The organism is Paenibacillus polygoni, assembly GCF_030263935.1.
In the GTDB taxonomy this organism is placed as follows: Bacteria; Bacillota; Bacilli; order Paenibacillales; family Paenibacillaceae; genus Paenibacillus; species Paenibacillus polygoni.
In genome coordinates, this window is sequence record NZ_CP127162.1 from 2434389 (window position 1) to 2549731 (window position 115343).

Annotated in this window: 113 protein-coding genes and 2 pseudogenes; 40 read left to right on the forward strand and 75 right to left on the reverse strand. The window is 39.5% G+C overall.

Annotation, left to right across the window (positions count from 1 at the left end; all coding sequences use genetic code 11):
* Positions 1–122: 122 nt before the first annotated feature.
* Positions 123–422, reverse strand: a complete 300-nt coding sequence (locus QPK24_RS11815; protein ID WP_285748939.1) for an MGMT family protein — start codon at positions 420–422, stop codon at positions 123–125.
* A 206-nt stretch (positions 423–628) separates the two neighbouring features.
* Between QPK24_RS11815 and QPK24_RS11820 the strand changes: the two genes are divergently transcribed.
* On the forward strand, positions 629–1180 hold the full coding sequence (locus tag QPK24_RS11820; RefSeq protein WP_285748941.1) for a hypothetical protein: 552 nt from the start codon (positions 629–631) through the stop codon (positions 1178–1180).
* 342 nt (positions 1181–1522) lie between these two features.
* On the forward strand, positions 1523–5782 hold the full coding sequence (locus QPK24_RS11825) for an S-layer homology domain-containing protein (RefSeq protein WP_285748943.1): 4260 nt from the start codon (positions 1523–1525) through the stop codon (positions 5780–5782).
* 162 nt (positions 5783–5944) lie between these two features.
* Here the strand turns inward: QPK24_RS11825 and QPK24_RS11830 are convergent, their stop codons facing one another.
* The gene (locus QPK24_RS11830; RefSeq protein WP_285749279.1) at positions 5945–6961 is read right to left on the reverse strand and encodes a zinc-binding alcohol dehydrogenase family protein; all 1017 of its coding nucleotides are present in this window, start codon (positions 6959–6961) and stop codon (positions 5945–5947) included.
* Between the two features lie 196 nt (positions 6962–7157).
* Here QPK24_RS11830 and QPK24_RS11835 point away from each other — a divergent pair, with 196 nt between their 5' ends.
* The 4 genes from QPK24_RS11835 (at position 7158) to QPK24_RS11850 (ending at position 12892) form a co-directional block, all read left to right on the forward strand.
* Positions 7158–7634: a VOC family protein gene (locus tag QPK24_RS11835; RefSeq protein WP_285748945.1), complete on the forward strand. Its 477-nt coding sequence runs from the start codon at positions 7158–7160 to the stop codon at positions 7632–7634.
* 305 nt (positions 7635–7939) lie between these two features.
* On the forward strand, positions 7940–9784 hold the full coding sequence (locus QPK24_RS11840) for an assimilatory sulfite reductase (NADPH) flavoprotein subunit (protein WP_285748947.1): 1845 nt from the start codon (positions 7940–7942) through the stop codon (positions 9782–9784).
* Positions 9785–9821: 37 nt separating this feature from the next.
* Positions 9822–11546, forward strand: coding sequence for an assimilatory sulfite reductase (NADPH) hemoprotein subunit (gene cysI / locus QPK24_RS11845; RefSeq protein ID WP_285748948.1), 1725 nt, complete (start codon positions 9822–9824; stop codon positions 11544–11546).
* Between the two features lie 218 nt (positions 11547–11764).
* A complete protein-coding gene (locus QPK24_RS11850; protein ID WP_285748949.1) occupies positions 11765–12892 on the forward strand; it encodes a DNA alkylation repair protein in 1128 nt (375 codons plus the stop codon).
* Between the two features lie 109 nt (positions 12893–13001).
* Here QPK24_RS11850 and QPK24_RS11855 read toward each other — a convergent pair whose 3' ends face one another.
* Positions 13002–13751, reverse strand: coding sequence for a YqcI/YcgG family protein (locus QPK24_RS11855; protein WP_285748950.1), 750 nt, complete (start codon positions 13749–13751; stop codon positions 13002–13004).
* A 94-nt stretch (positions 13752–13845) separates the two neighbouring features.
* On the opposite strand from QPK24_RS11855, the gene QPK24_RS11860 reads away from it, so the two are divergent.
* From QPK24_RS11860 to QPK24_RS11870, 3 genes are all read left to right on the forward strand, one after another.
* Positions 13846–14391 (forward strand): hypothetical protein, encoded by a 546-nt coding sequence (locus QPK24_RS11860; RefSeq protein WP_285748951.1) that lies wholly within the window; start codon positions 13846–13848, stop codon positions 14389–14391.
* A 220-nt stretch (positions 14392–14611) separates the two neighbouring features.
* Complete coding sequence (poxB, locus tag QPK24_RS11865; RefSeq protein ID WP_285748952.1) at positions 14612–16339, forward strand: ubiquinone-dependent pyruvate dehydrogenase; 1728 nt, start codon at positions 14612–14614, stop codon at positions 16337–16339.
* A 206-nt stretch (positions 16340–16545) separates the two neighbouring features.
* A complete protein-coding gene (locus tag QPK24_RS11870; RefSeq protein ID WP_285748953.1) occupies positions 16546–18009 on the forward strand; it encodes an aryl-sulfate sulfotransferase in 1464 nt (487 codons plus the stop codon).
* Positions 18010–18318: 309 nt separating this feature from the next.
* Here the strand turns inward: QPK24_RS11870 and QPK24_RS11875 are convergent, their stop codons facing one another.
* Positions 18319–20322, reverse strand: coding sequence for an S-layer homology domain-containing protein (locus QPK24_RS11875; RefSeq protein WP_285748954.1), 2004 nt, complete (start codon positions 20320–20322; stop codon positions 18319–18321).
* Between the two features lie 297 nt (positions 20323–20619).
* Between QPK24_RS11875 and QPK24_RS11880 the strand changes: the two genes are divergently transcribed.
* The 6 genes from QPK24_RS11880 (at position 20620) to QPK24_RS11905 (ending at position 27955) form a co-directional block, all read left to right on the forward strand.
* Positions 20620–21498 (forward strand): AraC family transcriptional regulator, encoded by an 879-nt coding sequence (locus tag QPK24_RS11880; protein WP_285748956.1) that lies wholly within the window; start codon positions 20620–20622, stop codon positions 21496–21498.
* A gap of 86 nt (positions 21499–21584) precedes the next feature.
* Positions 21585–22862: an ABC transporter substrate-binding protein gene (locus tag QPK24_RS11885; protein WP_285748958.1), complete on the forward strand. Its 1278-nt coding sequence runs from the start codon at positions 21585–21587 to the stop codon at positions 22860–22862.
* A 46-nt stretch (positions 22863–22908) separates the two neighbouring features.
* Entirely contained in the window at positions 22909–23799 is an 891-nt protein-coding gene (locus tag QPK24_RS11890) for a carbohydrate ABC transporter permease (RefSeq protein WP_285748960.1), read from the forward strand.
* Positions 23800–23815: 16 nt separating this feature from the next.
* On the forward strand, positions 23816–24694 hold the full coding sequence (locus QPK24_RS11895) for a carbohydrate ABC transporter permease (protein ID WP_285748962.1): 879 nt from the start codon (positions 23816–23818) through the stop codon (positions 24692–24694).
* 838 nt (positions 24695–25532) lie between these two features.
* Positions 25533–25925, forward strand: coding sequence for a hypothetical protein (locus QPK24_RS11900; RefSeq protein ID WP_285748964.1), 393 nt, complete (start codon positions 25533–25535; stop codon positions 25923–25925).
* Positions 25926–26362: 437 nt separating this feature from the next.
* Positions 26363–27955, forward strand: a complete 1593-nt coding sequence (locus tag QPK24_RS11905) for a bifunctional metallophosphatase/5'-nucleotidase (protein WP_285748966.1) — start codon at positions 26363–26365, stop codon at positions 27953–27955.
* A gap of 256 nt (positions 27956–28211) precedes the next feature.
* On the opposite strand, the gene phnE (QPK24_RS11910) is transcribed toward QPK24_RS11905, so the two are convergent.
* The 20 genes from phnE (QPK24_RS11910) to QPK24_RS12005 form a co-directional block, all read right to left on the reverse strand.
* Entirely contained in the window at positions 28212–29018 is an 807-nt protein-coding gene (phnE, locus tag QPK24_RS11910; protein ID WP_285748968.1) for a phosphonate ABC transporter, permease protein PhnE, read from the reverse strand.
* A 13-nt stretch (positions 29019–29031) separates the two neighbouring features.
* Positions 29032–29847, reverse strand: a complete 816-nt coding sequence (gene phnE, locus QPK24_RS11915) for a phosphonate ABC transporter, permease protein PhnE (RefSeq protein WP_285748970.1) — start codon at positions 29845–29847, stop codon at positions 29032–29034.
* Complete coding sequence (gene phnC / locus QPK24_RS11920; protein WP_285748972.1) at positions 29840–30640, reverse strand: phosphonate ABC transporter ATP-binding protein; 801 nt, start codon at positions 30638–30640, stop codon at positions 29840–29842. Before phnC ends, phnE (QPK24_RS11915) begins: the two co-directional genes overlap by 8 nt.
* 114 nt (positions 30641–30754) lie before the next feature.
* Complete coding sequence (locus QPK24_RS11925; RefSeq protein WP_407082977.1) at positions 30755–31861, reverse strand: phosphate/phosphite/phosphonate ABC transporter substrate-binding protein; 1107 nt, start codon at positions 31859–31861, stop codon at positions 30755–30757.
* A 1155-nt stretch (positions 31862–33016) separates the two neighbouring features.
* The gene (locus QPK24_RS11930; RefSeq protein ID WP_285749283.1) at positions 33017–33403 is read right to left on the reverse strand and encodes a class I SAM-dependent methyltransferase; all 387 of its coding nucleotides are present in this window, start codon (positions 33401–33403) and stop codon (positions 33017–33019) included.
* A complete protein-coding gene (locus QPK24_RS11935; protein ID WP_285748973.1) occupies positions 33403–34740 on the reverse strand; it encodes a GyrI-like domain-containing protein in 1338 nt (445 codons plus the stop codon). The genes QPK24_RS11930 and QPK24_RS11935 overlap by 1 nt, the downstream gene beginning before the upstream one ends.
* A 209-nt stretch (positions 34741–34949) precedes the next feature.
* On the reverse strand, positions 34950–35198 hold the full coding sequence (locus QPK24_RS11940; RefSeq protein WP_285748975.1) for a hypothetical protein: 249 nt from the start codon (positions 35196–35198) through the stop codon (positions 34950–34952).
* A gap of 47 nt (positions 35199–35245) precedes the next feature.
* A complete protein-coding gene (locus QPK24_RS11945; protein ID WP_285741273.1) occupies positions 35246–35452 on the reverse strand; it encodes a hypothetical protein in 207 nt (68 codons plus the stop codon).
* Between the two features lie 480 nt (positions 35453–35932).
* Positions 35933–36718, reverse strand: a complete 786-nt coding sequence (locus QPK24_RS11950; RefSeq protein ID WP_285741275.1) for a stalk domain-containing protein — start codon at positions 36716–36718, stop codon at positions 35933–35935.
* A gap of 179 nt (positions 36719–36897) precedes the next feature.
* A complete protein-coding gene (locus QPK24_RS11955; protein WP_285741277.1) occupies positions 36898–37215 on the reverse strand; it encodes a copper amine oxidase N-terminal domain-containing protein in 318 nt (105 codons plus the stop codon).
* Between the two features lie 41 nt (positions 37216–37256).
* Positions 37257–37487, reverse strand: a complete 231-nt coding sequence (locus QPK24_RS11960) for a hypothetical protein (protein WP_285741279.1) — start codon at positions 37485–37487, stop codon at positions 37257–37259.
* 386 nt (positions 37488–37873) lie between these two features.
* A complete protein-coding gene (locus QPK24_RS11965) occupies positions 37874–38761 on the reverse strand; it encodes an anti-sigma-V factor RsiV (RefSeq protein WP_285741281.1) in 888 nt (295 codons plus the stop codon).
* A gap of 5 nt (positions 38762–38766) precedes the next feature.
* On the reverse strand, positions 38767–39270 hold the full coding sequence (locus QPK24_RS11970; protein ID WP_285741282.1) for an RNA polymerase sigma factor SigV: 504 nt from the start codon (positions 39268–39270) through the stop codon (positions 38767–38769).
* Positions 39271–39386: 116 nt separating this feature from the next.
* Positions 39387–41270, reverse strand: a complete 1884-nt coding sequence (locus QPK24_RS11975; RefSeq protein WP_285741284.1) for an acyltransferase family protein — start codon at positions 41268–41270, stop codon at positions 39387–39389.
* A gap of 246 nt (positions 41271–41516) precedes the next feature.
* Positions 41517–42353, reverse strand: a complete 837-nt coding sequence (locus QPK24_RS11980; RefSeq protein ID WP_320416890.1) for an AraC family transcriptional regulator — start codon at positions 42351–42353, stop codon at positions 41517–41519.
* Between the two features lie 286 nt (positions 42354–42639).
* A complete protein-coding gene (locus tag QPK24_RS11985; protein ID WP_285741286.1) occupies positions 42640–44718 on the reverse strand; it encodes a beta-galactosidase in 2079 nt (692 codons plus the stop codon).
* A 452-nt stretch (positions 44719–45170) separates the two neighbouring features.
* Positions 45171–45371, reverse strand: a complete 201-nt coding sequence (locus QPK24_RS11990; RefSeq protein ID WP_285741288.1) for a hypothetical protein — start codon at positions 45369–45371, stop codon at positions 45171–45173.
* A 36-nt stretch (positions 45372–45407) separates the two neighbouring features.
* The gene (locus QPK24_RS11995) at positions 45408–46166 is read right to left on the reverse strand and encodes a hypothetical protein (protein ID WP_285741289.1); all 759 of its coding nucleotides are present in this window, start codon (positions 46164–46166) and stop codon (positions 45408–45410) included.
* Between the two features lie 29 nt (positions 46167–46195).
* The gene (locus QPK24_RS12000) at positions 46196–46681 is read right to left on the reverse strand and encodes a putative periplasmic lipoprotein (protein WP_285741292.1); all 486 of its coding nucleotides are present in this window, start codon (positions 46679–46681) and stop codon (positions 46196–46198) included.
* A gap of 438 nt (positions 46682–47119) precedes the next feature.
* On the reverse strand, positions 47120–47692 hold the full coding sequence (locus QPK24_RS12005) for a Crp/Fnr family transcriptional regulator (protein WP_285741294.1): 573 nt from the start codon (positions 47690–47692) through the stop codon (positions 47120–47122).
* A gap of 124 nt (positions 47693–47816) precedes the next feature.
* Here QPK24_RS12005 and QPK24_RS12010 point away from each other — a divergent pair, with 124 nt between their 5' ends.
* Both QPK24_RS12010 and QPK24_RS12015 read left to right on the forward strand, forming a co-directional pair.
* Positions 47817–48770 (forward strand): NAD(P)-dependent alcohol dehydrogenase, encoded by a 954-nt coding sequence (locus QPK24_RS12010; protein ID WP_285749287.1) that lies wholly within the window; start codon positions 47817–47819, stop codon positions 48768–48770.
* 416 nt (positions 48771–49186) lie between these two features.
* On the forward strand, positions 49187–49909 hold the full coding sequence (locus QPK24_RS12015; protein ID WP_285741296.1) for a copper amine oxidase N-terminal domain-containing protein: 723 nt from the start codon (positions 49187–49189) through the stop codon (positions 49907–49909).
* A 138-nt stretch (positions 49910–50047) separates the two neighbouring features.
* Here the strand turns inward: QPK24_RS12015 and QPK24_RS12020 are convergent, their stop codons facing one another.
* The 12 genes from QPK24_RS12020 to sigY form a co-directional block, all read right to left on the reverse strand.
* On the reverse strand, positions 50048–51325 hold the full coding sequence (locus QPK24_RS12020; RefSeq protein WP_285741298.1) for a S41 family peptidase: 1278 nt from the start codon (positions 51323–51325) through the stop codon (positions 50048–50050).
* 293 nt (positions 51326–51618) lie between these two features.
* Complete coding sequence (locus tag QPK24_RS12025) at positions 51619–53358, reverse strand: ABC-F family ATP-binding cassette domain-containing protein (protein WP_285749289.1); 1740 nt, start codon at positions 53356–53358, stop codon at positions 51619–51621.
* Positions 53359–53459: 101 nt separating this feature from the next.
* On the reverse strand, positions 53460–54563 hold the full coding sequence (locus QPK24_RS12030) for a serine hydrolase domain-containing protein (protein WP_285741300.1): 1104 nt from the start codon (positions 54561–54563) through the stop codon (positions 53460–53462).
* 230 nt (positions 54564–54793) lie between these two features.
* Entirely contained in the window at positions 54794–56800 is a 2007-nt protein-coding gene (locus tag QPK24_RS12035; RefSeq protein WP_285741303.1) for a sucrose-specific PTS transporter subunit IIBC, read from the reverse strand.
* 143 nt (positions 56801–56943) lie between these two features.
* A complete protein-coding gene (locus QPK24_RS12040) occupies positions 56944–58413 on the reverse strand; it encodes a glycoside hydrolase family 32 protein (RefSeq protein ID WP_285741305.1) in 1470 nt (489 codons plus the stop codon).
* A 173-nt stretch (positions 58414–58586) separates the two neighbouring features.
* The gene (locus tag QPK24_RS12045) at positions 58587–59567 is read right to left on the reverse strand and encodes a LacI family DNA-binding transcriptional regulator (RefSeq protein ID WP_285741307.1); all 981 of its coding nucleotides are present in this window, start codon (positions 59565–59567) and stop codon (positions 58587–58589) included.
* A 634-nt stretch (positions 59568–60201) separates the two neighbouring features.
* A complete protein-coding gene (locus QPK24_RS12050) occupies positions 60202–60981 on the reverse strand; it encodes an ABC transporter permease subunit (RefSeq protein ID WP_285741309.1) in 780 nt (259 codons plus the stop codon).
* Positions 60978–61901 (reverse strand): ABC transporter ATP-binding protein, encoded by a 924-nt coding sequence (locus QPK24_RS12055; protein ID WP_285741311.1) that lies wholly within the window; start codon positions 61899–61901, stop codon positions 60978–60980. The genes QPK24_RS12050 and QPK24_RS12055 overlap by 4 nt, the downstream gene beginning before the upstream one ends.
* A complete protein-coding gene (locus QPK24_RS12060; protein ID WP_285741313.1) occupies positions 61898–62104 on the reverse strand; it encodes a PLD nuclease N-terminal domain-containing protein in 207 nt (68 codons plus the stop codon). Before QPK24_RS12060 ends, QPK24_RS12055 begins: the two co-directional genes overlap by 4 nt.
* A gap of 14 nt (positions 62105–62118) precedes the next feature.
* Positions 62119–62367 carry a transcriptional regulator gene (locus QPK24_RS12065; RefSeq protein ID WP_285741316.1) on the reverse strand — a complete coding sequence of 83 codons (249 nt, stop codon included), beginning with the start codon at positions 62365–62367 and terminating at the stop codon, positions 62119–62121.
* Positions 62360–62773: a YxlC family protein gene (locus QPK24_RS12070; RefSeq protein WP_285741318.1), complete on the reverse strand. Its 414-nt coding sequence runs from the start codon at positions 62771–62773 to the stop codon at positions 62360–62362. Before QPK24_RS12070 ends, QPK24_RS12065 begins: the two co-directional genes overlap by 8 nt.
* A complete protein-coding gene (sigY, locus tag QPK24_RS12075) occupies positions 62760–63290 on the reverse strand; it encodes an RNA polymerase sigma factor SigY (protein WP_285741320.1) in 531 nt (176 codons plus the stop codon). Before sigY ends, QPK24_RS12070 begins: the two co-directional genes overlap by 14 nt.
* A 684-nt stretch (positions 63291–63974) precedes the next feature.
* Here sigY and QPK24_RS12080 point away from each other — a divergent pair.
* The 3 genes from QPK24_RS12080 to QPK24_RS12090 all read left to right on the forward strand — a co-directional run bounded on the left by QPK24_RS12080 (position 63975) and on the right by QPK24_RS12090 (position 66240).
* Positions 63975–64376, forward strand: a complete 402-nt coding sequence (locus QPK24_RS12080) for a polysaccharide deacetylase family protein (RefSeq protein ID WP_285741322.1) — start codon at positions 63975–63977, stop codon at positions 64374–64376.
* Between the two features lie 172 nt (positions 64377–64548).
* A complete protein-coding gene (locus tag QPK24_RS12085; protein ID WP_285741324.1) occupies positions 64549–65316 on the forward strand; it encodes a GNAT family N-acetyltransferase in 768 nt (255 codons plus the stop codon).
* Positions 65317–65991: 675 nt separating this feature from the next.
* Entirely contained in the window at positions 65992–66240 is a 249-nt protein-coding gene (locus QPK24_RS12090; RefSeq protein WP_285741326.1) for a hypothetical protein, read from the forward strand.
* A gap of 268 nt (positions 66241–66508) precedes the next feature.
* Here QPK24_RS12090 and QPK24_RS12095 read toward each other — a convergent pair whose 3' ends face one another.
* A complete protein-coding gene (locus QPK24_RS12095) occupies positions 66509–67345 on the reverse strand; it encodes an AraC family transcriptional regulator (protein WP_285741328.1) in 837 nt (278 codons plus the stop codon).
* A gap of 158 nt (positions 67346–67503) precedes the next feature.
* Between QPK24_RS12095 and QPK24_RS12100 the strand changes: the two genes are divergently transcribed.
* Positions 67504–69240 carry a glycoside hydrolase family 2 protein gene (locus QPK24_RS12100; protein WP_285741330.1) on the forward strand — a complete coding sequence of 579 codons (1737 nt, stop codon included), beginning with the start codon at positions 67504–67506 and terminating at the stop codon, positions 69238–69240.
* 231 nt (positions 69241–69471) lie between these two features.
* Here QPK24_RS12100 and QPK24_RS12105 read toward each other — a convergent pair whose 3' ends face one another.
* Together QPK24_RS12105 and QPK24_RS12110 are read right to left on the reverse strand one after the other, a co-directional pair.
* Positions 69472–69693, reverse strand: coding sequence for a hypothetical protein (locus tag QPK24_RS12105; protein ID WP_285741332.1), 222 nt, complete (start codon positions 69691–69693; stop codon positions 69472–69474).
* Between the two features lie 87 nt (positions 69694–69780).
* Positions 69781–69954, reverse strand: coding sequence for a hypothetical protein (locus QPK24_RS12110; RefSeq protein WP_285741334.1), 174 nt, complete (start codon positions 69952–69954; stop codon positions 69781–69783).
* 658 nt (positions 69955–70612) lie between these two features.
* On the opposite strand from QPK24_RS12110, the gene QPK24_RS12115 reads away from it, so the two are divergent.
* Positions 70613–71125 (forward strand): DUF6609 family protein, encoded by a 513-nt coding sequence (locus QPK24_RS12115; RefSeq protein WP_285741336.1) that lies wholly within the window; start codon positions 70613–70615, stop codon positions 71123–71125.
* Between the two features lie 282 nt (positions 71126–71407).
* Here QPK24_RS12115 and QPK24_RS12120 read toward each other — a convergent pair whose 3' ends face one another.
* Together QPK24_RS12120 and QPK24_RS12125 are read right to left on the reverse strand one after the other, a co-directional pair.
* Positions 71408–72547 carry a GGDEF domain-containing protein gene (locus tag QPK24_RS12120; protein WP_285741339.1) on the reverse strand — a complete coding sequence of 380 codons (1140 nt, stop codon included), beginning with the start codon at positions 72545–72547 and terminating at the stop codon, positions 71408–71410.
* 153 nt (positions 72548–72700) lie between these two features.
* Positions 72701–73231 carry a GNAT family N-acetyltransferase gene (locus tag QPK24_RS12125; RefSeq protein WP_285741341.1) on the reverse strand — a complete coding sequence of 177 codons (531 nt, stop codon included), beginning with the start codon at positions 73229–73231 and terminating at the stop codon, positions 72701–72703.
* A 123-nt stretch (positions 73232–73354) separates the two neighbouring features.
* Here QPK24_RS12125 and QPK24_RS12130 point away from each other — a divergent pair, with 123 nt between their 5' ends.
* Positions 73355–74161 carry a MerR family transcriptional regulator gene (locus QPK24_RS12130; protein ID WP_285741342.1) on the forward strand — a complete coding sequence of 269 codons (807 nt, stop codon included), beginning with the start codon at positions 73355–73357 and terminating at the stop codon, positions 74159–74161.
* Between the two features lie 129 nt (positions 74162–74290).
* Here QPK24_RS12130 and QPK24_RS12135 read toward each other — a convergent pair whose 3' ends face one another.
* A complete protein-coding gene (locus QPK24_RS12135) occupies positions 74291–75331 on the reverse strand; it encodes an NADH:flavin oxidoreductase (protein WP_285741343.1) in 1041 nt (346 codons plus the stop codon).
* Positions 75332–75563: 232 nt separating this feature from the next.
* Complete coding sequence (gene map / locus QPK24_RS12140; RefSeq protein ID WP_285741344.1) at positions 75564–76304, reverse strand: type I methionyl aminopeptidase; 741 nt, start codon at positions 76302–76304, stop codon at positions 75564–75566.
* A 211-nt stretch (positions 76305–76515) separates the two neighbouring features.
* Here map and QPK24_RS12145 point away from each other — a divergent pair, with 211 nt between their 5' ends.
* From QPK24_RS12145 to QPK24_RS12165, 5 genes are all read left to right on the forward strand, one after another.
* Positions 76516–77343, forward strand: coding sequence for an aldo/keto reductase (locus QPK24_RS12145; protein WP_285741345.1), 828 nt, complete (start codon positions 76516–76518; stop codon positions 77341–77343).
* A gap of 829 nt (positions 77344–78172) precedes the next feature.
* On the forward strand, positions 78173–78901 hold the full coding sequence (locus QPK24_RS12150; protein ID WP_285741346.1) for an amino acid ABC transporter ATP-binding protein: 729 nt from the start codon (positions 78173–78175) through the stop codon (positions 78899–78901).
* Between the two features lie 32 nt (positions 78902–78933).
* A complete protein-coding gene (locus QPK24_RS12155; protein WP_285741348.1) occupies positions 78934–79749 on the forward strand; it encodes an ABC transporter substrate-binding protein in 816 nt (271 codons plus the stop codon).
* 105 nt (positions 79750–79854) lie between these two features.
* Positions 79855–80577 carry an amino acid ABC transporter permease gene (locus tag QPK24_RS12160; RefSeq protein ID WP_285741350.1) on the forward strand — a complete coding sequence of 241 codons (723 nt, stop codon included), beginning with the start codon at positions 79855–79857 and terminating at the stop codon, positions 80575–80577.
* A gap of 52 nt (positions 80578–80629) precedes the next feature.
* The gene (locus tag QPK24_RS12165; protein WP_285741353.1) at positions 80630–81280 is read left to right on the forward strand and encodes an amino acid ABC transporter permease; all 651 of its coding nucleotides are present in this window, start codon (positions 80630–80632) and stop codon (positions 81278–81280) included.
* Between the two features lie 279 nt (positions 81281–81559).
* Here QPK24_RS12165 and QPK24_RS12170 read toward each other — a convergent pair whose 3' ends face one another.
* A complete protein-coding gene (locus tag QPK24_RS12170) occupies positions 81560–81895 on the reverse strand; it encodes a hypothetical protein (protein WP_285741355.1) in 336 nt (111 codons plus the stop codon).
* Positions 81896–82193: 298 nt separating this feature from the next.
* Between QPK24_RS12170 and QPK24_RS12175 the strand changes: the two genes are divergently transcribed.
* Positions 82194–82529, forward strand: coding sequence for an MmcQ/YjbR family DNA-binding protein (locus QPK24_RS12175; protein ID WP_285741357.1), 336 nt, complete (start codon positions 82194–82196; stop codon positions 82527–82529).
* Between the two features lie 82 nt (positions 82530–82611).
* Here the strand turns inward: QPK24_RS12175 and QPK24_RS12180 are convergent, their stop codons facing one another.
* Complete coding sequence (locus QPK24_RS12180) at positions 82612–83058, reverse strand: hypothetical protein (protein WP_285741359.1); 447 nt, start codon at positions 83056–83058, stop codon at positions 82612–82614.
* 116 nt (positions 83059–83174) lie between these two features.
* Positions 83175–83741 carry a histidine phosphatase family protein gene (locus tag QPK24_RS12185; protein WP_285741361.1) on the reverse strand — a complete coding sequence of 189 codons (567 nt, stop codon included), beginning with the start codon at positions 83739–83741 and terminating at the stop codon, positions 83175–83177.
* 619 nt (positions 83742–84360) lie between these two features.
* Here QPK24_RS12185 and QPK24_RS12190 point away from each other — a divergent pair.
* Both QPK24_RS12190 and QPK24_RS12195 read left to right on the forward strand, forming a co-directional pair.
* Complete coding sequence (locus QPK24_RS12190; protein ID WP_285741363.1) at positions 84361–85518, forward strand: DUF418 domain-containing protein; 1158 nt, start codon at positions 84361–84363, stop codon at positions 85516–85518.
* 64 nt (positions 85519–85582) lie between these two features.
* Positions 85583–86245 (forward strand): hypothetical protein, encoded by a 663-nt coding sequence (locus QPK24_RS12195; RefSeq protein ID WP_285741365.1) that lies wholly within the window; start codon positions 85583–85585, stop codon positions 86243–86245.
* 63 nt (positions 86246–86308) lie between these two features.
* Here the strand turns inward: QPK24_RS12195 and QPK24_RS12200 are convergent, their stop codons facing one another.
* A complete protein-coding gene (locus QPK24_RS12200; protein ID WP_285741367.1) occupies positions 86309–86626 on the reverse strand; it encodes a hypothetical protein in 318 nt (105 codons plus the stop codon).
* A gap of 226 nt (positions 86627–86852) precedes the next feature.
* Here QPK24_RS12200 and QPK24_RS12205 point away from each other — a divergent pair, with 226 nt between their 5' ends.
* The gene (locus tag QPK24_RS12205; protein WP_285741369.1) at positions 86853–87077 is read left to right on the forward strand and encodes a S8 family serine peptidase; all 225 of its coding nucleotides are present in this window, start codon (positions 86853–86855) and stop codon (positions 87075–87077) included.
* Between the two features lie 14 nt (positions 87078–87091).
* A complete protein-coding gene (locus QPK24_RS12210; RefSeq protein ID WP_285741372.1) occupies positions 87092–88021 on the forward strand; it encodes a S8 family peptidase in 930 nt (309 codons plus the stop codon).
* Between the two features lie 211 nt (positions 88022–88232).
* On the opposite strand, the gene QPK24_RS12215 is transcribed toward QPK24_RS12210, so the two are convergent.
* A complete protein-coding gene (locus tag QPK24_RS12215) occupies positions 88233–88367 on the reverse strand; it encodes a hypothetical protein (protein WP_285741374.1) in 135 nt (44 codons plus the stop codon).
* Positions 88318–88512 (reverse strand): alcohol dehydrogenase catalytic domain-containing protein, encoded by a 195-nt coding sequence (locus QPK24_RS23590; RefSeq protein ID WP_407082914.1) that lies wholly within the window; start codon positions 88510–88512, stop codon positions 88318–88320. The genes QPK24_RS12215 and QPK24_RS23590 overlap by 50 nt, the downstream gene beginning before the upstream one ends.
* A 371-nt stretch (positions 88513–88883) precedes the next feature.
* On the opposite strand from QPK24_RS23590, the gene QPK24_RS12220 reads away from it, so the two are divergent.
* A complete protein-coding gene (locus QPK24_RS12220; protein WP_285741377.1) occupies positions 88884–89378 on the forward strand; it encodes a DUF2243 domain-containing protein in 495 nt (164 codons plus the stop codon).
* A 1-nt stretch (position 89379) separates the two neighbouring features.
* Entirely contained in the window at positions 89380–90225 is an 846-nt protein-coding gene (locus QPK24_RS12225) for a cytochrome c oxidase assembly protein (protein WP_285741379.1), read from the forward strand.
* Between the two features lie 259 nt (positions 90226–90484).
* Here QPK24_RS12225 and QPK24_RS12230 read toward each other — a convergent pair whose 3' ends face one another.
* Together QPK24_RS12230 and QPK24_RS12235 are read right to left on the reverse strand one after the other, a co-directional pair.
* Positions 90485–90958, reverse strand: coding sequence for an NUDIX hydrolase (locus tag QPK24_RS12230; protein ID WP_285741381.1), 474 nt, complete (start codon positions 90956–90958; stop codon positions 90485–90487).
* Positions 90959–91044: 86 nt separating this feature from the next.
* Positions 91045–91512 carry a GNAT family N-acetyltransferase gene (locus QPK24_RS12235; protein WP_285741383.1) on the reverse strand — a complete coding sequence of 156 codons (468 nt, stop codon included), beginning with the start codon at positions 91510–91512 and terminating at the stop codon, positions 91045–91047.
* A 575-nt stretch (positions 91513–92087) separates the two neighbouring features.
* Here QPK24_RS12235 and QPK24_RS12240 point away from each other — a divergent pair.
* Complete coding sequence (locus QPK24_RS12240) at positions 92088–92831, forward strand: hypothetical protein (RefSeq protein WP_285741385.1); 744 nt, start codon at positions 92088–92090, stop codon at positions 92829–92831.
* Between the two features lie 370 nt (positions 92832–93201).
* On the opposite strand, the gene QPK24_RS12245 is transcribed toward QPK24_RS12240, so the two are convergent.
* From QPK24_RS12245 to QPK24_RS12265, 5 genes are all read right to left on the reverse strand, one after another.
* On the reverse strand, positions 93202–93828 hold the full coding sequence (locus QPK24_RS12245; protein WP_285741387.1) for a type 1 glutamine amidotransferase family protein: 627 nt from the start codon (positions 93826–93828) through the stop codon (positions 93202–93204).
* 108 nt (positions 93829–93936) lie between these two features.
* Complete coding sequence (locus tag QPK24_RS12250) at positions 93937–94899, reverse strand: helix-turn-helix transcriptional regulator (RefSeq protein WP_285741389.1); 963 nt, start codon at positions 94897–94899, stop codon at positions 93937–93939.
* Positions 94900–95051: 152 nt separating this feature from the next.
* Positions 95052–95258: a DUF5316 family protein gene (locus tag QPK24_RS12255; RefSeq protein WP_285741391.1), complete on the reverse strand. Its 207-nt coding sequence runs from the start codon at positions 95256–95258 to the stop codon at positions 95052–95054.
* A 179-nt stretch (positions 95259–95437) separates the two neighbouring features.
* Positions 95438–96319: a GNAT family N-acetyltransferase gene (locus tag QPK24_RS12260; protein WP_285741393.1), complete on the reverse strand. Its 882-nt coding sequence runs from the start codon at positions 96317–96319 to the stop codon at positions 95438–95440.
* A 354-nt stretch (positions 96320–96673) separates the two neighbouring features.
* A complete protein-coding gene (locus tag QPK24_RS12265) occupies positions 96674–97513 on the reverse strand; it encodes an acyltransferase domain-containing protein (RefSeq protein WP_285741396.1) in 840 nt (279 codons plus the stop codon).
* A 581-nt stretch (positions 97514–98094) separates the two neighbouring features.
* Between QPK24_RS12265 and QPK24_RS12270 the strand changes: the two genes are divergently transcribed.
* Positions 98095–99042: a hypothetical protein gene (locus QPK24_RS12270; protein ID WP_285741398.1), complete on the forward strand. Its 948-nt coding sequence runs from the start codon at positions 98095–98097 to the stop codon at positions 99040–99042.
* A 3-nt stretch (positions 99043–99045) separates the two neighbouring features.
* On the forward strand, positions 99046–99312 hold the full coding sequence (locus QPK24_RS12275) for a CD3324 family protein (protein ID WP_285741401.1): 267 nt from the start codon (positions 99046–99048) through the stop codon (positions 99310–99312).
* A 126-nt stretch (positions 99313–99438) separates the two neighbouring features.
* Here the strand turns inward: QPK24_RS12275 and QPK24_RS23595 are convergent.
* From QPK24_RS23595 to QPK24_RS12300, 6 genes and pseudogenes are all read right to left on the reverse strand, one after another.
* Positions 99439–99513: pseudogene (locus QPK24_RS23595) on the reverse strand (hypothetical protein); the annotation flags it as partial.
* 17 nt (positions 99514–99530) lie between these two features.
* A complete protein-coding gene (locus QPK24_RS12280; protein WP_285741403.1) occupies positions 99531–100088 on the reverse strand; it encodes a hypothetical protein in 558 nt (185 codons plus the stop codon).
* A 41-nt stretch (positions 100089–100129) separates the two neighbouring features.
* On the reverse strand, positions 100130–100309 hold the full coding sequence (locus QPK24_RS12285; RefSeq protein WP_285741406.1) for a hypothetical protein: 180 nt from the start codon (positions 100307–100309) through the stop codon (positions 100130–100132).
* Entirely contained in the window at positions 100302–100853 is a 552-nt protein-coding gene (locus tag QPK24_RS12290) for a hypothetical protein (RefSeq protein WP_285741408.1), read from the reverse strand. The genes QPK24_RS12285 and QPK24_RS12290 overlap by 8 nt, the downstream gene beginning before the upstream one ends.
* A gap of 368 nt (positions 100854–101221) precedes the next feature.
* On the reverse strand, positions 101222–101716 hold the full coding sequence (locus QPK24_RS12295) for a GNAT family N-acetyltransferase (protein WP_285741411.1): 495 nt from the start codon (positions 101714–101716) through the stop codon (positions 101222–101224).
* Between the two features lie 212 nt (positions 101717–101928).
* Positions 101929–102450 (reverse strand): DinB family protein, encoded by a 522-nt coding sequence (locus QPK24_RS12300; protein WP_285741413.1) that lies wholly within the window; start codon positions 102448–102450, stop codon positions 101929–101931.
* 2333 nt (positions 102451–104783) lie between these two features.
* On the opposite strand from QPK24_RS12300, the pseudogene QPK24_RS23600 reads away from it, so the two are divergent.
* Together QPK24_RS23600 and QPK24_RS12310 are read left to right on the forward strand one after the other, a co-directional pair.
* Positions 104784–104921: pseudogene (locus QPK24_RS23600) on the forward strand (peptidoglycan-binding domain-containing protein); the annotation flags it as partial.
* 116 nt (positions 104922–105037) lie between these two features.
* A complete protein-coding gene (locus QPK24_RS12310) occupies positions 105038–105649 on the forward strand; it encodes a hypothetical protein (RefSeq protein ID WP_285741418.1) in 612 nt (203 codons plus the stop codon).
* A gap of 130 nt (positions 105650–105779) precedes the next feature.
* Here the strand turns inward: QPK24_RS12310 and QPK24_RS12315 are convergent, their stop codons facing one another.
* The 13 genes from QPK24_RS12315 to QPK24_RS12375 form a co-directional block, all read right to left on the reverse strand.
* Positions 105780–106136 (reverse strand): PHP-associated domain-containing protein, encoded by a 357-nt coding sequence (locus tag QPK24_RS12315; RefSeq protein WP_285741420.1) that lies wholly within the window; start codon positions 106134–106136, stop codon positions 105780–105782.
* A complete protein-coding gene (gene hisJ, locus QPK24_RS12320; RefSeq protein ID WP_285741422.1) occupies positions 106088–106627 on the reverse strand; it encodes a histidinol-phosphatase HisJ in 540 nt (179 codons plus the stop codon). The genes QPK24_RS12315 and hisJ overlap by 49 nt, the downstream gene beginning before the upstream one ends.
* Positions 106628–107145: 518 nt before the next feature.
* A complete protein-coding gene (locus QPK24_RS12325) occupies positions 107146–107916 on the reverse strand; it encodes a nucleotidyltransferase (protein ID WP_285741425.1) in 771 nt (256 codons plus the stop codon).
* 489 nt (positions 107917–108405) lie between these two features.
* Entirely contained in the window at positions 108406–108900 is a 495-nt protein-coding gene (locus QPK24_RS12330; protein ID WP_285741427.1) for a GNAT family N-acetyltransferase, read from the reverse strand.
* 158 nt (positions 108901–109058) lie between these two features.
* Positions 109059–109649, reverse strand: a complete 591-nt coding sequence (locus QPK24_RS12335; RefSeq protein WP_285741429.1) for a GNAT family N-acetyltransferase — start codon at positions 109647–109649, stop codon at positions 109059–109061.
* 173 nt (positions 109650–109822) lie between these two features.
* Positions 109823–110092, reverse strand: coding sequence for a CD3324 family protein (locus tag QPK24_RS12340; protein ID WP_285741431.1), 270 nt, complete (start codon positions 110090–110092; stop codon positions 109823–109825).
* 384 nt (positions 110093–110476) lie between these two features.
* Positions 110477–111154 carry an SDR family NAD(P)-dependent oxidoreductase gene (locus QPK24_RS12345; RefSeq protein WP_285741433.1) on the reverse strand — a complete coding sequence of 226 codons (678 nt, stop codon included), beginning with the start codon at positions 111152–111154 and terminating at the stop codon, positions 110477–110479.
* A gap of 128 nt (positions 111155–111282) precedes the next feature.
* A complete protein-coding gene (locus QPK24_RS12350; protein ID WP_285741435.1) occupies positions 111283–111747 on the reverse strand; it encodes a hypothetical protein in 465 nt (154 codons plus the stop codon).
* A gap of 337 nt (positions 111748–112084) precedes the next feature.
* On the reverse strand, positions 112085–112498 hold the full coding sequence (locus tag QPK24_RS12355; RefSeq protein ID WP_285741437.1) for a hypothetical protein: 414 nt from the start codon (positions 112496–112498) through the stop codon (positions 112085–112087).
* A 294-nt stretch (positions 112499–112792) separates the two neighbouring features.
* A complete protein-coding gene (locus tag QPK24_RS12360) occupies positions 112793–113317 on the reverse strand; it encodes a phosphotransferase-like protein (RefSeq protein WP_285741439.1) in 525 nt (174 codons plus the stop codon).
* A gap of 409 nt (positions 113318–113726) precedes the next feature.
* Positions 113727–114083 (reverse strand): hypothetical protein, encoded by a 357-nt coding sequence (locus QPK24_RS12365; RefSeq protein ID WP_285741441.1) that lies wholly within the window; start codon positions 114081–114083, stop codon positions 113727–113729.
* A gap of 44 nt (positions 114084–114127) precedes the next feature.
* Positions 114128–114808, reverse strand: a complete 681-nt coding sequence (locus tag QPK24_RS12370; protein WP_285741443.1) for a nucleotidyltransferase domain-containing protein — start codon at positions 114806–114808, stop codon at positions 114128–114130.
* Between the two features lie 166 nt (positions 114809–114974).
* Positions 114975–115241 carry a CD3324 family protein gene (locus tag QPK24_RS12375; RefSeq protein ID WP_285741445.1) on the reverse strand — a complete coding sequence of 89 codons (267 nt, stop codon included), beginning with the start codon at positions 115239–115241 and terminating at the stop codon, positions 114975–114977.
* Positions 115242–115343 lie beyond the last annotated feature (102 nt).

The window sequence follows — 115343 nt, forward strand, 5'->3', positions numbered from 1 at the left end:
TCAGACTTCCTTTATCATTTACTTGTCTTCAAGATGCCTAATCTATCCTTATTTTATTCACTATAAAAAAGGACTCATGCATACAAACACTCAAGCACTCAAGCACTCAAACGCTCAAACAATCATGCTTGATACTTCGTAAGGTCAATTCGCTTCGAAAGATTAAGCTCAATACCTTCGCTCTCAAGTAGACTTTGCTGCAGCAGACGGTGTCCTTCATCACTCATTGAAATTTCCCCTTGCTTATTCACTACCCGATGCCATGGAAGACGATATTTATCACTCATGGAATGCAGGATTCGTACGACTTGTCTTGCTCCCCTAGGACTGCCTGCCAAAGCGGCTACTTGTCCATAGGTCATCACTTTTCCTTCTGGAATCGATTGTATGATATCGATTACTCTAGCTGTAAAAGGCTGCATACTATGAACTCTCCTTCTCTTAGTCTCATCATGCCTAAGTATATCAGAAGATTTGGAGAATGAATAAAGTGCGAATAGAGTACAAATAAACTACAAATAAAGTCAAACCTCCTTCACTAATCCCAAATATTGTTTCAATATATAATAATTTGAATAATAAGTTTTATAACCTTTTTGGAATGGTGGGTTTTAAGGGAGGTAATACAATGTCTTTAAAAAAGAGAAACGGAATTTATCTAGCAGGTTCCATTCTCATTCTTTTGCTCATTCTTGTTTATTATATAAGCAGCAGGCCGGATCCGCTCTACGGTAATGATCAAGCATCGATTAAGAAGATCCTTGAATCTATATCACCTTCTCAAAACAAGGAAGTAGAGATATTAGAGATTAAGGATATCTATGGTAAAAGAGTAGTCGCTTTTCTAAATGATAACGATCCCTCGTATGCTGAATTCAAAAAAGATGAAGAAGGGAATTATCAATTTTCTAATTTTGAAAGCCAGACCGATAAGGGTTTACCGTCTTTTCTTATTCAAGATTTTAGTGACCAAGAGGAAGTTCATGCAGCTTCCATGATGTTTATAACAAATCAGAATAACACCATCTCGAGGTTGGAACTCACTGTGAATGAGGACCAAGTATTCGAGCGAGAATTTAAACTGCATCAGAAAGCTGTGGAATGGATTGAACTTCCGAAGTCTAATGAATATCGCTTCAAATACAAATATTATGATGAGAACGATAAACTAATCGATTAAAGGAAAACTGGAAAACTCTCTGCTGCTTCTAAACAGAGAGTTTTTTTGCATTCAATATAATATTTATAAAATAATGGGTTGACTGGATACAAAAACAAACGGTAATATATTGGTGCAAACGGTTTCATTTTGGAGAGAAGCTGAAATATAGATACATAACAGAATAATCGATACTGTCACAGTAAAAGTAGAAAGAAATGAGGTGATCGCCTTCTTTCAGAAACGTTAGTTTATTCTTAAACTCGGGCATATAAGGGCATTGATTATCGCTTTGTGCAAACGTTTCCACAAAAGAAATATGCTTTTTAATCACTGAATGAATCCAATGAAGGAGGTATTTTTATGAAATATACTGTCAGGCGAGCGGCCGTTTTATTTTTAGTTTGTATGCTTATGATTACAGGATCTGGCTGGCACGCACTCACTGCTTTTGCCTCTGTCTCAGATAGTGGGATTCCTAAGCAGCATTTACGCATCCACTACGAAGGAGACGGCGAGGGACTCGGTGTATGGACGTGGGAGGATGTGGCTGCTCCGTCTCAAAACTGGGCAACAGATGCAATTCCTTTTTCCACTGAACAGCAGGATACATACGGAGCCTACGTCGATATACAGCTAAAAGATGATGCTCAAAAAGTAGGATTCTTAATCGTAAACCGGGAGACTGGCCAAAAAGATGGAGGAGACAAAATGGTCAATTTAGACAACTTGTCTGTGCATGAAGTTTGGGTGAAGAAAGGATCTGACAAAGTATATCCAAGTGAACCGGAGTTTACTACGGAATTGTTATCGGCAAAAGTAACTTCTGAAAATGAGATCCAGCTCCGCTTTTCGGATACAAAAGGTCTGACAGATGAACAACTCTTAAGCGAAATCATCGCAATAGACCGTAATGGTGAACGGGTCCAAGTGAACAAGGCAGAAATCGCGAGTGACAGAATGGTTAGTCTCACAGTAGAAGTGACAATGAACAAATTGCCCATAACCATCACTTATGCAGGGATCACAGTCACGTCTATAACCGACTATAAAATGATTGACGCGGCATATTCCTATGATGGAAACGATCTTGGCGCCAGCTATACTCCAGAAAAAGTGACGTTTAAAATTTGGTCTCCCACCGCTTCCAGCGTAACCTTGAATGTCTATGACAAGGATGATTCAACGATTCAGATTGGAAGCAAGCCGCTTATGCTGGGTGAAAAAGGCGTATGGGAAGCAGAGGTTCTGCCGTCCGAGATGGCTGTAGCGGACCTAAGAGGTTACTTTTATCAGTACGATGTAGTGAATAACGGTGTAAGCCGAAAAGTATTAGATCCTTACGCGAAATCAATGGCTGTATTTCAAGTCGATACGAATGGGAATGCAGGACCTGATGGAGATACCGTCGGCAAAGCAGCCATAGTCAGTCTAGAGGGTACGGACCCCCAAGGATACGATTATGCAGCGATAGATGGATATAAGAAGAGGGAAGATGCAATCATCTATGAACTGCATGTGAGAGATTTTACATCCGACCCTTCTATTGAAGGTGACTTAGGGAATGCAAGGTGGGGGTCATACGCAGCAGTGAAACAAAAACTTAGCTACATTAAATCGCTAGGAGTAACTCACATACAGCTTCTTCCGATTATGGCTTGGTATTATGGCGATGAGACGAAAATGGGCGAACGGGAACTAACGTATTCGGCTTCCGGTAATGAGTACAACTGGGGTTATGATCCGCATCATTACTTTTCTCCTGATGGCGCCTATTCCGAAGATCCAGCTGATCCAGAGCTGCGGATTCGTGAAACAAAAGAAATGATTGATGCAATCCATGATGCCGGTATGGGGGTAGTTCTTGATGTTGTATATACCCATATGGCAAAAGCAGACCTGCTAAATGATATTGTTCCTAATTATTACGCATGGCAGGACGAAACAGGGAGTTTTGTTGGGGGATTTGGTAACAATCTCGCTACGAATCATGCAATGGCTGAGAAACTAATGATCGATTCCGTAAAATACTGGTTTGATGAATATAAAATTGATGGCATGCGCTTTGATATGATGGGCGATGCCACATACAGCTCTATTCAAAAAGCGTACGATGCAGCTGCAGCACTTCATCCAAATGCTTTATTTATCGGAGAAGGCTGGAGAACTTTTAGCGGTGCCCTAGCAGAACCTTCCCTTGCGGGACAGGGTGCAGATCAAGACTGGATGGATCAGACGGATAATGTGGGTGTCTTCTCTGATGAGATCCGCAATGAACTCAAATCTGGATTTGGTTCGGAAGGAGAACCGCGGTTTCTTACAGGAGGGGCTCGTAATATAGACCTTATTCTGAACAATATCAAAGGACAGCCAAGCAACACACCCGCAGATGCCCCAGGCGATATGGTTCAGTATATTGAAGCTCACGACAATCTTCCTTTATATGATGTCATTGCACAGTCGATTAAGAAGGACCCTTCCATTCCGGAAAATGATCTAGAAATTCACCAGCGTATTCGGCTCGGTAATCTCATGATTCTTACATCACAAGGAACGGCGTTCCTTCATGCTGGTCAAGAATATGGACGAACAAAACAGTGGCTTGGAGAGGGAGTTCCGGAGCAAAAGTATACTGCCTTTGAAGACGAGGAAGGTAACGTGTTTGGTTATTTCATTCATGATTCCTACGATTCTTCAGATGCCATTAATAAATTTGATTGGTCAAAGGCGATGGACCGCAATCGATATCCCGTAAATAACACAACAAGAGCGTATACAGAGGGACTTATTCAGCTGCGTAAATCAACGAACGCATTTCGTTTGGGAGATAAAGAATTGGTTGACCGTCAAATCAGCTTAATAGCTGCCCCAGAGATAGAAGAGAACGATTTAATCATTGCCTACAAAAATCAATCAACAGACCAAACAGGTGATTACTATGTCTTCATAAACGCTGACCGTTCAGAAAGAACATTAACGCTTCCTGTTGATTTAACAAAAGGAACGGTGATCGTGGACCAAGACGAAGCAGGGATATCGCAGGTCCAGAACCCTTCAGGATTTGTTTTAAAGAAAGATTCCATTACACTAGAGCCGCTTACCGCGGTCATTATTAGAATGAATTTATCTGCTGAAAACCCTGTGGTACCAGGACCTTCAGAACCATCTATACCATCAGAACCATCTATACCATCAGAACCATCTATACCATCAGAACCATCTATACCATCAGAACCGTCTGTACCGTCAAAACCAAGACCTACAATTCCTGCAACTCCTTCCGAATCAGGGCAAGCAGAGAAGTGGGAGCAAGAGTTAACTGCATTGCTTACAAGCATTCCTGCAGATCCGAAGACAGCTGCCAAAGAAATAATGAGTATTGTAACACCGCTGCTCACCGTGGATAAATTCAGTACCACCGTAGACCAGACTGGATCTACAATCATTGCGCCTGACTCCACTGCACTCAATCAAGCCTATAAACGTCTTCAACGCGCATGGAACCAGATTTCATTACTAAATAAAACACAGCATAAAGATCTTCTGCTTAAATTACAGCAAGAGCTTCAGGTTGTAATCGATACCACATCAGTTCAAGGAGAAAAGACAGCCGTCGAGCTGCCGACTTCTTTTGTACAACAAGTCCATCAATTATCATCAGGTGTTCAGGTTATATCAAATTCAGGAAGTGTGACAATCCCTGCAGGGGCGATCGAGGCGAATTATTTTATTCCTAATGGTTCTTTTGTGATCACTTTATCCAAAGCTTCAGATATCTCAGCTACGCATGATGCTTCTATGAAAGCAGTGGGAGATGGACTGACGTTCTTATTGTTGGTCATCCAGAATGGTAATGGCGATGCAACGCGTGAGATTACTCATTTCGTAAAACCCGTATTGCTAGAAGGATTGTACCGGTCAGAACAAGTGACAAACTTGAATAAGACAGGATGGTATATGAAATCTAGTGATCAAAAGCGTAAGTACGTAAGTGATGTAAATGAGACACAGGTCAGCTTACTAGAAACAAAAGAAACGGGAACCTACTTCTTGCTTGAATCAACACTTACATTTAATGATATCCATCAAAGTTACGCAAAAGATGATATTGAGTATCTTCGTGCAAGACAGATTGTAAATGGAACAACAAACAGTACATTTGCGCCTAAGATGAAGGTCACAAGGGGGCAGCTTGCGGTCATTCTTGGCCGGATGTTAGGTCTATCGGAGGAGACAGCTGCAAAAGGTAAATTTACAGATGTTGAACCTCAGAAGTTCTACAGCGGTTATATAAATGCCCTGTCTTCAGCTGGAATTGTAAATGGAGATTCGAATCATACGTTCCGCCCAGAACAAAACATCACACGCGAAGAAATGATAACTGCGCTGATGAATGCATATGAATACAAAACAGGTCAGAAATTATCCGGTATTCCGGGATATGAAGAAGCTGAATTCCGTGATGTTTCCGAAATAAGTGCTTATGCAAAAACTGCCGTGAAAGCAGCTAAAGCGCTTGGGATCATTGAAGGGAATGGGGGACAATTTCAGCCAAAAGAAATAGCTACTAGGGAACAACTCGCGAAAATAGCAGTACAGTTCCTGAAATTTACGAAGGAGTAACAATAGAATAGTAAAATAAAATAAGATAGAACGGAAAGAACAAACAAAAAGAACAAACAAAAAGAACAAACAAAAGGATAACTAGCTGTTATTCCTATGAGATTTATCTTATTTTGGATGTAAAAGGGGACAGCGAACACGCTGTCCCTTTTCTCTATTTTGTTAGAAATGTTCGAGTACCAATTTTCCAATCATATTCCCTTGTTCGACGATGGAATGAGCTTTTCTGAGATTCGCTGCATGAATGGGTTCGAGCGTCTTCGTTAATGTCGTATGGATCTTCTTCTGATCCGCAAGATGACTTAGTTTGTTGAGGATTTCATGCTGTCTAATCATATCTTCAGTCTCATACATGGCCCGAGTAAACATATACTCCCATACAAATCCTGCGCTCTTGCTTTTCAGCGGAGAGAGATCGAGGGGATGATCCGATTCAACGATGGTTCCTATTGTCCCTTGGGGTGCAATCAGTTCACACATTGCTTCATAATGCTCTCCCGTACTGTTTAGACAGAAGATGTAGTCCACGTAGGTATAACCTAGTTCTCTAACTTGAGAGACTAAATCTTCTCTATGATTTACCACATGATCTGCGCCTTGTTTCTTAACCCAATTGATAGATTCTGGGCGCGAAGCCGTTGCAATGACGGTAAGCCCCGTATATTTAGCAAGCTGCGTTGCGATCGACCCAACACCGCCGGCTCCACTAATAATGAGAATTGTTTTATTCTGATTCTCATCCGCATTTTCAGAAATACCGATTCTATCAAACATTCCTTCCCAAGCCGTTATACCTGTTAAAGGCAGGGCAGCAGCTTCTGCAAAGGATAATGCAGCAGGCTTATGGCCTACAATTCGCTCATCAACAAGATGGTATTCACTATTTCCCCCCTGACGAGTGATTGTTCCTGCATAGAATACCTCATCTCCTGGTTTAAATAAGGTACAGGATTCACCTATTTCTTCCACAATCCCAGCGACATCATAACCAAGTATTTTGGGCTGTTCTTCTTTTTTATCTTTCGGTGCTCGGACCTTTGTATCTACGGGATTTACAGAGATCGCCTTTACCTTTACTAGCAAATCTCGGCCGGAGGGAGCTCTTTTTTCTATGGTTATGTCCACGAGACTCTCTGGATCTTCAATAGGTAAATAATGATACAAACCTACCGCTTTCATTAGCTGATTTGACATGATAAATCCTCTCCTTTTTGCATATATTCTTCATTCTCTCATTATATACTTCCTATATTACTAACCATGTTCTCGCAGAGCTATGCAGTGATGATTTTCACGGAGGCAATCTATTAAGATCGTATGTTTATGATTAATGATTCTTATAAATAGGGTAACAAGAGGAAGGAGGGATGCATAGATGATCGCCATTACACATATTGGATTATCCGTTCCGGATTTAGATCAAGCGATACGTTGGTATGAAGAAGTGCTCGGTTTTGAAAAAATAGCAGGTCCCTACTCTTTCGATCAAAAAAGCGAGAATGAGTATAACATGACGAACGATCTTCAAGGACAAGAAGTACGAAAAATGCGAAATGCTCATTTAACTTGCGGGAATCAGGTGGGCCTTGAGTTGTTTGAATTCGTAGAACCAAGAAGAACACAGATGCCAAAGGGAAAATATGATGGGTTCTTTCATCTTTGTCTGCTGGTAGACGATATGGAAGCGGTGGCTAACCGGATTGAGGCGGCAGGCGGTAAAAAGACAAGTGAGCTGTGGAATACGAGGAAAGGTAAACCTTATTACCTGCAGTACTGCGAAGATCCATTCGGAAATATTCTAGAATTATATAACAAAAGTACGGAACTAATGTATGGAAATAAAGAAAACTAACTTACTATCTAAGAGAACGATCTATGAGAACGATCTAAAAGAATATGAGAACGATCTAAAAGACTATGAGAACGATCTATGAGATATAAAGAGAACTTCCACTCGGGTCATGGACCTGATTTAGTGGGAGTTTTTTTATTTTGGATACGAATAGGGGTTCCTAATAAGGTTTATCAGCTTAACTAATAAGTGCTATAAGATGATTCTAATTGACCAGGTATTAACAGCTGTGGTAGTTTCAGTATAGATAAATAATTCTGATGAACTTACTGAGAATTAAATTCAATCATCCGAGGTGGATCTTATTGGAACTTCAGGCGAATAACAGCCCATTTACTCAGGAACAGACCGAACTACTCAATCGTTTATTACCTACTCTATCACAAACACAACTCATTTGGCTAAGTGGATATTTTACTGCCAAACAATCTGCTGGAACTCAAGTTGTTTCTAGTGATGCACCAAGCAGTTCAGTTTCTCCAGTCATTGAGACTTCAGCTCCTGCAGCTGCAGTTAGTAAGGACATTACCGTATTATTTGGTTCTCAAACAGGTAACAGCAGCGGCCTGGCTAAAAAAATGACGAAAAAACTGGAGGAGCAAGGATTCCAAGTGAATCTGAGCTCGATGAGTGATTTTAAGACAAACCAACTTAAAAAACTTCAAAACCTCCTCATTGTAGTCAGTACTCATGGAGAAGGGGAACCGCCGGATAGTGCGATTGCATTCCATGAGTTTTTGAATAGTAAACGTGCACCGAAGCTTGAACAGTTGAAATATTCCGTTCTTGCGCTCGGGGATACATCTTATGAGTTCTTCTGCCAAACAGGTAAAGACTTTGATACACGCCTTGAAGAACTTGGGGCTAGTCGTCTGACACCGCGTATCGATTGTGATGTTGATTTTGAAGAGCCTGCTGCGGATTGGATGAGTCAGGTGCTAGAATCTCTTGGTGAGAAATCGGCCGCTAATCTAGTAAGTGTCAGCAGTGTAGGCGCAGCAGCATCAGTGTCCGCAGAATCTGAGTATAGCCGTTCCAATCCATTCCATGCGGAAGTACTTGAGAATCTGAATCTGAACGGACGGGGTTCAGACCGGGAAACAAGGCATTTGGAATTATCTCTGGAAGGTTCGGGGCTTACTTATCAGGCAGGCGACAGTCTCGGTATTTATCCGCAGAATCACCCGCAGCTCGTTGAAGATATTATCTCAGCTTCGGGATGGAACGCAGAAGAACTGGTGCCTTTATCCAAAAATAAAGGCGAAGTTTCATTAAGAGAAGCTCTTCGATCTCATTATGAAATTACGGTTCTTACCAAACCGCTGCTTGAGCAGATTGTGAAGATTACAGCCAATGCTGAACTTAGAAAACTGCTTGAACCAGGCAATGAACAACAGCTCCGCAGTTATATTTCGGAACACGATTTACTTGATCTTATACAGGATTATAAACTCGAAGGCGTATCTGCTAAAGACTTGGTGTCTGTGCTTCGTAAAGTTCCAGCTAGACTGTACTCAATAGCAAGCAGTCCAAGTGCTTATCCAGATGAAGTGCATTTGACGGTGCGTACGGTTCGCTATGAACACAAAGGACGTAATCGGTACGGCGTATGCTCCACACAGCTGGCAGAACGGATTCAGCCAGGAGAGACATTACCTGTTTTTATCCAGCAAAATGATGGCTTTAAGCTTCCTGATAACCCTGATGCGCCGATCATCATGATTGGACCTGGTACGGGGGTTGCGCCGTTTAGAGCATTTCTCGGTGAAAGAGAAGAAAGCGGCAGCGAGGGCAAGAACTGGCTCTTTTATGGAGATCAGCATTTTGCAACCGACTTTCTCTATCAAGTGGAATGGCAGCGCTGGCTTGCAGACGGAATCCTTACCAATATGGATGTTGCCTTCTCCCGTGACACGGATCAGAAAGTATATGTTCAGCACCGGATGCAGGAAAGAAGCCGGGAAATTTATGAGTGGCTGCAAGAAGGTGCATACATCTATGTGTGCGGGGATGAGAAAAAGATGGCACACGACGTTCATTCCACACTTGCTGCTATCCTGGTACAAGAAGGCGGCATGACGATGGAACAAGCAACCGATTATCTGATAGAGCTTCAACAGCAAAAACGATACCAGCGTGATGTCTATTAAGCCGACGGCTTTTATAGATACGAGAGGAGATTCCAGCATGGCTATAAATGAACTTTATCCACCTCAGAATGCGCCTCACAGTGATGTAGAGGATATTAAACGCCGCAGTGATTTTTTAAGAGGAAGTCTTGTCCAGACTTTACAAGATCCAATCACCGGATCCATTCCAGAAGATGATAACCGGTTAATGAAGCACCACGGAAGTTATATGCAGGATGATCGTGACTTGCGTAATGAGCGTGCTAAACAAAAGCTTGAACCGGCATATCAGTTCATGCTTCGTGTTCGCGCCTCAGGCGGAGTAGTCACGCCGGAACAGTGGCTGATGATGGACCGTATCTCCCATAAGTATGGTAATGACACGATCCGATTAACCACTCGTCAGTCTTTCCAGCTGCATGGTGTACTAAAGTGGAATCTAAAGAATACCATTCGTGAAGTAAACGATGCACTGCTCAGTACCTTGGCAGCGTGCGGGGATGTAAACCGGAATGTAATGTGTAATCCGAACCCTTATCAATCTGAAGTACATGAAGAAGTATATGAGTGGGCTCGCAAAGTAAGTGAGCATCTTGATCCCAAAACGCGTGCTTACCACGAAATCTGGCTCGATGAAGAGAAAATTATCGACAGCCGTGACAACGAATGGGAACAAGAACCGATTTATGGAGCTGTATACTTACCGCGGAAGTTTAAGATCGGCATAGCGGTACCTCCATCCAATGATGTCGATGTATTTTCACAAGATTTAGGTCTGATTGCTATCGTAGAAGATGGAAAACTGAAAGGATTTAATGTCTCTGTCGGCGGCGGGATGGGAATGTCCCACGGGGATACGAAGACGTATCCGCAAGTTGGGAAGGTCATTGGTTTCTGCACGCCGGAACAAATGGTTGATATTGCTGAGAAGATTGTAACCATTCAGCGGGACTACGGAGATCGTGCGGTCCGGAAACATGCTCGTTTTAAATATACGATTGATGACCGCGGTATCGACTGGCTGAAGAATGAATTAACTGCACGACTGGGTTATTCGCTGGAAGAAGCAAGACCTTATGAATTTGATCATAACGGCGACCGTTACGGCTGGATTCAAGGGAGCAATGGAAAGTGGCACTTTACGCTGTTTATCCAGAATGGCCGTATCGTAGATCTTGAGGATTATCCGCTTATGACAGGACTTCGAGAAATTGCCAAGATCCACAAAGGTGATTTCCGCTTAACGGCGAATCAAAACCTGATTATTGGGAATGTAGGGAACAAGAGTAAGAAGAAGATTGAAAAATTGATTCAGGAATACAAGCTCACAGATGGACTTCATTATTCTGCTCTTCGCAGAAGCTCAATGGCTTGTGTTGCGCTTCCTACCTGCGGACTCGCTATGGCGGAATCGGAGCGTTATTTACCTTCCTTAATGGATAAAATCGAGCCTATGCTTGAGCGCAACGGCCTTCGCGATAAAGAAATTGTGATTCGGATGACCGGCTGCCCGAATGGATGTGCTCGTCCGATGCTCGCAGAACTTTCGTTTATTGGAAAGGGTCCTGGCAAATACAATATGTATTTAGGCGGAGCCCATAACGGATCCCGTCTAAACAAGCTTTATAAGGAAAACATCGGAGAAACCGAGATTTTGGAATCTCTTGAGCCGATCATTGCAAGATATGCTGTTGAACGTTATGATGGGGAGCATTTTGGTGATTTTGTGATCCGTGCGGAATACGTAGATGCGGTATATGATGGTCAGCAATTTCATGCATAATTTACAGCACTGATTCAGATGAAGAGCAGTTCGCCGGTTTAATCCGGGGGGCTGTTTTTTTATGCGGAAGCCTGTCAGTTCAATAAAAAGCATTCTTCACGTATAATAGGGTAGCATATGTTATTGTGGATTCAGGAACGTCATCCATATCCTTTATGTTCTTGCATCGCAGTGGACCATTTGCCTATTTTACATCATTCATCTAAGGACGTGTTACCGTGGCAGATCCGCTTAAAAATGTATATGATGAAGCTTTTTTACTTCAGTTAGGTCGAAAGATATCAGCTGCCTATCCTCCTTTTCAAATAGATTCTTTCCTTCAACAAGTGATGGATGAGAGCTATGAGGCAAAAGCTTTAAAAGAACGAATCCGTACAATTACGATTGCAATGGGGACCTTTTTACCTGAACGTTATGAGGATGCGATCCAAATCTTATGTACCGTGAGCGAATCTTGCTCCGGTTTCCCCTACCTCATCATGCCGGACTTTGTGGAGGTCTTTGGTCAAGAGGAACAGCACTGGGACCTATCCATGCAGGCGTTAGAGAAATTTACTCAGCAGTCCTCTGCGGAGTTTGCAGTAAGGCCATTTATTATCCGCCATCCGGAGAAGATGATGGAACAAATGATGAAATGGTCTTTACATCCTGTTGACCATGTAAGACGTTTAGCTAGTGAAGGATGCAGACCCAGACTGCCTTGGGGACAGGCGCTTACCTTGTTCAAACAAGATCCTGCTCCGATTCTCCCGATTCTAGAACAATTAAAAGCCGATCCTTCTCTATATGTACGTAAGAGTGTTGCGAATAACTTAAATGATATAGCCAAAGATCACCCGAATATCGTCATAGAAACGGCGCGTAAATGGATGGGGCAACATCCCTATACGGACTGGATTGTAAGACACGGCTGCAGAACACTAATCCGTAAAGCAGAACCAGAAGTGATGGCTCTTTTCGGATATGCTGAATCAGTGGAAGGGATAGAATTAGTAACGGAGGCAGAGATTACGGCGAGTCCAGCGGCCTTACATATCGGAGAGAACGGGAATCTTAGTTATAACCTAAGGGTAAGGGAGGGTGATCCTGCGCGGCTGCGTATCGAGTATGGTATCGATTTTGTGAAGTCTAGCGGACAAGTTTCACGTAAGAAGTTTCTATTGTCTGATAAAACGGTTGCTGGAGGAACACGTATCAGCGGATCTAGAAAACATCGCTGGGCTGATCTAACAACCCGCAAGCATTATGCAGGGGTTCACCGAATCGTACTTCTCATTAATGGGAAGGAAGCAGCTTCTACGGAGGTTAATTTGAAGCCTCCTATCTCCAAAGATGAACTCATTTGAAATAATAACCTGCGACTGAGACTGCTCAACCTCATTGAGCAGTCTTTTTTACGTCAATTACATCAACTTGGGGTAGGTTCCGTTTGTTGAATTAGCTCTGCAGGATATGCTAGCTTTGTTTTTTTAGATGAAGATGAGCAAAAGGACACTTGGACTCTGCCGTCGAAGTATTATCATCGTTTAGAAAATACTGCTTCCATTCATAGTTATCCTGACTTCCGTAAGATTGGAGATCGGGGTGAATACCCACCTCATCATAAGCTTCGATTCGTTCTCTTATTTTTGTTTTGATCTGGGCAGCGGTTTGAAGATTGGAATTAAACTCGGTAAGTACCCAGCGCGGCGTTATCGCATATATAAAATACGGGAAATAGCGGCTTTGTCTGTGATCGTGTGCGGGGGTTGCGCAGTACATAAAATACTGTTCGCCCGCATAACAATATTCCCATACATGATGGTTCGGATCGTTTGGGATATGAGAGGGCCATTCTTCATGATCCCTGCTGCTAACTTTACTTAGGACGTCCCAGAACAATTGACGATAATCAGAGACTTGGTAGTTCTTTTGTATGTCTGGTGGAGTATCAAAAAAAGCGATTAATGAAGTGTACTTACCAAATGATTGAGACTGCTTTCCATACATACTCAGCAGTTCAGCAAGCTCATCCGCTGCCTGATCGGACCTTGGATCACTAAGAAAACCATATCTAAAGTGATTCAGTTTAAATCCTATCGTAGCAGGTATACAAGGAAACTTATGTGTCTTATCTGTCATTTTCGATTCAAAAAGTTGAAAGGCATCTTGCTGCCATTTCCCTAGTGACAATGTGTTTAGTTTTTCCTTCTCAAACAAGAGCATGTATGACTTCCTCCTTTGTTGCTAACGTATTAAGGAAGATCATTATGTGTGTATGTCCTATCTATTTCGTTCTAACCATGGAAGGGATGAATATATGATCTTAACCTTCATTATTGCTTGTGAAATTGGATTTTGGATATTTGTACTGGGCGGTCTCTGCTGCAGGTATGTATTACAGAAGAAAAGACTCGGGAATATACTTCTCTTCGGCACTCCGGTCATTGATCTTGCACTGCTTGTTGCTACGGTCATTAGTCTTCAAAATGGAGCGCAAGCAACGACTGCTCATGCACTAGCTGCTGTATATATTGGAGTGTCGATTGGGCTCGGACACCGCATGATTAAATGGATGGATCAGAGGTTTATGTATTGGTTTGCCAAAGGACCAAAACCACAGAAAAAGTATGGAAAAGAACATGCGAGAGATGAAATCCGTGGCTTTGCCGCCCATTTGGTGTCATGGATGATCGGCTGCTTGCTGCTATACGGTATGATGATCTGGATAAATAATGAGGTGAATACGGAACCTTTCCGAGAAACGGTTAAGATCTGGTCTACTATCCTTATTATCGATCTATTAATCAGTGCAAGTTATACGCTGTGGCCCCGCCTTGAAAAGGAGAGTAAAACAAATAATTAGCTGAAAATGGGATGACAATGTAGGAGGATGCCAAGAGGCATTCTTTTTTTATTATATTGTGTTTTGATCTAAACATTATGAATGTATTTACATATAAAAATGAGGGCCTTTTATGAAAAAGCGTTACTGTTCTGATCTGGAAGGGTAAAGAGTATCAGATGCAAGATCGGGCTCAGATTCCTGTTTGCCTCAAGAATATACTAGAAAAGGATGAGGATACATGAAAAAGACAATTGCTGATGCAGTAGTAGATTCTCTTATCAATGCAGGAGTGAAACGAATTTATGGAATCGTTGGCGATTCTTTGAATGCGGTACTCGACTCCGTTCGAAGATCGGGAAAAATTGAGTGGATCCATGTACGGCATGAAGAAGTAGCTGCTTTTGCGGCAGGGGCGGATGCGGAACTAGAAGGAAGTATTGCTGTATGTGCGGGGAGCAGCGGACCTGGGAATCTCCATCTTATTAATGGACTCTATGATTGTTATCGCAATCGTGTTCCCGTACTGGCTTTGGCTGCCCATATACCAAGTGATGAGATCGGCAGCGGGTATTTTCAGGAGACTCATCCAGAGCAAATATTCCAGGAGTGCAGTGAATTCTGCGAAGTCATTATGACAAAGAAACAAATGCCTCGAACGATTTCGATGGCGATTCAGACGGCGGTTGCGAATTCTACAGTATCTGTGGTTATTCTGCCGGGAGATATCGCGGCTCTTGAAGCAGGCGAAGATGAGGTACCCGATCAAATTTTGTATTCTACGAAACCGGTCATCCATCCTTCTGAAGAGGAACTTATGGCTCTAGCCGGCTATTTAAATGCAGGTAAAAAGGTAACTCTACTTTGCGGTGCAGGAGCGAAAGATGCTCGTGAAGAGCTCATGGAGCTTTGTAGTATTTTGAAATCCCCGATGGTAACAGCTTTACGCGGTAAGGAGTATCTAGAAGACAATAATCCATATTTTGTCGGTCTGACCGGACTCCTTGGATACTCTTCTGGTTACAAAGCAGTTATGGACTGCGATGTCCTATTCATGCTTGGCACAGACTTCCCTTATCGTCAGTTTTATCCCGAAAATGCAGCCATACTCCAAGTAGATATCGAGGCATCTCATTTAGGAAGACGCACCCCGCTTACGTACGGATTATGCGGAACGGTAAAAGATACGCTGCAAAAACTTAAGCCTTATCTCACGATAAAAGAAGATACAAAGCATCTTGAGAAGTCTGTAGAACATTATGTGAAAGATCGGAAAGAGCTCGACGGATATGCTGAGTTTAAACCGGGACATACGCCGATCCATCCTCAGTATGTAACTCGACTAATCAATGAAATGGCTTCTGATGATGCCATATTCACTTGTGATGTCGGAACACCTACCGTTTGGGCTGCTCGTTATTTAGAGCTGCACGGTGAGCGTCGTCTATTAGGTTCATTTATTCATGGAACGATGGCAAATGCCTTGCCGCAAGCGATCGGTGCACAGGTAGCCGCTCCGGGCCGCCAAGTGATTTCACTCTCAGGGGATGGCGGGCTTTCGATGCTGCTTGGGGATTTACTCACGCTAAAACAGCATCAGCTTCCTATCAAAGTGATTGTGTATAACAATGATGCGCTTGGTTTTGTGGAACTCGAGATGAAAGCAGCGGGATATTTAGAGACGGGGACAAATCTATCTAATCCAAACTTTGCAGCTGTAGCAAATGGTCTTGGAATTGAAGGGATCAGGGTCGATAAACCAGAAGATCTTCCCGCGGCTTTAGAACGAGCGTTTATGCATAACGGTCCTGTTATTGTAGATGTGGCAGTGAATCGCCAAGAACTGTCTATGCCGCCGAAGATTAGTTTTGAGCAAGCGCAAGGTTTCACCATATGGGCTGCTAAAGCATTACTGAATGGTGAAGGTAACAAAATCATTGATCTTGCGAAAAGTAACCTATTAAGATAATTGGGAAGATAACATGGTGGACATTTCCAAAAACATACTTGACTACTGGGAATAATTGGTTTAATCTATTCTCAATAGCGAAGCCGATTGGACAACCAAAGGCTCTACGTTTCTCTTTTCTTATGATTAGAGAAGCCTAGAGCCTTTTTTTGTATATCTGCAAAGCTTAAATATGCTGATACATAGGACCGAGAGGAGATAGATACATGGGACACCCCACAATTTATCCGACAGGAACCACCGTTTATTTACCTAATAAAGCATGGAGTGGTTACACGATCTTCCAAGCTGCAGATACGGGTGCTTTGCTCATTGATATGAATGGGAGAGAAGTGCGCTTATGGAAAGGGCTTAGGGGTTTCCCGAATAAACTGTTCCCGGGAGGTTATGTTCTGGGAAGTACGGCAGAGCGAGATCCAAAGTATGGATTTCAGGATGAAGCCAATTTGGTACAAGTGGATTGGGACGGTAATGTAGTATGGAAATTCGACCATTATGAGTGGATTGAAGATCCTAGACACAGCGGGGAATGGATGGCTCGTCAGCATCATGATTATCAGCGTGAAGGAAGTTCTGTAGGATACTATGCTCCTAATCAGGAGCCGAAGATTGACTCGGGTAACACCCTCATTTTGGCCCATAAAAATGTGAACCGCCCTGAAATATCGGATATCGAACTGCTGGATGATACCATTATTGAAGTTGATTATGAAGGTAATATCGTGTGGGAATGGTCTGTTAGTGATCATTTCGATGAACTTGGATTTGATGAGGAAGCAAAACAAGCGATTTATAAAGATCCCAACACTCGGGGATTTGGTGAACATGCGGGGGACTGGATGCATATTAACTCCGTCTCGGTTCTTGGACCTAACAAACATTATGATGCGGGTGACCAGCGTTTTCATCCAGATAACATCATATGGGATGCTAGAGAGTCGAATATTATTGCCATTATTGATAAAACATCTGGAAAAATCGTCTGGCAGCTCGGTCCAAACTATGATACAGCAGAAACGAAGCATATTGGCTGGATTATCGGTCAACATCATGCTCATCTTGTACCCAAAGGTCTTCCTGGAGAAGGAAATATCCTTATCTTTGATAATGGGGGCTGGGGTGGTTATGGCCGGCCTGGCAAAGTATCCGCTGATGGGCTAAAAGTAGCTCGCCGTGATTACTCACGCGTCCTTGAGATTAATCGTGTTACTCTTGAGATCGAATGGCAATACACGCCTACAGAAGCAGGATTTGTTGCTCCGCTGGATTCGTACCGATTCTATAGTCCTTATATCAGCTCTGCACAGCGTTTGCCAAATGGAAATACGCTGATTACAGAGGGAGCAGATGGGCGAATATTTGAGGTAACAAGAGATCATGAACTGGTATGGGAATATATTTCTCCTTATAAAAATAAACGCAATGCTAACATGGTATACCGTGCTTACCGAGTCCCTTATGAATGGGTACCACAGCTTGAAATTCCAGTTCAGACGGAGATCGCCCCGATCAGTGTTGCAGATTTCCGCTTGCCTGGTGCTGCGCCAAGAGGGGCTGCCGTTACCGTTGTCATTGAAGGAGCTATTTCTTATGATGAAGGAGCCTTTTGTGTAGCTACAACAGATGAGACGCTGCAAAAAGATACAGATATAGCGGAGGGAACAAATTAGGCGAAGCGTTGTAAACGCAAGTGCTCCTTAATGATCAGTCAGTAAGATAGAATTGATGATTCGAAGCAAACCAAGGTAATAAGGTATAGACAAAGAAGACATAAGCTTACACGTGAGCTTATGTCTTTGTTACGCGCAGGAGCAGGTGAAAGTCTGTATAAAGGGCACGTAAAGCCTGTTCGGCTGAGAGATTCATAATAAAAGATCTGCAGAAATAAAATAAAGCCTCTTTCTCGAAACATACTTGAGAAAGAGGCTTTATTTTAAATTTTGCCTAGTAATAAAAGATTACTCATTATCACAATAACGTTAATTCATTACCTTTAACAGCTTCGCAATAAACACGGCAGCTTCTGCGCGGGTGGTTAATTGCTTAGGAGCAAAGCGATTTTGTCCCACACCGCTTATAAGTCCTGCTTTAACACCTGCTGCAACATACGGAACTGCCCATGCGGGAACAGAATCTTTATCTGTGAAGGAGAGGGAGGCATTGTTATTTACCGTCAGCCCTGCTGCACGAACCATCCATGTCGTTATTTCTGAACGATTCAGTTGTTTACTTGCTCTAAATGTACCGTCTGTATACCCGTCTACAATCCCTGCTTCTACAGCTTGAGAGATATAGGGGGATGCCCAAGAAGGTATTTGCTTCGCATCCGTAAAGGAAAGTGAACTTGTTGTTTCCTTCATTTGTAGAGCGCGGCCTAGCATCGTAATAAATTCAGCACGATTGATGTGCGCATTTGGTTTAAACGTCTCATCTTGATAGCCTTTTATATATCCTACAGTGACACCAGACTGAATGGCACTCTCTGCCCAGTGACCAGAAATGTCTTTTAAAGAAACGACTGGCTTGGTGCTTGCGGCCGAGTCATTCTTGATGATTCCGAATTGATCTACAATGAAAGGCTTCGCTTCATTTTTATTTTGGTCGATTTCATAGGTGACTGCAGTAAGCTTATCTCCATCAACCTTTATACCGACAAAATTCTGTACTTGGCTGCGTTTTGGTCTGTCATTTTTATCTGGATCGGGTCCGTATATCGCCGCATGATGTTCTTCAGCCTTTTCAAACAGACGATAGTAGCTGTCTCCGAGTTCTTCGCTTTTATTTTTATAATAGACCTTCGGTCCCGCTGTCGCTGGAATCATGTAGATGCTGCCGTCTGGATTCACACTGTATTCAATCGTTTCGCCATTTAAGGTTTCTGTTATTTTCTCAGGAGAGGTTGCTTTTCCTTCCGAAGTGATCGGTTTCGTACGTGCATAGATATGATCATGCCCTTGCATAACAAAATCAATATCAAGCTCTGCCATGAGCGGAGCGATTTGGTTACGTACGCCATTAGCGCCCATAATATCCTCATCCGTTGCATGGTTAGAGGTAGTATAAGGGCCTTTATGGATATTCACAATAATCCACCTCGCTCCCGCTTTCTTCGCAGCAGCTGCGTCCTTCTTTAACCATTCCACTTGTTCTTTAGAAAAATTAGCATATTCGGCCGAATCTTCATTTGAGTTCAGCACGATAAAATGCGCATTACTGTAATCAAAAGAGTAATATGCTCCTGTTTCTGTAGCAGAGCCGTCAGGTTCGTTAATATGGAAGTGTTCATAAAAAGCATAGTTCTCGTCTTCATGATTCCCCGCAGAAGGAACAATCGTTGTCTGCAGCAAGCTATCTTGAGAATGACCTAAGAGCCAGTCCCACTGTTCTTCTTTTGTTCCTTTGTCTACTATATCACCGTTGTGAACGACAAACTGAGCGTCAGTAACGGTTTGAAGTGCTTTTTCAAGAGTCTCCGCTGATAAAATGGCTTCTTCTTCTGTTTTGGCTTGCGTATCCGCGATATCAATAAAAGTAAATGCACCGCTTTGAGGAGCGGTTTGGAAAATACCCGTTTTACTCCATATTCCTTGTTTCTTGTCACCTACCCGGTAGTAATACTTCGTATTTGCTTCAAGTTTTGAAGCCTCCGCTTTATGTACAAGCTCTTCTTGTGAGTTGGTGGATTCCGTAGAGGTGCCTGTAAAAGTGAGAGCTTTGTCAAAATCAGGCTCTGCCCCTGTTTTCTTGATCACCTGAACGGTACTGTCCGTAAGTTGTTTAGAAGTATACCAGGTAAACCCCTTTGAACTTGTTGTATCTCCATAAAAGGTGGTTGTTACTTTGCTGATGTGCTCATTTTGTAATGAACCTGCTTGTTCCAAAGATTCTGCGCTAGCCGGCAAGGCTGAAGGAATAGTGACCAAGCTAAGTACCAGAATAAACGATAACATAAATGCCGTTCCCTTTTTAAACATGTTAAACATGAAGTACACTCCTCTGTATGATGTATATGTCAAATCCGACATGACAAGCATAACAACCGTTTGTTAATTCTAAGGCTTGAGTTATAGCGTATTATGTTAAGTATCATCTAAAACATTAAACGAATGTAAAAATGCATATATGGGGGTGTGATCCCTTTATCTTGTCCAATTCAAAGAATCTATGGAATGATTCGTTTATTTTTTATGACGGATGTTAGAGGGAGAAGGATAACTTTTGCATAATATAATGATGTGATGACTATCATAACAAGCGAAAACAGGAGAGGGTGGATCAGAATGGGAGAACCTACTTTTCTTGAGACAGGTCATATGACGGAAGGATTTCCTATACGCGTGATTCATACGAGCAGGCAGTTTAATTTTGCTTCTCACTGGCATGAAGAAGTTGAAATGGTCGTCGTGAGGGGGAAACATGCGAAGATTAGAGTATATAACCGTCTTTATGAACTTGAGCAGGGGGATATCCTGATGATTAAACCGGGGGATGTACACTGTTTCTTGCCGGGTACAGATCAGCTTACCATTCTTTTATTTCGTCTAGAACTGATCACGGGAAGTTTTGCCGTCACAGAAGATACAAAGGAAATGGTCGAACTTTTTCATGAGACTACTTTCATACCTTCAACCCTCTGTTGTGAAAATAATCTGAGCTCCTATGTAGATACCTTATCCGATGAAAGCAACAAACAGCTGCCGGGATACCGCTTGTCCATGATTGCCAGGCTTTATGATCTTATTGTTCATTTAGTGCGCATAAAAACACTGGCTATTCAACCTTTTCACCCAGGGCGAGTGTGTTCACCTGCAAAGAAGTTTGAATTCATCGAATCGATCTGTGAGTACCTAGAAGAGCATTATGCAGAAAATATTAAGCTTGACCAGGTGGCGGAACATATCAAATTCAGTAAGTTTTATGTATGTACCTTGTTTAAAGAGCTTAAGGGAGTCACTTTAATGGAGTATTTGAATCATTTTCGCATTATCAAATCAGAATGGGCCTTACTTTTCAGTGAAGACTCTATTCTCGATATCTCCATAAGGCATGGATTTAACAATATCAACTCCTACAATCGGCTGTTTAAAAAATATAACCACTGCACTCCCACCGAATTTCGAAAAAAGCATCGTACAAAGATCACAACATATGAAGGATAATTCGCAATATCTGAAGAGAAAGACCTTCGTAAAATCACTATACTCTAATAAATTGTAAGCGTTTACTTTAAGGAAGGAGGGGGCAAATGAAGAAGAGGCTTAATCGAAAATATATCTCGGTTATTGCTATTCTCACTGCGGCAATGATGTTATCTGGATGCAGGGCCACAGGAGTGACCCATTCTAAACAAGAGGAGATTACCATTTGGAGCTTTACCGATGAAGCGGGTTATGCGATTGAGAAATTTGAAGAAAAGTATCCAGACATTAAAGTGAACTTCGTTAATATCCCCGGGACTTTCTATATTACGAAATTGAAATCGGCACTGCAGACCGCATCCAAAGCACCCGATGTCTTTATGATCGAGAATGCAAATATAAGAGAATTGATTGATGTGCCTTATTTAGAAAATTTATCCTCAGCACCATATGACGCAAATGAGCTTATTAAGGAGCAATACCCTTTTGTTCAGTCTAATGAAAAGGATAGCGAAGGAAACGTCAGGGCGATTGGTTATCAAGGTACACCAGGGGGGATCTATTACCGCAGAGATTTGGCCAAACAATATTTAGGGACAGATGACCCTGAAAAAGTCAGCCAGATGATCAGCACCTGGGAGGACATTTTTAAGATCGGAGAGCGGGTGCAGCAGGAAAGCGGCAATAAGGTGCATGCGCTGGCAAACTGGAATGCGATATCGAATTCATATGATGGTATTCCCTGGGTGAAGGATGGGAAATTCGTCATCGATGATACCTATATGAAGGTTCTGGATCTTGTGCGTGAAGCTCGTCAGCGCCGTGTGCTGGGGGAGTATGACGATGGAAGTGCCGGCTACGCTGCATCGATGCAAAAAGGTCAGGTTATGTTCTATCCAGGAGCCACCTGGGCACTGCAGTATACATTTAAGGCGAATGCACCGGATACAAAGGGACTATGGGGTCTCGCGCAGGGTCCATCTGCTTTTAGTTCAGGCGGTACGTACATTGCGATGTATAGCAAAAGTGATAAAAAGGATCTTGCCTGGAAGTTTATTGAGTTCTATAACTTTGATCGTGATTTTTTATCTGAACTCGCAAAAGAACAAGATTATTTTACTAGTAATATGGTTGTAAATGATGAACTGGCAAAAACGGTTACTTCTGATTATTTAGGAGGACAGAAACATTTTGAATTCTTCTCAGAGGCAGCGAAACAGGTGCCTGTGTATGAACGAACCAAATACGATAGGACCATTAACGCGGATATTTTTAAAATTGTACTTCCGTTGTATCTGAATAACGACATTCAGACCAAAGAAGAAGCAGTGAAGAGAATAAAAAGGGATGTGAAGTTACGATTTCCGGAACTTGAAGTTGATTAGATTTGAGATAAGGGCTAACCATTTCGGATGACGGGGGGTACCATTTATGTTTGCTAAGTCGATCCGCAAAGACCACTATGGTTACTATTTCATTGCACCATTCTTTCTTATTTTCCTCATGTTTGGCCTCTATCCTATTCTCTACTCTCTATATCTTAGTTTTACGAATTGGGACGGAATCACTTCCCCCGAGTTTGTCGGACTGGGTAACTATATAGCTGTTCTACAAGATCCGCTGTTTTATAAAACACTCTTTAACACGCTCTTTATCTGGGGAGTCTCCGTTGTTCCGCAGCTTACCGTTTCTCTTGTGCTTGCCTTTATTCTGAACGACAAGCTACTCAAAGGGCGAGACATCTTCCGAGCCGTTTATTTCTTCCCGAACATTGTTACAGCTGCATCGCTGGGTCTGCTAGTAAGTCTAATCTTTGATTGGCAGTCTGGGGGGCTGAATCACTTTCTAGTTCAAGTGGGACTCATCGATGATCCAATCAATTGGAAGGATGACCCTTGGTTTATGCGCCTTATCGTTTCTTCCATTCTATTCTTTCAATATTTTGGGTACTCGATGGTCATCTATCTTGCCGGACTGCAAGGGATCGATCCTTCGCTGCAAGAAGCTGCGCAAATTGATGGGGCTGAGAAAAAACATATATTCTTTCATATCATCGTGCCGATGCTTCGTCCGATCATTCTTTTTCAGATTATTACGTCCATCATTGGAGGTATCCAAATTTTTGACCAGCCGTTTACACTCACGAATGGCTCAGGCGGCCCGGATCGTGCAGCGATGACAAGTATCATGTATCTCTATAACGTCGCATTCCAAAGCACTCGTTTTGGTTACGGAGCAGCCGTAGCCTTTTGTTTATTCGTCATCATCATTCTGTTATCAGCCGTATCCTTTATGATGACCAAGCGGAAGAGCAGTTCATAGGGAGGAGGGAAATCATATGCAATCGGCAAAAATGGCAGATCAGCCTATCGCTGTCCAGAAGCAAACCAACATGAAGAGTATGACTATAGGGAAAATACTTGTGTATTTCATTTTAGTGAGCCTCGCGATCATCTGTATCATCCCTTTTTATTTAATGCTCATCTATTCCACTCATAACAATGCAACAATCGCATCAACCTTTACTTTCCTTCCTGGACAGTTTCTTGTCGATAATTATCTAAACATGGCTTCTAAAATAAATATTTGGAAAGGATTCGCTAACAGCTTTTTCATTGCGGGAACTTCTACTGTACTTTCCTTATATATAGGGGCGCTTACCGCATATGGTTTTGCAAAGTATAAGTTTAAAGGACGTACCGGACTGTTCTTATTCCTGCTTGCTACGATGATGGTTCCAGGGCAGCTTGCTCTCATCGGAATGTATCGCTTGTTTAGTACACTTGGGCTTCTAGACAGCTATTTAGCCATTATCTTACCTGCAGCGGCGAATGCGTTTAATGTATTTTTTATCAAACAATTTATTGAAGGCAGTATACCCGATGAAATTATTGAATCTGCTCGTGTAGACAGCGCAGGGGAGTTTCGGACATTTAATCAGATTGTGTTACCGATTCTTGGGCCTGCTATTGCGGCACTAGGGATCTTCACGTTTATTGGATCATGGAATAACTTTCTCACACCGCTCGTTCTTCTTTTCTCCCTAGATAAATACCCGCTCCCTGTACTTGTTGCACTCGTGCAAGGATATTATGGAATGGACTATGGATTACTATATTTAGGTGTGGCCATCTCGATTGTACCTATTATCATTGTATTCTCTATCTTCTCAAAGCAAATTATAGGCAGCGTAGCGCTTGGGGCTGTGAAAGGATAGTTTAAGACATGAAGTTTAGGATATGAGATTAAAGACATGAGGATAAAGTTAAAAAATAAGCATAATAAAGTTTTAAAAAAAACATAGCAAAGCTACTCTGTCTAACTCCCAGGTGGCTTTGCTTTTTTGTGATGTGCAAGAGTACTCGCATTTGGGTGATATGTTAAGGGAATAGCACGAAACGAGTTTGCCGATGCAAACATACGTTCTGCACTCATTATAATCAAACTATAATCAAACCTTTTGAATCTAAATAGACGTTATCAGTGGGCGTTTAATAGCGTGGCGATACAAGAACGCTGCTGACAACAGCACCATGAAGAGTGCTTCATATCTATAATGCGTAATCGTAAGGGAGAAGGACGCTATAATTACCTTATATAACCTTTAAAAGGGGATTAAAGTTAAATTCAGACAAGAAAAGAGCTGAAAATGATCAAAAGTGCGGTTTTTACGAGTACCGAACATATGTTCTAAAGTGAGATTAGTATCAAAAACTATAGATAAAAGAGCTTAAAAACAGAAGATTTCTTATTTTTACATATCCAAAAGAGTGCGTATGAATAGAAGAATTAGACCACCAGAGAAGAAAAAGTGCTGTTTTATAGGACATAGAACATATGTTCTTAACCAGAAGATTTCAGCTTATATATACCTAAGGACAAAACATAGAAGCATGGGTAAATTTCAATGTAGTGGGAATGTAGATCGATGCAAAAAATCTCTAACCAAGTTTAAAGAAGTTTATCTTGACATGCATAGAACTCATCGTATACATTTGTATACAATAACATAACGTATACAAATGTATACGATAAGAAAAGGGAGGAAACTGCTCATGCGTGAAAGACAAGGACATGAAGGTAGACAGGGACGTAGAGATCATGAACATCGAGGTCAGCGAGGCCAGAAGGCATTTGATAAAGAGGGAAATAGAGATTTTAATGGGTCTCACCATAAAAAGGTCCAAACATTTCGGCGCGGAAGAGCGATTGCTTTTTTAGAGAAACTCCAAGTAAATCGTTCGACTTTACAGCGTCAGTTAGAAGATCCGCAATTGGAATCGATTAAACAAGTAATCAGCGGAGAACTGAAGGCAATTGAAATGGTGATGGATGATTTTATCCATATGTTTCAGCTTGATGTGACGGAAGGCAGTGTAGTTGATGCATCTGAAGAAGTTACCAAACCAGCAGAAGATGTCAATGAAGAAGGAACAAATCGGATATAATACAAAAGCATTATTAAAATTTTGGTTTACAGGAACCTTGGTTTACGGAACCTAGAAAAGTGAGTTAGAACTGCAGAACGTATTCGAAGGACCATTAATCATGTTCTATAAATTGTCTAGAGCGGGCAGTAGTTAATATGGAGTGCCGGGATTGTCTATATGACTTTTCGGTACTTTTTATTTTAGTAGGGTGATAATAGAGATCAATGTAATAAATAAGTGAACTTAATATATATTATGTTAACTATTTATAGGATTTATTTAGATTACCTCTACACATACCGTTGAATAATTTATTTTTAACCTGTAGATAACAAAGGGTTTAAAATCTGTTGTTGTATTACCAATATAATAAGAGTGGAAAGATAGGAATAGAAGATCTTGAATTGAGTTTAACGAGAATATATGGCTTCATTTCATAGGGGGGATTCAGAAGAGTGAATACGAAGACAAAAGATACAGTAGTCATTACACTGCTGGAAACAAGTGATGTGCATGGTCACATTTACCCAACAGATTATCGGGGGACAGGGAATATGCCGCTTGGTTTTGCGAAACTGTCTACAATCATTCGTAAGGAACGGGAAAAAGATCCGCATCTCTTGCTTATCGATAACGGTGATCTTTTGCAGGGAACTCCCTTCATGTATTACTATGCGAGATACGATAGAACAGGGATGCATCCAGCAACGAAACTGTTAAATCACCTTACATACGATGCAGCTGTACTTGGTAATCATGAATTCAATTACGGTTTAGAGCTGCTGATCAGTCATATGAAAGACGCCAGGTGTCCCTATTTATCTGCCAATATCGTAACAGAGTCCAGCGGTGAACCTGCATTCGGTCCGCCTTACCGTATATTTACGATGCAGGAAGGTGTCCGTGTTGCCGTACTCGGTATTACAACGCACTATGTTCCTAACTGGGAAGATTCGGCGAACATCCGGGGGCTAGAATTCAAAGATGCGTTAGCGTCTGCACAAGAGTGGATTACTCATATTCGCATTACCGAGCAGCCAGATGCAATCGTCGTCTGCTACCACGGAGGATTTGAATGTGATCCAGTCACCGGAAAAGCTACGGAACCTCTTACAGGGGAAAATCAGGGCTATGAGATGTGTATGCACCTTGAAGGGGTGGATGTACTGTTAACGGGACATCAGCATCGGCTTCTTGCCGGTGAATTAAATGGAGTATTGTATGCGCAGCCTGGTTCAGCTGGACAAGCGATTGCTAAAGTGGAACTTCAATTCGAACAGGATGTGGAGGGCAGATGGGAAATATGCGGTAAAAAGGCACAGCTCATACATGCAAGCGAAGCGGAAGCAGATCAGGAAGTGCTTTCACTTTTTGCTGAGGCAGAACGAAATACACAGGCATGGCTGGATCAGCCTATTGGCAGAGCGGAGGGCGACTTATCGATTCCCGATCCATTTACAGCTAGACAAAAGGATCATGCCTTCACTGAATTTATTAATCGAGTGCAGATGGAGGTCACAGGTGCGGCTATCTCCTGCACTTCTATTTTTACCAATAAGGCAAAAGGGTTCTCCGAACACATCACCATGCGTGACGTCGTATCGAACTATATCTATCCAAATACCCTGAAGGTACTTCTACTGACAGGCCGTGATATTCGGGATGCCCTGGAGCAGAACGCCCTTTACTTTACATTCGAGGAGAACGCCGGGCGATTACAAGTATCTAAGGGCTATCTAGAACCGAAACCGCAGCACTTTAATTATGACATGTGGGAAGGCATCGAATACGAACTGGATATCTCAAGACCCGAAGGGAGCCGTGTTAGTAAGCTGATGTTTAACGGTGCTCCTATGGACCTGGACGCTTCCTTTGAAGTGGTGATGAACAGTTACCGAGCGGGTGGAGGAGGCAACTTCAAAATGCTTATGGATAAACCTGTGATCCGAGAAATACCGACAGACATGACAGAGATTTTGGCTGATTATATCAGAAAGCGAAAGGTTATCTATGCATCATGTGATCACAACTGGCAGGTCGTCTTCTAAAAGAAAGACCGTTGAATCAATTTCATAACTCATTAAAATGATGAATTTGTAACTATATATAGACAAACAAAACCATTTTGATCTATATATACCCCTGATTAAAGCAACTAAAGGTATTATGAAATTGATTCCGTTATCTACTATTTCTACAAAAAAAGCTCCAATTCCATGGATTGAATGGGATGGGAGCTTTTTGCTGTATCATTTTCGAATAGCCACAAAACAACATAACCACATATCCACTATGTAACGATACTTACCCATGAATGAGTTTGGAGCGAAGACGATTGGATATCCATTCGATAAGCAAAATAAGAACCACTAAACCGATTAAGATCGAGCCGACCTGATTCCAACGATAGCTGTTCATCGCAAAGATCAGTGGGGCTCCAATTCCACCGGCGCCAACTAATCCAAGAATTGATGCTTCACGCATGTTCATGTCAAACCGATAGATCGTAACCGATAGGAATAAGGAGAACAGCTGCGGTAAGATGCCGAAGCGAATTTTTTCAAAGGTTGTACAGCCTAAGGAGGTCATTGACTCTAGTACTTTCTTATCCAGCTCTTCAATCGTGTCGACATAGAGTTTCGATAACATGCCGATCGAAGTCAGCCCTATGGTTAGCACACCTGTGAATGGTCCAGGTCCGGACACGCGAATGAACATTAACCCGTAAACCAGTGCTGGAATGGTTCGTATCATAATAAGGAGCAGTCTTGTGATCCATGCGACCGGTTTCGGTACAATATTGGAGGCCGCTAAAAAAGCGAGTGGAACAGATAGTACTGCACCTACAAGGGTACCTAAAAAAGCAATGGCTGCCGTTTGAATAAGTAAATAGATGATACCTTGTTTCGATAAGCTAAACAGCAGCTCTAGATCTGGACTGCCCAATCCTTTTAGGATGTTGAGGGCGATCACGAATCCATTCTGATTCATGTCTTTAAAGCTTACTGTATTTAAAGACCAGATGAACAGCATAAGCACAATCGCCGTAACGGTCAGCACATACCTGTGATTTCGAGGGGAAGCCAGCATTTGTCTTTCTATTGTTGTCATCCAATCAATCTCCTCAAGTTAACTTTTTTCTAAAATGCTCGCTGATGGTTTCAATTACATATACGGTGGCGATCAGCGACAAAATAATCATTCCGACTCTAGAATAATCTCGCCAGCCGATGTTCTCATGGATCAGCAGGCCAATTCCTCCAGCACCCACGTATCCGAGAATAGCCGCATATCGTACATTTCCCTCAAAACAAAATAAAGAAGTAGATAGATAACGAGAGAGTACCTGCGGAAATATCGCATATCGAAAAGCCTCCACACGGTTCATCCCAATCGATTCCATCGCTTCAAAAGCTCCCATATCGATGTTTTCGATCTGTTCATATACTAATTTACCGACATAGGAGAGCGTAAAGAGCATAATGGCCACCAGTCCTGCCATCGGACCTAAGCCGAACACATAGGTAGCGATCAGTGCCGTTACCAGCGTAGGGAGTGTTCTGAGCAGGCTGAGTATGATTTTACATACAGCTACGACGGATTTATTACGGATGACGTTAGAAGAAGCCATCATGGCGAAGGGAAGAGCCAGAGCAGCGCCAATAATAGATCCTAAGAATGACATTTGCAAGGTTGAAAACATTGCATCCAAAAGGTGAGGGAAGTAACTCCATTTAGGAGGAACCATCTCGCCTATAATCATAAAAAACTCATCTATCCGGTCAAAGAGCATTAAAATATTGAAATCAGTCAGTTCGGTAGATGTCACTGTTAGGGCGGCAAGGATCAAGATTATGAAGGGGAGCCGAGATCTTTTTTTCATGATGATTTTCCCGTTCGACAGAACCAGTTTTTTTGGAGGGAAGAGTTTATCATACATGTCCTGAAACCACCTCTAACGTAGATGCAACTTCTTCGTTATTCTCTTCAGAATCAGAGACATTTCCATAAATGTTGTTCAGAACTCGCTTTGACACCTCAGCAGGCGCACCATCAAATACAATTTCTCCTGCACGAACCCCGATAATACGGTTTGCATACTCCAAAGCGACCTCTACATGATGGATGTTCATAATCACGGAGATCTTCATGGTTTGATTAATTCTCTTGAAATCTTCCATCACGATTTTTGAAGTTACTGGGTCAAGAGAAGCGATCGGTTCATCCGCAAGGATGATATCTGGATTCTGAGCGAGTGTACGGGCAAGGGCGACCCGCTGCTGTTGTCCGCCGGATAGCTGGTCTACACGGATATAAGCCTTATCCAAAATCCCAACTTTATCTAAAGCCTCTAATGCCAGGAGCTTTTGTTCTTTCGTAAAAATGCCGGTCAGCTTACGCCATAGGGATAGATCCGGTACGAAGGAGACGAGTACGTTATTTATCACACTTATTCGATTGACAAGATTAAAAGATTGAAAAATCATCCCAATTCTTCTTCGAAAACGGCGAATTTGTTTGCCGCGTAACTTCGATACATCTACATGGTCTACTAGTAACTGCCCATCGGTTATGTCGTGCATCCGATTAATACATCTGATCAGTGTCGACTTGCCGGCGCCGGATAAACCAATGACGGCTACAAATTCTCCTTGTTCAATCTTTAGATTTATGTTGCTTAGAGCCGTTGTGCCGTTTGGGTATGTCTTTTGAACATTCTTAAATTCGATCATGGAAAAACTCCAATCTTATAGTCTTCAGCTGCCAAGCAGAAAAGGAGAACATCTTAAAAATCACGATGCTCTCGCTTTTTTAGCTACTTACCTACCTAGAAGATTTATAATCTACTATTTTTTCATTTCTCTAATCACTTCTTGCGCTTTTCTTTCTGCATCATAGTCTGATGATTGTGCTGCTTGGTAACCTTCATGGCTGTAGACCGCAATTACTTTTTTACCTTCTTCCGTTTGTGCGATGGAGATAAAAGCATTTTGAAGAGCTTTTTTGAAATCATCGGTTATGATAGGGCTGTTTTTACTAACGCTGATCGTGTCATTGTATATTCCATCCGTTACGGCGATTACATTGGTTTCATCCCAAATCGAGCCAGGGCGACTAAATTCATTTGTCCATTGTTCGCTGTAGTCACGTCTTGCATCTGCGAAGGCGACAATAACATCGACTTGTTCAGCTGCTAGACGGGCAAAGGAGCTGCCGTATGAGTCCGATGTAACCACGTGTGCTAGATCGGTAATGCTTTTATTAAAGTTTTCTTGAAGCCATAGCGTAGGGTAAATATATCCAGCAGAAGAGGAGGTAGACATCACGGCCCAATTCGCATCGTTTATATCTTCCCATGTCAGACTTTTGCCTTTGTTAACTTTCTCAGCTAATGCCTGTCCTTTAGCGGAAGGACCTGCGATGAATAGGGAGCGATAATACGTTGCCTGGTCAGTTGTCGGTTCCGTTGGCTTGTTATCGTTCCAGTCTTTAGGTGATTCCGAATCGTTAGATAATCCTGCTCGTGTTGCCGTTAAAATAACGTCAGCTCCGTCATCGTATAGAGCATAAGTTCCTCCGGGTACAAATCCGATATCTGTCGTGCCTGCGGTCAAAGCTTCACCTACAGCTTCATATGTAGTGCCTACATCAATGCTGATTTCTCCAACATTAAAACCTTCCGCTGCTAGTTGTGTTTTTAGTAAGTCTTTTAGCGGATCCGTTGCTGTAATAATATCCTCTGGATCTTTGGATGGAACAAAGCTAATTCGGAGCTTCTCAATCTCCTTTGATTCAGCACCTTTGTCACTCGATGTTTCATTGTTATCCGCATCTGACGAAGAAGAGGATAGGGTAGATGTGTTTTGCGGTGAACTGCTGCCACTATTTCCACAACCTGCGATCAGCGCCATGACTAAAGTGAATAACGTGAAAAGCATGATTCTTTTTTTCAATTCATTACCCCCGATTATATTTGTAATTTTCAAAAGCGGACGGAAGACGCTCGCTATTGAAAGACAAACTCATTGTATAATCTTTTTGTTCGCGATTTATAAAGCTTGTGTCAAACCAATGATAAAATTTCTAGTCATATCATTGGTTTTGTCAAATAGGATGGATTATGATGTTTTTTAACATGTAGTTAATAAGTCCACGTGATTGAATTGGAGATTTGGTGGGATCATGTTGCGGTTTTTTTAGATTTTTTTGAGGAGGGTATTGTGATAGGTCATAAAAGAACATGCAGAAGATCCAGTGAATATAAAATTGAAAATAATGGTAATATAATTAATGAGGTGAGTAGATCAGAGAATATATAGTGGGAGTTATAAGAAAAGTATTACTATTAGTTACTAAAGTGATGAAAATCGGGTTAGATAAGGAAATCAAAGTAATGTATTTAATGAGATGAGTGAGTGAAGATTCATTGTCGGAGTTTTTAATGACCACATTTAGATGATGTATTAATTTTCAATTGAATAATAATATTAGGTTAAGAACATTATGGAAATTTATTAATTAATGATTATGACTTTGATTGTATGAGTTGTGATCGACCCGTTTAGAATTTTGAAAACTTATGGAAAGTAAAGAGCAACAAAAAAGCTGCAAATGAACAAAGAAAGAAGTAAAGACTAACCACAAACAACATAAGTTTGATTAATAAGAAGGTCCATAAGCTTTTTCACTTATACATTTTCACAAAACCCGTATTTTGTACATATGTACACTAACATGTAAATCCTAACTCTTGTTTACAAACGATCATATTTAGTTCGTATTCCCCACAAAAAAACGGTCGCAATCAGCCGCGGCCGTTTATTGAGATTTCACTTATAATTTATATAATTGTATATATTTCCGCGTTCGAGTGTTTTCAATCTAACCTCACCATATTTTTTCCAATGGTAAGGACTATGGAAATGGTCAAAGTGAACGCCGCCATTCTCTATAATGCTAACAAGCTCAAAGCCGTGGAAATTAATTTCATCTTGTATTTTCATTAAGGCAACATCATAGGTATCTGTGATGTTTTTGCCTTTATCGGACTTTATTAATTGACCTTCTGGGCTTTTCCGAATACGAATCTCACCAAAGGCTAGGAAAGATTATATTCCACCCTTTTTCAATAGACGTTTAATTACCGGATAAACTTCTATTCTCGGATTCGTATGTATCATATCATAGATCATAAGAAAATCGACGCTACTATCTGGAATGTGATTTAATTCAAGATGATTTGCACAAACAATTTCAACATTCGTTATACCAGCATCCATGAGACGATTATAAGTGGTTTTGTTTATTTTCTTGTCATGATCTACTGCTATTACTTTCCCCTCGCTACCAACAGTAATTGCAGCAGGAATAGTGTAATGAGCTAAGCCACAACCCAGATCCATGGCAATCATGCCTTTTCCAAGTCCACATTTTTGCAATGTCTGTACGGCCTCGGTCTTCTCCCATATGCACACCTCTTCGTAAGCGCTTACCATCACCTTTTCTCTACCCTTTCATAGAAATGAATGTTAGTGTAAAAGTCCACTTTACCGTTCTCGATCAAAAACTCTTCATAACATCCGCCATCCGGTTTGTATTCGGAATGCTGCTCCAACCAGCGCACAAACGAAGCCCAATCTTTCTCAAGAAAATGGTGTGCTCCGAGAGCTACTGCATATGTTCCGCCAGCGTATGCTTTTAATTTTACTTTATCAGAATTGATTAACACTGCTTTTTCTTCCGTGAGTTTGTAAAATATTTCACAGAATGATTCGTGATCGTCTGTTTCACCATACTTTACACCCAATTTGAAGGATGAATCGTTTGCGAAACCATTCTTCTCTACCCAATTGATCATTACATCAAACGCTTCGTATTTCAGTTTAACCAAATCGTTACCGAGTGCTCGATAATACATAGCCTCAAAGGATGGCACGTTTTCGATCCTGTTCTCGGATGGCGGTCTGATAGGTACATAAATATCCATCTCCGGCACTGTCAAAGAACAACGTTTATCGTAGTATTCGATTACAGAAAAAGGTGAATCTCGCAGATGTGCGGTTCGATAAACGTTGTTGGCGAACCATTCTCCATAGACATAATCCAAGGTTTGGCCTAAAGTTTCAGCAGGCGGACCAATATGAGTAGCTTTGGCATAAGTGAGAGCAGGTACTTCTCTCCCGACCGCCCCTGTAGGAACATTCTCAAGGTTCTCCACTTCGAAGCCAACGAAATAACTTAGCTTTCCATCTTGATCAAATATAGCCAAAGCGTATTCTGCATCCTCCTCCGGCTTCACTCGGTTGGTAATATTTCTAAATAAATCCTGATAATTTTGAAAATATTGTTCCCAAACCTGCGCGATGGTCGCTCCTCCATCTCTATGACCGATCTGTCTCTCAACCCCGAGAAAGCACATAGAAGGCCTCTCTACAATTTGCACATCCACCATCTCATGCCCTCTCTCACTTTCTTTATGCACCACCACTTTTTTCATTTCGTGCAATGTGTATCCTCTCTTCCTGTAGCTCTCAGGCGAAATGCCATAGACACGTTTGAATGCGCGACTAAAAACATCATGCGATTCGAATCCAAACTGGAAAGCGATGTCGACGATCTTCTCCTTGCATGTGATCATCCGTTTCGCTGCATTATGGAGCTTCCGTCTAAGAACGTAATTCATGGGCGTGTAGCCTGTGTGAAGGGTGAAAAGCTTAAAAAAATGGGATTTCGACAAAAAGCCGATTTCCGCAAGGGTATCACTGTCTAAACATGCCTCCACATTGTCCTCAATATATTCCAGTACGGTTTGTATTGTTGAGTATTTTTCCAATAGCTCTCACCTCCTGACTTCCATAATATCATTACCTAAAAATTTAACTCGACGATTATTCTTATCATGCTTACATTTTACGGTCATCCCTTTATCGGGCAAATAAGCTTTTCATATATATCTTTTTGCTTACTTTCGGTCCAATAGTGAAACTCGATCTCTTTCTCCCCTTCCATGGCGCACCGTCAGAGAATGAATACCTCTCTCCTTTAAAGTGTTTCCCCCTTAACTTCATCACCATCTGGAGCTAACATATTTTCGACTTTCAGTTCCATTGCTACTTGGTCTGCAATCATCAAACCTAGACCCATCACACTTAAAAAGAACACAATAATCGATGTAGTCAAGATGACGTAATGTCGATTAAATGGAATTGATGGTATAGGTATAAAAATTGCTGCCCAGCAGAATAGCATTAATAACATAGACCATATGTTTAGTTTTGCTCCTATTTTCATAAATCCTCCTTAAACCTTGGGACTATCTAAACAACTAACGTTTTCCCTTAATCCAAATTTTCTTGATCTTCGAATTCTTCCAAAATTGCGTCAAGTTGATCTTCAATTGCGTCAAGTCGATCTTCCACGCCATCAAGCCTATCTATAATACCTTCAAAGCGTTCGTCATCTTCCACCTTATTAAGCACTTCTTTTTTTACAGCTTGAACCTCATTCAACACTTGATTCAACAGTTCGACCATTTGCTCAGTCATCTAACAATTTCCTCCTTAGTAGAGTTATTAGGTTAATGTTTCGTCGCATTTATTTGAAAATCCTTCCAGTTGCTTAACGAAGCAATGTTAGCCTACAATTCTATTTTGCAGTCTGACTTTATTTACCTTGAACTTCATACTTTTTACCATTGCTTATGAATGTTTTTATTGCATCAAATATATTTTTCAAACTGTTGCTCTAGCCAAGTTTTCTGTTATGAAGCAACATGAGCTCTTTTCTTAGTTATTTTCATTTTCTTATCTACTAATATTAATCCTTTTTGTGAATATGCTCTTTCTCTTTCACCCAAAAATTCATCATCCCCCTTATTAGTACGTAATGACCTATTCAACTAATCTGCCGGTTAGTTGAACAAAAACAGCAGATCCCTAAGTGGATCTGCTGTTTTTAAAATCTTCTGTTAAGTTATCATCAACGACATATAAATTCATTTGGTCAGAATCCTGCTCTTGTCCGTACTATGGCACAATAATTTGCCTGCCCACGTTCACATCGTCTACCTTCCATTGGTTATCAACAAATTTATAAAATACATAACGATCAACGAGTTCTAGGTTGATAGGACCGCTTTCAAAGTAAGCAGATTGGTGCATTCTCGCTAATGTAGTACTGCTGTAAGTAATATCCGCCATTTTTGTTAGTATAGCGTTATTTTCAATGCCATTACTGTGAATAATCTTGTTTATAAATGAGTCCGTAAAATAAGGTCTGAAATGTGTTCGGATTTGGGAATAGCTTGAGAGATCGGTGGCCTCATTAATTTTTTCATTAAGTACATTTATTCTTTCCTGACTCATTCTCCAAGATTTGAGCGGCTCTGTATAAATATAAACCTGCTCTTGACCGATCGTAATGGTTGCTTTTCGTTCTTGTTGAGACCACAGCGCTGTTCCCCCAAACGCTTCAGCAAAGGCACGAGCTGGTATATAGGTTGTTCCACTATAAATTTTCGCTGGCACATCAAGGCTGAAAGCAGCGGTATTTAATAAAGCATCGCGAGAATTAATATGCAACAATAGCTCTCGTTTTCCACGAGTAATCGTAATGCTTTTCTTTTCCTGGTTCCAGACCACTTCTGAATCGAATCTCTCTGAAACTGAACGTAATGGAATTAGCATTCTTCCATTTTCAATTTTTCCGTTGTCAACCATATTCGTAAAAGAATTGGCGAAGCTTATCGCTGGACTACCGATTATTAAAGTACACACTAAAGATAGAGTTAGTATGATTATTGTTTTTTTCAAAGATGCTTCCTCCCGTTATTTCATTAAATTCCTTAGATTATTTGAAACAATCATATATCCTTATATGAATTAATTAATCCCAGCGATAAATCAAATCCCTTCATACTTTAACCAAAGTAAAGTCTACAACTAAACCTCCAGCATTTTATGCCGAAGGGATCAAGCAGAAATTGAATAAGTTATTTTTGTTCAAATATGATAACCGTTTTGGGATTTGCCATGTATTCTACGGGGGATCCTAACAACTCAGACACTAAGCGTACGGGTATAAACGAACTGCTTTTCTTCAACAGTAATGTTGCATCAAATGAAACGGTTTCTCCATTTACGGTTGCTTTCTTCTCATTCACTATCCAGCAGATCGTCGTGTTGTCTTTGCTGATCGTTACCTCTTTTTTGCTTTGGTTCCACCCTACCTTCGAACCCAATCGCTCTGAGACAAATCGAATCGGGACATATGTTCTGCTCGATGCTATAAACGGGGCTTCGCTTAGCACAAAGGATCTCTCCCCTACATAAGCAGTTCTACTCCCGATCACTAATCGCTGGGCTTCCAGTTTCGTCTTGAAAGATCAAGTAAGGTTAATGATTGCATATCTTTCTGCGTAACGGCGGCAGTCTCGTTCTTTTCTAAAATCTGCTTTATTGCTTGTTCCAATTGCTCGTCCTGAAAACTTATGTCCAGTGAAGCCTGCTCCATATATGCCCTTCCTGGTAAGCTGACCAAGATCACCAGAACTAATACTAGGCTTGATAAAACCTTATTCATTACGTTCCTATCTCCCCTCTTCTACTGATGTCTAATGATAGTGACGTTAATTATTCATAAAAGTTGCTCGCCAATTTTTTCTGTAATGCCCATAAGACGATAGTATAGGACACTGAAGATTGATTTGTGGTTTGTTATAAAATTTGGCCAAAGATTAATAGATGTCTCTAGCCTCTTCATCTTTCCCTTCTTCTATTAATTTTTTACTGGTAATCTTGACAAGCTATTAGCTGGTATATGGCTCGGTACAAGAACTTGTACCGATAAAACTAAAAAGCCGCTAAAATGGCGACTTTCAATGGGACCATATTCTTGTCCCTCGGCAAAAAAAGCACAAAGATGAATGAATATCATCTTTGTGCTTTTCATATAGTCCATCCTATTCCTTACTTGATATAGGTATGACTAACAAGTTCATTTGCAATAAGATCCGTAGGTATCTCGAATTGTACTGTGCCCATATAACCAGGTGCAACTTCATAATCATCAAAAACAATGACTAACTTGCCGTTATCATTAATATAGAAATTTTGTTCAGATGAAATCTGGTCAAAGCCTTCTGCCAAGTTATCTTCATCTTCCCCTTTGATCCAATAAATTTTTTCAGGATCTTCTTTCATTTGTGTCTTCATCTGCTCTTTAATGTTAGCGCTGATGGTCTCAATATACTGTTCGTCTTTGAAAAGACTAGGTAAAGTAATAAGTACTTGATTAATTTTATCAATTGTATCATATTGTGTTGTCGTTGCAGAAGAAGCCATCACATTTTCTGTGTAGCGCATTATGGAGAAGATCTGCTCATTGTCAGTAACCACTTCATATCCTGAAGAAATACCTGCATGAACATCCTCCTTGTTCTCTAATTGGTCCATTTCTTTCTGAAATTCAAGATATCGTTGTTTATTTTCTTCTACATATTTCTCATTTAGTCCATTTTCCAGTTCCTTATTAGAGAGGTTTTCTATTTGTGAAACTTCCATATCTACATCCTGAGTTGGACTCTCAGCTTGATAAGTTTTTAAGGAAATCACTTTAACTAGCCCTTCCAGTCCAGGTACCGCCGCAAAAGCATTTGCAACCGTTGAACTCGTATTAATCCCGATCGCTATCACTAGAGCAGCAGCACAAGCTCCTGCAGCAATTCGGGAGTATGCACGTTTACGTATCGATCTACGATTCGATCTCAAGGCACGGTTAACCACACTATCAAGTTCATCCGGTATTTCTATTTCCGCATAATCCTGCTTGATTTTTTCTAAATTAGGTTTTGTCATTTGAGTTATTCCTCTCCATAATGTTGAATAAAATCCGATGATCTAATCAATTTCAGTGCTTGATAAAGCCTCGTTTTTACTGTATTCACATTTACCTCAAGCACATCAGCTACTTCTTCTATCTTCATATCCTCAAAAAAGCGAAGTATAATGACAGTTCGGTACTTCGAAGGCAGTTCATCAAGTGTCTTAACCAAATCCATGTTCTCATAATGGTCTGGAGCGCCTTCAATGTGTAGTTCCAGCTTTTCGTCTTCCGTAATAATTTCTTTTTTGTGTTTTCGTATAAAATCAAGTGAAGTGTTCACTACAACTCGATAAAACCAGCTTTTGACTGACTCCTGATTGCGAATGGTTTCCACATTACACAAAGATTTGTATATGGATTCTTGCACAATATCAAGAGCATCTTCTTTATTCTTCACATAACTGAATGCAATTCTGTACACATTTTCCTTATGTTCTGTAATACATGTAATCAGCCATTTCTCTTTTCGTTTGTTAAACATATCAACGTAGTAACCCTTCTCTCTCCTTAAGTTCTGTCCGCTCATAGGTAAGACGTTTAAGATCTATGAAAAAGTTTGTTTTCATGTGATAAAAAATAATAAAATAAAAATAACTTCTATTTATTCAGTTCCTGCAACGTTTTGACAAGGAGCGAAGCATAATACTCAGCGCCTTCCCTTTTTAAATGAACACCATCATCATAAAAAAATGACTTCCCTTCACTTGCCGTATACCAATCCAGCAAAGTAACCTTCTCATTTTTCTTTGCAGCTTCTGATATTGTTTTATTCACCCGATTCTGCCATTTACGTGGGACTCTTGTATTTACAAGGACAATATGCTCCGCGTCATCAAGAGAGTCTAATAATTCTACTAACTGTTTTTCTGTAAAAGCTCCGTTCGTCCCAAGTTCGATCACGACAACGTTACCCAGTCTTCCTCGTGCTCGCAGTTCACTAACGACATCTTTTGCTACAGACATTTGTCTGCCTACTTTCCCGTCAATAACAATGCCCGGCACACTCTTCTGCAAAAATGGCAATGCGTCTAAAATAACCGAATCCCCAATAATCGTAATCTCATTTCCTTGTAAGAGACTCTCCGCAGACGATGTATCTTTTGATTCGTCTTTTTGTGTTTGATCATTCCCTTGATTATTTTCAGATTCTACATCTACATGCCCTTCATGAATGTTAGAGTGTTCCGTAATCACTTGTTCTTTAGAAACCTCAGATGTTTCTGTAGTTACAACCGTTGAATTATTCTGCTTTTCTGTTGATACGCTTAGATCAGTCGCTGTAAATTTATGAACACTACAAGAAATAGGAACCAGTAATAAGGGACTAGCCACAAGGAGAAGAAATGGCCTGTACGTCAGTGTTCTTTTCAAACTGCTTCTCTTCCAAAAATGATGAAAAGTACCGCGGCGTATCGGTTCTTCTATGTAGGTATAAGAAATAGCAGCGACCACAAAGCTAGCTAAGATTTGCAATATCATTCGGACTAGACTCCCCTGATCCGAATTTATATTTGAAGAAGTAAGTACGAAGATCGGATAATGCCACACATAAAGACTGTAAGATCTTACTCCAATCCAGCGCACAGGGCGTAACCCCATTATTTCTCCGAGTCTGCTCTGCGGATGGGCAAGTATAGCGATAAGCAAAGCTGTCAGTATAGATACGAGAAACAGTCCGCCTTGATACAGAAAACTTCCATATTCATCAGTATGGACAATCATCCACAAAAGAATAGTCAGTAGAAGTACACCAGCGGCATCCATCAACTTCAAGTGGTTGGCGGGAACTCTACTCCTTGCAGGTACGGTCGGACAAATAACAGCTAGGGCCGCTCCAATCAGTAAACCAAAAGCACGCGTATCTGTACCATAGTAGACTCTGCTAGGATCTGTACCCGGAGAATACAATATCACCATAGTAAGCACTGACACTATACTCCCCCCTATAATGAGAAGAGAAAGGTTTTTCCTCTGTCTTGTCAGGTTCAGCAGTCCGAACAAAAGCAGGGGCCACAACAAGTAAAACTGCTCTTCAATCGCTAGGGACCATAGATGACCTATGGGTGATTGCGGACCAAAACTTTCAAAATAAGAAACTTTATGAAAGATAAGATACCAGTTGTTAAAGTAAAAAGCTGATGAAACAAAATCTCCTTTCAAAGCAGACAGTCTGGAAGGATCTGAAATGAGAAGCCAAACGGCAACAAAAATAAGCATCACAATCATGGATGGAAATAATCTTTTTGCTCTGCGAATCCAGAAATTTGTTAAATGGAGTCTGCCATCATGTTTCCATTGTTGTAAGATCTGATCCGTAATAAGGTACCCTGAGAGTACAAAAAAAATGGCAACTCCAAGTAAACCACCTGAAGCCCATTCCACATTTAAGTGGTAGGCCATAACAGCTAGGACCGAAATTGCTCTTAGTCCATCCAGTCCTGGCATATAACGTTTTTTTGTTACATTCTTGATGTTATCCATGATGTATCATCCTTACTTTTATTTGGTTACATAGGCAAGACGAATGAACGGGGTGAAAAAGTTTGGTCTATATCATTAATTTTTCGCAAAAAAAGACCCCGTCCATATAGACGAAGTCGATGTAACAATGAGGGCAAGCCATTTTTTATTCTAGTCATTTTCTTTTGCTATCTTTAATTTCTCTACTTCTGAAACTTACCACCTTAATATAGATATTCATCTAATCGGTAATGGGAACATGTAGTACTAATCCGTGAATCGGTATTTGGCGGGAGTGATTCCATGTTCTCGTTTGAATATACGTACAAAATAGTTTAAATCCATACCTACCATCGTCGCGATCTCACCTACAGACAGCTCTGAATGTTCAGATAGAAGCTGTGCCCCTTTGTGCAATCGAAGACGTTGCAGATAGTGACTGGGATTCACGCCATATATCTCTTTAAACTTACGTTGAAAATGCTGTTTGGAGTAACCGACCGTATCTGCAATATTTGCGAGACTTAAGTCTTCCATATAATGCTGTTCCATATATTGTACCGAGGCGCGAAGCATTTCTTTGGCGCTTGTGCTGCTTCGATAGTTTTGCATTGGCTTCTCGCTTTGAGTCGCTGTAGCAATGTACGTTAACATACTATATATTTTCGTAGAAGCGGTATGATATGGATCGCTCTCCTTAGGTTCACTTATATGCCATAGCTCCTTGATATCTGATTCAAGCTGCTGTATCTTTGATTCATTCACTGAGATTGGTTTCATAATTGTAAGTTGCAGTGCGTTAACAAGGGGCTCAACAAAGCTTCCCTCAATACCCATATATCCTAATAGCCAGAGTTCAGTTGCCGATGGACCATAGTCATGAGCGAGTTTGCCTGGCAAAAATAAGATATCTCCCCTTTTCATCTTAATATAAGGCATGTTTTCAAAGTGAAAGGTCCCTGATCCTCCAAAGCAAATCATGCACTGAAATGTTGGATAACCAATAGGCCGATGCATCATGTGCTGGTGATGTAATCCGCAGCTATATAATGACAATGGTAATTCGATTTTGCCTTTATTATGAAAAAGCCTGAACGGTAACATGCTCCTCTTAGATCTCTCCTTCAAAATGAGACAACAATACTATTCTGAAGTACTGCAATCTGAATGTAGTTATATTCTAATCTTAGACTTATATGTAATTATAGATCAGTAATTAATGGAAATGAACTGAGGATTGATTAATCCCCATGAGGTGATGAACTTAGTTCATGGTTATTACCCATCGTTAAACAAAACCAGAACCCTCTCAAATGTAGGATCCTGGTTTTTAAATAAGTGAACTCATGTTAATAAATCTACGCTGCTTCAAATCTGCTGTATAACTTTCTTAACGGTTCTTGCTTTCAAACTCTCTATAGAAATCGTCTCGCATTTCCGATACCGCAAGGTAACATTGCTTTCCATTCAACAACCTTGCTGGTACTCTCCACACATCTCCATAATAATAACTGTCAGCAACGAGTTCTTCATCTGCGTAGATTTGTGCTACATCGCCATAGTAATCAATATCTAAGAACCCCTCTGATCCTGTAACGGAAATTTTTTGCCATTTGACTTTTCGCTCCCCGTCTATATGAAGTTGCTCTGTATGTTTCGGTTCAAAAGGTGGCTGTTCTACATCATAATACGTAATAGCAGGTGCTGTATAAGATTGCTGAATAGAATTTCGGTTAAATCTTACACCATTCCAATACCAATATTGGAATTCACCGTCTTCCACAGAACGAATTTCACCAGCAACTTTGTACAGGTCACATCCATCACCTACATAAAGCTCCCCATCCAGTCTGCGCAGATAACGTGCCTGATCCCATCTAAGTGTAACAACAGTGGTGCCGTTGACCTGAAATGCAGATTCAAACCCCGCCTGAGCTGTTATATTCTGTCCATCACTAAATTGATATTCTGGTGTAATTCCTGGAATTTGCGCAAAGAAGTAGGTATCTCCTTTTCTGCATAGCGGTTGCGCTGTGGCATAGTCAAGAATAATACCTGACAACTCCATATGGAACGGCATGAAGAAGCTTACTTCACCACATACATTAATCGACGGGAATATGACACTGCCTGTATCAATTATAACGTTCCGCACATCCTTAAGCTTAGAAAGCCTTTGATAATGGTTAACAAATACATATCCACTCTTACCATCTGTCCGCATCACATATCGTAATGAGGTAGTATCCTCTCTAGAAACTGAATTCTCAGCTTCTACTCTGGTCATCGGTGCAAGTGTTTCCTCAAAATCCTGTACAAACAAATGAAGGATATTCAGCAGTCTGTACTGCTCTCGAACTTCTCCATACTCCGATAATGCACACTGAAAATCATATGAAAGAATGGGATAATCATTCGGATAACCTGTTGCTTTTGATTCCTGGAAAGTCGACAGCTTGCCAATTTTATTGGTTCCACCATGGTACATATAGTAGCCAATCAGATTGTTACCATCACCAAGCTTTACAAGCGATATGCTGTAAATATCCATACCTTTAATTATTGGTCTGCGGTGATGTGTGACTTGAATACCTCCACCCAATTCGCAAGTTGCAAATGGATATCTTTCATATGGCAATCGCCATTGACCATCTTCTTCAATTGCTTGAGGAAGGAGATCAGCTCCTATGCCTGTGTCATTTCTCATACCAGTAAAGAAATAATGAGGAGATGGCGGAAGTTGATTTAGATGATCGTCCCATGGGGCATCGCAGTATCCTCCAAATACAGGAAACACCTCATCAACAGGAATTCGAGCTCCCTCCACAGCATTCCATCCAGTTACCGTATATATTGGAGCAATCATGCCGCATTCCACAGCCATTTCTTTTAAGGTGGCCAGATGCTCAGCATCATTGGTTAATTCATTCTCCAACTGAACGGCAATGATGTTTCCTCCATCTTTATAGAAAAGTCCTTGTACCTGCTTCGAAATATTTTCATAAAAGATATGTACTTTCTTAAGATATTCTGGATTGTTCTCACGCAGCTTAAATGGTTTCTGGAGCAGCCAATCCGGAAGTCCGCCGTTTCTGCATTCGCCGTGCGCCCATGGTCCAATCCTTATGACAGCTTCAAGTCCAGCCTTCTTACATTCCAATATAAAAGCACGGAGATCATTGTCACCTGAGAAGTCGAATACCCCTTCGCTCTCTTCATGATAGATCCAGAACACATAGGTAGATACAAGCGTAATTCCGCCTGCTTTCATTTTACAAAGCTCTTCATACCAGTCACTTCTATTATATCTGGAATAATGAAATTCACCCATGACCGGAATAGAAGGCTTACCATTGCGTGTAATATATAAACTTGTTACATTAATCTTTTCTCCTGCAGGATTTTCTCCTCCAAGATTTAAATGATTTTGCAAAACCTCAGGTTTCTGATATTTTTTAAATTTATACATCACAGTCTCCCTCTCTTAATCTAAATCTTAATCTTGTCTTATACTGATGTCATTGTAACGTAGAGGATGATCGGTACGTTAGGATTATCATGATGATAAAATAGTACAAAATGAACATTTTTATGAAAGTAAGCATGTAAACAGAAATGCTCGGTAAGTCATAGTAAACGACAAGGTCTAATTCGCGGCTGAATTGCAAAGCTGGTAAGAACTTAAAACAAGTGAAAGTGCTGTATCTGTAGAATTAACACACAAAAATGGAGCGATACCCCAACAAGGGGATACCACTCCATTTAACCAGTACATCTAATCACTATTTAGATATGTATCAGATCGATAATCGGTCTATGTTCTTCTTCTTGGCTCTGGACAACAAATTGTGCCGAATACCTTTTTCATGCCCTTTACGTGCGACATCAATTCAGTGAATATTAAATTGTAGACAAACTGGATTACCTTTCTTTATTCTGCCTTTCATAATCTATTACGGAACCCATAACAATGCCTAATAGCATTCCAAAACCTCCCCCCAGTGCAATACTGAAACCTATGTTAAGGTCTAAGAAAATACGTACGATCATGCCTATACAAGCCCCCATAATAAATCCAACAACAAGAAATATTGATAAAAATTTATGTTTATCGTTTTTCATCGTTTCCTCCTACTATTCCAGATTATCAAGAAGAGATTAGTACTTTACTTCTTTTTGTATGGAGCTATTTGTATCTAGATCAGTTTCTGCGTAGATGATTACATTATCTTCTATATCTTCAATATTAAAAACAACCTTTGTTTTTTCGTACTTTTTCCCCTTCACCACATACACTGTCTCTTCAAAAGGATCATTATCACTTGGAACAGATTTAAACGTATCAACTGATATCACGCTTTGGTAAGTTACAGGGTATTTGTCTATGTATTCAGTAGATCGTATTAATTTTCCGTCTTGATCCCAATGGGGTTTACCTATGCTGAACAGTGTAAAATATTTTTTCTTATCTACCGTGTAATATAATTCAGAATTATATCGATCAGGACTCACATCTTTTAAACGAGTGATTAAAAAGTAGTCTCCTTTAGGGCTCATAGATACAGACGAATCCTGAGAGTTATAATTGTGGCTAATTACTATCTCTTCTTTTTCATATTTATAGTCCCCTACATACACGTCAAATTTATCAATCCCTGCTTCCTTGATGTAAACATACCTTTCCGTAGCTTCAGACCAAGCCATATCTTTAATATCCTTAGTTTCGCTATACATCTTCATTTTTTCATTAAAAGTAAGTTTGTTATCGTCAGTCGAAGCTGTATTATCTTCAATCGGAACGTTAACCGATGACTCAGATGAGGGGGGAGTATTTTGATTATCATCTGTATCTGAGCAACCGGCTAAGACTATCATTAACGTTCCAGCTAAAAACATTTTTTTGAATGTAACCATCATAATAACGTATCTCCTTTTAGAGCATAGAATTATAACTTATTCATCGCCGTTTCCATTTGCTTACTGTATTTAGCGTTATGGCTATTATTTAGATTCTCATGATGCCAATAGAGCAAAAGAACGTTTTTCTGTTCATATATACTAGGTATCTGCATATTATACCTTTCCTTTTGTATGTTAAAATCATCCAGTCCTTCTTTTCTAGCTTGCTCCGAATCATATATGTAAATCGAAATAGTTTCAGGGTAAGCCCCTTCCTCATTTTCATCAGACTCGTTTATAGAGAAATTACTGGACTTAACGCTATTCAAAATAAAATGTTGCTCCTCCACTATGGACAATCCCATCCCCTCTTTTTTCAGGGCTTCTATTACCTTATCTAGGGAGACATTCTTTTCATCTAAGGGCAGTACTTCTTCTACCCCATCCACATGAACTGGCTGTTTTTCTATTTGTTTAGAGAAGCATCCTGTAAGTACGAAGCACATTACGAATAAAATTAAAATATTCTTCACTATGTCCCCCTCCTATTGTTGCTATAGACGACTTAAAACACATATATGTTACAGCAATAACTTAGTTAAAAGTAGGAAAAAGGCAACCGGTCAATCTACTGGCTGCCTTAGCGAAGCTCCATTTATCCTTTGATTCTGGGACCGCACCTATTAGATCGATGGATTTTTACACTTACCAAAGTTACTAAACTCAAAACTTGAGATTGAAGTAAGGAAGTTTGATTATCATTAAAAATCGTACTGGTAGTGGTAGTCACTTGATAGCTTCGGTGATCTATTCTATCTAGTCGATTCGCAAGATCGATAACTTTTGTGAAATGAACCTAAATGGCGCTTAGTGGTGCCCTTTGTATTTAAAGCTATTCTCCTATTGACTTAAGTCAATGCAAAGGGAGTCCTTCCCCAGATACAATGAAAGTGTTAAAACCAGTTAACTTCTTACTGAATTCTTTTCTTAATTCGGCTTAGTGACTCTGGAGTAATGCCGAGGTTACTAGCCAGCTGATGTTGGGGTACCCGGTCGATAAGAGTAGGGCGTTTCCGTAGTAGTGTCTTGACGCGTTCTTCAGGCGAAGAAGCGATGAAAGCAGCGTACTCCTCTTGGACCTCACTAAAGTTTTCCTCTATCATCCTGCGAGTCATTGATTCTAGTTGAGGATGCTTGTTGTACATGTCCTTTTCCTTATCCAGATCACCCACGACCAGTACCGAATCTTCTATGCACACGAAAGAGTAATTGGAAGTCTTATCAGGTTTATGATGATTGAAAATCGCAATTGCCTGCTCTTCAGTATAAAAGTTAGATGTAACTTCTCTGCCATCCTCATCAATGGAATACTGCCTTACACAGCCCTTCAGGATGAAATAACATGCATTAGGAACATCTCCTTGCTCAATGAGAACGGCTCCTTTCGCAAATTGTTCTATACGGATTTCGTTCATTATGGATTGCTGATATTCCTTATTAAGAGAAGTCCATTTCGACATGTATTTGTATAGAATGTCTTCCATTCTCTCTTACCCATTTCAATTTCCATCGTTATTTTTTTATATCCATTTTCTATACATGGGGAAGCTGTTTGTAAATGTTCTTTGCTGTGATATTACGATTAGGAGGCAATTATTCGTGAGAGCCATGGTTCAAACTTCGTATGGATCACCTGAAGTATATGTTTTGCAAGAAACCGAAAAACCGACGCCTGGAGACAAAGAAATCCTCATACGTATTCAAGCTGCTAAAGTTGGGCCGTCGGACTGTGCTTTTCGTAAAGGAAATCCGTTTATGATTAAACTGTTATATGGGCTATCCAGGCCAAAATTTAAAGTAGGCGGAACCGAATTAGCTGGAGTGATTGAAAAGGTCGGTAAGGAAGTGAAACATTTCAGGCCAGGAGATCGCGTGTTAGGAATGAGCGTCAAAAACTTCGGTGCTTATGCCGAATATAAGTGCCTTTCCGAAGACTGCCCTCTTGCTGTTATTCCAGATAACGTCACTTTTGATGAAGCCGTGGCTGTCTGTGACGGAGGTGCTACCGCATTGACGTTTTTACGGGATAAGTCTCATGTACGGGAAGGACAGAAAGTGCTGATTTATGGCGCGTCAGGTGCCGTCGGTATTTACGCTGTGCAATTGGCTAAGTACTTTGGCGCTGAAGTAACGGGTATTTGCTCAGGTATGAACGAAGAATTGGTAAGAAAAGCAGGGTCAGACTTTGTGATTGATTATACGAAGAATGATTTTACGAAAGGGGACAAAGTCTATGATGTTATTTTTGATGCTGTGGGCAAAAGCTCTTTCTCTGCATGTAAGCATATGCTCACGGACAAGGGAAAGTATCTAACTACTGCACCCAAGTTGTCTACCGTGATGCAAATGATGTGGACATCTCTGTTTAAAGGAAAACGAGCTGTTTTCGCCACAGCAGGACTTATGCAAAACAAAGCGAATTTGAAGTTCCTCATGGACCTCACTTGCAATGGGACACTGAATGCTGTGATCGATCGTCGGTATCCGCTCGAGCGTTTGCCAGATGCCCACAGATATGTTGAGACTGAACGTAAAAAAGGAAACGTGATTATTCAGATCTAAAACTATCAATAAAATCTGCTGTTCTTTTTCAGAAATATTAAAGTAGCTGAAAAGATAGGATCGTCGAGGCTACACCTAAAGCCAAGATAAAAATCCCTCTGAATTTTACTTGAACAATATCAGTATCGCCATGTCTATCTCTAAAACGATTAAAAGGCCAGGAATAAGGACTTCTTAAGGCCCTAACCCCCATAACTATGCCAAAAATCCCAACCAATAGGAACCAAATAAAGAAAAACATAAGTATCACTCCTTTTCGTTAAGGTAAAGGTCTTTAAGTGAGTCTATACAGTTCTTTACAGTACACTAAATATACAAATCCATTTTAATGAAGTTATATGTCTATACTATAACTTATTCCAGGAATGTTACGTCTATAAAATAAAAAAGAGGAGGTTTTTAAAATCTCAAAGAAAATGCTAGCTATTTCGGTAATGGCCACATTATTATCTGTTTCCGTAACATTAGGTGCAGCTTATGCAAGTGGGATTATTAAAATCAATCTTAATGGGAAACAAGTATCTACGGATGTCGCACCTCAGATGGTCAATAATCGAGTTATGGTTCCCATTAGTTTTGTCTCCAAAGCACTTGGAGCAAATGTAGCATGGGATTCAAAGACGCAGACGGTATCCATTAAAAGTAATGGAATTCTTTTTGAGAATGTATGGGATGAAACGTTTACGGCAGATGGAAATAATGATAGTTTAGGAGCATTCACGTTCGCACATATTAATAATACAGTCCAAACCTTTATGTCAGGGATGGATACAGGTGATAGGCAGCTTCTCGAAATAAGCACTTCCAAGGAAATGGATATTGACAAACTTTCCGAACAACATTATTCAATGGGACCTACCATGTTATCCTCTCAAATCATCGATATGAGAACGATCAAGAAAAATAAACCAGACCAATCACCCGAGTATCAAGTTAGAGTCGCTATACAAACATGGCTAGACAGTCCGACAGTAGATTACTGGGATTTGAATGTAGTAATGACTCCGACTGTTACTAATAAAGAAGGTTTTATTACTACTGAAGGAGGAAAAATGGAATACGTTGTGAAAAAGAAAGTTTTAGTTAAATCTACCCCCGTAGATTCTCATAGGGTTTTTCCTGGATATACATTTAAATAGTGAGAAAAAGAGTCCTGCAAATTTAGAGGGCTCTTTATTTCAGTTATTTTTATATCGGTTGGGATAGCCGTTACCTTTGCGAACATTGAATAACGATTTGTTTTTGAATTCCATTCTTCTTCTCGCTAAAACTGTTCCTTAACCCTTCTCTATTAATTTCAATGCTTGCTGGAGATCTATATCTTTTTCAATATGTTTAGGTGTCCATTTGATATATACATGAGGCTGAATTCCCTTTCCATGTATGGGGTCTATTTCTGTTTTCTGCTGAAGTCTTGATATTGGATAACATAGGGAGAACTGCTTGTCCCACTGGACACACACGATGTCACTATAATCGTTTAATCCCATGGTAGCACGTCCTACTATCGTTACTTTGGATGATTCTTTACTCGTTTCAACAAATTCTTCTGCCGCACTTGCACAGTAATAGTCAGATAAAATGATTACTTTTTCTGGGTTGTTTTCCCCCTCGAAATTGTTTTCTAAATCTGCAATATATTCCGAAAAATCAAAAGCAACAAATCCTTGATTCCGATATGTTTTAAATTGGTTTTCACCGTACTCTATCATTTTCAGAGTTTCTTCATTATTTGTTGAACTTCGAACTTTTTCGGCCTGCTCTAAAAAGAGTTCCACATTTCGGTCAGAACAATTAAATTCTCGGACTTTAAGAGGAGAACTTGGCTTCTCTCCTTTTTTAAAGATATATCTAAGTAGAGAAGAAGAAGCATGGGAATTCCCTCCCCTATTATTCCGAACATCAACAATCACATTTTTACTTTTAAGCAGGTCATCTTTATGTTCTTCTATTAAATTCACTATTTTATCGGTATCTGCAAAATCAGAAAAGGTGAATAGTAAGGTGTCTTTGTTAATAAGATCAATAGAATACGTTGATTTTCTAGGAGTTTTTTTGTAGAGTTTTAATTCCAGTTTTTCTAACTCATTATTCTCGTTCATCATCTCAAAATACGAAGCTTTATTCAGGATTTCATCCCATTCTTCTCTCTCAGGATGAGATTCCCTAAGCATGGTATGGTGCAGTTTTCTTCTCGAACAAATGGATTCTCCATCGATAGAAACAATTTTTGTCCCTTTTTCAAATCGATCCTCTTCCTTCGTCTCTGTTACATATAAAGTGTCTTCGTAATTCCTTACCGTAAAACCGCAAGTTTTTACTTCTACCTTTTCTGAATTATGTAAATTAAAGTACATATGACGATCTTTGAAACTAAGAAGGTATTCATTCACAAGTTCAGTAAACCGCTTCGGCGTAATAATTCCACTTGTTTCAAGATCCTCTATTTTCTTTTTGAAATAATCAGGATGATCCCATCCTTTTTTCTCATCATAACCCGCATAATCCTGATGCATAATAGAAACAACTTCATCAAATATATTTGAGTACTTCAATTGACGTCCCCCTTCGAATCTCTATATTAATAACCCCCAATCAGTTGATATGGTTGGAGGTTGTTTTGAATATGTGTTGTCGGTATTCCTTATCCGACTTAATATAACTTAATATCTTTTCGGCACATTCTGCTGGATGAAAGTATTCGCGAGAGGTTTGAAATGTCCTGCCAGTCCGTTCAATTTGCTGCCGATTGGTGAGTTCTCCTTCCTGTATAGATCTCTCCCCCTCATAGAAAAAAATCCATACAGCAAAAAGACACTGATATTCTATTCATCAGTGTCTCTTTCGTTTATAGCAGTTTAATTAGCTCTTCTAACTCATCTACTAATACTTTTGCTAATTCAAAATTAGTATCTTTTAAAGCCAATTCTATTTTCATTTCAATCGATTTTTTCTTTTGTTCCATTTCTAGATAGTCTTTATTAAAATGACTCGTATAAATCATCTGTCTAAATTCTTGCATACTCATTTTACTAATCGTCTTATCTTCAATGATTAGAACGTAGTCCATCCCGTTTACAACAGAATAGAAATCATGAGAAATCATAAGGATCGCACCTTTGTAGTCTTGGATGGCATTCTCTAGTGCGATTTGTGTATAGGTGTCTAAATGGCTTGTCGGTTCATCAAGAAGTAAGACGTTTGCTTTCGTGGCAGAAACTTTAGCTAATTGAAGCAAGTTTTTTTCTCCACCAGATAATGATCCAATCTTTTGCGTAAGGATTTCTCCTTCAAAGCCATAGTTTGCAATATACGATCTAATCTCATCATAAGTGCTAAACCCAGCATCGATGAACTCATCTAGTATGGTATTCGAATCCGTTAACATCTCGCCTTGAACCTGAGATAAATAAGCCGCGGTAACATCCCTATTAATTTCAATGGAATCATGACGATTCTTAAAGATTTCTCGGAGTAACGTCGTTTTCCCAGTACCGTTTGGACCGATAATAGCTACTTTATCTGTAGATTTAATCTCAAAGCTAACATTGTCTAACAATAGCTCATCGAATGCAACACGATAATTTCTGACATTTACAACCGTAGTGTCTTCCATCTCATGATCCGTATCGAAACGAATATTCGGCTGCTTAATATCAACAAAGGGTGCTTTAATTCTACGAGCTTCCAATCTCTCTTGGAACCGAACTCTCGCTTTTAACGCTCTCCCTCTAGATGCTTCTGAATTAATAGTTGCGATCGCTCTAAGATTATCAATGATGTTATCGTACCTATTAATTTCTTCTTGTTCAGCAACGGCGATTTCTTGCAGTTCTATTTTTGTCTGAAGTAAAGAGAAATTATACTCAATATATCGTCCATCAAACTCTTGGATCTCCAAATCTTCAAGGTGAATGATTTTGTTGAAACAATGATTCAATAGATACCGGTTGTGTGTTACAACAAGCAGCATACCCTTGTGGGAATTAATCAAATTTTTAAGCGCATTTAGGTTTTCAAAATCTAAAAATACATCAGGTTCGTCCATTATCATTAAATCTGGACTACTCAGCATTTCCTTCATCACTTGAATCAGTTTGAATTCCCCGCCGCTTATGTCAGACACCCTTAGGTCTTTTAGCTTCATTAGATTTGCTAGATTCAATTTTTTATTAATATTGCTTTCAAAATTATCCCCGTCCATAGAATCAAATGCATCTAAGGCCGCTTGATACTTTTCAAGTAACGGTTCAATATCTAGTGATGTTTCCATTTCGGTACATATAGAAGTTATTTCATTTTGTATCTTAATAAATTCTTCTCCTATATATTCAAAAACGGTCGTTTCTTCCGTTTGGTCTACTTGTGAGAACTGACTTACATACCCAATGCTGCATGTGGGATCGATCTCTAGCTTGCCCTCAAATAAATATCGTTCCGGATCCATCAGTATATCGATCAGCGTACTTTTTCCACTGCCGCTGGTTCCTATAAATGCACAATGTTGTGCCTCTTCAAGCGTAAATGAGATGTTTTTATACAGTTCTTTCTGGGGGAATGAGAAGGATAAGTTATCAACTTTTATCATCATGTACCTTTCTTTACAACGAAAATGGTGTCTACAATCAATTGTTTTGCCAAACACAGACTTTTAGATTAACACTGTTTACTGCCAAGTACAATTCATTTTTAACGCTTACCGATGCTATGAAACTCTCTGTCATTTTCATGAGTTTTACTACTTATGATTGCTTCAAGTATTTTTTTGCCTGTAGAGTCTATCATCGTTCCTTGAGAAGGCTCTTTTTTAGTAATCCATTTCATTAGTTGAGAGATATAATAATCGATAAGAGAATTCGAGAAAAACGAATAATTGGATAGTAATACAACTCCTGCACGGTGTTCCTTACTGAAAGCTAGATAACTATTAAAACCAGCGGTAGCCCCGTTATGCCAGAGAATACCTTGATCTAGAAGTTTATCCTCAGCCCAGCCAAAATAACGGTTTGAATTTCCAATCGATATAGGGAGATGACTTTTTTGTAGTGTAGAGGCTACCAGGTTATCCCCATTTAGATTAGCTTGAACAAATAAACTTAAATCGCTAACAGATGACTTAATCCCCCCAGCTCCCTCATGTATAGAAAGATCATCCCAATGAGGGACTCTTTTCCCACTTGAAGCATGTCCATTTAAAAACCTGCCATTTTGTTCTGAATCAAGCATAACGGCTGTCTCGTTCATCTTTAATGGACTTGTTATGTATTTTTTCAACAGTTCATCATACGTATGACCTGACACCTTACATAGAATGTTTCCAAGTATAGCCGCACCGATATTGGAATATCCAAATGAACCGATGTTTTCGGTGAAGTCTGCAGTAGATAAAAAAGCAGTTAAATCTTCCTCGGTATACGTTAAATAAGGATTTGATCTGTTTTTAGATAAAATGTGGTTTGTTGCTAACACAGGTAATCCTGAGGTATGAGTAGCAAGGTTTTTCAAAGTAATCTTATTTAGATAATCATTGTTGGCATTTGGCACGTACTTACCAACGATGTCATCCGAGGAAAGAAGTTTTTCCCGTTCCATTTCTAATAAGAGTATGGATGTAAAAACTTTGGTTATGGAGCCGATTTCAAACAACCTATGTTCAGGGGGGATCGTATTTTTCTTTTTACTGTTACAGAACGAGTAATATTCTACATCTCCCTCCCTGATCATCCCGATAACAAGTTGTACATGTTTCTTATCTTTCGTGTAATCTGAAACTAAGTTATGTATATTCTTCATTGTAAAAGTACTCCTTTTCGATTTATAAGGCTTTTATTATTCGAATGTCGAAACCTGTATTATTAAGACGGTTTAGAGCAGATAAATGATGTATTCGTTGCCAGGTTCCATTCTTCCTGTCCGCTGGCTTAGAATTAACGAACGTAATCGATTAGAAATATGCCCAGCGGTTATGGGAGATCAATAAAAAAAAGCCGCTAGGACAGCGACTTTAGGTATGTTCCTTTGTTCTAATTTACCTTTGAACTCATTTGGACAACCATAATTTCATCCTTATTCGCAGTCATCTGCGTGTCTGTATTCACATTCATAGCGGCAACCTCTTCTATCCCCGCAGGAATGAGCACTGGAGTAATCGTAGATAGACCAGCTTCTGAGATGCGAACCATATCGAATTCAAGCAGTAATTGTCCTTCTTTTATGGTATCACCCGTCTGTACATGAGCTGTAAATCCCGATCCTTTAAGTGAAACCGTATCGATCCCTACATGAATCAAGAGCTGTACACCACTCTCGTGTTCCAATATTAGTGCATGTTTACTTTTATTCATCAGATGTGCAACAACGCCGTCAAAAGGAGCATATACTTTACCTTCCGTAGGCTCAATAGCGTATCCCTCTCCCATATGTTTCTCAGCAAAAGCTGGGTCTGGGACAGATTCAAGCGGTATTGTCTTCCCAGTAATAGGGGATGGGAATCTTAGAGTGTATCCATCTTCTTTTTTCTGAGCCTTGTTTTCAGATCTAATCGGTGCATTTGATGTACTTGATACATTTGATGCAGTAACACTACTAGTCTTTGTTGCTTTCTGAACCGGTTCGTTGTTTTGCACGCCTTCCGAGATTGCCTCGATCTTGTCATCTTTGTAACCGAACAGATAGGTTAATATGAAAGCAATGGCCATCGCAACAACGTTACATAAAATGTACAGAAACAGCTGATTGTTTAAATAAAGCAGCGTTCCGGGAATTACGGTGATCGCCATCCCTGTTCCTGCTAAACCGAATAGGGATGCCATAAAACCGCCTACAGCTCCGCCGATCAGTGCCATAACAAATGGCTTCATATATCGTAAATTCACACCAAAGATTGCGGGTTCCGATATGCCGAGAAAAGATGAGAACGATGAAGGAAGTGCAAGTGCTTTTAGCTTTGCATTCTTTGTTTTTAATCCGACTGCAAGACATGCGGCACCCTGAGCGGCCATAGAACAAGTAACAATCGCGTTAAATGGATTCGAACCGGTCTTCTCCAGCAGCTGGATTTCTAAAAAATTGAATATATGATGGACACCGGTTACTACGATGATTTGATTGAAGAAACCGATAATGAGACCAGATATTCCTAAAGGAAGATCTAATAAGAACATGGTTCCGTGCAAGACCCAATCTTCGACCGTATGGAACACAGGTCCGATGGCAAACAATCCAAGCGTGATGATGACAAGCAGTGTAATAAACGGGGTTACAATGAGATCAATGGATTCGGGCACCCGTTTTCGTAAGAATTTCTCGAATTTAGCTCCAAGAAAGCCTACAAAGAATGCAGGAAGAACAGACCCCTGATATCCCACGATCGGAATGAATCCGAACATGTAAAGCGCCTCTTCAGATCCATTAGCAACATTGTAGGCATTCGGAAGTGCCGGATTTACTAGCATCAGACCAAGTACGATCCCAAGTACCGGACTTCCGCCAAATACACGGAACGCAGACCAGGCTACAAGCGCGGGTAAAAAGGCAAATGCGGTATCTGTCAGTATCTCAGTAAAAAGCAAGAAATTTGGGGAGATATCTGCAGCCGTTATTCCAAACAGCGCCAGAACTTGCTCTTGAGTAAGCAGCCCGCGTAAACCCATAAATAAACCGGTTGCCACGAGTACAGGAATAATCGGGACGAAAACATCGCCAAATGTTCTTATGGCTCTTTGAAATACGTTTCCTTCTTTCTTCCCTTGCTTCTTCACTTCTTCTTTCGTCGTACCTTTAATTCCAAGCTGTTCAACCTCATCGAAGATCCGATTAACGGTACCGGTTCCAAAAATGATTTGAAATTGTCCTGCGTTAAAGAATGCCCCTTTTACCTTATCGATGTTTTCCACACGCGCTTGATCGATAAGCTCCTTATCGTGGACCATTATACGCAAACGAGTAGCACAATGGGCAAATGAAGCAATATTCTCCTTACCGCCAGTGGCCTCGATTACCTGTTTCGCTATTTCACGATTCTCAGACATGTAACACCGCTCCTTTTTTACTAGGATGACTATATACCTTTCACTTCAGCTCCTTGCTTTTAACCCATATAATCGCTTTCAAATGAACATGTTGCATAGAACATATCACCGAATCAACAGAGCTAAGATATAATCTCTTAACGTTAAATTCTCCAAAGCGATGCTTCCAGTGAAACGACTCCTCCGCTTGAGAAAAAGCGAATTTCCGTACTGTCCTCGCTAGGAAAAATTCGACTCGTGAAAACTTCCTCTCCATCGTTAACAAAGACTTCAACAGAGGAGGTATCTACGAACAGTTGGAATTTGACCTTGTCCGCTTCTAATCGGCAGCGCCGTACATTTCCGTAGGCAGACTCAATAGGCTCACCGGACATGGAGCGATCCAGTATCACTTTCTTGTTCAGATGATCATAACATAGCACCGTTTTTTCATTTTCTCCTGCTCGGAACTCCACGCCAAACTGCTGTGCATTCTCATTCGTAAATTCACAGATGAGTTCATAAGTCGTGCCAGTAAAATTCGGGAATGTTCTAGTTTCATCTCTAAGTAAGCTCTTAACCTCTGACTGTTCTTTACGCAGCTGTTCTAATTCACGGACCGGTCGCTGAATAATTTTGTCTTCTTTAAGGATCAATTCCCTTGGCAGAGTTAAGCAATTCGCCCAGCCCTGATTGTCTGTTGGGTAATTTGATTCAGGGATTCCCATCCATCCAACTAGAATCCGGCGGCCATCCGGCGCTTTGGTTGTCTGTTGTGCGTAAAAATCAAAGCCTCGGTCCAGTTCTTGAAATGGACCATGGTCGAACAGTCTGGTTGACACATCAAGCTTCTCTCCAATGAGGTAACCCGATTGATAAATATTATTGAAAGCATCCTCCTCAGGACTAAGACCTTGAGGTGAAAATAAGAATACGCCCTGATCGTCCATTTCAAAATAATCGGGACACTCCCACATATACCCGAAATGATCTAATTTTGTAACCATCTCTCCTTCAAATGTCCAGTCAATTAAATTAGGAGAACGATACATTACTGCGCATCCCGTCACGTTTGTTCGCTGAGCACCGATTAAACAATAATATGAGCCCTCACTTTCCCACACCTTCGGGTCTCTGAAATGCTCGGTGTATCCGTCTGGTACCGAATCAATGACAGGACTGCTTCTTTTAATAATTTCCCCCTCTGTATCCATAACAGCTAAATTTTGATATGAATGTCTTACCCAATTCTCATCACGAGAGTTCCCAGTATACATAAGATAGAGCTTGTCATCTTTCACAATACCGCTGCCGGAATATGCACCATGTGAATCGTAGGGTCCACCAGGTTCTATTCCGATACCGACATTCTCCCAGTGGGCTAAATCCATCGATTTAGTATGATACCAATACTTCATCCCATGATAGGTTCCGAGCGGAAACCACTGATAGAACAAGTGATATTCTCCCTGAAAGAAGGTAAAACCATTGGGATCATTAAGAAGACCCGTAGGCGGCTGAATATGAAACAACTGTCTCCAGGGTGACTTTCCAACAAGAGCAGTAAGGCTCTCTACTTCTCCGGGATAAGCTTGTTCAAGCTTTCTGTATTTTTCTTCTCTTGTTATTTCCATCTTATAAATCTCCACCTAATGATTTGAATAAGTTCTGAGTAGAACCGGTTCCAAAACAGATTATAAAAAGAGATTGGAACCGGTTCCAACCAATCTAAAAAATAAGTTTCATAATTCGTTCTTGAGCAAGAAAAAATCATGAAACCGTTTTTTTAGAATTATAAAGCAGGAAATTATTGTTTGTCAACGCTCTCTCGATCATGTAATACAAAATCCATCATCGTAACATCCTCAATTTCTTCCTCTCGCACCAGTCTTACAATATTCTGGGCAGCGCGCTTTCCTGCCTCTTTATATTGGAATTGTACTGTAGTTAAGGCGGGATGAACGATCTCTGTGACATCATAGCCCCCGAATCCTGTGACGGATAAATCCCGAGGGATATCGATCTGTTTTACACTCGCAGCTTTCATAACGCCAAGCGCAATGTTATCCGTAGCACAAACAATAATGGAAGGATCATATTCGTCTAAAATATGAGCAGTGGTTACCATCGCATCTGTCATTTTAAAGCCAGTTTCATAGTACTGCACATAACAAGAACTGCCTTCTAAGCTTTTTTTAAATCCTTCTTTTCTTCGGACGCCAACGGAAATATCTTTTTCGGTCACCCCTAAGTATGCAATTCTGCGGTGTCCTTTTTCAAGAATATGACGCCCCATCATATAACCTGCTTTGTAATCATCATGTATCAAACTGTGAAGGTCAGGATGCTGCTGGCCAACAAGCAGTACGGGAACTACGCACTCTTTAATCGCTGTCAGATGTTCTTCCTTCACCTGGGCTGCAAGCAAAATGATTCCGGATACCTTCTGCCTTGCAAAATTGTAGATTGCCTCAATTTCTCTCTCAAAATCCTGACTCGTATTAGAGATGAGCATATGATAGTTAACGTTTCGCAATTCCTCATCGATGCCTATTAGTGTTTGCGAGGAAGCAAAGGAGTCCAATCTTGGCACGACCGTTCCAATAATATTTGTCTTTCTGGCCTTCAAGCTTTGGGCAAAGGTATTCGGAACATAATGATGCTCCTTAATGACGTGTTCAATTTTTCTGCGAGTGTTCTCGCTTACAGAACCCCCGTTCAAATAACGTGATACTGTACTCTTCGCTACGCCAGCAATCGAGGCTATATCTGAAATGGTTTTGTTCATTCATTATCCCTTCTTTTTACCTATGAATCTGCTATGAATATATATAAATGATGATAACAGTATACTTGCTTTTTCTAAGGTATGCGATCCCTTAATATCTTCTAAGTTGAAAATAAGCAACCACTCAGTTTGCACATTCATAGTGTTCGGAGGTCTTTTTTTGAAATGGAATTTGCTCAAAAATACAAAAACAACCTTAACCATAATTACGGCTAAGGTTGTTAATTATAGACTTCAGATGATGGGACATATAAGCATTTTGGATATATAGATGCCAGAGAAATGATTGTATTTAAAAACAGATATGTGATGCACTGATCGTATATTATTTCCTATGACAGACAGTACTGAATATCTGTTTACATTATATTAAACATAAGATTGATTAATCCATCTTTATCATGCTCTATAACTTTAAATAAACCTCATTTTCTAACAACTCTGTCACCACGCCACTGAGCCGCCGGAGAGCAATTCCAGCAGTTACCTGATTTAACCATTCATCCATTTCGTGGCCGCTCCAAAAGATTTACACTATTCATCTTCACCGAGCGTACTTACGTCGTTTTTACAGAGTGATTCCGATAAGCAGGCGATTATTCTTATTAACACCTTTTTTTGTACCTAATGACTATTAAAATTTAGATTTCTTTATTTTCACTTGATAGACTGCGATCATAAAAAAGAACATAATACATATCAAACAAAGGATGACTGCGCCCAAAGCACTCGTAGATTTATCGCTTGCTTGCAGCCACTGCATCGATATTTGCGGCAGTGAACCTGGACTGTAGGCCGTAAACGATGGCAGCCATTGCGAAGCAATGGACAGCAGTATTACCACCGCTAAGCTAACGAAGGCGATACCTGCTGCAGAATTCAGGAGAGAGCTCAATAGCAGTGTAAGCGATCCGGCAAACCAGAGCCACAGCAAATAGAGGAGTCCTGCTTTTATGGCTGCCCCGGTCTCGACGCTTCCGATCATCTGCACAGTATAATACCAAGCCCCCGCATAACCAAGCACGAAAGACACAGTGACAAGAGACAGCATACTTGCCCACTTCGCTGCCACATAGGATACGAAAGACACCGGCTTTGCAAAAATCATCTGTGAAACCCCGCTTTGACGCTCACCAGAAATCATTGTCATGATGGACAGCACCAGGATCATAAGTCCGACTGAGTTATACTGACTAAGCGTCTGTGCCATTACTTCTGTTCCAGTAGGAATCTCCATGGTAATCGTCATGCCTTCGGGCATATTTCCAGCGGATTCTATAATTTCTGGCAAAAAACGTGTCACCACTGGCTGCATGATCCCCAGTATCAAAAATACAATCGGCACCCACAACCATTTATAGCTGCGCCCCATCTCAAGCATTTCTTTACGAAAAAACAATAAGAACTGTCTCATGATTGCACCACCCTCTCAAACAAGTCTTCGAGTGTGCTATGACCTGCTTCAAGCGAACGAATCACAATGCGTTGGGATACAGCGTCGGCCATGAGTGTAAGGGAAGCTTGATCGACGTTCGCAACCCTGAGCTTCGCACGTCCTCCGGAAATCTCCGAATGGATGACAAAATCCTTGCTGCAGACAGCGGCCAACCAGGACCGTGATGCCTCGTCCCCGTCAACCTCCAGCCTGATCACTGGCTCGCTATATGTTCGGCGAATATGTTCAAGGTTTCCTTGAAGGGCAATATTGCCATTTTGAATCATGATAATTTCATCACAAATTTCTTCTACGTCATGCAGTACGTGTGTGGAAAATAGGACGGTCGTCTCCCGGCGAATGTCCCGGAGCAGAGTCAGTACATCCTTGCGTCCTGTGGGATCGAGTGCTGACACTGGCTCATCAAGAATGAGCAGCTTCGGTCTATGAATGAGTGCCTGGGCAAGCCCCAAACGTTGTTTCATTCCGCCTGAATAACCGCCGATCCTGCGCTTACCCGCATCCCTAATGCCCACTGCCTCCAGCCACTTATCGGTCTCCCTCTTGGCCTCACGACTTGTCAACCCGGCAAGCTCTCCGGTATAAAGCAAAAACTCAGCTCCGGTCATCCAAGGATAAAACATGGGCATTTGCGGTAAAAAGCCAATATAAGGCCGCCGGTCCGTAGTCGGTCTTCCGTTTAGCAATAGCTCAATCGATCCTGCTGACGGCTGAAGCAATCCAGCCAGCATATTGATCGTCGTGGTTTTGCCGGCACCGTTTGGTCCGAGTAGAGCGGCACAGCTGCCTTCGGTGATACTGAATGATATTCCTTTGACAACTTCACGCTCTTTGAAGCGTTTGGATAAATCTTTTACCTGTAGCAAAGTCCGGGTCATGAGGCATCCTTCCTTCCGAAGACAAAATAAGCGACTGATCCCAGAATGTTAACGCACAAGATGATGATGACCCACAACCATTTCGGTCCGCGAGTTGCTTCCGCTTTATATAGTGATACCAATGCCACCACCGCCAAAATCAACTGCAAGACGATGATAGGCATGATCAAATTCCAAGGTATGCTTGAATTCATTATATCCATGAGTGTTTCCCCCCTTATTCGTTTGGTTGATTGCGATCATTCCCTATCTTCCGGAGTTCTTTTCTTCTCGGCAAATAAATATGAACAATCCAATAGGCAATAAGCGGTCCAGGAGCTTGGATCAGTCCGACGATCCCCCAGATCCAGTAGTATTTTGTATGACGGCGGGAATGAATGAACAAAAATAGGCTTTGTATCAGTAGAATGCAGGCGACTAGTATTAAGACCCATACGGGAACCGAATCGAGATTTGTTTTATGCATGGCTGGATTTCACCTTCTTCTTAGAACGATAAAAAAATCGTACAGCAAACGCGATCGCACCGACAAAGACCAGCCCCTGAATGGCGACAAATACAACAATGTTCATGGATGCCAAGAGGATATTGCTTCCTATTAAAGCTAGAGCGATCATCAAAAACAGTACAACTTCTAGGCCTGCACGTTTGCGGAGCCTATGCTGCTCAGCTGCGACCAGCTTCTCCAGCTCATGCAGTGGCGGCGGCTCCGGACTCCGGATGGCCAGCTCCATCTGATCGAATCCATGCAGCAGCTCAGCGATCAGAACCTGATCCTCTGCAGATAATTCTTCGTGGAAGCCTTCACCATGCGTATGATCCTGCTCGTTCAGATCGGCAGTTCGTTCCTGCGTTCCTTTAATCCTTTTCATCTGTCGCCAGCTCCTTTCTTAACTGCTGCAATCCATGATGGATTCTGGACTTAACCGTCCCCGCCCGAATGTCCATCATATCTGCGATTTCATCATAGCTATAGCCGTAATAATGCTTGAGCAAAATTGGCAGCCGCCATTCGTACCCCAGCTTGGATAAAGCCTGCATCACATCAGTCCATTCCTCTTGCTGAGCTTTTATCTGCCACTCTGTTCGCCTAGATGCCTGCTCCCGGTCCCTCCACTGCTTTTCTACCTTAGTGCGACGCATCTGATCGATATAAATCCTGGTAGCTATCGTGATCATCCATGAAGAGAATTTCGATTTTCCGTTATATTGATGAATCTTCTCAATACACTTCAGCATGGTTTCCTGCGCCACATCCTCGGCCAGCTCAGGATTCATCGTCATTTTGATAAGATACTTTGTTAAAAAGGAGTAGTGGGCATGCAGCAGTGGCGCCATCGCCTGACTATCCCCGCGCTGCGCGCGTTTTATTAGCTTGTGCTCTTCCAACTGCAATCCCTGCTCCTTTCCTCGGTTACATATTTGCCATATGACCACATCCGTACGTACGCGACTTATGCAATCAAACATATTACGAACAAGTACAAGAAATCGTTCACTACATCCTATAATTTTTTTGAAAATTTCATTTTCAATAACTCAAACTCATTTTTCATAGTCGCTGTTGTCATTATTTAAAATAGAGTTTTTACATGTTTTTAAATGTTTAACAGAAAAAAGTCGCAGAATATGCGACTTCTGTTGTGCGTTAAACTGCCCCGCGTTAGCTTAATGAATTAACGTGCGTACATCGATGAGATCCATGTCTAATCGGTAAACGGTGCAAGTTTTTGTCCCTCACCGTACTAGCGCATGTTGTTAACGAAGATTGGTAATAATTTATCTAATCAAGAATTTATCTAATGAGTTATGTAATTTACATGAACTTATAATTGTCAGTTTCGTCAAATCCCCCCCTTAATGAACCTCTTTTCTTTATATCATGATTCAACTCTAGTGCTTTGTTAGCGGAAACTTGAATCATTCCTTGATTCTTATTCTACAATCACTTTCAAGGATTTAACGAGTTGGAAAACGAATCAATCGATCCCAGATAAACCGATTTTAATTACTTTTGACGATGGCTATTTAGATAATTTTACTGTCGCTTATCCAATCTTAAAAAATCTATAAATGAAAGCAACAATATTCGTCACCAGCGATTATATTGGTTCACCCAATCACTTCGATTGGAGTCAATTAAAGGAGATGGAACAAGCAGGTCTCATTGAAAGTGTTGTGCATACTCGGCATCATGTAGATTTGACAAAAAGTAATCAGGCACATCTTGTAGACGAAATTTCGGGAGCCAAACAAAGGTTGGAGGAGAGATTGGGGCATCCCATAATTGCTTTTGCTTATCCTTCGGGTGAATTCAATCAGAATGTAATAAAGGTTGTTAAGCGTGCTGGATTTGAATTTGCCGTAACAACAAAAAATGGTTACGCTCAGAAAACACAGGGTTACTTAACTCTTCATAGTATTCGAATACTCGGAGGTCAATCAATAGCTTCTTTCGTTCGAAAATTCCCTTGATATCACGCCCGTTAGCTAATGATTAAAGAAGCATTCGATTCAAGTGTCGCTCTATATACGCTAGTTTTCTTAAAATTCTAGGAAATATAAAAACTATGAACTCAGTTTATTTAGAATTTAATTGACGTTATACTAAAAAGAGAGCGCTAAATTAATTGGAAGGTGCAAAAACATGAATACAGATCAACAATTAGTTATAAACAATTTTGAAGAAAAATTAAAAGTATTTACTCATGCAGTTAGTGGGAAAATTACAAGTGAAGAAGATTTCGTCATATCAAATACAGAAGTTCCCACTGATACATTCAATATCATTTTGCCAAAATCTCCTAATATCAAAAATGCAGATAAGATTAGATATGAAATCGATAATTTTTCTATTAAAGGCTATCCCTTTAGTACTTGGGTTGATGCACAGTCTTTAAATAATGATTGGAAAGAACTGATGCAAGAATATAACCTTAACGAAGCAGAACGTAATGCAATGATGAAACTTGAAAATACCCTTAATGTTGGTCAAAATGATGCTCATCAGCTTATTATTACCCCTGTGAAAAGTAAGGTTGATTTTATGAAATATAAAGAGGTATTTATAAGCCTGTTTACAGGTTCACCAGAAAAAGATGCGTTAGAAAGTTATTTTAGTAAGTTTTCACAAGCCAAATTAGGTGCAGAAGTTCAAATGTTTATTGGATGCAAAGATGAAATAACCGTATCTACTGGATTATTAATAGAAAGCAAAGATAGTTATGGCATTTATGATGTGATGACAAAAGAAACATTTAGAGGCAAAGGTTATGGCAGCGAAATGTTTCAATTTCTTTTAAAACAGACAAAGGATAAACAAAAACCAGTTGTATTGCAGGCTTCAGATGATGGGAAAAACATCTATAAACGATTTGGTTTTATAGATGTAGGAGAAATGGTTGTATTTGAATAAGGTCTTTTCTTATTAAGCTAAGGGGCACGATTGATGAGCAACATGGATAGGAAATGATCTAACTTTTTATTAAAGGGTGAATCATTTGAAAATGAAAACAAAAAGAGTATGTTTTAATCCATCTTTTTTCAAAACGCACTCTTTTTTGTACGTTTATCAAGGTTATTTGCATTCATTTTTTGGGGTTATGAGACTAATATGTACAATAGAAGGAATCCGATTGAAATGTAATTTATGTAACCAATCTTTCGAATGACTGCTTTCAATTAAGCTCACCCTTTATTAAAAATAAGAATAATTACTAACCTATCCTTCGTTATAAATAGTTAGAGGTACATAATAGCAATAAGAATTATTCTCTACTGTATTTATAAAAATCCTTCTGACCCGTTAGCTTAATGGATTCCGGATGAAGACCTATTATGTATATGTGTAATAATAAGTCACGGTAAATTCAATAGAATGTCTTGATATAAAAGCTTAGAAAACTTCATGTATGTCTCATCTGAAATGTAAGCTTTCAAAAAAATATCCCCTATATTTACTCTGAAAATTATAATACAGTAATAAAACCATATTACGCAGATATAAGGGGTGGGCACTATAGTAAAAAGTAAATCTCTGTTCATATTTATATTTGGTTGTTTTGTTCTAATCTTGGGAGGATGTAGCTTCATGTCTGATTCACGCGAAGATGCTCAAGTTGTTAACAGAGCTATGGAAGCAGGAAAAATGTACTTTAAAGATAAATACGATCTCAACGTAGAATTTACGCGCCATAAGTTTAATCCCCCCGATCTCGGGACGGACGTGGGGCTTTATGGACATTTGACAGAAGATACGGATACAGAAGTGTTTCTCCTTATAAACTACGAGACTTTTGAAGTCGTCACTGTGGGGGTTCCTGAAGAGTTAATTGAATAGTAGGAAAGTTGATGTTCCTTTTCCCGAGGCTCTTTGCTTATATTCCCCAAAAAACCGATTTTTATGGAATATTATCCTAATATCATAAGTTATTTTTATCAGGATCTGCTAGCCAATGCCAATGGCCCCCCTTCTTTTTTCAAAAGAAGTTGGATTTATCTTAGACTATGTTCAAAGCACCTAATTTTGTGTTATTTGATCGGACGCTTATAAATGTAGGAGAAATGGTTGTATTTGAATAAGGTCTTTTCTTGAATGCGTGTATGGATTAATCTCTCCTCAATCTGCGATATTCTGAAGGAGAGAAACCGCTCCGCTTCTTAAATGTTTTGCTGAACTGGTAGACGTCTGAATAACCACATGCACTCGCTATTTCCGTGATGGATTCCCCGGTAAATCGCAGCCTGCGTATGGCATGTTCGTTACGAAGTTGATCTAGGTACTCCTTAGGACTTTGACCATAGCGAGCTGCAAAGGTTCTACGTATATAAACAGGCGAGAAACCTGTCTGCTCCGCCAATTCAGTAATGCGCAGCTCGGCGGCGAATTCGGTATCCAGTTTCTCTTTGAAACTGCGAAGAACCGCCGTAATTTCTTCCTCACCGCTCTGCCTTCCCCCTGCTTCAGCCGCTTCATGTAACTCTTGCACCAAGCGATACCAGACCGACTTTACTCTCGCTTCTCGCACATAATCGCCAGGAACCCACTCCCTTTCCGCTTCCCGAAACAGTTCTCCGATCTTTCCCATATGCTCACTCTTCAACTGTAGTAGAAATGGCATTCGCATCCGCTCGATAGGTTCTGGAGTACTCCATTTGTTTTCAATTCTTCTTAAAGAAGCACAATCGAAGAGCAGCATCGTCATCCGAAGAGGATATGCTTCAGAAGATTTCATATAAAGAGAAAGCCCCGGCCATAGGTATACTATTGTGCCACGCTCTACCTCAACATCTTTATTTTCACAACGAAACACCCCCTTACCACTGTATATATAGTAAAACGTATGCCCGGTTACTGTCTGACGAATATCTTCCCAGCCTGGCAGTGCAGGCTTCGCGATGACCCAGTGTATATGTACCACCAAATTCCCCAAAGCATATTCCATGGTATTACCTCCTAACCTAATAAGTATCATTTATGATAAATGAATAGTATTGTTTTTGCCATTGTCGCTTTCTTGCTGCCAGTGCTAAACTCCGAACATAGAGACCATCAGTTAATGATGATGAACTACATACTGATTACTTATTGGAGATGATGAATATGATTCGCACATTTCAGCAGCACCGACTAAGAGAAAGTCAATTGCTTGACGGATTATGGGATTTCGTTTTTGACAAGGATAATATTGGATTATCTGAAGAGTGGCATACAAACTTCCCTTCCAACCATGATCGAGTACCCGTACCCGCCTGTTGGAATAATGAGCTTGGCAAATATGACTACGAAGGAGTAGCGTGGTATCGAACGTGGATCACAATTGAGGATAGCAGCCATCTGCGTTTATTGTTCCACGCGGTAATGGGTCATGCGGACGTGTACTGGAATGGACAACATTTGGGATACCATTATGGTGGATTTACTCCTTTTGATTTTGTAATACCTAATGTCACTGCAGGAGTTCACGAGCTCATTGTCCGCACAGATAGTACACTGGAGCATAATACTTTGCCCTACCATATTGTGGACTGGTTTCATTACGGTGGAATTATACGCCCAGTAGAGCTTCAGCATTTGCCTGATGTCTGGATAGATGGGATGAGCATCACCTATGATCTGACGGGCGCCTCCAGCGCTGATGTTCAAATCCGGCTAAAGCTTCAATCTTTATCGGATACACCTGCAGAAGTGCCTGTAACCATCTATCGAAACCATGAGATATGCTATTCTGACAGCGCTTACCTCCCTGCTAAAGGTAACATAGAACTCGTTGTGGAACAAAACTGGATTGATTTGAAACGGTGGGAAACGGAAGATCCTGTCCTCTATATGATTAGAGCCGTTGTCGGCAAAGACGACAAGACAGATCGAATTGGGTTTCGAAGCGTAGAGACCCGCAATAAGAAGATTCTTCTAAACGGCAAGGAGCTGTACTTACAGGGTGTTAACCGCCATGAGGAGCACCCCGATTGGGGCTTTTCTTTCCCCAACAAATTGATGACCAAGGAACTTGATATTATCCTGCAGATGGGATGTAACACTGTACGTGGTTCGCATTATCCTCAGAGTGAATACTGGATTGATCTGCTAGATGAACAAGGCATCATTTTCTGGAGCGAAATTCCGATATGGGGTGCCGCATTTCCAGCGAAAGAAACTGACGATCCCCTCTTCGTCGAACGAGCGATGACCATGATGGGTGAGATGATTGATCGGGATCTTCACCATCCCTCTATTCTATTCTGGTCTGTCCATAATGAAATCGATACACGCTCCGAGCAAGCTTTTGAGCTGTCTATTAAAATGACAGAACTCGTTAAAAGTAAGGATCAGTCAAGACTCGTGACTTATGCCACTATGCATCCTATGACAGACATCTGTCTTGGACTCTTCGACGTTATTGGGATCAATTACTATGGCGGCTGGTATTTCGGACATGCTGAATTCAAAGACATGCTCGAAGTCTTTCATGAGCGTTGTAAGGAATATGGAGCTGAGAACACCCCGGTGCTTATGACCGAATTTGGCGGCGCAGGTGTATATGGGGATTCCGGCTGGGAACCCCGCCTATTCAGCGAGGACTATCAAGCTGACCTGCTCGGCAAATCGCTGAAACTATTCCGATCTGATCCGAAAATTAGCGGAACCTATGTATGGCAATTTGCGGATACAAGAGCTCAGCTTCAGAGTCATCTCCCCCATTTTAGAGACCGGGCTCGTTCCTTCAACAACAAAGGACTGGTCAATGAATATCGCAAACCCAAGCTTGCCTATCGTGTAGTCAAAGGAATTTATACAGACCATAGGGATCCTTATGACTGGGGCTCCACATTGAGCTAACTAAATGCACGGAACCAACCTTACTTAAGCGTAAATGCTTTTAAGGTCGCTGAGCAATATATACATGGGACTAACCCAACACAAAAGGAGCAGCTGCCAATTGGACAACGGCTCCTTTTGTGTATTTAGCTATCGTTTTTTCGTTAGTTTAAATAAGTTACTTTTAAAAACATTTGTCAATTTTGATCTTTCCGTACTAGTAATCCGCAACCACTTGCAGATTTATGACTTCTATGACTCCGTTACGAACTCCTTTACTTTAGAGGCAAATATATCCCAGTTTGTATCATATCCTACATTAAACGACCACCCGTTAGAACGCAGCTTCTCTCCTAAATGGATGTAATCGGCACGTTGCTTATCGTTTAAACTAACATCTAAAGTTCCATCACCAACCTTGAATTCATTCAAGTAATCGTGTAATTCCCAAAGGATATCCTTGCTTATCATCATCTTTTTCCATTCCTATGTGTAATATAATTGAATCGATGGCATCATCTAGTTTTTGAGTAATAAGTGTTTCATTATTCCAGTTATTATCTAGTTGATGCTGTATAGTGCTTCAAGTTGACTTAAATCTCGGTAAATGGCTGCATTCAATAACTCATATCTTAATTCTAGTTTTCTGTTATCACGTTCTTGATTTTTATATAAGGCAACATTCCCAATAAGCGATAATGCTAAAATCACTTTAATCCACTTTGATTTCTTCATACTTCCTCCGTTTACGCTGACCCTTCCCAATCACCTTAGTTCTAATTATAACGTTTATTATAGGGAAAAGTTACAAAGACCTTTTGAAGCTATCCTGCCGGATTGCATAATAAAAAGGAGTAGTGTCCAACTGGCAATCTGATTGCTATGTGTTTAACTCTCGTTTATTCTTTATGTTAACAGTTAACTGTTTCTTGATTCACTTCATATATACTGACATTCTTTCCACTCGATCTGATTTCCCAATCGAAATGTAGCTAGATCAATCACGAGATCAAGTCTTTGTTAGGAGCATCCAGTACCTCTTCTGTTCATGCGTCCAACACCAATACAGTTCTAAGTCATCACCTATTTTCATATTGCTGTGTAAATGATTGAAAAGCTCTACTAAGCTTTTTTTGCTTGCCACATAAAAAAATCGGATTAGATTTAATCTCGTCATTAATTTCAAAGAAACTCTTCTTGGTAATCAAATGGACAGTGAAGAAAATGCGAGGATTAACTAGATAAAAAAGAAAAAAATCCGCTATATTTTTAAACAGTACTAAGAATTAGTTAATTGAAGAGAACAAAAAATCGTAAATTATCTAAAGTCTACTTAGACAAAAAAAGAGTCCTTTTTATTGCAATACAATATTTCATAATCGGAGGATGGTTTATGGAAGCACAAACCTACAAATATCCTAGGCAAAAGATAAATGGTATTTGGCTAATAATTGCTGGCTTAGCAATGTTTTTGCTTTTAATAAGATATAATGGTTATCCAAATATTTATCCTTTTATTATTGTTTACGTATTAGGTATGGTTTGGCAATTAAACTCCAAAACAAGAGAGAAGTTATCAGTTGGTTCTGGAACACGAGTACAAAAGAAATGGGCTAACTTTTCAATAATTTTATTAGCTATTTTAGTCTTTGTTTTTTGTCAATTATTTGTCGATGATTATAGAACTTGTTGGCTTTTAGTTATGTTAGGTGTAGCAATTCACTTTTTACCTTTCATTCCAGTACACGGAAAATTAATGATCTTTCTCTCGTTCACTTTGATGATCAATGCTTTTATAGGATTGATCATCAATAACATATCTCTAGACGTTTTTTTTATAATTGATGGGTTAATTAAAATTTTATTTGGTATCATTTTCATTAAATTAAGTCCTCTTAATTTTTGAACGCATAAAAAATCATCTCCTTGTTAGCTACGTATAAATATCTAGTTAAGCTAACATGCCGCTTAGCTTAATGAAAAAAGCAGCTGATCCTTTATCCAGCAGCTACTTGAGTTATTGAACTAAAATTCCTATTAGAATTACAGTAAGACGAAAGAAACTGACTATATTGATTTTTATAAACTGAATTTTATATATCATATTGAATAACAAAAGAAGCATCCGAGTTATAGTCCTTTGAATGCTTCTTACCTTGTTTCATATATTTATGTAGTACACCTAACATTAAAAACCTCTGTGACCGCTAAAGGGAACGGACTGTTCTATGTCATGCGGATAGACTGTTCTATTTTTGCCTTCTTTTTTAGCTGTATAGAGCAAGGAATCCACTTCTCTGAAAAATTGTGATTTGTCCATACCATGAACGTATCCAGAGAGTCCAATGCTGACTGTGACCCGGCGATTTTCCATTTCGAGATGATTGAGCAGGTAGATCGATTCCCGGGCACGTTCACAGATCTCGAAGGCTTGATCTAACGTTTTCTCAGGAAAGATAATGGCGAATTCTTCTCCCCCATAGCGGGCGATGATCTCGTCCGAAGTTAGCGATTGCTGCAGAATGCCGGCTACTCTTTTCAGAATGATATCTCCGACCGCATGCCCGTAAGTATCATTGATAGATTTAAAATTATCAATATCGATCACCGCCATTTGAAGGGGGATCTTGTTCGTGTCGCAATGTTCAATCAAATGATCCAGATACTCTTGAAAGGTCCTGTGGTTATATAGATCTGTCAATGCGTCCGTTTTACTTAATCGTTCCATAATGGTGTTATTAATCAGTAAGTCACGTTCCGAGCGTGAAGTCCTAACCAGTCTTTCCAGTAAGTCATTCCCTCTGTGGAGTAGTTGGATCAGGATTAAATATTCCCCAGTCAGTATATAGAACAGGGCGAACCGTTCAAATATGGTCATATGAGTCCAAATTAATGGAAACATGATATACAAAATTGCGAGCTCAGCGATCACCATCAAAAAAGCGAAGGTTAAGTATTTTTTAGTAAAGTGAAAGGCTGCGACTAACATGGGAATCATCATGACATATTGTATGCCGATCACCCTCATATTGCCGTAAATCAGAACAGCACCAATCAGGGTACCCGTTAAGATGGTAAGTAAGGGGAAAGATTTCCTATAGTACCTCTCTATTAGTTCATTCACTGTGACAAGAGTGACTTGCACGCTGGTAGGAATCATCATTTTATAAATTAAGTAATGTTGCACTCTTTCGGGTTCAAGTTTCATCTTAATAATAAGGGCAACAATCTCAGCTACGAAGGAAATCAAGACCACAATCCAATAGCCGTTTAGAATCTTTCTCTGCCATTTTCCTACATCATCAAACAGTCCTTGTTCATTTATCAACGGGTTCCCATCCAATCATCTGTGTTCTCAACATCAAATATACCATTCTTTCCTAAGTATGGTCGTTACTTTAATAAAGTTTCTTATATAACTCATATTAAAAATCATTTTCAGTTGCGAGTTAGAAGATGAGATTGTTGTTATAAAAGTTTGTTACTTACTTGAGTTACTTACTTGGTGTACGTTATATACCTCTCTGTAAAGCACATCTTTCACCTGTTCAAACTTGGATGCTGTTAATTTCTCTGGATAGCTCATAATGCGCAAAGGTAATCCGGGTATTCCTTCCCGCAGGGGCGGTTGAACATATTTATACTCACCTAAACAAAATCCAAGACGTTCATAGAATCGAACTCTTCTTCTTTGTAAGTCATCCTTAGGATCCTCGACTTCCAAGACGATTGGCAAAGTAGACTGCCGCATAAATCGGTTCATTAATTGCTTCCCTATTCCTCCTCCCCGAATCGATGGAGAAACAGCAATATTTTCTACGTATCTAAAATCTGCAAACTCCCATCCTGCAAGAAATGCAATAACTTCGCCTTGGTTATTCTCTTCTGTAAGAAGGTAATAACGCGGATCGGACAGTAATTTTCTTTGATTTTTATAATTGCGATACTCACTCTCAGGAAAAGATACTTTCATTAGGTCAAATACTTGATCGAATTTCTCTTGTTGTGTCAAAACATTTCACTCCAGCTACATGGTGTATTATGATATATCAAACTTGCATAAATCACACTACACCCTGGTATAATACGAAGGTCAAGATTTTATGAGCGAGAAATGTAGAGAGGTAGAAATGAATTGAAAGAGTATTATAAGATCAACGAGATATCAAAATTATACGGAATTGGTGCCGATTCTTTACGATATTATGAAAAGATAGGTGTGTTGGTCCCTCGTCGTGACACGAACGGATATAGACTTTATGGCCTTAAGGACATTTATAAGTTAAATATGATCCGGGATCTTCGCCAATTGGATTTTACTATGCAACAAATAAAAGATTATTTGGACCATCAAAGTATCGAAAACACTCTCCATATACTACATAAAGAAAAAGATCTAGTTAGGGAACAGTTACGCAGCCTTCAGACGAAACAAAGGATGATTCAGGAAAGAATACATGTACTAACTACAGCGATGCAAATGACAACTGGTGAATTCACGATCAAGTCATTTCCCGAACGACATTGTCTACATCTGAATACCCGTATTACGCGGGATGAAGAAATGGATTTTGCTATTAAAAAGCTGCACAAAAAGCATGAAAGCAAAATTCGTGATTTCGGTAATCAACTCTTTGGAGCCTCTGTATCGATTGAAGATCTATATAAGGGTGAGAAAGATGTATTTAACGCTGTCTTTTTTATTCTTGAGTCTGATGAACCAGAATATGATTTTGTTCTTCCTGCCGGCGAATACCTCTCGCTGTACTACCGTGGAGATTATCGTCAGAGCTCAGATAGAATAATGGATGTTTTAAATTTTGCAAAAGAAAAAGGGTACCCGATATCAGGTGACCCTTTTGAAATATATGAAATTGATAATAGAGATACAATGAATAGAGAAGAATTTTTAACAGAAATTCAGGTAAGAATTATGGTGTAAACGTTTTGCTCTCAGGTGAAAGTTCGATCTACTTGTTAGGCTCTCTGTCCGTTATAGTACCAATTTACTATAAATTAACAAAAAAAGACTGGAGAATTTCCAGCCTTTTTTTATTGAGATAATTTATTTTCAGGACAATGTCTTAAGTGCTTCAGCAGTGAAAGGAACTAAATCATCCAGTCGTCCTTCTCGAATTTTAGTCGCCCACTCAGGATCTACTAACAAGGCTCTACCGATTGCAACGAGATCAAATTCATCATTTTCTAATTTTTGAACTAGACTTTCGATCCCTACGTTACTAGCACCTTTGCCTTCTTTGAATAGTGAAATAAAATCTCCATCTAAGCCAATGGAGCCAACAGTAATCGCCTGTTTTCCTGTAATTTGTTTAACCCAACCTGCAAGGTTCAAATCGGATCCTTCGAATTCAGGTTCCCAGAATCGGCGAGTAGAGCAATGGAAGATATCCACTCCTGCTTCAACCAGCGGTGTGAGGAATTGTTTTAACTCATCAGGCGTCTTAGCTAGTTTAGCGGTGAAGTCCGATTCCTTCCACTGCGAAATACGCAGTATAATCGTAAAATCAGGGCCTACTGCATCACGGCAAGCTTTCACAACTTCCTCAGCAAAACGTGTGCGCGCAACTAGGCTGCCGCCATAGCGATCAGTACGTTCGTTTGTTTTCTCCCAGAAGAACTGATCAACCAAATAGCCATGTGCCCCATGGATTTCGATGCCGTCAAACCCGATGCGTTTTGCATTAGAAGCTGCCTCAGCAAAAGCATTCACGATCTCAACCACTTCAGATTCAGAATAATCATTAACGTTTTTTCTAGCGCCCATATGCCAGATTTGAGGAACGATTTTCCCGCCTGCTTCATGTACTTCCGAAACGACGTTTGCCCAGCCTTCTAATGCTTCCTCACCATAAATGAAAGGAACATTTTCTTGATAAGATGAATCCGCATGATCCACAATCGTACCTTCTGTCACAATTAGACCCACGTTATTCTCTGCTCTGCGGCGGTAATATGCAGCTACGTCTGGCCCAGGGATCCCATTAGGAGAAAAATTTCGCGTCATTGGTGCCATCACGATCCGATTTGCTAGTGTAAGCTTTCCTAGCGTATATGGACGAAATAAGGGTTGCACAGATTCTGTATAAGACATTTCATTAACCTCCAATTGAATAGTAATCATTAGCATTGATATGTAAAAGATAGGATAGATAAAGGTATCTAACTGTTCCCGTTATATACATGCACATGCATATAATTTAAAGGATTAGCTATAGATTGTCAAGGAACGATGAAATGACTTTCACTGAAAAATAGTTATATGCCTGTCAGGCAGAGACAACAAAAAAGAGCCGACTTCCGGGTTGGAAATCGGTCTCTTGAAACTAAAGCGTGACAATAATAGGTCCGTTTTTAGTAAGGATAATCGTATGTTCAATTTGAGCTACATAGCTTCTTTCTGTAGCAAAGGTCCATCCATCATCTTTTTGGTATACTTCTTCTTCTAAGGTTGAGATAAATGGTTCAAATGCGATAACCATCCCTTCCTTTAATAGCTCATCGTCCGTTGTATCGTTGTAATTATAAATATGGTCAGGTGCTTCATGGATCGCACGCCCTACCCCATGTCCTGTAAGGTTTTTGACGACCGTTAAGTCATGCTGTTTTGCGGTTAGGAATACAGCTTTTCCGATTCCGCTTTTTTTGGAGCCAGGTTTTGCTTTTTTCAGACCTGCTTCAAATGCTCTTTTGGCAACCTCACATATTTTAGTCAGCACTTCATCCCCTTCGCCAACTACAAATGAGATGCCTGTATCTGCGAAATAACCGTTCTTTGAGCCAGATACATCTACATTTACGATATCCCCTTCACGAATAACCCGATCTCCTGGGATTCCATGTGCCACCTCTTTATTGACACTAATGCAAGTATAGCCTGGGAAATCATATTCACTTTTTGGAGCTGAAACTGCGCCTTCTTTCTCAAAAAGCTCTCCCGCTATATCGTCAAGTTCTTTTGTTGTCACGCCGGGAACTGTTCTTTTTACCAATTCATCTCGAATGGAAGCTACAATTCTGCCAATTTCTTTTAATCCTTGAAAGTCTTCTTCTGTTTTTGCAATCATTTCGTTTACTCACTTTCCTTTATCATCGTTTAAACCTATATTAAGGATTAGATTATCATATCCAAAGGAGCGAATCTTAGCAACTTTTTATCTATTACCAATTGGATTCTAGTATAATCATGTACAGGCGGCCATTATTCCCACTGGCTGACGTTCAGCAGAGTACATACATAATGAATAATAAATCAAATCAGAGGAGGAATTTCGGACCATGAAACATGTGCAGGACACAACAACACTTTATAATGGAGTTAAAATGCCTTGGCTGGGTTTGGGTGTATTTAAGGTTAAGGATGGAGAAGAAGTTGTTGAAGCCGTCAAAACGGCCATTCAGGCAGGTTATCGCAGTATCGATACAGCGAAAGCGTATAACAACGAAACAGGTGTAGCTCAAGGTATTCGTGAATCCGGAATCGCCCGCGAGGATCTGTTCATTACTACCAAAGTGTGGAACGGGGACCAAGGTTACGAATCCACGCTGGCAGCTTTTGAAGCAAGCATGGAACGACTGGGCCTCGAATATCTAGATCTTTATCTGATTCACTGGCCTGTCAAAGGCAAGTACAAGGATACATGGAGAGCACTGGAAAAACTCCATAAGGAAGGACGCATTCGCGCCATTGGGGTGAGTAACTTCCAGATCCACCATCTGGAGGACCTGATGACAGACAGCACGATTAAACCTGCGGTTAATCAGGTAGAACTGCATCCATTACTAACCCAAACGGAGCTTCGGGAGTATTGCAGCAAACACCAGATCCAGATTGAAGCCTGGTCACCACTAGGTCAGGGACATTTGCTAGAACATCCGCTTCTTCAGGACATCGCTGCCAAGTACAGCAAGTCGCCAGCACAGGTTATTCTGCGTTGGGATCTACAAAATGGTATAGTGACCATACCTAAATCCGTTACACCCCAGCGTATTCGCGAAAACGCGGACCTGTTTGATTTTGAGCTGACCACGGAAGAAATGGAGCGTATTAATCAACTCAACGAGAATAAGCGCTTTGGTTCCGATCCGGACAACTTTAACTTTTAATCAATCAAAATCGTACCCAAATTACAATCAAGCTAGAATATTTCATATAAACCCTAAATCCCGGTCCGGATGCACACGCATCTGATCGGGATTTTGTATGTTTATTTACGGATATAATAACAGCAGCGATTGCCCCGAATGACATCCGTAAGCAGCATAAGCATTTCTTCATTTTTCAGGGTTTTCCCCGTTACCACTCAATTCCAATTCATCCTTGACGGCTTATTGCCCTGCTTGCTCCATTAGCCTGTAATTTGATTATCTCATCTCGGTTAGATATGGCAGGTAAACTCACTTCATAATTCTTCATAATGGATACAGTACCTTCTCACGATCAAGTGGGATGTCATATCGATATATTTCTCGTTAAAAATAACCTTTCTAGCTATCAATAGATAGGACTGTCTAAAAAGATAGCAATACCTACTGAATAGCGAATTCTCGCTCATGATACCAATACGTTATAGCATAGGATTGAGTTTTTTTTACCATGTACAATTCATATTTTGTTGTTGTTTGTTTTTATGATCAGAGTCATAAAGTAAGCATCCCTTCCCGTATACTCTCTATATGTACTTCAATTTCTGTAAAGAAACAGTAGAATAGTTTTGCTATCGGCAGATTTCCTAACAACAATTTTAGTTGCATCACCATTTTTTTACGTTATCACTGACTTAAGATCTACAAAACTCATTAATTGCAGTTATCTATGTTATGTTTCATGACAAATTAATTGCGTTTAGCAGGATGAGTATGTATGATGAAATAACTTCCAATTTACTCCTTACGATTCCTTTTCAAACAGACGCAGCAGAAAGGATGGGATTCCATGATTGAATTCAGGGGTGTACAAAAGCATTATGGTCATTTTCATGTCCTCAAGGATATTCATCTTCAGATTGAAGAAGGAGAGGTCGTTGTCATTATCGGCCCTTCCGGTTCTGGAAAAAGCACATTGCTTCGCTGCATCAATCGTTTAGAGACAATTACCGAAGGTGAACTTGTCGTCAATGGTGTCCCTTTGCATCAGAAAAAGGTGGACATCAACCTCTTCCGCCGTGACATCGGCATGGTATTTCAACACTTCAATCTCTATCCTCACAAAAAAGTCATCGATAACATTACCCTTGCACCCCTGAAGGTGCGCAAACAATCCAAAGAACAGGCAGCTTCTACAGCGATGAAATACCTGACCCGGGTAGGCATTGCCGATAAGGCAGACAGCTACCCCTCCCAGTTGTCCGGCGGACAACAACAGCGTGTAGCCATAGCAAGAGGTCTCGCCATGGAGCCGAAAATCATGCTTTTTGATGAGCCCACCTCTGCGCTGGACCCCGAGATGATCGGGGAAGTTCTAGATGTTATGCGATCTCTTGCCCACAACGGGATGACGATGGTCGTTGTAACCCATGAGATGGGGTTTGCTCGCGAGGTCGCAGACCGAGTTATCTTTATGGATGAAGGCCGAATTGTAGAAGAAGCCTCTGCTGCTGAATTTTTCGACAACCCAAGAGAAGAACGGGCCAGGCAATTCCTGAGTCGTCTGATTCACCACTGATCATAATCCATTTTGAAAGGGGTTTTTACCAAATGAAAAATGTATTGAAGTGGCCGTTATTTATGTTTATTTTAATCCTATCCCTTGTATTGTCCGGTTGCAGCACGAGCGGTGGCTCTGATGGAAGTACCGAAGCCAAAGGCACAATTGAACAAATTAAAGAGAGAGGCAAGCTTATTGCCGGCGTTAAATACGATACCAAATTATTCGGTTTGAAAGATCCTGCAAGCGGTGAAGTCGAAGGATTTGATATTGATATTGCCAAAGCACTTGCCAAACAGATTCTTGGAGACGAAACGAAGGTGGAATTGAAGGAAGTAACGTCCAAAACGCGAATTCCCATGCTGCAAAATGGGGACATTGATCTCATCATCGCTACGATGACGATTACAGATGAACGCAAGGAACAAGTAGATTTTAGCGATGTTTATTTTGAAGCAGGCCAGTCCTTGCTTGTGAAAAATGACAGCACGATTACGGGCCTTGAGAGTCTCAGCGGTGTGAAGGTACTTGCTGTCAAAGGTTCAACTTCTGCGCAAAACATTCGCGAAAAAGCCCCAAGTGCTGAAGTGCTCGAATACGACAATTATCAGGATGCCTTCACTGCTCTCAAAGCAGGTAAAGGCGAAGCTCTAACAACAGATAACATCATCCTGATCGGTATGCAGCAGACGGATAACAACTACAAGCTGGTTGGCGGCAATTTCACGAGTGAACCTTATGGCATAGCAATTCGTAAAGGCGATACTGCCTTTGTCAAAGAAGTGAACAGCCTGCTTAAAAACCTGAAGGACAGCGGAGAGTATGATACATTGCATGAGAAATGGCTCGGCACAAAGCCCGAGTAACCCCGATTACTGATGGTTAAAACGGTGACTTCGCCTGCATAATTGCATGCATGGACAGGATGTTAGTCACCGTTTCCACCTCTCTAGAACGGAGGCTTCGCTAACATGGGCAAATTGGACTTCAGTGTATTAATTAAACACTCGGATCGATTCCTGGAAGGGTTTCTGAATACCATCCAGGTGAGCATCATGGCCTTGATTGGCAGCTTTATTCTTGGCGCCATCATTGCTATCTTTCGGATATCCCCCGTCAAACCGCTTAACTGGATCGGAACGGCTTTTGTGGAATTTATCCGTAACATCCCTTTGCTGCTCGTCGTGTTTTTCTTCTATCTTGGGTTACCGACCCTCGGTATTTCACTCGATGGATTCATCTCCGGTACACTTGGTCTGACCATCTATACGGCAGCTTTTATTGCGGAAGCAATCCGGGCGGGTATTCAGACGATTCCTCGCGGACAGCTTGAGGCCGCGAGATCTTCCGGGCTGTCTTATGTACAGGCTATGAATCTGATTGTTTTGCCGCAAGCGATCAAGATTGTATTGCCGTCTATTGGCAACCAGTTTATTAATCTGGTCAAAAACTCCTCCATCCTAGCGGTCGTAGCAGGCATGGATCTGATGTATTTTGCTGATCTGATCAACTCAGATACGTTCCTGCCGCTGAGTGTCTACACCATTGTTGCCCTTTTCTACCTGGTGCTCACCGTGCCCCTCAGTTTCCTAGTTCACTATATGGAACGCCGGTTTGGGCAAAGTGATGCTGATGCCAGCCGTGATAAAGTCAAACCGAAAAAGAACAATAAAGCAGGTCAGGTTCCCATGTAAAAAAGACCGTCATCCTTAACCTATTCCCGCTTACAGAAGGAGGCCGAAGATTATGGACTTTAGCGGGGCCTACGCATGGCCCAACCTTCGTTTCTTGCTGCAAGGATTCCTGATCACCCTGCAAGTGGCAGGCCTATCCATTGTATTCAGCTTTGTACTCGGTACCGTGCTCGGCACCGTTCGATATACCCGTATTCCGGTCCTGTCACAAATTGTGGCAGTTCTCGTAGATATCATCCGGAATCTGCCGCTGCTGCTGATCATCTTCTTCATTCATATCGTGCTGCCCCAACTGGGGATTAAAATGCCCATTTTCTGGTCCACGGTTGTTGGGCTGAGTCTTTTTGAAGGCGCGATGATTGCTGAGATTGTCCGCAGCGGACTTAAATCGGTTGAACGTGGTCAAGTCGAAGCGGCTCGTTCATCAGGACTGAGCTATATGCAGACACTCATCGCGATCATTATGCCCCAAGCTCTACGGCGCATGTCGCCTCCAATGGTGAGCCAGTTTATCTCCTTGTTGAAGGATACTTCACTGGCGATTATCATCTCCCTGCCGGAGCTGATGCACAACGTGCAGATCCTCGGTGGTCAGAGCTTTGATTACGTCATTCCTGCCCTGCTGCTCGCAGCCGTACTATACTTCGTCATCAATTACACGCTGTCCATCGTGGCACGGCGGCTTGAAGCACGCATGACTTAAGACAGCCCAAAGAAGACTCCAGCTCCACTTCTACAGTGGCTTTGGAGTCTTCTTTGGATTTATTTTGATTAACTATAGTATCTCAATTGAATTGTTACGGTTATTTTATGAAAATCGATGGATTGAAAAAGGAGAAATATCTTGTTTGGCAACCTTTATGGCTCTTCATTAAAAGGAAATTTTTAACTCAGACTACTATTAATATGGTTATGCTGACTCTACTCATGAAAACTGTTGCTCTCTTTTTTTATGCCTCATTAAATTTTGGATTTCATCCATCTATCCATTGTATTGAAGAATTAACTGATAGATTGCAATGGAAAGTCCTAAGAAACTCGCCTTCATTTTAGAAGGATGATTTCTTTCGCTGCGAAACAAATAAAATAATACCACCAAAAATCCTAATGGAATCCATAGCTCAAACACACTTTCCCTTGTACCTCTAGAATAAATGGGAGTAATGGAAGTGCTAATGAAAAAGTAAAAGAAAACCGTAAATCGTCTCGTTTCTAATTGCTTGCTCCATCTGACTAATAGGAAAAGAATAATTGCTGCGATGATCGTAATGTGTAAAGGAGGTAGAAGTATAGAAGCATCCCCGAATTTAAATTCCATTTTTGTTTCCCCTCCTTTTTTACTCTACCCGGTTAGTTATAAAACAATAGCTCATTATAAACAACGTTGAGGTATTGGAAGGAGTTACATTATAAATTCAACGTTACAGACTTTCCTATTTATTTATCGTGTTAAACCCGATTAATTAGACTCGTCTTCCGTACTCATTTTTTTGAGCAAATTCGTTTAGCACTAAATTTTGATGGTGAAAATATATGATATTATTTTGGTTATATATATTTTCGATTCATTTTAATAATAATGGATTTAAAAGTAAAATAAACATGAGGTGATGTATATGAATATGAAGGACATTGTAGAACACTGTTTGTCGTATCCAGACTCGTATGAAGATCATCCATTTGGTGACGGCTGGACAGCAATTCGCCATAAGGGGAATGGAAAGATTTATGCTCTGATTTTCCATCTCAATGATCATTTATGTATCAATTTAAAATGTAATCCTAATCATGCGGGCACGTTGCGAGATACATTTACAGATGTAAAACCTGGATATCATATGAATAAAGAACACTGGAACACGGTTTATCTAGAAGGCGAATTATCAAAATCTGTAATTTATGATATGGTTCGTGAAAGTTATCATTTGACCAAGCCCAAGAAACGAAAATAATCGACTTCTGACCTCGACTTGGAACGTTAAAACATAAAATTCGCTAAAATAGCGACTTCAAAGAAATTTCTAATAGAACTGTTTAATCTTTAACAATCTCTTCTAAAGCTTTTACTATGTTGCTTACCCCCTGATCATCCCAGATTAGGATATGACATTTATCTTTCTTCAACTTTTGCAGTGCACCCAGGCGGTGATTCCCGTCTCTTATACTTATGTATCCATTCCTGTTCTCCGCGATTAATGGAGGCATATCCCAGCCTTCTTCTAACCGTTTACATATCTGATTGATATTATGGTTCCACCATTTCTCATCTTCGACATACTCCATATCTAATTCAGGTCCAACAATTCTCTTGAGAAATCTTGTTTCCATTTCTACGGGTCCAAGCCAATATCTCTTTTGTAATTTCAGTCCTTTTGATAACCCAACATTACCGCCTTCCCCATTCAAAAAAAGATGAACCCATGTTTCTATATCATTCTTTGAAGCATACTCCATTGCTGAATTCAGCGTATATATCGTCATAAATATTATCACGCTCTCTTTTCCCAATTTATGATACTTCACAGTCGCTCATCTTTTAATATCTACTACTAGTTTCGTTTCAAAAAGACTATTAAACGTCATCAATAGAGGTGCAATCATAGGATTTTCATTTGGTATACCCCTGCCTCACCGAGAAAATCATTTCTGGTCAATCCTTTTTCTCCAAGCAATATCCGATAATTCGTAATCGTACCATCATGTGAAATAATGAATGTTTTTTTACCGCTTTTCCGGGTCCACTCTACTAACTGCTCAGCATATCCTTCAAAAACATCTTGTTCTATCCTATTCACTCCTTCTCTCCAGCAATCTAGATTAAAATCAAGAACTTCAGTATCTCCATAGAGATCTAAAATCTCTGTTTTAGATAGAATCCGATCACATATCAAATCAGGAAATTCAGGGTTCTGAGGAAACATTCTTGGACCAACAAGTGGAGATATTATGAAGTCCATACCCTGTGTTAAAATCGTTGCCGTCTCAATTGTACGTTTAGTAGGACTTACAAGAATTAAATCTTCAGGTTCAATTTTAATATGATCTCGCAGCTGAGCTACTTGGAATTTGCCATACTCTGTAAGACTAGGATGCAGAGTATTCAAACGATCTGGATAATTGTTGAGATGTTCTCCATGACCATGCCGGATAAATATAAACTCCATTTACCATACTCCTCCTAAATTTAAAATCCGATTAAGGTATTCTATTGAGTCTAGTAAGCTATCTTGGCCGTTAGTGAAGCGAAAAAGCAGAACGCAGTATTTAGAGCATTTAGTTGAATTTAAAGTTCCTGTCCTCTTTTGTAGTACCTCTCTATGAAAAGGATTATAATATATAGAATTGTAATTAGAGTTGCCATCTGTGTACCCTTTATCAAACTAACATCTACAAAATAATAACTTATCAGCAAAAGAGCACTAAAATATATACACACATTTAGAAATGGTTTCATAACTTTTAGCCTCCTTGTTTTTATCTACTCTGCGCAATCATTGTTTCGACAACCACTATCCCCCTGTAGATAGTATATCCATAACCCCTGGGTCTATTTTACAATATTTAGCAAGTAAATACCTTTATTATTGGATTGTCCTTCCTTTTGAGTACTAAATACATGTTACACTTTCTGAAGTTTAAGAAACATTAAGGAAGTCTTTAACGTTTAATAGAACGGAACGTATTTCTGAAGACAGAGGTGATTAAATTAATACACATAAAAATCGCGTCCACTTGATCGATGGACTACGAGGGTTCAGTCTTACTGGCATCGTGCTAGCGAATATGCTAATTTTTCAATATGGTCAATTTGGAAGCAGCGAACCGCAGTTGTTCGGAATCAAGGGGATGGACCTTGCTTTCTACTCATTCCTCTCCATCACGGTAGTGGGTAGCTTCATGCCGATTTTCGCGTTTATGTTCGGTTTCGGAATGATGAAACTGTCGGAAAGCTTGAAAGCAAAAGATCTCCGTCCGAAATGTCATCTGAGCCGCCGTTTTATACTGCTGATCGTATTAGGAATATTGCACTCCGTTTTTCTATGGGAGGGGGACATCCTAACGTTTTACGGCGCTACTGGTTTCTTTCTTCTACTGTTTTTAAACCGGAAACCGAAGACTCTATTGGTCTGGGCGGTACTACTATTCACAGGAGCGGGTCTTCTTGGTTTACCTGCTTCAAATCCAGTGGATCAACTGGTTTCTGTGACACCGCATATGCAAAACTATATCTATCAAAGTCAGGATGTATACAGCAGCGGTAATTATGTGGAGATCAAGAATTTCCGTAACAATGCTGATCCGTTTGGTGAGATGGAGGCAAAGGTCTTAATTTTTGCGCTAATACTGGCTCCGCTTATGACTATGCCCATGTTCCTGCTCGGCATGCGGGCTGCCAGACTTAAGACTTTTGATATTCCACAAACGATGAGACGTACCTATTTTGGACGTGCCATGTTTCTGATTCTGATCGGTTTGACACTCAAATCGTATAGCGTACTTACTCCGCAGCTCGGCGTAAAAGGGTGGCCTGGCATGGGAATTGGGGAAACGCTCGGAGGTTCGCTGCTTGCACTTGGTTATATCTATGCTTTTGCTCTGCTGTATACGAGAAGCCACCGCCCAGCTCTCATTGACAGGTTCGAAGCAGTCGGTCGCCTCTCATTGACAAATTACCTGATGCAAAGTGTGATCTGTACGACGATCTATTATGGATATGGTTTTGGACTGTTTGGTCGTGCTGGTGTGTTCGTCGGTGCGGTCATCGCAGTTGCCGTCTATGCTTTTCAATTATGGATTAGTCCTATCTATCTGAAGAAGTTTCGTAGTGGTCCGGTCGAACATGCACTTCGAATTGGGGTCTACCTCTCTTGGAGAGGACAGCCGAGAAAGAAAAAGATGGTGCACCAGAACTCTCGGGAAAGTACGCCTAGCGTCAACTAAAAGTAAAACAGATCCATTTTACCAACTAACTTAAAATTAAATATTTAGTTAGGAGGACTATTATATGAACAAACTCAAACGGAAAGCGGCTCTTGTCATACTTACGACAGTCTTCGTCATTGGTTGTTCTAATACATCTACGGATGCATTAGAACAATCAAGAATACAAGAACTCCGGAAGGACTACCCCCTATCTACGGGAACTGTTCCTTATATAAATATGAGAGATATCCCTTTTAAAGAAATTTTAGACGTTACAGATTCAGTGATCGTTGCAGAAGTTATCAGCCAATTTGCAGATGTCAGTGTAGAATTACCTTCAGAGCCAGGTACTCCCGAAGGTAAACTAGCTGAGAAAGATAAGAGTAGAGGATTTGAGTCTTATAAGCCGATTTTCATAGCGTATGAAGTAACCGTTGATGAAGTAATTATTGGTGATGAAGTGAAAGATACAGCAAATATCATGTATAATTCTGAGTTATCGGAGATGGAGCCACGTTTAAGGCCGGGAATGAAGATTATTGCAGCTGTTAAGAAAATGGCTGGTCCACAGCAAGAAGAAGGAAGTTATTCTTTTACTCGCTATGGTACCTATTATATCGTAGATGATCATTATGTTCTTTCTGCTTTTGATAGTGATTCGGAAGAAATCAGTAGCTTTACAAATATAACGAATGGGAGAACAGTTGATTACTTAAAGAATAAAATGAAAGAACTTTGGAACTAGACACCTTAGAGTATTTTACAACAATTAGATTTTTAAAAATAATAGTTCAAGTTAAATCTTCATTTAAAACGGGTTTTCTCCTTTTATAAAAGGAATAAAAATAATATAGGCAGAGCCAATAAGAAAAAGCCAAAATGCTATAGATTTTATGCGATGCCTGAAAAAGGTGTTATGCTTTTTAACGAACAGACCACGGATCAGGGTGTATAGAAAAAACAATAAGTATGAGACTCCGAACCAATTTTCCCATATGTTTCCCGTGTAACGAATACCATAACCTTCAAGTGTGGGTCTCAATACGGTATCCGTTACGATGAACCCAATGACTAAAAATCCTACTACTTCGACAGTTGTTACAATATATGATTTCCAAATAGACAATCGGTTTCCCTCCTTCTGTTATTTATCCTTATCTAGAATAAAAATAATAATCTCTCCAAACTCCTCATTGTAACAGAATTTTCAGGTTAACTGAACCTCTAGTGCAATGTCACATTATAAGCCACTCCCAATTCTGTCACTAATTTTATAGAGAGTCCAAACTATTTTGCTCCCTTATCCATACAATATTCCGAATCTACTAGATTTCACTAGAGGAGGAGTATGGATGTTGTTATGGTTAGGGCTTTCTATCGCTATCCTTATTATGTACACGATTATTCTCTATCGCTATTTGGATACAAGAGCTGATTCCAAGTTCCACCCCCATGCTAAAAACGAGCTTATTATCAAATTTATGGATGGAATATCGCAGGAGGATATGAATGCACTTCATAAGAAAACAAAATGCGAAATTATGGAATCATACGATGATTTAGGCTTTTCCGGATAACTTCGAAGCGAAAAATGCGCAAAATACTTAAACAATATTCGAAAAGTAAGCTGATTGAATTTGCTGAACCCAATCATAGGTATGAAGCATTTTTCACTCCAAACGACCCGTTCTTCCCAGGTTACCAGTATGGGCCGCAAAGAGTTGAAGCTCCTGCTGCTTGGAACATTACACAAAGTTCGGCGAATATCAGAATCGCCATTGTAGATACAGGTGTTCAGTCGGATCACCCTGAACTTGCAGGAAAGTTGCTACCTGGGTACGACTATGTAGACTGGGATCCTAATACAAGTGATGGTAACGGACACGGAACACATGTGGCGGGAATTGCAGCTGCTGCTACAAATAACGGGGTTGGTATTGCGGGTATGGCTCCCTTTGCTTCTATTATTCCGATCCGTTCCTTAGATAATAACGGAAATGGATTATTGTCGAGTGTGGCTAATGGTATCGTCTTTGCTGCTAATAACGGAGCACATGTGGTTAACCTGAGTCTGGGTTCTTTAGCGAATGATTCATTTCTTCAAGCGGCTGTACAATATGCATGGGACCGAGGAGCAGTCGTTATCGCTTCTGCAGGTAATAGCAATTCCACGATCCCCGTTTATCCCGCCTCTCTTCCCGGAGTCGTTTCTGTTGCATCAACGAATTCTTCGGATGTTAAATCCACCTTTTCCAACTACGGTACATGGGTTGATGTTGCTGCTCCGGGGGAACAAATTTTATCTACCTACACGGGAACCAGCTACGCTTACTTAAGCGGAACATCGATGGCAGCTCCACACGTCTCAGGATTAGCAGCGCTCCTTGCATCTCAAGGTAGAACCAATACGAATGTAAGAGATTGTATTGTTTTTACCTGCGATCCGATACCAGGAACGGGAACCTACTGGACACAGGGGCGAATCAATGCACTTCGAGCTGTGCAGCAGCCTGTACTCTAGAACATAGATAAGCACTAAGGATCATCAAAAAATGATATTAAGAAGTGAACTTTGACCTTTACCTTAAATTAATATCTTTGGTAAAGGTCTTAAACATTTCTTGACTGATGTATAACCAGGGAGTGGATCAAAGCAACTTCATTCGCGTAACTGCACTATGTTTTTCAACGAAACAGCAATGAGTTTATTTATCTGTAGTCAGCTATTTTCCTTAAAACAGGCCTGAATGATAAGGTTCATTTTCCGATTTTATATTTATAATGACCTTGCCAATTGCATGGCCTGCTCCAAAATACTCAAAGGCCTGAGCTGCCTCTTGTAATGAATAACTCAGAAAGATCTCCAAATATCTCGTCTCCTGGTTTGAATCGTTTGACGTGCGTTCCAACTGAAATAACTTTTCCTGCTATATCAGCTCCGAGAATTCTGTATCGTGGCTTGCGAAATGCACAATACGATTCATGAGTGGTATCCCTCTCAGAAGGTCCCAATCCCAGGAGTTTACCGAAGCCGCATAAACCTCGATCAAGACTTCTTTCTCCCTAGGCGTTGGGATTTTTACTTTTTCTAGCCGCAAGACTTTTGGCGTTCCGTAGAAATCATACACCAGGGCATCCATTAAATTAATACACTGCTTGTTGGATGACCCAGGAAACATCTCTTCACCCATCATCATTCTCCATTCGCATAAGGAAAGTAATTAAGTAATTAGTAGTTAGTCTCACATGCTAATCTATCAAGGCGTATGACTCTGAGTTGTTCAGTAATTTTATCTGTGGTTTACCTTATTTCTTTGAGGGTAAGACTATCAATAGATGTATAAAGATGTAAGGATCACTACTACATACAAAGGAGACTAATCATGGGGAATGAGAGAGTAAGGATTCGTAAGTATAACGGTCATCAATACTCGTCCCGTAATTTATGGACTGGAATTTTATTTGGTTTTGGTATTATTGCTTTTATAGATGAGGTGGTGTTTCACCAGCTCCTGCACTGGCATCACTTTTATGATAAGTCCACCAGCGACATTGGCCTTGTATCCGACGGCTTATTCCATGCCTTTAGTTTCTTTGCAACCATTGGATCTTCATTCATGCTTGCTGATCTTAGACGCCGAGATGCTTTCTCGCTAAAAAGGTGGGTTGGGGGCATTTTGCTAGGAGCTGGCTCCTTTCAGCTTTATGACGGTATTATTCAGCATAAAGTGATGCGTTTACACCAGATTCGTTACCATGTTGATATACTTCCATATGATTTGGTATGGAATTTTGCAGCCCTCGTATTATTAATTATAGGAATTGTTATTACGATGCAAGCAAGCCCGAAACGAATCGCTTCGGAAGGAAAAGAATAATATGACTAACCACCATATGAGTCATTCACATAGTGGAATTCTTAGTCTCGGTCCATCTTTGTTGATTCCGGTCTTAATTTCTTTAACAGCATTGGGACTATATCTATATGCTGCCTGGTCATCTAATCAGCGCTTCAGGCAGTGGCCAACTTATCGCTATGCTTGCTTCGGTATCGGTGTATTGTGCTCAGCGTTAGCCATTACTGGTCCGCTCGCTATTTGGGCACACCTAGACTTTAGGGCGCATATGTTAGGCCATTTACTCCTGGGCATGTTAGGACCACTACTTATCGTCTTGTCCTCGCCACTCACACTTGCTCTTCGGACAATGAAAGTTTACTGGGCAAGACGAGTCACCCAATTGCTAAGATCCAGACCCTTATTATTAATAACCCATCCCATATCAGCGGCTGTCCTTAATATCGGTGGACTGTGGCTAATATACGGGACAGGTCTCTATACTGTGATGCAATATAATATGCTTATTCATACTCTGGTTCACTTTCATGTCTTTGCTGCTGGTTACCTCTTTACGGCTTCCATGATCTATACAGAACCTAACCCGCATCGAACCAGCTACACATTGCGGTCTCTTACGATGATCGTGGCCTTTGCAGGTCACGGAATATTGTCGAAGAAGATTTATGCAAATCCTCCTGAAGGAATCCCTCTAGATCAGGGGCAAACAGGTGGTTTACTGATGTATTATGGGGGTGACTTGATCGATCTCGTTTTAATTTTCATATTCTGTCTTCAATGGTTTCGGTCTTGCCATCCTACTTCTGTTACTCATTCCTCTAAACGAATAAGCGAGATCGTCAGAGGGGAACCAAATGAGTTGATTTGAAAATTTTAAAAAATGGACATTTACTCCAGTGATTGGAGAGCGTATTTAGAATATATGCAGTTTATTCTGAAACAGAAGAAATCAGACGACATACGATTACAGAGGCAGCTGGTTATTAACCGGCTGCCTCTGTATTTATAGAGTTAAATGCTCTAGTTCGTCCTTAATCCTCACCATTAACGAAGGATTAGTACCTTTTCAGATCCTAATGAATAACCGAGTCTCATCAAATTCGGCTGGTGGATTGTTTAGCTTTACTTCAATTTATACGTAAAAATTCCATAGGAGAGTTTCTTACAAAATGTTTCTCGATAAACGTAAGAACGTCATCATTACCGGGGATACGAACTCTTTCGATCGCTTCAGTAAATGTCAACCACTCGTATTCACTATGTTCATTGTTTAAAGTCACTTCTTGGCCATCATTCACATATCCCACAAATACCGGCGCAACATAAATGTAGTTTTCATTGGCAGAGTAAAATTGATCATATTTATTTGAATTAAAAAGGGAAACTTCTGTAATACCTGTCTCTTCACGAATCTCTCTTAGCGCAGCTTCCCAAGCTTTTTCCCCTTCTTCAATACCGCCGCCAATATAGCACCATACACCCCTTAATACTGGAGTAGCTCGCTTTAATAACAGCACTTTGTAACCATAAGGTGTGTTTTTAAGTAACACTACTGCAATGCCTTTACATCTCAAAGGAACTTCATGTTGTACTCTGTTCATAATTCCCCCCAAGCCATCAGTCGTTTTAACAGTCTGTCTATTTCCCTATTCTCATTTAATTGGTATGTAGACCTAATCGATCACGACTACAAGACAAACTCAGCGTATACTTCACCCGAAGGATGGATATTCCCTGTCTCAACAAAGCCTAGTGATGAATATAAATTTTTGGATACTACGTTTTCAGGTTTATAGGTAAGTTCAACGACCCTGGCTTTCCCATAAGGAGAGGATTTTGAAAGGTCTATCGCTTTTACCATGGCCTCTTTTCCATACCCTTTGCCTTGGTATTGTTTATCAATCATAAACTTAAAAACGCCATAGCTGCTGTATTCAAAATTTCCATCACCATCGTCATAATACATCATTATAAAACCAACCATTACCTCGTCTTTATAAATCGCATATGTAATAATAATTTGTCCTTCTTTTGAGGCAATATAAGCTTCTGCGAGTGCATGTTGATTAGATGAGATGAAGCATTTCTGTTCCTCTGTAACTTGTAGCTCAATACATTCAATATAGTTATCCCACGTTATTTCTCTAAACTCCACTCATTGAACCCTCCCTGAAAACACCTAATATATAAGAGTTCCATATAGGTTGGGAGTATCCTCTTTCGTGTGAGCTTAATAATCTTCATTAATCCGCTCATCTCAAAGTTAGCTAATTTCTCTATTTCACCCATCTAAATAAGTTTGATACTATGCATACATAATAGTTGTTCTAATATCAATAAGTTAAAATAACAAAAAATTTTAATAGCTAAACTAGGCAATAGACAGACACACAATAAAACAGTTATCATAAATAATAACTATATTTGGAAAAGTATCCTAATACTAATAATACTTATTTTTATGAAAGAAAACATAAGTGGAATTATTGCAGTCGTTTTACTCTAAAATTTTCAATCTATTACTTTCTATGTATATAGGATTTTTTTGATGTGTTTACTGTTGTTTTCCGATCGTTCATATATTCTGCTGCATAGATCTCTAAATTCGTAAGGTAATGTAAAAGGTGTACTTAATGAGTTATTTCTGTATCTTTTTTCTGTGTTATTCCATTTGTTAGGTAGTCATCTATACCTCATAAAAAGAACTTAATGAAGAAATGGAGGTTCATAATGAAAATAATTATCTTCATCTTTATGCTTGGAGTAATATTATCAGGTTGCACGAATAAAGCAGAAGAGAGTAATTCTGCAGTTAACACAAGTGAAATGGAACAAAGTAAATCTACAAGTGCAAAAGAAGTTTCCAACGTCAAGGTGGGCTTGAACCAGAATGTAACCGAAGGAATTGCTATCTATGGTACAAGTGAAAAAGAAACGGGCTATTTTTCTTCTATTATTGTAGAAATAGATAGCGAAACTAAGACCTTCCCTTGGCGCAATATAACCAATCCATCTTTCTATCCAGAGTTGTTGGTCAGTAATATAGACGAAGACAAAGAGGATGAAATTATTCTTATTCTTGCTACTGAAAAAGGCACCAGTGTTCGCCAATCCGAAATTTATGTTCTAAATAGGGATTTTACAGAGATTGAGGTAACTGATCCATTAGATAAATTAGCTGATGTAATAAAATGGGGTTTAAAAAAGAAAGATAATACACGGGAGTATACTATCTCTATTCAAGGAAAAGGAAGAACTTTTAAATTTAATGAAGATGAATCTAGAAGTTGGTCTGACGAACCATTCACAGGAAATATTGTGAGATATGGACTCCATGATGGTTATATTATTGCCGAGATACCAGTTCAAGTATCAGCAGGACATTATATAGGTAACGTAATCGTAAGGTACGGCCTAGTAGAAGGGAAAATCAGGCCTACAAACTATGAATATCAAGAAGAAACTATACTGTAGCTCCTCCAGACTTAATTAACTCGATGCCAGGTAAACGACTAAAAATTAGATTCTAAAATTTGGAAATACTCTTACATTAAACTACTTATCGAAAGGCTATTTTCAAGTATGTTATATTTGACGTTGGTTGCAGCTCTAAAAAATAAAACAGGTGTTGTAGCCTAGAGCATAGGTACTTATGCCTGTTACACTAGTTAATCAACAAGCTACCGCTTCTTACTCAAGATGTTCCCGTTAGCTCATATCATACTTTCGTATTCCTTGATTTAGGAGAGTCAGATATAATAAAATGTTTCCTTCATGTATATTTACCTGACTCACACATATCTTTTATGCTTTCACTCATTTTTACTCTTAAATTCTGATTCCTTCATTGTAATGAATTCATCAGCTCATAATAATATTTAGAATCAGTAGTCTTATTAAGGTTATACCAAGCATCTAACGTTTGTGGAGAAAACACATCCAATGCTTTTAAAATGTGTGTAGAAAATTCCAATGGAGCTATTCCAGATGCTGTGATCAGTTTTCCATCAGTTACAGCCGACTCCATTTTATAATACTTTTCTCCTCTATAAGTAGGACAGATCATTTTAAGGTATTCTAGATCGTTGCTTGTATGCCCATATGAATTTAGTAGTCCCACCTGGGCAAGTCCCATTGTAGCACCACATATCGCAGCAACCCATATACCTTCCCTTAAACATCTCTCAGCGATTTTTAGGATGGGGTGATGACTAGTTTCTGTCCATGTATCTCCACCGGGTAAAATCAATAGATCAGATCTTTCAATGCTGCACTCATCCAATTGGATGTTAGGCAGTATTGTAAGTCCGCCCATTGTAGTTACTGGAGTCTTATCAATTCCCACGGTAACTATTTTGGATGGGGTAAGCCCCTTTTTATAATACCTTCCCGAGTTTAGTTCCGCAGTTAAGTAGCCTATTTCCCAGTCTGCCATTGTGTCAAACACATAAAGATATACTGTATTATTCATTTTAAATTCTCCTTATATTACAATTCATCAAGTGATACCAATCGCCGGTAATCAATGATTATCATCATTATAAAAAGACTTCACTGACATCCGCTGTCAGTGAAGTCTTTAAAGTTGATAAAATTCCATTAACTCTGACACAACTTCAACAAGTTTTCCCTTCAAACTCTGTGGTTCGACTACTTGAATGGATTTCCCGTAGGATAAGAGAAAATTAGGAACATAGGTATGAAGTGTTTTTTCCTCAAGTAAAAAGATTGCTTGATTTGTTGTACGCTCTTTCAGATGATGCCCCAAAAACCAATGCAGGCATAAGTCATCCAATGCTTCTGACCTACCTTCAATAATTAAGGTAATTAATTTGTCCTTGTCGACTAAATCAGCTAATAGATTTCCTAAGAAAAATTCGCGAGCCAAAAATGCTTCGGAACGCTTAAATAGGTTTTGAGTACGCTTGATTTGTAAAATTCGTTCTACCCGAAAGCTGCGCATCTCATTTCTCAGGTGGCAAAATGCAACAATATACCATTTATTGTTCCAGTAGACTATTCCATAGGGATCTATAACCCTAGTCTTGTACTTATCATCACGGCGTGTGCGATATTCAATTTCTACAGAGAACTCGTTTGCTACTGCTTGCTCCAATTCCGCCAAAACTGGCTGAATAGAAGGATCTCCCTTGCGGTTGATAACTTCAAAACCGGCTAAATGACGGTTAAGCACACTTTCCTGTTCCTGATTCGAATACATTTTCAATTTGGATGTCGCATTACCTAAAGCGTCACTCAAAGGGTATCCGGCTTCTTTTGCAAAAACAGTAGCATGAAGAAGTGCTTTTTTTTCTTCCATATCAAATAGCAGAGGTGCTCTGATAAAATTATTCAGCAAGCTATATCCACCGTTATGACCCGTGTCGGATATTATAGGCACTCCACTGGCACATAACGCATCAATATACCGATAAACTGTCCTAATATTTATTTCTAACTTTTCGGATATTTGTTTTGCGGTCATTTTAACGCCCGAATTCAGCATCCATAGAATTGCCAGCATATTATCGTTTTTTGGCATCACATATACCTCATCTTTATTAGGATTGCTCTTTCTGCTTTACCACGACTGTTATTCATTTGACCGAGTAAGGTTTAAACTTAGCTTCCCAATAACTCATAGAAAAAGCAACCCGTTTATTAATCGGTTGCTTACTTTTTCTATTTTTTTCTTTAACCTAATAAATAAATCAATCCAGCAACTGCAAACGAAATGATTCCTGCTAAAGTAGACCATGTAGCAACTTTCTTCATCATGTCAAGATCTTCCGTAGGCTTTGAATTAAAATTACCTCTTTGTTGGTAATCAGTCGTCCAAGATCTAATGCAAAGACCAGAAACAAGAATGAGAATGATCCCTAAATAGATGAAAAAATTCATAATTGATCTTCCTTCCCATTCACCTTAGTTATAAATATAACGATTATTACAGGGAAAAGTTGTAATTGAAGAAGTGAAGTACCTCTTAAGTTATCCTGCTGATTAGCAAAAAGGGGCAGATGCCAACTGGCAAGCTGCTCCCTTTTTTTTAAAACTAACGTTTTATCGTTAGTTTAGCACTACGCATGAGCCAATTTAGGTATACAAAATGCAGGCAGCTTTCCTAAATCAGAAAGTGATTTTATAAACAAGACATCCTCATTCTTGCCGAAAGGTTCTGTATACACTTTCTCAATAATTTGGTCTGGGGTGAAGTGGAACCGAATCTGTCTTGTTTGTTCCGTTGTAATCCGTGAAACCAACGCTTCAACGTCTACCTCTTTGTCGCTAACAATATCATATAAATGCATCAAATCGCCTTCATGCTCAAAAACTATGATGGCATCGTCAGTGTGGGAATAATAAAGGCATTCAGGATATACGTTTAAAGCGTAAAATTGAAATAACCCTTCGGTGTTAGTAACACCAAAATGTTTTGAAATCGGGTTACGGGAACTAATCTTCTTTTTAATTAAATTCCAATGCTCTTCCCTGGAAACATCCAGCTTATCCAGTGATATTATATTAGCTTGAGGTTCATCAGGTATATTTAAGTGAAATTGGTGTTCAGGGAAGGGAGCAAATCCAAACTTGGGATAAAATTCGAGTACGGTTCTGTTCGCAAATAAGAAAAACAAGTCGCATGTGTCTTCGTATGTATCCAATACATGCTCCATTAGTTGTTTCGACAATCCCTTACCCCGATGCTCAGGATGAGTCATTACAGTTCCGATCTGTAGAGCCCGTATGGATTCACCATTAATGACCAAGCTCATTTTGCTTACTGAAACATTCGCAATGACCTCGTCATCGGCAATAAATGAATGGCAAATATAACGGTCGTCCCAGGCTCCTTTTTGGTACCATGCTTCAAACTCAATACCAAATACTAGCTTGGAAAGTCGATTGAAGCTTCCTCGGTACCCATCATGGTTTCTGTAGTCATTACTATTTATCATCATCGAAGAGTGTTGTCCTTTCTAAGTAGAAAAATGATTTATTACATGCTCCGCTATGTAATTCCCCGCAAAGAACATTCCCTTAACCAATCTATAGATCATAGCTTAATCTTACTATTTAAAACCAGATTCCGGAAAGTAAAGAATAATTATAATCAATCTAAACTACCTGTGGTAACTTCAATTTATATCTGCCAACGCAAGTTCCATATAGAAATTAAATTAATATTCAAAAGACATCCCCATCTTCGTCTCTCTCACCATTTTCTATAAAACCAAGTGACGTTTAAAGTTTCTTTGCTACTTGTTTTCCTCTCCATAGATACTATTTTCGAAGCATCACCATGCGGGAAAGTCTTAATCTTCTTCCAGCCTAACGCCTTTCCAGGGGTCTTCGTGCAATCTTCCATAGGCTGCGCCAATGCTACCGCCTTCTAACAGGCAGGCTTTAATTTTTTTCTGTAAGGATGTATTTTGCGGAAGTTCGTGTATTGGAATATCAGTCCTTCCATAAACCCATCTAATAGAGCTGTCGTTCGTATCATCTACACGTATCAAGTCGAATGCCTTCTGAAAGCCGATAATATTCGAGTTTTTAGACAGCAGCTTAGCAAGGACAGGAGAAAGCAGCCAAGAATCACACACCATATCGGACTGACCATACTCCGGAAAATATTTTGCAAAAAATCCCCTAGCATCCTCATATGACTTCCGCAAACTATCGAGCCTCATATCTGCATCTGCGGGGATATGTATATTTATTATCTTCTTCTCTTCCTGCTCGATCATTTCATATTCAAGAGCACCGATACGGAATTCGCGAAGTGAAATCTGTCTTGGAAACCACCATCCCCACGTGAATGCATATGTCCCATATACCTCGTAATGTTCCTCAATAAATCTGGTACAGAACTTTATCGTATCCACAAAAATGGTCTCGCTGATTCCTCTTTTTTCGTATTCCCTATGTGTCTCTACTGCACGCAGAAGCATAAAAGTGAGCATTTTGCTCCCATCTGGATCATTTCCCAGAACCGCCGCTATTTCTTTAACTCCCTTTTCCCAGTCAGATGGATCATATAGGGCAGCAAAAAAAGGCTTTACTGCTTTCTCATCGAATTCGCCTGCAAAGTCAAGCACAGCTCTTTTCATTTGATCCGGTAAGCAAATACGCTCACACACTTCTTCTATAGTCATATTTATATTCTCCTCCATCAGACAAAAGAAACAGCTAATTAATTTAGGACCGTATCCAACTGGATCACGGTTACAAATTCGCCTCTTAAAGTTGTCTCTTTTCTTGATAAAAATAAAATTCGTATGATTTACTCCTGAAAGGTATACTTCTTCTGCTCTCATTTCTTACCTTTAACTCTATTTTATTCTAGTAAAAAGTGCAATGATTTAGTCTTCAATGCGGGTAACATTCGATTAATGCTTTTCAACTAACTTAAGGTTTCTTTAGTCCCATTATTGTGTTCTTCAGCGATTCTTTTCTTGGATGGAATGAAGTGGCGGATTATTCTTTTAAAGTAAGGTCTACTCTATCATAACTCTCCGTATAACTGCCCAATAGCTTTAAAAAACAACCCGTCTTTTGAGCGGTTACTGACTTTTTCTTATTAAACTATCGTTGTAATTATTGATACAGGGGAGCTATAACATAGCTCTGTACCCTGCCTTTTTTAAAGCAACAATCGGCTAAGTTTTTTGTAAAAATTCTTAGTATTTCAAATATAGTAATAAATTGACATAATAAAATCGAAGGAGATGATAAAATGAATAATTCAAATGTGGTAAGACAGCTTTCCGAAAATGATAATTTTGATTTATTGCTCAGCCTAATCAATCAGACAGCAAACAGATATAATCCGGATCCAAAGTTTTTAGGCATAGGTATGACAGTTAGTGAACTCAAAGATAGTTATTTTTCTTCTGGCACCAATAAAGAAGGATATGTTGTTGAAAAAGAAGGTAAGGTGATTGCAGTGATGGGAGTTTCTTTATCAGAAGTAACGTCGAATGGTTATATCGAATTTGGTGTGGCTGAGGGACATGAAGAGGTTCTAAGAGGTTTGACTGATAAATGTTCTTCCATAGTGAATCAAAAAGGTGGAAAAAAACTCTTCCGATTTGCCTCTAGTAAATTTGGTCAGATCAGAAATAGAGAAATTACTTTGTGGGAACAGTTGGGCTTTAACTCAGAAGAGTTCTCAGATATTATAATATCCCTTGATTTAAGGGATTGGAATGTGCCAGATGATTTTCATAATGAAAATATCTATCCTGCTACTGATATGGAACTTTCCGATATTAGGCAGATATTAATTGATGATGAAGAAGAATTGATAGCAGAATTAGTCAGTAAGCAATTTGTTACTAAAAGCCCAGATCAGATCGTCCTTACCATGATGGATAAAGAGACCAAGGAACTGGTTGGTATCGCTTATTATAGAGTTATTATAGCCAATGAAGGTAGCAATAATGAGTTTTTCGATGCTTCTGGCTTTGGAATCCACTTTAGACCCAGATATCAGTTAGATAAGAGTGAAAAGGAAAGATTGCTTCATGCTTCCTTACTTTCTATGAAGCAATTAGGTATTTATCATGTATATTCACGCATCACTTTAAAGAATTTTGAGATTTTCTCCATGCTCATTCGTGAAGGATTTGACGATCCTGGCATTGATCAAAATTGTACAGTTCTTTTGTTTAAAACGGTATAACAAATGAGAAAATACGTGAATGCTCGGGAAGTTTTACCTGAAAGTTTAATAAAGGAAATTCAAAAATATGTGAAGGGACAACATATCTATATTCCTCAAACAGAACGACAAACTTGGGGGGAATCAACTGGGATACGTCAGGAATTGGAACGACGAAATGAAGAAATTGTGCGCAGATTTGAATCAGGTATAAGTATACAGCAGTTATCCAAAGTGTTTCATTTAAGTGAAGACAGAATAAGAGGGATTATTTACGAGAGACAGACCTAGTTATCATTTATAACGAACCTAATGGGCTATGATATTCAACAAAAGAGAAGTTAAATTAAAGAAACCACTCCATTGTGAGCAGTGGTTTCTTCCTTTATACACGGATATATATCTTATGGCGGAACTCTAGTTTGTGCTTTGGTCACTCTCCAAAAACCAATCCCATCCAGTTCCTATTTGTTCTGGAGAGTGGGCATCTGATCCATAAAACGCATAGCTTAATTAATGGATTGCTCTGCTTCATAATGAAATATACGCTTACCGTCTTTATCAAAACCATTCAAGATAAATCCAGGTTGAACGTTACTATATTTATCCTGTAATGCAAACCATAGTTTAGTTCCATCACGTAGTTCGACTATTTCAGCATATTTATCAACATTTTTACTCATTCCTACACTTTTAATATGGAGTCTGGAAATCGACTGTTCTCTTACTATGCCAATGTAAAACTGATACTGCGTCTCCTCTTCCTTAGCATTCAAGTTAACCCAACTCCAAGTAACATCTGTCTCGTTAGAAAGAAGCGACACGCCTCCTCCAAAGCTCCATTTATATTTGTTCCCGACTTTATAAACAATTCCAGCATCTACCCCTCCATTAGGATTTTCATATATTAAAATAGTGCTATGATTCAGTTCTTGCTTATAAAGAATCTGTTTATTTTGAATTCCTTCACTTCGTATAGTTGCCTCAATTGATTTGTATCCGTTATCTGTACAACCAGATAATAAGAGGATTAAACTCAAAGCCAACAAAGATATCACTTTTTTCATAAGGATCCACCTTTCATTGATACGACGTAACGTTAATACACTTATATATTGAACGCTAAAATCAAAGGAATGTTCTGCTTAATCTCCCCGTTTACATAACGAAAAGGGAACAGTTGCCAAATGGCAAGCTGCTCCCTGCTATTATCAATTAATGTTTTTTCGTTATATTGAATATCAGTTTCATGAAGCACAAACTTATAATATGCCCTTACTTTAGTCATAACCCCCTTCGGCTTCAGGCAAAGTTTTATATGCCTCCAACCCCTCAACCATGTGCTGGATGTAGTTTCTTAATTCTCGTAATTGATTTGCGTCCTCCGTTATTCCGCACTTTTGGTCTGTCCACGAAAATGTCTTTGTTTCGCCACCCACCGTTACTTTCCATAAATCTTCGTTGCTTGGCGTTTGGAAACAATTACCTTTCTTTGATAATTCTTTCGGTCCCATTATGTCTATCGTTTTCATTTTGTCATATATGTCACGTAATTCATCGGCGGTAAATAGGATCTCTGCTGTTGCCGAGCCCTTAATAATCAAATCTTTTGTTACTGTTCCCTCATAAGTGTCTATTACATTTTTAGTTACATCACCATAACCGAAACTAACCATGAAATTAAAATCGGTTGGCATTTCTAATGGCATTTCGGTTTCTTGCTTAACAGCCTCTGCCAATTTCTTGTTGTTCTCCATGTTAGAAGCAGAATTATTAGAACATCCTGTGATCATCCACAATAAAAGAAGCAACGTACACAATATCCCTTTCATTACACATCCCCTCCCCCGCTAATGTTACAACGTTAATTGGATGGAATTGGTTGCAATAATCTGCCGGTATGCTTAACCTCTCTAATTACTCACTTTTCCAGAACTCGTGCTGAAGCGAAAGACTAGCATTTCTAAAGCATCAGGATGATGCCCAAGTTCTTCGGAGTATTTCCCGTTGGTACATGTGTGAAGTGTTCTACGACAGAAACGTTTCGCACGTTCGTTTGTTCGGTGGGATTTGTTAGCGCTTCCTATTGCCCTGGAATTTCTCCATTAATCTGTCGCACCGCTTCTTCTCCAATACCCTTTCCCCAATAATTAGGTTGGAAGAAATCATTCATGTAATAATCGATATAGTGAGGACATGTTTAAAAGTAATCGGGGATATCAAGTGATATGGAGTCGATATCATTTTCTTTTGAGTAATACATACAAACACTGTCTTTATATTTTTGACTATTATTAGGTAGTATAATAAAACCTAATTTTTTGTAAAATTCTATCCCAATATCACTATAAAGGAATATGTTGTTACCGTTTTCTTCTTGTTCTAATTTATTTATCATTTCTTTGACCAATAAAGAAGCATATCCATTTTTTCTTAAATATACAGGTGTAGCGATTGAACCAATCCCTTTTACAATTTGGGATTCAGAAAGATTTAGTTCATATACGATGAGGGAACTTAATAGTTGCTTGGTATCTGTTGCTTCAAGAACGTACCAGGTTCCCTTTTTATACTTATTGGAAGCCTGGCACATAGTTATATATTCTTCATATGGCAGATTATCTCCCCAAGCATCATAGCCCATCTTATAAATTTCTATCATTTCCTCTTTTGTTGCTCTCCTAATTTTTAACAAAGTACCTCTCCTTCTGTTTATGCAGTTATACATTCTTTTCGACATTTAGCTTATCAGGAGCTGTATTCTTCTGAGGTTAAATTTTCCGTTAGTTGAATGATCAGTTCCCCCTAAATATGTTGTTAGATGATGTCGATGTTTTTTTGCCATTATAAAATGACACTCACAGTTCTAATTTGCATAGTTCCTTCCCTAAAGATAGATCGTTCTTTCTACGTATGATTCAAATATTTAGATTTAATAATATTTATGTGATGTGTTTCATGTCCTGCAATGATATAAACTATCGCGCGTACGGAAAATATGTGATCATTAAATTCTCCTTCTCTAGTGAAAGCCTCTTCAGGAAGATTATCGATTAAACAAGCTGTAGAATTTCGTACTGCAGCATAATCATTGAGCACTTTACTTAGAGGTAATTTATCATAAGACGACATCTCAGCAAATACATCACGATCATACCCTGGTAACTCTCGTACATCACTACGTGCTATACGTAATATTCTATAGCTGAACAATCTTTCAACGTCAGCTATGTGCCCTATAACTGTTTTTATTGACCATTTATCTGGAGCATATCGAAAGTTAGCATTTTCCTCAGTAAGTTTGTTTAGTATAAATATATTTTCTTCAATTTGCTCTCGTAAAATGCTGATAATGTTTCCTTCTGGAACTAAATCTATGTATTTCTTAACTAATGGCAAATATTCACTCTTACCTGGTCTTGTGATCATATTTCTCCTCTTTGTAAGTAGGTATTCCAAATGAAGTTGGAATACCTACTTTTCAAAACATTTTTATACAGTTTGTTTCTGTCTGTTCAACTCTCTACGTAGCTTTCCCCTAAATCCTAAATTCACTGTAGAAACAGCTTTATCAGCAGTTTTCGCGTTTACTGAGCTACATTTCTTGCAGACTGGCATTGTCTTACCGTCTGAGTTAGTCGCAGAATAAAGCAACTTTATTCTAGTCGAGAGGCAAATTGGGCAGGTACCTCTACCTTTAGAAGGTGTATTCCATAAGCTTTTACCGCGTTTCGTTTTAGCCATTATAGCTCCTTTCGATATCGAGAGACATGTTATAAATTCCTGTTTATGTTAAAACTTTTGTTGTACTTTAATGATACTAAATAAGCATATCAATTATGAAGGTAAAGAATAATTATGCTTAAATTATCCTTAAAGAAAAAGCAGCCGGTCTTTTGAGCGGCTGCTTACTTATTCATAACGAACTAACGTTTTCTCGTTAGTTTAGTCCCTTGAAAATTAACTATTCTAAAATGACATAGTTCGAAATAATAAAATACATCCCTAAAATGATTACAGAAAATACTATAATATTAAAGATTAGCACATTAACTGATCTTCTATTCTTGTAAAAAGCGACTGCTATCAAACTTAAAATTAATGATAATATTGAAAATGTAATGCTAAGTACAGTAAATAAAAACATTGATAAGAATGCAATTATTCCAAAAATATATGAGGCTCGAATTATGCCCCAGTTCGCTTCCCTTTGACCTTTCATGGGTACCTCACACCTAACCTCAAAAATGCATCCTTATTTCGCCATATTTGGAAATTGAATTTCTGTTAACTCAAAAAAAACAGCCGGATTTTTAATCGGCTGCTTACTTATTCATTAATCAACTAACGTTTTTTCTGTTAGCTCAATGCGTATTCATCCATAAATATGCGGATGCCAATCTTTGCACCAAGTTTATTTAACATTTTTCCCCCATTCTTTAGAACAGAACATTTTAAATAAATTTGTGAGGCTGTATCTCTCAGCAAAGTTCGTTTCTATAAGTATAACATTGGTGTTTTAATACCTTATATTCATCCCAAATACAAACAACGCCCACACCGATATGGGTATCGATAAAATTACAAACAACGTATATATAACTTTCTTCACACTACTGCCTTTAGTATCTTTCTTAATGGCAGAAACAGCTATAAGTATATACATCACCACAAAGAAGAACCAACTCAAGTAAGTTGACCACACTAATGCCTCGGGACTACCGAAACCTGTTTTATCAAACATAGACATATAAGCAACCTTTTGAGCACTCGCCCCTAAAAGTGAAGCTACGACAAACATTACACATATAGACGTTATTCGTCCCCTCATAAACACTCTCCCTTTCACTTCATCTTAGCATATAAACTGGTCTGTTATCAAAGATAAATACAATTTTATTTTAATAATGTCTAAAATCCGGTGTTTTGTGAATATGTTAGAACGGCTGCACACAAAAGTTGCCTAGTAATTGAAAGCTAGACTATGAAAATGAGAGTTCGTATCTTTGGGAAATAACCCTCCTTTGCTCCATTTTAGAGTTAATCGAAAAAAAGCAAAATCAGCGTTTACGGCTGATTTTGCCCAAAAATAGAGTTTGCTTTATTCGTCGTCCTGGAGATCGTTTTCTCAGCTAAAGCAACTGAAAAGACTCGTTCAGGTGTGACGCTAGTTTATTTTTTTTATTTCAATGTAATTGTACTTTTTTTAGTAACAAAATCCATTTACAGAAGTTTTCTTATAATTTTTTTGCAAGACAAAAAAAGAACTCAATCCGCTTAAAGATATAAAAGAGCATAAGGGAAAACTGACCCCACTTTCAGTGTGGTATTAGGCAGAGCCTAACGTTCAGCCTAATACCGATTTTAATTCTAATTTAAAAGTGTCTACTACAACTCGGTGAAAATAATCTACGAACATTGCACTGTCCTGCCGGTTAGTTAAAAAGACGACATCCATTGATGCTGGTTGCCGTATCTTCTTATTTATAGAGCTATTGTTTTTCCGATAGATATAACTTTTATTGCTTTCACGTGTTTCTAATATATGAAACTATTAGCACAGCTTATTCCATTGGACCTATTAGGGTTCCTCGTTATCGGCGGGTATAGCTTCTGCAAGCGCAGCAGTGGATTTTCCTGGTTTCCCTACACTTAAGGTGGAAATAGTGGTGGTTATGTAAAGGCGTTTTAATTTGTAATGCTTGAGGTTACAATCTACAGTCGGAAGTATCGATGGCGGTTTCTGAACAAGTACGTTTAACGCGGTAAAAAGCTCTCAAAGTAGTCACAAACTAACAACTGACGGTATAGTTGGTTCAGTGACATGGAATAAGATGAGTTTCTATACTACTGTAGAGGTTGCTGATGTAAGTTTCTCTTTATGGACAGGGAAAGCTTAACATATTGGGCGATTTACGCTAACAAAAATAACAAAGCTAATTATTCCTATCAATTATTGAATAAGAGTAATAATACCGTCGTTAACTCTGGTAGCCTTTATTAAGGAGGAGGAAAAATGAAAAAAACATTATTTGTTGCAACCGTGGCCACTATTCTTGCAAGTGGAGGATTCATCTACCATTCTTACGCTGATGGGGATAGCAGTGCACAAACACAAGCTACAACAAGCTCAGTAGTAACTAAGCAAGAAGGTCAGTCTTCGCAAGTTGTAAACAATGACGCAACAGTAAATCAAGATACTCAACTGGAAGGGACTGTGGATCTTTCCACAGTGTCGGCTAATGAAATCTTTATCCCTAAATCTGTTCCAGATATATCTTCTGTCACTAAGAGTAATGTATTTCTAACCGAAGGTGAAATATATGCAAGGAAAACAGATATTGGGCTTCAGCTCCGGACATTTTATAACACTCAATCTGGTAGTGAAATTCTCTTTACTCAAGTACCAGCTACTCTAACTGATGAAAAAACTATTGCAAGTTTAGAAAACTCCTATCATCTGGAACAAGTACAGGTAACCAAAATTAATGATTACACTGCTGCCTATGTAGACGGGGAGAATAGAAAAGTCGTTCATTTGATGACATCGGATCATTTCTATACTGCCTCTACAATAACAGGTACTCTTGATGATATCATGAATGTTATTGGTCAAATTAAAGAATAATTGAGTCACCTCCATAAAAGCCAAAGTAACCGACAACCTAACTTTGGCTTTTAAATACTGACTGGCTAGAGCGCCATATTAAAACTAGAGCATAGACCTCTTATTCTTTTTATATGTATTACATAAACAGTTAAAGGAAGGGAGATGGGAACGTTTTTCCGTTAGCGTAATGCTCACCCTCCACAAACCAATCCCATCCAGTTCCTATGTGTTCTGGATAATGGGCATCTGATCCATATATGCATGAAATACCATGTTGCCTACATTTTAACAAGAACCACTCTGGTACATAGGGGTTTCCACATGTTAATACTCTTAATCCTGCCGTATTCACGTCAAGTCCCACATTCATTTTATATAGGAGTGATATAATTTTTTCCAAGCGATTTTTAACTTGTCCTTCATCTATTTCAGGTAATACGTTTTTAAATTTTACAATTAGATTAATATGTCCAATTCGTTTCCTATAGAGAATTGAGATATCCACCTAATAGCTTCTTCAATATAATTAAAGTACTCATCCACAACCCTCTCCATCGTTCCGTAATATTTTAATATATTCTCTCTGAAATAATCTGGTTGATAATCAATTAATCTCATTCCATTTGATCCGGGTATATAGTGCACAGAATAAATAATGTCTTCTAACTCTTGACCAAAGTCATATATTATTTTCTCCGTAAAATCGAGTTTTCCCGGTAAGTAATCTAGTTCTAAACCAACTGTAACATCTATCTTTCCAATATAATTTTGCTTATAACGCTTGGCATGTTCGATATACAAAGAGAGTTCACTATATGGCATTGCAAGTCTTTTGTATAATGAAGGATCATCTAGCCAATTTAATGGTAAAGGGGCATGTTCACTCAGCGTGTAACGTTCAAATCCTAATTTAATTGCTCGTTCTAAATATTCTTCTTGTGCAATACCACTACCATGATAACAGTAAGGAGTATGTGTATGACCGTCCCATTTCAATGCAGATCCCTCCTTAATCCAATTTCAGATACTTTTTCACTATCTTTTAGTAGAGTTGAAGACACGCAAGATACCACTTCTTCCTAATGAAACATTGTTATTTCTTTGTATATATAGCGTAAGAAGTTGTACCGAGATTTAAAGGTCTTAGTACGTCAGAAGTTATCACTCAAAAATTTGATAAGTATTAAAAAGAAAAGAACTGATCACTATAAATATATAAACACTCACTACAATTAGAAAATTTTAAATTATTTCACTTATTCTATCAATTACTCCTAGAATGCTATCTTGCCGGTTGGCTTAATAAAATAAGGGGGCAGTTACCAACTGGCAAGCTGCTCCCTGCTATTTTCTACTACCGTTCTTTCGCAAGCTCAATAGTCTTATGTTTTAATTAGAGTCGCTACTAATAGTTGTGAGGCTTGCCGACACTTAATGCAGTGACGTCTTGACGGGCTTCAGAAGCTGAATGAGGCCACTCGCTTCTCAGAGTCGCCCGAAGCGTCAATATGTTGTTAGTCGAAGGAAGTTCTGGAGTCAGCCATTGCATTTAAGGCGTTCTCAAAATAGCTATATACTTCATCTGCAACTCCCAGAAACTCTTCGACAAGTACATCATTACCATCCGAGTAACAATCATACAGATACTCAACTAAAGCGAAGTCAATCTCACAATAGTTTAATATGGCATTCTTCATCGTACTAATGTCATCTTGCCATACACCTGTATCTTCTAAAACTAAAGAGTATAATGCACGAATTAATCTCTTAGAGTAACCTTTGATATATCTAGTTTTCAACATATTATCAGTAGCATTAGAAAGTGCACGATGTATACGATTCACTTCCTCCTTGGTCTCTCTATTTAAGTCTAAAATGAACTCTGAAGAAATAACGATTGGCGGTACTTTCTCACCAATGTCATGACCATACATGCAAACACAAATGATCTTAACCCAAAAACCCCACTCATTTGGTTTACTTAATACATCGTCAATCGAGCAAATTGTCGTATCAATTTTAGCTAATACTGGATATTTTTTTAGAAAAATATCATTAATATTTGATAATCTTTCGTAATCAATATCTTTGGGATTAACACATACAATAGTAAAGTCTGCATCTGACTTAAAAGGTTTAGCCGTTCCTTTTGGAATCGAGCCACACATATAAATGCTATGAATTTTACCTTTAAATTCGGTGAGTATATTATCTATATACTTATCAACAAAATCCTTATATTCACTTTGTATTTCAATTCTATTTATAACTTTTTCTAATATCATATAAACTCCTCCCAAAATAAAAAACGCCCCAAAGCCAAATGCTCTGGGACGATATTAATCGCGGTACCACCCAGGTTGCTGTATTTTCACACAGCCACCTTAATTGACTATAACGGGTCAAACCGATGGGTATTAGCCATACTCTGGAACTGGCATTTTCAATCAGCACTCTAGGGTTTTCTCAGTCATGAAACCCTTTCCTGTGAGGAGTTTGATGATTTACTTTTGTTCCATCAATAATTTACGGATATTGGTTAAATATTACTCTTTCGCGTCACCTTAGTCAAGAAATTCCTCAAGATAACTACCCTTTTGCATAACTAGAAGGAAGCAGCTTCCAACTAGCAAGCCCTCCCTGCTGTGTCCAATTAACCTTCTTTCATTAGTTGAAAGGATGGGGTTTTTTAAACTCATCTTTTGTAATAGTACAAAAGCACCTAAACAGGTAAATTGATAAGCTCCAGCCCAAGCACCAACAATACAACCGACTCATGCAAGATTATTAAAGCGGAAAATAAGTTTATATCCATCGAAGGTTTCCCCAAATTCCTCCACGTAATTGCCATTCGTATATTTAGAAACCGTTTTTCTCCAAAACTTTTGTCCAACAACGTTTTTGGCTGAAGGGTTAGTAAACAGCTCCCAATTCCCTCTGAATTGTTGAAACACCATAGTTGCCGCCAGTTCAGCAATCCCTTGACCTCTTAACGATTGAATTAAAAAGAAATCATTTACAAAATAATCAATTCCTTCATTACAGTACGGAGGGGTCGCTACTCGAACAAACCCCGCTGGTATCCCATTTACTAAAATTAAGTAGGGGAATAGGATACCTGGCGGCTTCTCCCACCAAATATTTTGAACATCGTACTGCTCACTTAATGTTCTGCAGTCGTCATTCTCCTCATAGATCCCATGTGTGTTTGGAAGTCTGTCATAATGGCCGGATAGGTCATATAGGTATAACGGTAACAGGTTTTTCATCACATATGCATTATTTTGTCCGTTAATTGTACGTCAACTTTCATTGTATTTCTCCTTTAATTGGGTGTTGATTTTCCTGAAATTTTATGCAACATATTGTGATTTCGTAATAGGAATATTCATTGTAGCTAAACAATACTGCAGGTCAGCATACCTCTCTAATTACTCACTTTTTCAGAACTCGTGCTGAAGCGAAAGACTAGCATTTCTCCAGCATCAGGATGATGACCAAGTTCTTCGGAGTATTTCCCGTTGGTACATGTGTTAAGTGTTCTACGCCAAAAACGTTTCGCACGTTCGTTTCGTTCTGTGGGATTTGTTTGCACTTCCCATTGCCCTGGCATCATTCCAATAATCTGTCGCTCCGCTTCTTCTCCAACACCCTTTCCTCGATAATTACGTAATAGAAAGAACTCATTCATGTAATAATCGATATAGTGAGGACATGGTATGAAAGGAGAAGTAGCCACAAAAATAAGCCCCGCAGGTATATCATCCACTGTGATAAGATAAGGGAATAATACGTTTGGGTGTTCCCACCAAATATCAAACACGACGCGATTCTGTTCAGTCAAAGTTCGGGTATCGTCATTCTCAAACACCCCATAACGATTGGTCTTGCGTTCCCATATTTCAGACAAATCATGCAGATAAAGAGGATAAATATTATTGATAATGAACTTCTCCTCCATACCGCATAGTCTAACGGTAACATTTAACTTACTTACTTCATGATTAATGAAATCCATTTTGCAACTCCTCCGATTCCGATACTCTCAATCAACGATATCACGGATACCTTAATTCTTTCCTAGCATCAGTATAAGGTGAATATCGCATTCTTTATAGGCAGAGTATTTATCTATACATTTTTTACATAACAAAAAGGCTCATGTTGGTTTTATCCGACATGAGCCTTTTGTTATGCCTGCGTTTTATAAACAATCTTCTTAATGCTGTCATGGGATAGACAGTAGGAACTCGCGAGTTGATCTACATTCATACCCTGCCTGAAAAGCTTCCGAATTTCTGCATTCCGGTTCAAAAGAAATTCACGTTGCCCTGAATCATGTCCCCACTTTTTTCTACATCCTTTGGGTGCGGGGATATATAAAGTCTTGCCTTGTATATATTTTTGTATTTCACGAAGTAAATTTTCTGGTAAAACCTCACTTGCTGAAACATATTTCATTAGCTTCGCCCCTTCATCTAATATCGATGGTAAGTTGCAAAGCCTACATGAGAAACGGTTTCTTGCCGTTCATTCCTTGCTATACGGTAAGAATAATAAGCTCCATGCAAACAACCGCGTTAATGTCATATAGACTTTGCATGGAGCAAGTCTCGAAACCCTGCATCGGTAATTTTTCACAAAGCATAGAATCACTAACACACTTCATATCAATATCCCTCTCTCTGATGATATTTACTTATATAATTATTTCTTCATCACCAAGATGAATCCCTTCTGAAGAAAGGATTAAACCATTAAATCAAACTACTCTGCCGGTAAGCTTAACGACAAGTTTGGAAACATGATCACATGCGTACGCCTATAAAATCACAAGTCAATTTCTTACCATGCTGTTACCGTTTTTCCGTGTTCAAATTTATTCATAAGAAAAGCTAGTATTTTATCGGCTGCATACTCAGGTGTTTTTAACATCTTCTTATTTTCAGTGGCTTCATGCATGTCAGTATCAACCATACCTAACCTAATCGCCATTATTTTAACGTTCAATTTTTCTATACCAATACTTTTCGTAAATGTCTCTAGGCCAGCTTTTGATGTAGAGTAACAACTTCCGCCTGATGACAAATTATAGGATGACCCAGACGAAACATTTAATATTTTTTTCTCAACATTAAATTGCTCCGAGTATTTTATGAAACAAGATGTCAAAATCATCGGTGAAACCAAATTGATGTTCATCATTTGAATTATTGAAGTTGGATCTGTCTCCTCGATAAGCTGATTAAAAACAATACCAGCATTATTGATTAGGTATATTGATTCAACATTTGATGAATCTATCTTCTCGATTATTTTTTTCATGAATTCATCAATTTCGTTTACGTTGTTCAAATCGAATTCGAAATAATCCATCTTATGCTTTTGGGAGTGAGCAAAAGCAATCAGTGATTCATTCTTTTTTCTTGAAATACATAGCAGATGGTGACTTTTTGATAAAAGTTTTCTACAAAGGCCTTCGCCTATCCCACGTGAAGCTCCCGTCAAGATTATGTACTTCACTTTCGATCCCCCCAACCTAATCCAATCTTCAAAAAAAATCAAAGAAAAAACAACCCGTTTATTAATTTTTGCGACGATTTAAAAGTCGAACATGATCTTCCTTGTCAATCGGCATTAGGAAGCCCTTTTTAATACGGTGCATTTGACTGTGTAAGATGAACTTGTCCTTTTGGCTTTCCAGTTCCACCGTAAATAGTCACTGTATAAGCACCTGAAGGAACAAGTGGCATATGATCGTTATTTATGAATTCTACTGTAGCACCTTCTGCAATGCTTTCATTAAAGATAACTGTATTTTTACTGTTGTGCTTTACTTCGACTCTAAAAGAGTGTGCTCCTGTATTTATTGCATCAAGTTTAATGTGCGGATATCCAACTGTCACAAAATAATCTTTCACAGGGTGCACTTCATCACCAATTAAATCCCAAGATAGTATTTGTGTTTCATTAGGTATAGAAGGACTAATTTTAGTAATTTCCTTTCTCTCTTTTGAATTTGTATCTACATTATTTTCCGAAACAATAAAAACTCCAGTAAAGAGTGAAATAGACAATGCAATTGTACTAATAATCACTAAGACTTTGTTTTTCATTACATTTAACATTCCTTTCAATAAACATGCTAAAGAATCAAATACAATACGACCTTACATTAATGTCCTAAACATCTGAATATTCTGAACAGATTGGGGGAACAGGTAGATATCTTGAATTACTGCAAGTGGTTAATGCGATGCGAAGTACAGCCATAATTTTTTATCATACACCTCCTTACATTCGGATGTTCTATATCTTTATAAACAAGCAATAAGCAGGTTAGTTACGCTATCCTGCCCGTTTGCATAACTAAAAAGAGCAACTGCCAACTGGCAAGCTACTCCCTGCGGTGTTCAAGTATCGTTTTTCCTTTAGATTAACGGACTCCATTTTTTAATCCCAATAGTTATCATTCAATATTTGTTGTTTCTCCTTTTCGAAGTCCTTAAAGACTGTCACTTTACACCCAGGACGATCATAATCAAATATACGTACAGGTGAAATGGTTGGGCTGCTTCCATCACTTGCGCAAGGGAAAGAAAGAATTCGAAATCCGTTTTTATTAAAACAATACACTGCAATAAACCAGTGTGTTGCATATGAATACTCACTGACCTGCATTCCCTCATCCCAGTATTCGTTGTTCAAGAGCTTGTAATCGCGCTCACCCATCGGTAATAGACTATACCTTAAAGCATACCATGTTGTGTTATGATGCTTCTTGCGACTTAATCTCACAGTAGTTAGCTTAACATTATGTTTCTGTTTCCAAGGTAACCCCATTTTTTTTCTTAGCCTTTTATTCACGATTTTCCTCACTCTAGTACTTTATTTATGTTCTCAATATACCATTTTATTTAACTAAACTGCCCGTTTGCATAACTTAAAAGGAAGCAGCAAGCTACTCCCTCCTGTGCTACAACTAACGTTTTTTCGTTAGCGTAACAATAAATTTAGATTATAGCATTGAATCCGCTATCTTCTGGATTTCCTGATCATCAAGTGGCCTTCCTGTAAAATCAGCTACAAGGGAGCAGTTGCCAACTGGTAAATAGCTCCCTGCTGTATTTCATCTAACGCTTTTCCTTGAACGTAACGTAATTAACCTTTAGACCTAACACTCAAATACTTTAAAATCAGATCAGCACATTCTTCTGAAGAATTTATGTGTGTGTTGACAGTATAGTCATACTGTATATCTTTTGCCATAATTTTGTTTTGCCAGTCTGACTGATCTTCGGTTCTATCGCCACGTTCAATATTTCTTTGGCGACAAATTTTCAACGGACAGAACACTTCAACAATATAAAAGGGGTACCCCTCAAATATGTTTTTAACTTTTTCATAATGTGGTTTTAACTCAGGTCTTTCTACCAAAATGCCATCGACAAGCACATTTTTACCATGGTCAGAAAATAGTTTGGCGGTATGATACATCATAATAATTGCATCACTTAAATATTTCCAATAATCTTCTCTAAGATAGTTATCGCCAATTGTATTTTCAAAAAGATCGTTTGCAACAACATAAAAAAATTCATCCGATTTTAACTGAATAGCATCTACTATAGATGTTTTCCCTGAACTAGTTACTCCGTTCAAAAACACAATTTTCCCTTTGCTCATCTTTTATTCCCCTATTCGTTCAATATAAATACACTTTAACAGTTTCAATATATAAACAGGGTTGAGAAAACTATTATAATTGAACTATCCTGCCGGTTAACATGATGCTTCTGATGCTTCCCCGTTTTAACTTATTCTAACTCTTTGTGCAAAAACTCTGAGGGATCTTAATAACCACATACTCTTACCTCTATCACGTTCACGTCTTATTAATTCGTTTTTTACAAGTTTCCTTAGCCAAGACAAATCAAATGATATCTAAGCTTAATCCATGTGTCCTAAAATTGTAAACCTTCAAGAAAATAGATCGTAACGAAACTAAAAATTTTGGACCCTTTTAAAATTCTATTTTATCAGATCGTTGATTTACACTACCCTCTCCGGGCTTATTACGAACTAGGATGTAAGATCAGTGATTCATATAATAGGTATATAGCTGCTCGAAGGTTGTAAAGCGTTCGACTTCTCTGCCGACCTTCTCATACTCGTCTAGATATTCATCCATCACTTCAAGGAACTTCTCTTTTATAACTGGTAAATTATTTGCATCAAAGTACCGCATAATATCAAATTTCTTGGTTCCTTTCTCCAGAGTCATTTCATCAAGATACCCTTGTGCTCCATAGATCGAAAGAAAGACGTAGGAAGCATCATTCGTTATAACACTGTTTAAAATTTTATTGCGGTAGTTGCACCATAATTCTTCATATGTTCCCTTCAGATTATCAAAGGTCGGAGCAGGTTTAACAATGAAGTTATCACACATCGTGTTATGTAACCTCTTAACGCTACTCAACATATTAAAAGATGCTATTTGGATATCTTCAATGGTACGAGCCTCGATGATTGACATGTATAAGGATTCGAGGTCATCAGGAACATAGCGCAACGAGGTATCTCGTCCAAATATCGCTTGATTCCTCGTTTGATGCACGTATTATTCATACTTACCAAAGCATGGACTAGATTGTACAGAACGTCGGCAGATGCATGTCGCACTGAACCGATATCTTCACCTAGCATCGTATCGCTGTATGCTTGTTTAGCCAGATTGATCCATTTATTCGCTCGATAAAGACATGCTTCTCCTATGGGATTCGCAAGTGCATCAAGTGCTCTTTGCCTGAAGGCGTTCAATTTCTCTAAATCCTCAGGCTTTGCATAGTAGAGTATTTTGAGATCGGTTAAACTTGATACGTTATGACTCTCCAAGGTGGATTGCTCTTGTATTCTTGAATCCCATGGCGTGCAATAGATGTCATATCCAACGTCGTCTAATATAAAGCAATCAGATATTGCCCATCCCTTTTCTGTATTATTAATGATAATCAAATCAAGATCACTCTTCTCGTGAAAGTCCCCGGTGTTAAATGAACCGGTAAGCCCAATAATTGCGATATCGTCTAGAAAATCTCTTTTTACCCGTTCAATCACCATGTTAATGAGAAGTTTATTTTTACCCAGCAGCTTCTTCTTTATAATTTCGTCCATTCGTAGCACCACCTTCGTATAATCCGGCCGTCTTTCATCACTACAACCTTAACTTGAGTCTATCGATTTAGAGGTGCGGTTACTATGTATAAGTTGATTTAATCCATCTTTGAACAAATGAACAAAATCCGCTAAACTGTTGATACAACCAGTTTAGCGGATTTCATTAGTTCTTTTTATAAACAATTTTCTTTATACTTTCGCAGGACAAGAAATATCGCTCCGCCAATTCGTCTATGCTGACTCCATTGTGGAATAAGGATTTAATCTCCGCGTTTCGAGCAGAGACCTTACTCTTGCTTTGTGTTTTTTCGCCCCATTTTAGATGTGCCTCTTTGGGTTTCGGGATATAAACCAATTCGCCTTGAATGTATTGTTGAATGATACGTAGCAATTCTTCTGGAAAAACAGACTCGGCTTTTGAATATTTCATGGGCCTCACTCCTTATTTAATAAATCAATAAGGTGCAAAGCCAGTTAACAGAATATTACGATTCGTCGTTGGCAAAATGTTTGTTCCTAAACTCTATGCAAA

Bases quoted from the DNA above. Each gene is read 5' to 3' on its own strand.
- QPK24_RS12240 (WP_285741385.1), top strand. From the start codon at position 92,088: ATGAAAATAATTATCTTCATCTTTATGCTTGGAGTAATATTATCAGGT.
- QPK24_RS12115 (WP_285741336.1), top strand. From the start codon at position 70,613: ATGGAAGCACAAACCTACAAATATCCTAGGCAAAAGATAAATGGTATT.
- QPK24_RS12160 (WP_285741350.1), top strand. From the start codon at position 79,855: ATGGGCAAATTGGACTTCAGTGTATTAATTAAACACTCGGATCGATTC.
- QPK24_RS11965 (WP_285741281.1), bottom strand. From the start codon at position 38,761: ATGACAAAACCTAATTTAGAAAAAATCAAGCAGGATTATGCGGAAATA.
- QPK24_RS12100 (WP_285741330.1), top strand. From the start codon at position 67,504: ATGATTCGCACATTTCAGCAGCACCGACTAAGAGAAAGTCAATTGCTT.
- QPK24_RS11825 (WP_285748943.1), top strand. From the start codon at position 1,523: ATGAAATATACTGTCAGGCGAGCGGCCGTTTTATTTTTAGTTTGTATG.
- phnE (WP_285748968.1), bottom strand. From the start codon at position 29,018: ATGACAACAATAGAAAGACAAATGCTGGCTTCCCCTCGAAATCACAGG.
- QPK24_RS12135 (WP_285741343.1), bottom strand. From the start codon at position 75,331: ATGTCTTATACAGAATCTGTGCAACCCTTATTTCGTCCATATACGCTA.
- QPK24_RS12105 (WP_285741332.1), bottom strand. From the start codon at position 69,693: ATGATGATAAGCAAGGATATCCTTTGGGAATTACACGATTACTTGAAT.
- QPK24_RS11985 (WP_285741286.1), bottom strand. From the start codon at position 44,718: ATGTATAAATTTAAAAAATATCAGAAACCTGAGGTTTTGCAAAATCAT.
- QPK24_RS12360 (WP_285741439.1), bottom strand. From the start codon at position 113,317: ATGAGCAAAGGGAAAATTGTGTTTTTGAACGGAGTAACTAGTTCAGGG.
- QPK24_RS12095 (WP_285741328.1), bottom strand. From the start codon at position 67,345: ATGGAATATGCTTTGGGGAATTTGGTGGTACATATACACTGGGTCATC.
- QPK24_RS12205 (WP_285741369.1), top strand. From the start codon at position 86,853: ATGTTGTTATGGTTAGGGCTTTCTATCGCTATCCTTATTATGTACACG.
- QPK24_RS12375 (WP_285741445.1), bottom strand. From the start codon at position 115,241: ATGAAATATTCAAAAGCCGAGTCTGTTTTTCCAGAAGAATTGCTACGT.
- QPK24_RS11970 (WP_285741282.1), bottom strand. From the start codon at position 39,270: ATGTTTAACAAACGAAAAGAGAAATGGCTGATTACATGTATTACAGAA.
- QPK24_RS12015 (WP_285741296.1), top strand. From the start codon at position 49,187: ATGCTAGCTATTTCGGTAATGGCCACATTATTATCTGTTTCCGTAACA.
- QPK24_RS12040 (WP_285741305.1), bottom strand. From the start codon at position 58,413: ATGGAAATAACAAGAGAAGAAAAATACAGAAAGCTTGAACAAGCTTAT.
- QPK24_RS12335 (WP_285741429.1), bottom strand. From the start codon at position 109,649: ATGGATTTCATTAATCATGAAGTAAGTAAGTTAAATGTTACCGTTAGA.
- QPK24_RS12250 (WP_285741389.1), bottom strand. From the start codon at position 94,899: ATGCCAAAAAACGATAATATGCTGGCAATTCTATGGATGCTGAATTCG.
- QPK24_RS11975 (WP_285741284.1), bottom strand. From the start codon at position 41,270: ATGGATAACATCAAGAATGTAACAAAAAAACGTTATATGCCAGGACTG.
- QPK24_RS12340 (WP_285741431.1), bottom strand. From the start codon at position 110,092: ATGAAATATGTTTCAGCAAGTGAGGTTTTACCAGAAAATTTACTTCGT.
- QPK24_RS12170 (WP_285741355.1), bottom strand. From the start codon at position 81,895: ATGGAATTTAAATTCGGGGATGCTTCTATACTTCTACCTCCTTTACAC.
- QPK24_RS12085 (WP_285741324.1), top strand. From the start codon at position 64,549: ATGAATACAGATCAACAATTAGTTATAAACAATTTTGAAGAAAAATTA.
- QPK24_RS12255 (WP_285741391.1), bottom strand. From the start codon at position 95,258: ATGAATTTTTTCATCTATTTAGGGATCATTCTCATTCTTGTTTCTGGT.
- QPK24_RS12350 (WP_285741435.1), bottom strand. From the start codon at position 111,747: ATGAAAAACAAAGTCTTAGTGATTATTAGTACAATTGCATTGTCTATT.
- QPK24_RS11870 (WP_285748953.1), top strand. From the start codon at position 16,546: ATGGGACACCCCACAATTTATCCGACAGGAACCACCGTTTATTTACCT.
- QPK24_RS12195 (WP_285741365.1), top strand. From the start codon at position 85,583: ATGAACAAACTCAAACGGAAAGCGGCTCTTGTCATACTTACGACAGTC.
- QPK24_RS12080 (WP_285741322.1), top strand. From the start codon at position 63,975: ATGAAAGCAACAATATTCGTCACCAGCGATTATATTGGTTCACCCAAT.
- QPK24_RS12230 (WP_285741381.1), bottom strand. From the start codon at position 90,958: ATGAACAGAGTACAACATGAAGTTCCTTTGAGATGTAAAGGCATTGCA.
- QPK24_RS11980 (WP_320416890.1), bottom strand. From the start codon at position 42,353: ATGTTACCGTTCAGGCTTTTTCATAATAAAGGCAAAATCGAATTACCA.
- QPK24_RS12220 (WP_285741377.1), top strand. From the start codon at position 88,884: ATGGGGAATGAGAGAGTAAGGATTCGTAAGTATAACGGTCATCAATAC.
- QPK24_RS11945 (WP_285741273.1), bottom strand. From the start codon at position 35,452: ATGACTGAGCAAATGGTCGAACTGTTGAATCAAGTGTTGAATGAGGTT.
- QPK24_RS12190 (WP_285741363.1), top strand. From the start codon at position 84,361: ATGCTAATTTTTCAATATGGTCAATTTGGAAGCAGCGAACCGCAGTTG.
- QPK24_RS12185 (WP_285741361.1), bottom strand. From the start codon at position 83,741: ATGGAGTTTATATTTATCCGGCATGGTCATGGAGAACATCTCAACAAT.
- QPK24_RS12110 (WP_285741334.1), bottom strand. From the start codon at position 69,954: ATGAAGAAATCAAAGTGGATTAAAGTGATTTTAGCATTATCGCTTATT.
- QPK24_RS12300 (WP_285741413.1), bottom strand. From the start codon at position 102,450: ATGATCACAAGACCAGGTAAGAGTGAATATTTGCCATTAGTTAAGAAA.
- poxB (WP_285748952.1), top strand. From the start codon at position 14,612: ATGAAAAAGACAATTGCTGATGCAGTAGTAGATTCTCTTATCAATGCA.
- QPK24_RS12150 (WP_285741346.1), top strand. From the start codon at position 78,173: ATGATTGAATTCAGGGGTGTACAAAAGCATTATGGTCATTTTCATGTC.
- QPK24_RS12065 (WP_285741316.1), bottom strand. From the start codon at position 62,367: ATGCATAAAACAAATCTCGATTCGGTTCCCGTATGGGTCTTAATACTA.
- QPK24_RS12180 (WP_285741359.1), bottom strand. From the start codon at position 83,058: ATGACGATATATACGCTGAATTCAGCAATGGAGTATGCTTCAAAGAAT.
- QPK24_RS11940 (WP_285748975.1), bottom strand. From the start codon at position 35,198: ATGAAAATAGGAGCAAAACTAAACATATGGTCTATGTTATTAATGCTA.
- QPK24_RS12225 (WP_285741379.1), top strand. From the start codon at position 89,380: ATGACTAACCACCATATGAGTCATTCACATAGTGGAATTCTTAGTCTC.
- QPK24_RS11860 (WP_285748951.1), top strand. From the start codon at position 13,846: ATGATCTTAACCTTCATTATTGCTTGTGAAATTGGATTTTGGATATTT.
- phnE (WP_285748970.1), bottom strand. From the start codon at position 29,847: ATGTATGATAAACTCTTCCCTCCAAAAAAACTGGTTCTGTCGAACGGG.
- QPK24_RS12275 (WP_285741401.1), top strand. From the start codon at position 99,046: ATGAGAAAATACGTGAATGCTCGGGAAGTTTTACCTGAAAGTTTAATA.
- QPK24_RS12025 (WP_285749289.1), bottom strand. From the start codon at position 53,358: ATGATAAAAGTTGATAACTTATCCTTCTCATTCCCCCAGAAAGAACTG.
- QPK24_RS12310 (WP_285741418.1), top strand. From the start codon at position 105,038: ATGAAAAAAACATTATTTGTTGCAACCGTGGCCACTATTCTTGCAAGT.
- QPK24_RS11880 (WP_285748956.1), top strand. From the start codon at position 20,620: ATGGGAGAACCTACTTTTCTTGAGACAGGTCATATGACGGAAGGATTT.
- QPK24_RS11960 (WP_285741279.1), bottom strand. From the start codon at position 37,487: ATGAATAAGGTTTTATCAAGCCTAGTATTAGTTCTGGTGATCTTGGTC.
- QPK24_RS11855 (WP_285748950.1), bottom strand. From the start codon at position 13,751: ATGCTCTTGTTTGAGAAGGAAAAACTAAACACATTGTCACTAGGGAAA.
- QPK24_RS12030 (WP_285741300.1), bottom strand. From the start codon at position 54,563: ATGAAGAATATACATAACTTAGTTTCAGATTACACGAAAGATAAGAAA.
- QPK24_RS12330 (WP_285741427.1), bottom strand. From the start codon at position 108,900: ATGAAAAACCTGTTACCGTTATACCTATATGACCTATCCGGCCATTAT.
- QPK24_RS11990 (WP_285741288.1), bottom strand. From the start codon at position 45,371: ATGAAAAACGATAAACATAAATTTTTATCAATATTTCTTGTTGTTGGA.
- map (WP_285741344.1), bottom strand. From the start codon at position 76,304: ATGATTGCAAAAACAGAAGAAGACTTTCAAGGATTAAAAGAAATTGGC.
- cysI (WP_285748948.1), top strand. From the start codon at position 9,822: ATGGCTATAAATGAACTTTATCCACCTCAGAATGCGCCTCACAGTGAT.
- QPK24_RS12260 (WP_285741393.1), bottom strand. From the start codon at position 96,319: ATGATGATAAATAGTAATGACTACAGAAACCATGATGGGTACCGAGGA.
- QPK24_RS12370 (WP_285741443.1), bottom strand. From the start codon at position 114,808: ATGGACGAAATTATAAAGAAGAAGCTGCTGGGTAAAAATAAACTTCTC.
- QPK24_RS12045 (WP_285741307.1), bottom strand. From the start codon at position 59,567: ATGAACAAAACCATTTCAGATATAGCCTCGATTGCTGGCGTAGCGAAG.
- QPK24_RS11900 (WP_285748964.1), top strand. From the start codon at position 25,533: ATGCGTGAAAGACAAGGACATGAAGGTAGACAGGGACGTAGAGATCAT.
- QPK24_RS11835 (WP_285748945.1), top strand. From the start codon at position 7,158: ATGATCGCCATTACACATATTGGATTATCCGTTCCGGATTTAGATCAA.
- QPK24_RS12010 (WP_285749287.1), top strand. From the start codon at position 47,817: ATGGTTCAAACTTCGTATGGATCACCTGAAGTATATGTTTTGCAAGAA.
- QPK24_RS12290 (WP_285741408.1), bottom strand. From the start codon at position 100,853: ATGAAAGGGATATTGTGTACGTTGCTTCTTTTATTGTGGATGATCACA.
- QPK24_RS12210 (WP_285741372.1), top strand. From the start codon at position 87,092: ATGCGCAAAATACTTAAACAATATTCGAAAAGTAAGCTGATTGAATTT.
- QPK24_RS11815 (WP_285748939.1), bottom strand. From the start codon at position 422: ATGCAGCCTTTTACAGCTAGAGTAATCGATATCATACAATCGATTCCA.
- QPK24_RS12155 (WP_285741348.1), top strand. From the start codon at position 78,934: ATGAAAAATGTATTGAAGTGGCCGTTATTTATGTTTATTTTAATCCTA.
- QPK24_RS12165 (WP_285741353.1), top strand. From the start codon at position 80,630: ATGGACTTTAGCGGGGCCTACGCATGGCCCAACCTTCGTTTCTTGCTG.
- QPK24_RS12090 (WP_285741326.1), top strand. From the start codon at position 65,992: ATGTCTGATTCACGCGAAGATGCTCAAGTTGTTAACAGAGCTATGGAA.
- QPK24_RS11930 (WP_285749283.1), bottom strand. From the start codon at position 33,403: ATGGTAAGCGCTTACGAAGAGGTGTGCATATGGGAGAAGACCGAGGCC.
- QPK24_RS12175 (WP_285741357.1), top strand. From the start codon at position 82,194: ATGAATATGAAGGACATTGTAGAACACTGTTTGTCGTATCCAGACTCG.
- QPK24_RS12265 (WP_285741396.1), bottom strand. From the start codon at position 97,513: ATGACTATAGAAGAAGTGTGTGAGCGTATTTGCTTACCGGATCAAATG.
- QPK24_RS12055 (WP_285741311.1), bottom strand. From the start codon at position 61,901: ATGACCCGGACTTTGCTACAGGTAAAAGATTTATCCAAACGCTTCAAA.
- QPK24_RS12245 (WP_285741387.1), bottom strand. From the start codon at position 93,828: ATGAATAATACAGTATATCTTTATGTGTTTGACACAATGGCAGACTGG.
- QPK24_RS12005 (WP_285741294.1), bottom strand. From the start codon at position 47,692: ATGGAAGACATTCTATACAAATACATGTCGAAATGGACTTCTCTTAAT.
- QPK24_RS12365 (WP_285741441.1), bottom strand. From the start codon at position 114,083: ATGTGTGATAACTTCATTGTTAAACCTGCTCCGACCTTTGATAATCTG.
- QPK24_RS11885 (WP_285748958.1), top strand. From the start codon at position 21,585: ATGAAGAAGAGGCTTAATCGAAAATATATCTCGGTTATTGCTATTCTC.
- QPK24_RS12035 (WP_285741303.1), bottom strand. From the start codon at position 56,800: ATGTCTGAGAATCGTGAAATAGCGAAACAGGTAATCGAGGCCACTGGC.
- QPK24_RS12280 (WP_285741403.1), bottom strand. From the start codon at position 100,088: ATGAAAAAAGTGATATCTTTGTTGGCTTTGAGTTTAATCCTCTTATTA.
- QPK24_RS12070 (WP_285741318.1), bottom strand. From the start codon at position 62,773: ATGAAAAGGATTAAAGGAACGCAGGAACGAACTGCCGATCTGAACGAG.
- QPK24_RS12325 (WP_285741425.1), bottom strand. From the start codon at position 107,916: ATGATATTAGAAAAAGTTATAAATAGAATTGAAATACAAAGTGAATAT.
- QPK24_RS12145 (WP_285741345.1), top strand. From the start codon at position 76,516: ATGAAACATGTGCAGGACACAACAACACTTTATAATGGAGTTAAAATG.
- QPK24_RS11830 (WP_285749279.1), bottom strand. From the start codon at position 6,961: ATGAAAGCGGTAGGTTTGTATCATTATTTACCTATTGAAGATCCAGAG.
- QPK24_RS11995 (WP_285741289.1), bottom strand. From the start codon at position 46,166: ATGATGGTTACATTCAAAAAAATGTTTTTAGCTGGAACGTTAATGATA.
- QPK24_RS12060 (WP_285741313.1), bottom strand. From the start codon at position 62,104: ATGGATATAATGAATTCAAGCATACCTTGGAATTTGATCATGCCTATC.
- phnC (WP_285748972.1), bottom strand. From the start codon at position 30,640: ATGATCGAATTTAAGAATGTTCAAAAGACATACCCAAACGGCACAACG.
- QPK24_RS12050 (WP_285741309.1), bottom strand. From the start codon at position 60,981: ATGAGACAGTTCTTATTGTTTTTTCGTAAAGAAATGCTTGAGATGGGG.
- QPK24_RS11895 (WP_285748962.1), top strand. From the start codon at position 23,816: ATGCAATCGGCAAAAATGGCAGATCAGCCTATCGCTGTCCAGAAGCAA.
- QPK24_RS11820 (WP_285748941.1), top strand. From the start codon at position 629: ATGTCTTTAAAAAAGAGAAACGGAATTTATCTAGCAGGTTCCATTCTC.
- QPK24_RS11890 (WP_285748960.1), top strand. From the start codon at position 22,909: ATGTTTGCTAAGTCGATCCGCAAAGACCACTATGGTTACTATTTCATT.
- QPK24_RS12285 (WP_285741406.1), bottom strand. From the start codon at position 100,309: ATGACTAAAGTAAGGGCATATTATAAGTTTGTGCTTCATGAAACTGAT.
- QPK24_RS11875 (WP_285748954.1), bottom strand. From the start codon at position 20,322: ATGTTTAACATGTTTAAAAAGGGAACGGCATTTATGTTATCGTTTATT.
- QPK24_RS12270 (WP_285741398.1), top strand. From the start codon at position 98,095: ATGAATAATTCAAATGTGGTAAGACAGCTTTCCGAAAATGATAATTTT.